The sequence below is a fragment of the Pedobacter sp. SL55 genome, from assembly GCF_026625705.1.
GTDB lineage: Bacteria > Bacteroidota > Bacteroidia > Sphingobacteriales > Sphingobacteriaceae > Pedobacter.
In genome coordinates this window covers 1,035,979-1,151,321 of the sequence record NZ_CP113059.1, presented here as the reverse complement: position 1 = coordinate 1,151,321, position 115,343 = coordinate 1,035,979, and the positions used below count along the sequence as shown (strand labels likewise).

General features: G+C 37.7%; 116 protein-coding genes and 4 pseudogenes (2 of these 120 only partly in view). 80 read left to right on the top strand and 40 right to left on the bottom strand.

Annotated features, from left to right (window positions below):
- The 11 genes in view from OVA16_RS05260 to OVA16_RS05210 are tightly spaced (at most 60 nt apart) and all read left to right on the top strand, a layout consistent with a single transcriptional unit that may run on beyond the window.
- Positions 1-2,087, top strand: the 3' portion of a protein-coding gene (locus tag OVA16_RS05260; protein ID WP_267763986.1) for a SusC/RagA family TonB-linked outer membrane protein. Its footprint begins 1,093 nt before the window's first position; 2,087 of the gene's 3,180 nt are visible here — the last part of the coding sequence; the start codon falls outside the window, past its left edge; it ends in the stop codon at positions 2,085-2,087.
- A gap of 17 nt (positions 2,088-2,104) precedes the next feature.
- Positions 2,105-3,922, top strand: coding sequence for a RagB/SusD family nutrient uptake outer membrane protein (locus tag OVA16_RS05255; RefSeq protein WP_267763984.1), 1,818 nt, complete (start codon positions 2,105-2,107; stop codon positions 3,920-3,922).
- Positions 3,923-3,950: 28 nt separating this feature from the next.
- The gene (locus OVA16_RS05250; RefSeq protein ID WP_267763982.1) at positions 3,951-4,706 is read left to right on the top strand and encodes a DUF5017 domain-containing protein; all 756 of its coding nucleotides are present in this window, start codon (positions 3,951-3,953) and stop codon (positions 4,704-4,706) included.
- Entirely contained in the window at positions 4,678-4,863 is a 186-nt protein-coding gene (locus OVA16_RS05245) for a hypothetical protein (RefSeq protein WP_267763980.1), read from the top strand. Before OVA16_RS05250 ends, OVA16_RS05245 begins: the two co-directional genes overlap by 29 nt.
- 15 nt (positions 4,864-4,878) lie before the next feature.
- On the top strand, positions 4,879-6,264 hold the full coding sequence (locus OVA16_RS05240; RefSeq protein ID WP_267763978.1) for a DUF5009 domain-containing protein: 1,386 nt from the start codon (positions 4,879-4,881) through the stop codon (positions 6,262-6,264).
- 33 nt (positions 6,265-6,297) lie between these two features.
- Positions 6,298-7,575 (top strand): MFS transporter, encoded by a 1,278-nt coding sequence (locus OVA16_RS05235; protein ID WP_267763976.1) that lies wholly within the window; start codon positions 6,298-6,300, stop codon positions 7,573-7,575.
- A 1-nt stretch (position 7,576) separates the two neighbouring features.
- Complete coding sequence (locus OVA16_RS05230; protein WP_267763975.1) at positions 7,577-8,254, top strand: GDSL-type esterase/lipase family protein; 678 nt, start codon at positions 7,577-7,579, stop codon at positions 8,252-8,254.
- 1 nt (position 8,255) lies between these two features.
- Entirely contained in the window at positions 8,256-9,056 is an 801-nt protein-coding gene (locus OVA16_RS05225; RefSeq protein WP_267763974.1) for a GDSL-type esterase/lipase family protein, read from the top strand.
- Between the two features lie 60 nt (positions 9,057-9,116).
- Complete coding sequence (locus OVA16_RS05220; RefSeq protein ID WP_267763973.1) at positions 9,117-9,803, top strand: GDSL-type esterase/lipase family protein; 687 nt, start codon at positions 9,117-9,119, stop codon at positions 9,801-9,803.
- 47 nt (positions 9,804-9,850) lie between these two features.
- Complete coding sequence (locus tag OVA16_RS05215) at positions 9,851-10,783, top strand: DUF4434 domain-containing protein (protein ID WP_267763971.1); 933 nt, start codon at positions 9,851-9,853, stop codon at positions 10,781-10,783.
- Positions 10,784-11,959 carry an AGE family epimerase/isomerase gene (locus OVA16_RS05210; protein WP_267763969.1) on the top strand — a complete coding sequence of 392 codons (1,176 nt, stop codon included), beginning with the start codon at positions 10,784-10,786 and terminating at the stop codon, positions 11,957-11,959.
- Positions 11,960-12,270: 311 nt separating this feature from the next.
- On the opposite strand, the gene OVA16_RS05205 is transcribed toward OVA16_RS05210, so the two are convergent.
- The 4 genes from OVA16_RS05205 to OVA16_RS05190 form a co-directional block, all read right to left on the bottom strand.
- Positions 12,271-13,653 carry a hypothetical protein gene (locus OVA16_RS05205; RefSeq protein WP_267763967.1) on the bottom strand — a complete coding sequence of 461 codons (1,383 nt, stop codon included), beginning with the start codon at positions 13,651-13,653 and terminating at the stop codon, positions 12,271-12,273.
- A gap of 79 nt (positions 13,654-13,732) precedes the next feature.
- Complete coding sequence (locus OVA16_RS05200; protein WP_267763966.1) at positions 13,733-14,041, bottom strand: hypothetical protein; 309 nt, start codon at positions 14,039-14,041, stop codon at positions 13,733-13,735.
- Positions 14,028-14,267 carry a hypothetical protein gene (locus OVA16_RS05195; protein ID WP_267763965.1) on the bottom strand — a complete coding sequence of 80 codons (240 nt, stop codon included), beginning with the start codon at positions 14,265-14,267 and terminating at the stop codon, positions 14,028-14,030. Before OVA16_RS05195 ends, OVA16_RS05200 begins: the two co-directional genes overlap by 14 nt.
- A complete protein-coding gene (locus tag OVA16_RS05190; protein ID WP_267763964.1) occupies positions 14,264-14,818 on the bottom strand; it encodes an RNA polymerase sigma factor in 555 nt (184 codons plus the stop codon). The genes OVA16_RS05195 and OVA16_RS05190 overlap by 4 nt, the downstream gene beginning before the upstream one ends.
- Positions 14,819-15,163: 345 nt before the next feature.
- On the opposite strand from OVA16_RS05190, the gene ruvX reads away from it, so the two are divergent.
- The 8 genes from ruvX to OVA16_RS05150 all read left to right on the top strand — a co-directional run bounded on the left by ruvX (position 15,164) and on the right by OVA16_RS05150 (position 21,299).
- Positions 15,164-15,580 (top strand): Holliday junction resolvase RuvX, encoded by a 417-nt coding sequence (ruvX, locus tag OVA16_RS05185; protein WP_267763962.1) that lies wholly within the window; start codon positions 15,164-15,166, stop codon positions 15,578-15,580.
- 5 nt (positions 15,581-15,585) lie between these two features.
- Positions 15,586-16,215 (top strand): O-methyltransferase, encoded by a 630-nt coding sequence (locus tag OVA16_RS05180; RefSeq protein ID WP_267763961.1) that lies wholly within the window; start codon positions 15,586-15,588, stop codon positions 16,213-16,215.
- A gap of 59 nt (positions 16,216-16,274) precedes the next feature.
- On the top strand, positions 16,275-16,943 hold the full coding sequence (locus OVA16_RS05175; protein ID WP_267763959.1) for a glucosaminidase domain-containing protein: 669 nt from the start codon (positions 16,275-16,277) through the stop codon (positions 16,941-16,943).
- Positions 16,944-16,950: 7 nt separating this feature from the next.
- Positions 16,951-17,796, top strand: coding sequence for a glucosaminidase domain-containing protein (locus OVA16_RS05170; protein WP_267763957.1), 846 nt, complete (start codon positions 16,951-16,953; stop codon positions 17,794-17,796).
- A gap of 50 nt (positions 17,797-17,846) precedes the next feature.
- Positions 17,847-18,596: a hypothetical protein gene (locus tag OVA16_RS05165; protein ID WP_267763956.1), complete on the top strand. Its 750-nt coding sequence runs from the start codon at positions 17,847-17,849 to the stop codon at positions 18,594-18,596.
- Between the two features lies 1 nt (position 18,597).
- On the top strand, positions 18,598-18,924 hold the full coding sequence (locus OVA16_RS05160; RefSeq protein WP_267763955.1) for a hypothetical protein: 327 nt from the start codon (positions 18,598-18,600) through the stop codon (positions 18,922-18,924).
- A 73-nt stretch (positions 18,925-18,997) separates the two neighbouring features.
- Positions 18,998-19,990 (top strand): DUF3078 domain-containing protein, encoded by a 993-nt coding sequence (locus OVA16_RS05155; RefSeq protein ID WP_267763954.1) that lies wholly within the window; start codon positions 18,998-19,000, stop codon positions 19,988-19,990.
- A gap of 169 nt (positions 19,991-20,159) precedes the next feature.
- A complete protein-coding gene (locus OVA16_RS05150; protein ID WP_267763953.1) occupies positions 20,160-21,299 on the top strand; it encodes an acyl-CoA dehydrogenase in 1,140 nt (379 codons plus the stop codon).
- 95 nt (positions 21,300-21,394) lie between these two features.
- On the opposite strand, the gene OVA16_RS05145 is transcribed toward OVA16_RS05150, so the two are convergent.
- Positions 21,395-21,742 (bottom strand): phage holin family protein, encoded by a 348-nt coding sequence (locus OVA16_RS05145; RefSeq protein WP_267765348.1) that lies wholly within the window; start codon positions 21,740-21,742, stop codon positions 21,395-21,397.
- A gap of 17 nt (positions 21,743-21,759) precedes the next feature.
- Here OVA16_RS05145 and OVA16_RS05140 point away from each other — a divergent pair, with 17 nt between their 5' ends.
- The 6 genes and pseudogenes from OVA16_RS05140 to OVA16_RS05115 all read left to right on the top strand — a co-directional run bounded on the left by OVA16_RS05140 (position 21,760) and on the right by OVA16_RS05115 (position 28,905).
- Complete coding sequence (locus tag OVA16_RS05140; protein ID WP_267763951.1) at positions 21,760-22,173, top strand: hypothetical protein; 414 nt, start codon at positions 21,760-21,762, stop codon at positions 22,171-22,173.
- 277 nt (positions 22,174-22,450) lie between these two features.
- Positions 22,451-22,915, top strand: a complete 465-nt coding sequence (rimP, locus tag OVA16_RS05135) for a ribosome assembly cofactor RimP (RefSeq protein WP_267763949.1) — start codon at positions 22,451-22,453, stop codon at positions 22,913-22,915.
- A 1-nt stretch (position 22,916) separates the two neighbouring features.
- Positions 22,917-24,152, top strand: a complete 1,236-nt coding sequence (gene nusA / locus OVA16_RS05130) for a transcription termination factor NusA (RefSeq protein ID WP_267763948.1) — start codon at positions 22,917-22,919, stop codon at positions 24,150-24,152.
- Between the two features lie 68 nt (positions 24,153-24,220).
- Positions 24,221-27,222, top strand: a pseudogene (gene infB / locus OVA16_RS05125) (translation initiation factor IF-2).
- A 59-nt stretch (positions 27,223-27,281) separates the two neighbouring features.
- The gene (locus OVA16_RS05120) at positions 27,282-28,106 is read left to right on the top strand and encodes a hypothetical protein (protein WP_267763947.1); all 825 of its coding nucleotides are present in this window, start codon (positions 27,282-27,284) and stop codon (positions 28,104-28,106) included.
- Positions 28,096-28,905 carry a hypothetical protein gene (locus tag OVA16_RS05115; RefSeq protein ID WP_267763946.1) on the top strand — a complete coding sequence of 270 codons (810 nt, stop codon included), beginning with the start codon at positions 28,096-28,098 and terminating at the stop codon, positions 28,903-28,905. Before OVA16_RS05120 ends, OVA16_RS05115 begins: the two co-directional genes overlap by 11 nt.
- On the opposite strand, the gene OVA16_RS05110 is transcribed toward OVA16_RS05115, so the two are convergent.
- The 4 genes from OVA16_RS05110 to OVA16_RS05095 form a co-directional block, all read right to left on the bottom strand.
- Positions 28,902-29,099, bottom strand: coding sequence for a hypothetical protein (locus tag OVA16_RS05110; protein ID WP_267763945.1), 198 nt, complete (start codon positions 29,097-29,099; stop codon positions 28,902-28,904). The two genes, OVA16_RS05115 and OVA16_RS05110, sit on opposite strands and share 4 nt — an antisense overlap.
- A 152-nt stretch (positions 29,100-29,251) precedes the next feature.
- Complete coding sequence (locus tag OVA16_RS05105) at positions 29,252-29,728, bottom strand: glycosyltransferase (RefSeq protein WP_267763943.1); 477 nt, start codon at positions 29,726-29,728, stop codon at positions 29,252-29,254.
- Positions 29,721-31,979, bottom strand: a complete 2,259-nt coding sequence (locus tag OVA16_RS05100; protein ID WP_267763942.1) for a glycosyltransferase — start codon at positions 31,977-31,979, stop codon at positions 29,721-29,723. The genes OVA16_RS05105 and OVA16_RS05100 overlap by 8 nt, the downstream gene beginning before the upstream one ends.
- Positions 31,976-33,817 carry an ABC transporter ATP-binding protein gene (locus OVA16_RS05095; RefSeq protein ID WP_267763941.1) on the bottom strand — a complete coding sequence of 614 codons (1,842 nt, stop codon included), beginning with the start codon at positions 33,815-33,817 and terminating at the stop codon, positions 31,976-31,978. Before OVA16_RS05095 ends, OVA16_RS05100 begins: the two co-directional genes overlap by 4 nt.
- A 109-nt stretch (positions 33,818-33,926) precedes the next feature.
- Here OVA16_RS05095 and meaB point away from each other — a divergent pair, with 109 nt between their 5' ends.
- The 5 genes from meaB (at position 33,927) to recG (ending at position 39,958) form a co-directional block, all read left to right on the top strand.
- Positions 33,927-34,829: a methylmalonyl Co-A mutase-associated GTPase MeaB gene (meaB, locus tag OVA16_RS05090; RefSeq protein WP_267763940.1), complete on the top strand. Its 903-nt coding sequence runs from the start codon at positions 33,927-33,929 to the stop codon at positions 34,827-34,829.
- Between the two features lie 274 nt (positions 34,830-35,103).
- Complete coding sequence (locus tag OVA16_RS05085; RefSeq protein ID WP_267763939.1) at positions 35,104-36,441, top strand: OmpA family protein; 1,338 nt, start codon at positions 35,104-35,106, stop codon at positions 36,439-36,441.
- A 109-nt stretch (positions 36,442-36,550) separates the two neighbouring features.
- Positions 36,551-36,931, top strand: coding sequence for a RidA family protein (locus OVA16_RS05080; protein WP_267763938.1), 381 nt, complete (start codon positions 36,551-36,553; stop codon positions 36,929-36,931).
- Between the two features lie 5 nt (positions 36,932-36,936).
- A complete protein-coding gene (locus OVA16_RS05075; RefSeq protein WP_267763937.1) occupies positions 36,937-37,839 on the top strand; it encodes an EamA family transporter in 903 nt (300 codons plus the stop codon).
- 7 nt (positions 37,840-37,846) lie between these two features.
- On the top strand, positions 37,847-39,958 hold the full coding sequence (gene recG, locus OVA16_RS05070; protein WP_267763936.1) for an ATP-dependent DNA helicase RecG: 2,112 nt from the start codon (positions 37,847-37,849) through the stop codon (positions 39,956-39,958).
- A gap of 103 nt (positions 39,959-40,061) precedes the next feature.
- Here the strand turns inward: recG and OVA16_RS05065 are convergent, their stop codons facing one another.
- Entirely contained in the window at positions 40,062-41,264 is a 1,203-nt protein-coding gene (locus OVA16_RS05065) for a DUF763 domain-containing protein (protein ID WP_267763935.1), read from the bottom strand.
- A gap of 185 nt (positions 41,265-41,449) precedes the next feature.
- Between OVA16_RS05065 and OVA16_RS05060 the strand changes: the two genes are divergently transcribed.
- Together OVA16_RS05060 and OVA16_RS05055 are read left to right on the top strand one after the other, a co-directional pair.
- Positions 41,450-41,899: a hypothetical protein gene (locus OVA16_RS05060; protein WP_267763934.1), complete on the top strand. Its 450-nt coding sequence runs from the start codon at positions 41,450-41,452 to the stop codon at positions 41,897-41,899.
- Positions 41,896-42,300 (top strand): DUF2784 domain-containing protein, encoded by a 405-nt coding sequence (locus OVA16_RS05055; protein ID WP_267763932.1) that lies wholly within the window; start codon positions 41,896-41,898, stop codon positions 42,298-42,300. Before OVA16_RS05060 ends, OVA16_RS05055 begins: the two co-directional genes overlap by 4 nt.
- A gap of 54 nt (positions 42,301-42,354) precedes the next feature.
- On the opposite strand, the gene OVA16_RS05050 is transcribed toward OVA16_RS05055, so the two are convergent.
- The 3 genes from OVA16_RS05050 to OVA16_RS05040 all read right to left on the bottom strand — a co-directional run bounded on the left by OVA16_RS05050 (position 42,355) and on the right by OVA16_RS05040 (position 46,533).
- Positions 42,355-43,287, bottom strand: a complete 933-nt coding sequence (locus OVA16_RS05050; RefSeq protein ID WP_267763931.1) for a hydrogen peroxide-inducible genes activator — start codon at positions 43,285-43,287, stop codon at positions 42,355-42,357.
- 96 nt (positions 43,288-43,383) lie between these two features.
- On the bottom strand, positions 43,384-44,190 hold the full coding sequence (locus tag OVA16_RS05045) for a DUF4249 domain-containing protein (protein ID WP_267763930.1): 807 nt from the start codon (positions 44,188-44,190) through the stop codon (positions 43,384-43,386).
- A 9-nt stretch (positions 44,191-44,199) separates the two neighbouring features.
- Positions 44,200-46,533 (bottom strand): TonB-dependent receptor, encoded by a 2,334-nt coding sequence (locus OVA16_RS05040; protein ID WP_267763929.1) that lies wholly within the window; start codon positions 46,531-46,533, stop codon positions 44,200-44,202.
- A gap of 320 nt (positions 46,534-46,853) precedes the next feature.
- On the opposite strand from OVA16_RS05040, the gene trmB reads away from it, so the two are divergent.
- The 4 genes from trmB (at position 46,854) to OVA16_RS05020 (ending at position 48,611) form a co-directional block, all read left to right on the top strand.
- Positions 46,854-47,504, top strand: a complete 651-nt coding sequence (gene trmB / locus OVA16_RS05035; protein WP_267763928.1) for a tRNA (guanosine(46)-N7)-methyltransferase TrmB — start codon at positions 46,854-46,856, stop codon at positions 47,502-47,504.
- Positions 47,505-47,512: 8 nt separating this feature from the next.
- A complete protein-coding gene (locus OVA16_RS05030) occupies positions 47,513-47,872 on the top strand; it encodes an MGMT family protein (RefSeq protein ID WP_267763926.1) in 360 nt (119 codons plus the stop codon).
- A 75-nt stretch (positions 47,873-47,947) separates the two neighbouring features.
- Positions 47,948-48,289 carry a carboxymuconolactone decarboxylase family protein gene (locus OVA16_RS05025; protein ID WP_267763924.1) on the top strand — a complete coding sequence of 114 codons (342 nt, stop codon included), beginning with the start codon at positions 47,948-47,950 and terminating at the stop codon, positions 48,287-48,289.
- A 43-nt stretch (positions 48,290-48,332) separates the two neighbouring features.
- Positions 48,333-48,611: a SelT/SelW/SelH family protein gene (locus OVA16_RS05020; RefSeq protein ID WP_267763922.1), complete on the top strand. Its 279-nt coding sequence runs from the start codon at positions 48,333-48,335 to the stop codon at positions 48,609-48,611.
- A gap of 58 nt (positions 48,612-48,669) precedes the next feature.
- On the opposite strand, the gene OVA16_RS05015 is transcribed toward OVA16_RS05020, so the two are convergent.
- Positions 48,670-49,224 carry a hypothetical protein gene (locus OVA16_RS05015; RefSeq protein ID WP_267763920.1) on the bottom strand — a complete coding sequence of 185 codons (555 nt, stop codon included), beginning with the start codon at positions 49,222-49,224 and terminating at the stop codon, positions 48,670-48,672.
- A gap of 449 nt (positions 49,225-49,673) precedes the next feature.
- Here OVA16_RS05015 and OVA16_RS05010 point away from each other — a divergent pair, with 449 nt between their 5' ends.
- Positions 49,674-49,976, top strand: coding sequence for a hypothetical protein (locus tag OVA16_RS05010; protein ID WP_267763918.1), 303 nt, complete (start codon positions 49,674-49,676; stop codon positions 49,974-49,976).
- Positions 49,977-50,197: 221 nt separating this feature from the next.
- Here the strand turns inward: OVA16_RS05010 and OVA16_RS05005 are convergent, their stop codons facing one another.
- The 3 genes from OVA16_RS05005 to OVA16_RS04995 are packed head-to-tail and all read right to left on the bottom strand — an operon-like array spanning position 50,198 to position 51,395.
- The gene (locus OVA16_RS05005; RefSeq protein ID WP_267763917.1) at positions 50,198-50,440 is read right to left on the bottom strand and encodes a type II toxin-antitoxin system RelE/ParE family toxin; all 243 of its coding nucleotides are present in this window, start codon (positions 50,438-50,440) and stop codon (positions 50,198-50,200) included.
- Positions 50,430-50,672: a hypothetical protein gene (locus OVA16_RS05000; RefSeq protein ID WP_267763916.1), complete on the bottom strand. Its 243-nt coding sequence runs from the start codon at positions 50,670-50,672 to the stop codon at positions 50,430-50,432. Before OVA16_RS05000 ends, OVA16_RS05005 begins: the two co-directional genes overlap by 11 nt.
- A 42-nt stretch (positions 50,673-50,714) precedes the next feature.
- Positions 50,715-51,395, bottom strand: a complete 681-nt coding sequence (locus tag OVA16_RS04995) for a hypothetical protein (protein WP_267763915.1) — start codon at positions 51,393-51,395, stop codon at positions 50,715-50,717.
- A gap of 64 nt (positions 51,396-51,459) precedes the next feature.
- Between OVA16_RS04995 and OVA16_RS04990 the strand changes: the two genes are divergently transcribed.
- The 5 genes from OVA16_RS04990 (at position 51,460) to OVA16_RS04975 (ending at position 56,413) form a co-directional block, all read left to right on the top strand.
- Positions 51,460-51,912: a hypothetical protein gene (locus tag OVA16_RS04990; protein WP_267763914.1), complete on the top strand. Its 453-nt coding sequence runs from the start codon at positions 51,460-51,462 to the stop codon at positions 51,910-51,912.
- A complete protein-coding gene (locus OVA16_RS20220) occupies positions 51,866-52,156 on the top strand; it encodes a type II CAAX prenyl endopeptidase Rce1 family protein (protein ID WP_420712341.1) in 291 nt (96 codons plus the stop codon). Before OVA16_RS04990 ends, OVA16_RS20220 begins: the two co-directional genes overlap by 47 nt.
- A gap of 151 nt (positions 52,157-52,307) precedes the next feature.
- The gene (gene polA, locus OVA16_RS04985) at positions 52,308-55,106 is read left to right on the top strand and encodes a DNA polymerase I (RefSeq protein WP_267763913.1); all 2,799 of its coding nucleotides are present in this window, start codon (positions 52,308-52,310) and stop codon (positions 55,104-55,106) included.
- 78 nt (positions 55,107-55,184) lie between these two features.
- Positions 55,185-56,063, top strand: coding sequence for an energy transducer TonB (locus OVA16_RS04980; RefSeq protein ID WP_267763911.1), 879 nt, complete (start codon positions 55,185-55,187; stop codon positions 56,061-56,063).
- 47 nt (positions 56,064-56,110) lie between these two features.
- The gene (locus OVA16_RS04975) at positions 56,111-56,413 is read left to right on the top strand and encodes a hypothetical protein (RefSeq protein WP_138728028.1); all 303 of its coding nucleotides are present in this window, start codon (positions 56,111-56,113) and stop codon (positions 56,411-56,413) included.
- Between the two features lie 58 nt (positions 56,414-56,471).
- Here the strand turns inward: OVA16_RS04975 and glmS are convergent, their stop codons facing one another.
- From glmS to OVA16_RS04960, 3 genes and pseudogenes are all read right to left on the bottom strand, one after another.
- Positions 56,472-58,310 carry a glutamine--fructose-6-phosphate transaminase (isomerizing) gene (glmS, locus tag OVA16_RS04970; RefSeq protein WP_267763909.1) on the bottom strand — a complete coding sequence of 613 codons (1,839 nt, stop codon included), beginning with the start codon at positions 58,308-58,310 and terminating at the stop codon, positions 56,472-56,474.
- Positions 58,311-58,391: 81 nt separating this feature from the next.
- Positions 58,392-59,704 (bottom strand): annotated as a pseudogene (locus tag OVA16_RS04965) (DUF4270 family protein).
- 160 nt (positions 59,705-59,864) lie between these two features.
- Complete coding sequence (locus OVA16_RS04960; RefSeq protein ID WP_138723191.1) at positions 59,865-60,689, bottom strand: glycogen/starch synthase; 825 nt, start codon at positions 60,687-60,689, stop codon at positions 59,865-59,867.
- A 148-nt stretch (positions 60,690-60,837) separates the two neighbouring features.
- Between OVA16_RS04960 and panC the strand changes: the two genes are divergently transcribed.
- The 3 genes from panC (at position 60,838) to ffh (ending at position 63,677) form a co-directional block, all read left to right on the top strand.
- A complete protein-coding gene (gene panC, locus OVA16_RS04955; protein ID WP_267763908.1) occupies positions 60,838-61,686 on the top strand; it encodes a pantoate--beta-alanine ligase in 849 nt (282 codons plus the stop codon).
- 70 nt (positions 61,687-61,756) lie between these two features.
- Complete coding sequence (gene panD, locus OVA16_RS04950) at positions 61,757-62,107, top strand: aspartate 1-decarboxylase (protein WP_138723190.1); 351 nt, start codon at positions 61,757-61,759, stop codon at positions 62,105-62,107.
- A gap of 235 nt (positions 62,108-62,342) precedes the next feature.
- The gene (gene ffh, locus OVA16_RS04945) at positions 62,343-63,677 is read left to right on the top strand and encodes a signal recognition particle protein (protein ID WP_267763907.1); all 1,335 of its coding nucleotides are present in this window, start codon (positions 62,343-62,345) and stop codon (positions 63,675-63,677) included.
- 195 nt (positions 63,678-63,872) lie between these two features.
- Here the strand turns inward: ffh and OVA16_RS04940 are convergent, their stop codons facing one another.
- The gene (locus OVA16_RS04940; protein ID WP_267763906.1) at positions 63,873-64,196 is read right to left on the bottom strand and encodes a heavy metal-binding domain-containing protein; all 324 of its coding nucleotides are present in this window, start codon (positions 64,194-64,196) and stop codon (positions 63,873-63,875) included.
- A gap of 209 nt (positions 64,197-64,405) precedes the next feature.
- On the opposite strand from OVA16_RS04940, the gene OVA16_RS04935 reads away from it, so the two are divergent.
- Both OVA16_RS04935 and OVA16_RS04930 read left to right on the top strand, forming a co-directional pair.
- Positions 64,406-65,092 carry a tetratricopeptide repeat protein gene (locus OVA16_RS04935; protein ID WP_267763905.1) on the top strand — a complete coding sequence of 229 codons (687 nt, stop codon included), beginning with the start codon at positions 64,406-64,408 and terminating at the stop codon, positions 65,090-65,092.
- A 190-nt stretch (positions 65,093-65,282) separates the two neighbouring features.
- On the top strand, positions 65,283-67,523 hold the full coding sequence (locus tag OVA16_RS04930) for a carboxy terminal-processing peptidase (protein ID WP_267763903.1): 2,241 nt from the start codon (positions 65,283-65,285) through the stop codon (positions 67,521-67,523).
- A gap of 111 nt (positions 67,524-67,634) precedes the next feature.
- Here the strand turns inward: OVA16_RS04930 and OVA16_RS04925 are convergent, their stop codons facing one another.
- A complete protein-coding gene (locus OVA16_RS04925; RefSeq protein WP_267763902.1) occupies positions 67,635-68,351 on the bottom strand; it encodes a DsbA family oxidoreductase in 717 nt (238 codons plus the stop codon).
- A gap of 195 nt (positions 68,352-68,546) precedes the next feature.
- On the opposite strand from OVA16_RS04925, the gene namA reads away from it, so the two are divergent.
- The 4 genes from namA (at position 68,547) to OVA16_RS04905 (ending at position 71,598) form a co-directional block, all read left to right on the top strand.
- Positions 68,547-69,608, top strand: a complete 1,062-nt coding sequence (gene namA, locus OVA16_RS04920) for an NADPH dehydrogenase NamA (protein ID WP_267763900.1) — start codon at positions 68,547-68,549, stop codon at positions 69,606-69,608.
- Positions 69,609-69,701: 93 nt separating this feature from the next.
- Positions 69,702-70,520, top strand: a complete 819-nt coding sequence (locus tag OVA16_RS04915) for an OmpA family protein (RefSeq protein ID WP_267763899.1) — start codon at positions 69,702-69,704, stop codon at positions 70,518-70,520.
- An 80-nt stretch (positions 70,521-70,600) separates the two neighbouring features.
- Entirely contained in the window at positions 70,601-70,906 is a 306-nt protein-coding gene (locus OVA16_RS04910; RefSeq protein ID WP_267763898.1) for a YbaB/EbfC family nucleoid-associated protein, read from the top strand.
- A gap of 11 nt (positions 70,907-70,917) precedes the next feature.
- Entirely contained in the window at positions 70,918-71,598 is a 681-nt protein-coding gene (locus OVA16_RS04905) for a metal-dependent hydrolase (RefSeq protein ID WP_267763896.1), read from the top strand.
- Between the two features lie 91 nt (positions 71,599-71,689).
- Here the strand turns inward: OVA16_RS04905 and OVA16_RS04900 are convergent, their stop codons facing one another.
- Positions 71,690-72,121, bottom strand: a complete 432-nt coding sequence (locus OVA16_RS04900; RefSeq protein ID WP_267763894.1) for a single-stranded DNA-binding protein — start codon at positions 72,119-72,121, stop codon at positions 71,690-71,692.
- Between the two features lie 12 nt (positions 72,122-72,133).
- Positions 72,134-73,180, bottom strand: coding sequence for an A/G-specific adenine glycosylase (gene mutY, locus OVA16_RS04895; RefSeq protein WP_267763893.1), 1,047 nt, complete (start codon positions 73,178-73,180; stop codon positions 72,134-72,136).
- Between the two features lie 172 nt (positions 73,181-73,352).
- Here mutY and OVA16_RS04890 point away from each other — a divergent pair, with 172 nt between their 5' ends.
- The 4 genes and pseudogenes from OVA16_RS04890 (at position 73,353) to radA (ending at position 77,790) form a co-directional block, all read left to right on the top strand.
- Positions 73,353-73,655, top strand: a complete 303-nt coding sequence (locus tag OVA16_RS04890; RefSeq protein ID WP_097133391.1) for an HU family DNA-binding protein — start codon at positions 73,353-73,355, stop codon at positions 73,653-73,655.
- 11 nt (positions 73,656-73,666) lie between these two features.
- Positions 73,667-74,515, top strand: coding sequence for a tetratricopeptide repeat protein (locus tag OVA16_RS04885; protein WP_267763889.1), 849 nt, complete (start codon positions 73,667-73,669; stop codon positions 74,513-74,515).
- Between the two features lie 237 nt (positions 74,516-74,752).
- A pseudogene (locus tag OVA16_RS04875) lies at positions 74,753-76,299 on the top strand (Rne/Rng family ribonuclease).
- A gap of 108 nt (positions 76,300-76,407) precedes the next feature.
- Positions 76,408-77,790: a DNA repair protein RadA gene (gene radA / locus OVA16_RS04870; protein WP_267763883.1), complete on the top strand. Its 1,383-nt coding sequence runs from the start codon at positions 76,408-76,410 to the stop codon at positions 77,788-77,790.
- A 56-nt stretch (positions 77,791-77,846) separates the two neighbouring features.
- Here radA and OVA16_RS04865 read toward each other — a convergent pair whose 3' ends face one another.
- From OVA16_RS04865 to OVA16_RS04855, 3 genes and pseudogenes are all read right to left on the bottom strand, one after another.
- Positions 77,847-78,074 (bottom strand): hypothetical protein, encoded by a 228-nt coding sequence (locus tag OVA16_RS04865; protein WP_267763882.1) that lies wholly within the window; start codon positions 78,072-78,074, stop codon positions 77,847-77,849.
- A 370-nt stretch (positions 78,075-78,444) separates the two neighbouring features.
- The gene (locus tag OVA16_RS04860; protein WP_267763881.1) at positions 78,445-78,876 is read right to left on the bottom strand and encodes a hypothetical protein; all 432 of its coding nucleotides are present in this window, start codon (positions 78,874-78,876) and stop codon (positions 78,445-78,447) included.
- A gap of 98 nt (positions 78,877-78,974) precedes the next feature.
- Positions 78,975-79,360, bottom strand: a pseudogene (locus tag OVA16_RS04855) (acyl-CoA thioesterase).
- Between the two features lie 164 nt (positions 79,361-79,524).
- Here OVA16_RS04855 and OVA16_RS04850 point away from each other — a divergent pair.
- The gene (locus OVA16_RS04850; protein WP_267763879.1) at positions 79,525-82,203 is read left to right on the top strand and encodes a M14 family metallopeptidase; all 2,679 of its coding nucleotides are present in this window, start codon (positions 79,525-79,527) and stop codon (positions 82,201-82,203) included.
- A gap of 87 nt (positions 82,204-82,290) precedes the next feature.
- Here OVA16_RS04850 and OVA16_RS04845 read toward each other — a convergent pair whose 3' ends face one another.
- Entirely contained in the window at positions 82,291-82,839 is a 549-nt protein-coding gene (locus OVA16_RS04845) for a DUF1543 domain-containing protein (RefSeq protein ID WP_267763878.1), read from the bottom strand.
- Positions 82,840-83,003: 164 nt separating this feature from the next.
- Here OVA16_RS04845 and OVA16_RS04840 point away from each other — a divergent pair, with 164 nt between their 5' ends.
- A complete protein-coding gene (locus OVA16_RS04840; protein ID WP_267763877.1) occupies positions 83,004-83,666 on the top strand; it encodes a hypothetical protein in 663 nt (220 codons plus the stop codon).
- An 84-nt stretch (positions 83,667-83,750) separates the two neighbouring features.
- Here OVA16_RS04840 and OVA16_RS04835 read toward each other — a convergent pair whose 3' ends face one another.
- The 4 genes from OVA16_RS04835 to fumC form a co-directional block, all read right to left on the bottom strand.
- Positions 83,751-84,188 (bottom strand): low molecular weight protein-tyrosine-phosphatase, encoded by a 438-nt coding sequence (locus tag OVA16_RS04835; RefSeq protein WP_267763875.1) that lies wholly within the window; start codon positions 84,186-84,188, stop codon positions 83,751-83,753.
- A 90-nt stretch (positions 84,189-84,278) separates the two neighbouring features.
- Complete coding sequence (locus OVA16_RS04830) at positions 84,279-85,070, bottom strand: S1/P1 nuclease (RefSeq protein ID WP_267763873.1); 792 nt, start codon at positions 85,068-85,070, stop codon at positions 84,279-84,281.
- Between the two features lie 63 nt (positions 85,071-85,133).
- On the bottom strand, positions 85,134-85,610 hold the full coding sequence (locus OVA16_RS04825) for a fumarate hydratase (protein ID WP_267763872.1): 477 nt from the start codon (positions 85,608-85,610) through the stop codon (positions 85,134-85,136).
- Between the two features lie 132 nt (positions 85,611-85,742).
- Positions 85,743-87,140 (bottom strand): class II fumarate hydratase, encoded by a 1,398-nt coding sequence (gene fumC, locus OVA16_RS04820; protein WP_267763870.1) that lies wholly within the window; start codon positions 87,138-87,140, stop codon positions 85,743-85,745.
- 534 nt (positions 87,141-87,674) lie between these two features.
- Here fumC and OVA16_RS04815 point away from each other — a divergent pair.
- The 4 genes from OVA16_RS04815 to OVA16_RS04800 all read left to right on the top strand — a co-directional run bounded on the left by OVA16_RS04815 (position 87,675) and on the right by OVA16_RS04800 (position 91,447).
- Positions 87,675-88,490: a sensor histidine kinase gene (locus tag OVA16_RS04815; protein WP_267763868.1), complete on the top strand. Its 816-nt coding sequence runs from the start codon at positions 87,675-87,677 to the stop codon at positions 88,488-88,490.
- A gap of 5 nt (positions 88,491-88,495) precedes the next feature.
- Positions 88,496-89,242: a LytR/AlgR family response regulator transcription factor gene (locus OVA16_RS04810; RefSeq protein ID WP_267763866.1), complete on the top strand. Its 747-nt coding sequence runs from the start codon at positions 88,496-88,498 to the stop codon at positions 89,240-89,242.
- 460 nt (positions 89,243-89,702) lie between these two features.
- Positions 89,703-90,881: a serine hydrolase domain-containing protein gene (locus OVA16_RS04805; RefSeq protein WP_324288529.1), complete on the top strand. Its 1,179-nt coding sequence runs from the start codon at positions 89,703-89,705 to the stop codon at positions 90,879-90,881.
- Positions 90,882-90,913: 32 nt separating this feature from the next.
- On the top strand, positions 90,914-91,447 hold the full coding sequence (locus tag OVA16_RS04800) for a GNAT family N-acetyltransferase (protein ID WP_267763864.1): 534 nt from the start codon (positions 90,914-90,916) through the stop codon (positions 91,445-91,447).
- A gap of 110 nt (positions 91,448-91,557) precedes the next feature.
- Here OVA16_RS04800 and OVA16_RS04795 read toward each other — a convergent pair whose 3' ends face one another.
- From OVA16_RS04795 to OVA16_RS04785, 3 genes are all read right to left on the bottom strand, one after another.
- The gene (locus OVA16_RS04795; protein ID WP_267763863.1) at positions 91,558-92,166 is read right to left on the bottom strand and encodes a superoxide dismutase; all 609 of its coding nucleotides are present in this window, start codon (positions 92,164-92,166) and stop codon (positions 91,558-91,560) included.
- Between the two features lie 86 nt (positions 92,167-92,252).
- The gene (locus tag OVA16_RS04790) at positions 92,253-92,726 is read right to left on the bottom strand and encodes a nucleoside deaminase (protein ID WP_267763862.1); all 474 of its coding nucleotides are present in this window, start codon (positions 92,724-92,726) and stop codon (positions 92,253-92,255) included.
- Positions 92,727-92,815: 89 nt separating this feature from the next.
- Entirely contained in the window at positions 92,816-93,151 is a 336-nt protein-coding gene (locus tag OVA16_RS04785; protein WP_267763861.1) for a tRNA-binding protein, read from the bottom strand.
- Between the two features lie 438 nt (positions 93,152-93,589).
- Between OVA16_RS04785 and OVA16_RS04780 the strand changes: the two genes are divergently transcribed.
- Positions 93,590-94,777, top strand: coding sequence for a class I SAM-dependent rRNA methyltransferase (locus OVA16_RS04780; RefSeq protein ID WP_267763860.1), 1,188 nt, complete (start codon positions 93,590-93,592; stop codon positions 94,775-94,777).
- Positions 94,778-94,845: 68 nt separating this feature from the next.
- Positions 94,846-95,745: a bestrophin family protein gene (locus OVA16_RS04775; RefSeq protein ID WP_267763859.1), complete on the top strand. Its 900-nt coding sequence runs from the start codon at positions 94,846-94,848 to the stop codon at positions 95,743-95,745.
- An 84-nt stretch (positions 95,746-95,829) separates the two neighbouring features.
- Here OVA16_RS04775 and pyk read toward each other — a convergent pair whose 3' ends face one another.
- On the bottom strand, positions 95,830-97,260 hold the full coding sequence (gene pyk, locus OVA16_RS04770; protein ID WP_267763857.1) for a pyruvate kinase: 1,431 nt from the start codon (positions 97,258-97,260) through the stop codon (positions 95,830-95,832).
- A gap of 128 nt (positions 97,261-97,388) precedes the next feature.
- The gene (locus tag OVA16_RS04765) at positions 97,389-97,808 is read right to left on the bottom strand and encodes an IPExxxVDY family protein (RefSeq protein ID WP_267763856.1); all 420 of its coding nucleotides are present in this window, start codon (positions 97,806-97,808) and stop codon (positions 97,389-97,391) included.
- A gap of 153 nt (positions 97,809-97,961) precedes the next feature.
- On the opposite strand from OVA16_RS04765, the gene OVA16_RS04760 reads away from it, so the two are divergent.
- The 3 genes from OVA16_RS04760 (at position 97,962) to rnc (ending at position 100,290) form a co-directional block, all read left to right on the top strand.
- A complete protein-coding gene (locus tag OVA16_RS04760) occupies positions 97,962-98,198 on the top strand; it encodes an acyl carrier protein (protein ID WP_008508386.1) in 237 nt (78 codons plus the stop codon).
- A 28-nt stretch (positions 98,199-98,226) separates the two neighbouring features.
- Positions 98,227-99,480, top strand: a complete 1,254-nt coding sequence (fabF, locus tag OVA16_RS04755; RefSeq protein ID WP_138727990.1) for a beta-ketoacyl-ACP synthase II — start codon at positions 98,227-98,229, stop codon at positions 99,478-99,480.
- Positions 99,481-99,561: 81 nt separating this feature from the next.
- A complete protein-coding gene (rnc, locus tag OVA16_RS04750) occupies positions 99,562-100,290 on the top strand; it encodes a ribonuclease III (protein WP_267763836.1) in 729 nt (242 codons plus the stop codon).
- A 66-nt stretch (positions 100,291-100,356) separates the two neighbouring features.
- Here rnc and OVA16_RS04745 read toward each other — a convergent pair whose 3' ends face one another.
- Positions 100,357-101,073, bottom strand: a complete 717-nt coding sequence (locus tag OVA16_RS04745) for a hypothetical protein (RefSeq protein ID WP_267763833.1) — start codon at positions 101,071-101,073, stop codon at positions 100,357-100,359.
- 70 nt (positions 101,074-101,143) lie between these two features.
- Here OVA16_RS04745 and OVA16_RS04740 point away from each other — a divergent pair, with 70 nt between their 5' ends.
- From OVA16_RS04740 to nadD, 5 genes are all read left to right on the top strand, one after another.
- Entirely contained in the window at positions 101,144-101,884 is a 741-nt protein-coding gene (locus tag OVA16_RS04740; protein ID WP_267763832.1) for a lysophospholipid acyltransferase family protein, read from the top strand.
- Between the two features lie 281 nt (positions 101,885-102,165).
- Positions 102,166-103,029 carry a YicC/YloC family endoribonuclease gene (locus OVA16_RS04735; RefSeq protein WP_267765347.1) on the top strand — a complete coding sequence of 288 codons (864 nt, stop codon included), beginning with the start codon at positions 102,166-102,168 and terminating at the stop codon, positions 103,027-103,029.
- Positions 103,030-103,097: 68 nt separating this feature from the next.
- Positions 103,098-103,667 carry a guanylate kinase gene (gmk, locus tag OVA16_RS04730; RefSeq protein ID WP_267763831.1) on the top strand — a complete coding sequence of 190 codons (570 nt, stop codon included), beginning with the start codon at positions 103,098-103,100 and terminating at the stop codon, positions 103,665-103,667.
- A 76-nt stretch (positions 103,668-103,743) separates the two neighbouring features.
- Positions 103,744-104,112 carry a four helix bundle protein gene (locus tag OVA16_RS04725; protein WP_267763830.1) on the top strand — a complete coding sequence of 123 codons (369 nt, stop codon included), beginning with the start codon at positions 103,744-103,746 and terminating at the stop codon, positions 104,110-104,112.
- Between the two features lie 4 nt (positions 104,113-104,116).
- Positions 104,117-104,722 carry a nicotinate (nicotinamide) nucleotide adenylyltransferase gene (gene nadD, locus OVA16_RS04720; RefSeq protein WP_267763828.1) on the top strand — a complete coding sequence of 202 codons (606 nt, stop codon included), beginning with the start codon at positions 104,117-104,119 and terminating at the stop codon, positions 104,720-104,722.
- Between the two features lie 78 nt (positions 104,723-104,800).
- Here the strand turns inward: nadD and OVA16_RS04715 are convergent, their stop codons facing one another.
- Entirely contained in the window at positions 104,801-106,450 is a 1,650-nt protein-coding gene (locus tag OVA16_RS04715) for a glutamine--tRNA ligase/YqeY domain fusion protein (RefSeq protein ID WP_267763826.1), read from the bottom strand.
- A 266-nt stretch (positions 106,451-106,716) separates the two neighbouring features.
- On the opposite strand from OVA16_RS04715, the gene OVA16_RS04710 reads away from it, so the two are divergent.
- The 9 genes from OVA16_RS04710 (at position 106,717) to OVA16_RS04670 (ending at position 115,127) form a co-directional block, all read left to right on the top strand.
- Complete coding sequence (locus OVA16_RS04710; protein ID WP_267763825.1) at positions 106,717-107,136, top strand: cobalamin B12-binding domain-containing protein; 420 nt, start codon at positions 106,717-106,719, stop codon at positions 107,134-107,136.
- Positions 107,137-107,141: 5 nt separating this feature from the next.
- Entirely contained in the window at positions 107,142-107,924 is a 783-nt protein-coding gene (locus OVA16_RS04705) for an enoyl-CoA hydratase/isomerase family protein (RefSeq protein ID WP_267763824.1), read from the top strand.
- Between the two features lie 179 nt (positions 107,925-108,103).
- Positions 108,104-109,522, top strand: coding sequence for a sigma-54-dependent transcriptional regulator (locus OVA16_RS04700; protein WP_267763822.1), 1,419 nt, complete (start codon positions 108,104-108,106; stop codon positions 109,520-109,522).
- 190 nt (positions 109,523-109,712) lie between these two features.
- Entirely contained in the window at positions 109,713-111,971 is a 2,259-nt protein-coding gene (locus tag OVA16_RS04695) for a PAS domain-containing protein (RefSeq protein ID WP_324288595.1), read from the top strand.
- Between the two features lie 5 nt (positions 111,972-111,976).
- A complete protein-coding gene (locus OVA16_RS04690; protein WP_267763818.1) occupies positions 111,977-112,384 on the top strand; it encodes a response regulator in 408 nt (135 codons plus the stop codon).
- Between the two features lie 4 nt (positions 112,385-112,388).
- The gene (locus OVA16_RS04685; RefSeq protein WP_267763816.1) at positions 112,389-113,831 is read left to right on the top strand and encodes a hybrid sensor histidine kinase/response regulator; all 1,443 of its coding nucleotides are present in this window, start codon (positions 112,389-112,391) and stop codon (positions 113,829-113,831) included.
- Positions 113,832-114,038: 207 nt separating this feature from the next.
- Complete coding sequence (locus OVA16_RS04680) at positions 114,039-114,305, top strand: YtxH domain-containing protein (RefSeq protein WP_138723138.1); 267 nt, start codon at positions 114,039-114,041, stop codon at positions 114,303-114,305.
- Between the two features lie 17 nt (positions 114,306-114,322).
- Positions 114,323-114,694, top strand: a complete 372-nt coding sequence (locus tag OVA16_RS04675) for a phage holin family protein (RefSeq protein ID WP_267763812.1) — start codon at positions 114,323-114,325, stop codon at positions 114,692-114,694.
- Positions 114,684-115,127, top strand: coding sequence for a hypothetical protein (locus OVA16_RS04670; RefSeq protein WP_267763811.1), 444 nt, complete (start codon positions 114,684-114,686; stop codon positions 115,125-115,127). The genes OVA16_RS04675 and OVA16_RS04670 overlap by 11 nt, the downstream gene beginning before the upstream one ends.
- A gap of 49 nt (positions 115,128-115,176) precedes the next feature.
- Here the strand turns inward: OVA16_RS04670 and OVA16_RS04665 are convergent, their stop codons facing one another.
- On the bottom strand, positions 115,177-115,343 hold the final stretch of the coding sequence (locus OVA16_RS04665; protein WP_267763810.1) for an SAM-dependent methyltransferase. 547 nt of this gene lie beyond the right edge of the window; the window shows 167 of its 714 coding nt (coding positions 548-714); the start codon falls outside the window, past its right edge — the gene reads right to left on this strand; it ends in the stop codon at positions 115,177-115,179.

Genomic DNA, 115,343 nt, shown 5'->3' with positions numbered 1-115,343 from the left:
CAGACAGATTAAAAGTAGGGATAACGGCTACCTATTCGGGGGTAAAGAATTATGGTAGCCCTACCTCTACTGGCAATTTTAGTAACGAGATTAACTTGCTGTTTAGCGTTTGGGCTTTTAGGCCATTAATTGTAAATCCAAACTTAAACCTGTTAGATTTAGCAAATGATCCAGAGGTAGAGCAAGGGAGTAACTTTACTTTTAACCCGGTATTAACTGTAAAAAATGAACTTAGAGAAAATTCTGGCGAAAACCTTGCGGCCAGTGGTTATGCAGAATATCAAATTACTAAAGAGCTTAAGTTTAAAACAGTTGCCAGCTTAAATAGAGGTGCAAGAATTGTGGATCTGTTTAATGGTTCTATGTCTAGAAGCGGTATTGCGGGCAATTATTTGGTAAATGGAAGCAAGACCTATCTTAACTCTAACACTTTCCAAAGTTACAATACCCTTAATTACGCAAAGCGATTAAATAAAGATCACTATTTTGATGTAATGGGTGGTTTTACTGTTGAAAGCAGTAAAAGTTCTGCCTTTGGCGCAACGGCCGTGCTATTACCAAACGAAAGCTTGGGCTTAAGCGGTCTTGATGAAGGAAATCCATTAAATATCACTTCGGTAACTTCTAAATTTACGATGGCAAGTTTCATTGCCAGAGCTAATTATAAACTGTTCGATCGCTTCCTATTTACGGGATCTATTAGAGCCGACGGAAGCTCTCGCTTTTTGGGCGACAATACATGGGCTTACTTCCCTTCGGCAGCTGTAGCGTGGCAATTGAATAACGAAAAATTTGTCAAGAATATCAGAGCTATCTCTAATGCTAAACTTCGTGTTTCTTATGGTGCTACCGGTAATAACGGCGTAGGTAATTTTGCAGCACATCCGGCACTTAGTTTTGCCAATCCCGACGGAACTTATACTGTAAACAATTTCCCGAGCTACACTTTTGGCGGTGCAGACAGCAAAGGCTTAATGTACTCATCGTTAGGAAACGCAAATTTGAAATGGGAATCTACAAATCAAGCTGATATAGGTTTGGAGTTAGGTTTCTTAAAACAACGCTTAACGTTTGAAGTAGATGTATACAGAAAAACTACTAGCGATTTATTGTTAAATGCGCCGATGTCGCCAAGCTCTGGCTACAACAGGGTGTTTAAAAACATTGGTAAAGTTCAAAACCAAGGTCTAGAAATTTCTATCGGCGGTACACCAATTCAAACTAAAGATTTTACTTGGACAAGTTCGTTTAACATTGCATTTAATCGCAATAAGCTTTTGGGCCTAACCGATAATCAATTGAATATGCTTACCGCACAAGGCTGGGGCGAGGATTGGAAAAACATTCCGGGTTATGTTGCAAAGCTAAATGAGCCAATAGCACAGTTTTATGGATTAATTTACGAAGGAACCTACAAATATGAAGACTTTGATTTGCTGGGAGGCGTTTATACTTTAAAAGATAACGTACCATCTAACGGCGGATCGAGAGCAAACGTAAAACCTGGCGATGTAAAATATACCGACCTAGATGGCGATTTACAGATTACCGAGGCAGACAAGACCGTAATTGGAAATCCAAACCCGGTACATATTGGCGGGTTCTCCAATAATTTTAATTATAAAGGGTTTGATTTAGGCATTTTCTTGCAGTGGTCTTACGGTAATGATATCATTAACGCTAACCGAATCATGTTCGAATCTTCGTACAAATATGGCTACAACCAGTATGCTACTTATAAGGATCGTTGGTCGCCAGAAAACCCAACTTCAGATATGCCAGGTGTAGCCGCAGGTAGAGGCTCTTCATTAAAAGCATATTCTACTCGTATTATCGAAGATGGTTCTTTCTTAAGATTGAAAACCGTATCGCTTGGTTATACGCTACCTTCTGGTTGGTTACAAAAATCAAAAGTTTTTAAAAGCGGAAGGGTATACGTTGCTGCTCAAAACTTATATACTTGGACCAAATACTCAGGATATGACCCAGAGGTATCGGTAAGAAATAGCGCCTTAACTCCAGGTTTCGATTATTCGGCTTACCCAAGAGCAAGAACAATCACTTTTGGTATCAACACAACTTTTTAATCCTATTAAAAGATAAGATGATGAAACGTATTCTAATTCTATTATTTATTTCGGTTTTTGCCCTAAGTTCTTGTAAAAAGTTTTTAGATGTTGCACCAACCGATTCTTTAGCACCAGCCAATTATTACAATACAGAGGCTGATATTAATGCCGCACTAGCTGGGGTGTATGATGTTTTGGGCAAGAACGCTACCTACGGCAGGTCTTTATATTTTGAAATGGACGTTGCTGATGATGCTTTTATTGCACTTTCTTCGTGGACCCAAGACATAGGTCTGTACAATTATAATCCATCAGACACTAAGTTAACTGAAGCTTGGGTAGCATTTTACAATGGCATTAACAGAGCGAACATGCTTCTAGAAAACATTGATAAGGCAAACATGGATCCTGCTAAAAAAGAAGCAGCAAGAGGCGAAGCATTATTTTTAAGGGCATATTACCATTTTATTTTAACGGTAAATTGGGGCAATGTTCCTTTGCGTCTTAGCTCTACCAAAACCCCAGAAGATACACATTTTCCAAATAGTCCGTACAAAACCAATTACGAACAAATTGTGAAAGACATGGAAACTGCTGCAGATTTGGTAAATCCGATTTCTAGTTATACACACGCTGGCCGTGTAACCAAATCTGTGGTTTGGGGTATACTGGCTCGTGTAAACCTGAAAATGGCTGGAGCTCCTTTAAATGATGCTTCTCGTTATGCAGAGGTGGTAAAATGGGCAGAGAAAGTGAAAGCCGCTGGGCATAGCTTAAACCCAAGCTATTCGCAAGTTTTCATTAACATGTGCGAAGATAAGTACGACACCAGAGAATCGCTTTGGGAAGTAGAGTTTAACAGAAAAAACGGCACTCAGGAAGAAGATGGTGCGGTAGGTTCTATCAATGGTATTGCTGCTAATGCAAATATTGGTTACAGTTACGGTGCAAAACACACTACAGAAAGATATTACAATAGTTTTGCCGATGGCGATTTGCGTAGAGATTGGAACATAAGCCCTTACTACTATACAGCTGATGGTTCTAGGGTAGGTTATGGACCAACGCAAATTTACAACCGTTACGATGCAAAATGGCGCCGTGAGTATCAAAAAACACCTCAGAACTTTAATGGAAGTACCACCATTAACTTCCCTTTGTTAAGGTATTCGGATGTTTTGCTAATGCTTGCAGAAGCTGAAAACGAATTAGGTTCGGTACCTTCGCAAAAGGCATTTGATGCCATTAACGAAGTGCGCCGTCGTGCTTTTGGTAAAACTTTAACCAATGCAGAGTTAGTGAAATCTGTAACCGTAACCGCTGGTGGTTCTGGCTACACCGTAGCGCCTACAGTAACGCTTACAGGTGGTGGTGGTACTGGTGCTAAAGCAACCGCAACAGTAGCCTCAGGCAGGGTAACTGCGGTGTACATTACCGATATGGGCTCGGGCTATACCTCTGCACCTACAGTAACATTTACTGGCGGATATGCCGCTAACGCAACTGTAGCAACTGGAGCTGCTGCAACCGCTGTTCTTACAACTACACAAACAGCAAATCACGATTTAACCTTGGCAAACACACCAACAAAAGACGACTTTCAAACTGCAGTTAGAAAAGAAAGATCTTGGGAACTGGGTTATGAAGGATTGAGGAGATTTGACCTAATCCGCTGGGGGCAGTTTGTTACAGAAATGAAAGCGTTGGCTAACGAAATTACAACCAGTGCTCCAGAGGCCTATAAATATGCAGCTAAGTCGGCGCAAAATGTGTCAGACAAAGATGTATTGTTTGCAATTCCGGCTAATGAGCTTAGCTTAAACAAATTGATTATTCCAAACAAAGGTTGGTAACATTCATTAACTCATAAATAATATCGTCATGAATAAATTAAAATATATACTCGGCGTACTTTTAATCCCTGCAGTTTATGCGTGTAAAAAAGACACTCCTGATGAACCTACTTTCAACGTATCTACCTTAAAAACAGAATATAATGTTACGGACTCTGTAGAGTTTAAAATAGACGGTTATGCCGATGTAATTGGTTTTTACTCTGGAGAAGCAGGAAAAGAATATCGTTATAAAAACCGTTTAGAATCTAACGAAGGAAAATTGCACTTGAACATCTCAACCAGAGTTTTATACGGAGCACAAACTAACAACCTCTCGCTATTGTACTCTACCAACTTTGATAACTTATATACGCCTGAGGGTATTGCAGCAGCAACATGGACAGACATTACCAATCGTTTTACTTACTCTACTGCCGCCGCAGGGGGGCTAGGGGTAATTACACCGTCTGCAGATGTAGATTTATCAGACCTGCCCGTATCTGGCAAGCCTATTTATTTTGCTTGGAGATGGGTCGGACAAGCCAGTAGTAGCGCTGCAACAGGAGGAAGAACTTGGCGTATACATGCTTTTAACTTAACCAATAAAACGGCAACCGCTGCTATCCCAATTGCTACGGTAACCTCTGCAGGTTGGTTGGCAATTGATGTGAAAAATCCAGTTAATAAATGGACTATTCAAGCGGCAGACCCTTCTTTATATTTTGCCCCGAGCAAGTACAACCTTAGAATCGGAAGACTGGGCGGTATCAAAAGTGCTTTACCCAAACAAGGTAAGCCCTGATGTAAGCACAAACATTAAAGCATACACAGATAGGATTAAAAACTACAAACACAAATTTAGCCAACCAGGAACATATACTGTAACCTTTGTGGGTAAAAATGGCTTAAACGGAAACGTTAAAGAGGTAGTAAGAGAGTTAACACTGACTGTTAAATAACGTTTAAAGCAACAAATGAGCAAACGTTTAAATAGTCTCGATGCTTTTAGAGGGATCGCCATACTTTGTATGGTGCTCTCTAGTAGCATTGCCTTTGGCGATATCATGCCGGCTTGGATGTTTCATGCACAAACTCCGCCGCCAACGCATGTTTTTAATCCAAATTTGCCAGGCATTACCTGGGTAGATTTGGTATTTCCTTTCTTCCTGTTTTCTATGGGAGCAGCTATTCCATTGGCGCTCCATAAAAAGGCAGATACGGAACCCTTCCACAAAATATTCGTACAGTTATTTACCAGATTAGTACTGCTAGCGTTCTTTGCTATTTTTACTTTTCATGCCAGAGCTTGGGTAATGGAAAAATCACCAAGCAACTTAACACACCTCATTTCTATTGCTGCTTTTGCCTGTCTGTCCCTTATTTACGGTAACTGGAATTCCTTCGTAAAACCTAAATTGGCCATTGTTTTAAAGGTTGTTGGTATTGCAGCCGCAGTTATTTTCTTAGCCTTTTATTCTTTTGCCTACGGCGATTTCAGCTTGGCTAAAAGCGATATCATTATTATTGTATTGGCTAATATGGCCTTTTTCGGTGGATTGATTTGGTACTTTACCCGTAAGCAACCACTTTGGCGAATTGCTGTACTACCTTTCGTGATGGCTGTGTTTTTAGCATCTAAAGAAAATGGCAGCATTAACGAACTCGTTTTTAATGCCAGCCCCGCCAATTGGATTTACAAGTTCTATTACCTTAAATATTTGTTCATTATTATTCCGGGCACTTTTGCTGGAGAATGGTTTATTAAAGAAAGTAAAAATGAAAATATAGCGCCAATTTCTAAAAAAGTTTTATCTTTTATTGCGGTAGTTGCCATTGCTTTAGTTGTTGTAAACCTATGGGGATTATTTATTAGAAACTTAGAAATCAATCTAATAATAAACCTATTTGGTTGTGCATGCTTACTCTTTTTAGCGAAAGATGTAAAACATAGCGAATTGGTAAGCAACATGATTAAAGTGGGTACATATTTACTTTTATTAGGTCTATTTTTCGAAGCTTACGAAGGTGGTATTAAAAAGGATTTTTCTACCTACAGCTATTATTTTGTTTGTTCTGGATTATCGTTTCTAACCTTATTAGCCTTCAGTTTAATTGAGAAATTAGGTTATTTAAAAGCGATGACTAACTTTTTGGCAGACAACGGTAAAAACCCAATGATTGCCTACACCGCAGGAAACTTATTACTCATCCCCTTATTAAAAATTACTTCGCTCTCTACCTATTTAGATGCTATGAATACCAGTGCCTTCATCGGCTTTGCCAGAGGAATTATCTTTACAGGTGTTGTTGCGCTAATTACCGTTCTATTTACACGCCTCAAATTTTTCTGGAAAACCTAAAAACACACACATAAATTGGAACAAACAAAAAATATGAACCCTATTAAATGGATACCAAGTACATGGTTTGCCATGGGCTTACCCAACTTGGTATTGGGCGGCACTTTGCTCTCGCTCTTGTACAAAAACATGGGTTTTTCAGATACGGAAATTACTGTTTACACAGGCATCATTATCCTACCTTGGAGCTTCAAGCCACTTTGGGGACCTTTCATGGAGTTGTACAAAACCAAGAAATTCTACATCTATGGTTCTCAAATTCTCTGTGGATTGCTGTTTGCAGTTGCAGCTGGTTTACTCTTCTTAAACAACTTTTTCGCCGCTTCGGTGGTAGTCTTTTTACTGATTGCATTTTTAGGTGCTACGCAAGATATTGCTGCCGATGGATTGTATCTACAGTCCTTAAGCAATAAACAACAGGCACAATATGTAGGTTGGCAAGGCACTTTTTACAACTTCGCAAAGTTATTCTCTAACGGCGGAATGGTGTTTTTAGTAGGCCTACTTATTCCGCTCTATGGTAATACCAAAGCTTGGGCAACTGTATTATTGGTTTACGCAGCAGTGATGTTTTTGCTGGGTTTGTACAACAAGAAATTTTTGCCGCAAACACAAACGCAGGTTCAGGTACAAACCTCAGCGCAAGTTTGGCAAACGCTAAGCGATGTAATCACCAGCTTTTTCAAAAAGAAACACATTTGGTTCGGCATTTTATTCATCGTTTTATATCGCTTTGCGGAAGGGCAAGCCATTAAGATTATGCCCTTGTTCTTTAAAGCCGCTAAAGATGTTGGTGGTTTAGGACTTAGCGAAGCAACTTTAGGAATGCTGACCGGAATTTACGGCACTATTGCCTTCGTTTTAGGGTCATTAACTGCGGGTTATTTTGTATCAAACAAAGGATTAAACCGCAAAACCTTACTGCTGCTTTGCGCTTGTTTTAACCTGCCGTTTATTACTTACGCTTATTTAGCATTTACGCAAACATCGAACTTATTTATTATTGGTAGCGCAGTTGCTATCGAGCATTTTGGTTATGGGTTTGGTTTCATCGGTATTATTTTGTTCATCATGCAACAAATTGCCCCAGGCAAATACCAAATGGCGCATTACGCTTTTGGTAGTGCCATCACTTATTTCGGTTACACCTTGGCAAGTATGATTAGCGGTCCAATCAGCGATTATTTAGGCTACAAAGACTTTTTCATTTGGGTGCTGTTCGCTACCATTCCTGCTTTTATTGCCACTTGGATTGTGCCTTTGAAAAAAGCCGAAAAAGAAACCAACGAGGGAGAAATTATTAAAGAATAACATGAAGAGATTGATTTTTACGGTTTGCTTAATCGTTACTGCTCATTTGGCAAATGCACAAGAAAGCGTTACGATAGATAGTAGTTATATAAATAGTCACTACACACAAAGACTTGATTTTTTTAGAAAGATGCCGAACCGCAAAGGCGAAATTGCCTTTGTGGGTAATAGCTTGACTGAAGGTGGAAAATGGCAAGAGCTGATCCGCAAGAAAAACATCATTAACAGAGGAATTAGTGGCGATGTAACTTATGGCATTTTAGCCCGTTTGGATGAGGTGCTGGAATCGAAACCAGCTAAAATATTTCTTTTGAGCGGCGTAAACGACATGAAACGCGGTATACCAAACGCGGTAATTCTAGCCAATTTTAAACGCATGATCGTGATGGTGAAAACGCAATCGCCGAAAACCAAGCTATATATGCAAAGCTTACTACCAGTTAACGAAGCGATGCTGCCAGCCACTTACGCTCAAGTTAAAAACAGCAAAATCAACGATTTGAACCAGAAATTAGCGGCACTTTGCAAAGAAATGGGTGTGTTTTACATCAACCTACATCCAGCTTTTGCTGATGAAAAAGGCAACATGAAAAAGGAATTGAGTTTAGATGGTTTGCATTTGAAACATGCTTCTTATGTGTATTGGGCTGAGGAATTAAAACGATTAAAGGTTATTTAAAATGGAACAGCATTCACTTTATAGTCCACAGGAACAAAAATCAACGCGTCATTGCAAGGAGGAACGACGAAGCAATCCTACAACTATGGGTTATTTCTCTCGTTTTAAGATTGCTTCGTGCCTCGCAATGACGGCAAGTCTTATAATTGTAATCGCTTTCTTAAACACGGCAAAAGCACAAACCGTAAAAATCGATAGCAATTACGCCAATTGGTACTACCAACAACGTATGGAGTATTTTGCCAAAACGCCTATTCCTCAAAACGCAATTATCTTTTTGGGAAATAGCATTACCGAAAGGGCCGAGTGGCAAGAGTTGTTGGCAGACAGCAAATATCCAATAGTAAACAGAGGCATTGGTGGCGATAATTCCTTCGGTATTTTAGCCAGAATGGACGAAATTGTTGCTGCAAAACCTAAAGCTGTTTACTTAATGGATGGCATTAACGACCAGTTCCGTAAGTTGCCTCATGACGTAAGTGTGTACAATTACAAGCGCATCATTAGAAAGATCAAACAACAATCGCCAAAAACTAAGATTTATGTAGAAAGTTGCTTGCCGATCAACGAAAGCATGACCAAAGAAGCTTACACCAAAGACCGTAATGTTTTGGTGCCAGCGCTTAATCAAAAAATTAAAGCATTAGCAGAAGCAGAAGGCGTGACCTACATCGATATCTGTCCGATTTTTCAGGATGATAAAGGTGTACTGAAGCAAGAATTTACGATTGATGGCGTGCATTTGAAAGCCGCAGCCTACATCGATTGGGTAAAATTTTTAAAGGATAAAACCGAATTATAAAATAACGAAAGTAAAGCATTAGACTATGCTACGGCAGAAGCAAGATAAATTGAATTAGCAATGAGTATTAAAAATTGTGCGTTAATGATAATGTTTTGGATAATAGCCAACTTCTGCTATGCTCAAAACGCAAAAGTGGACAGCAGCTATGCCAATTGGTATTACCAGCAACGTATAGCATATTTTGCAAAAACACCTATACCAAAAAACGCCATTGTACTTTTAGGCAGCAGTACCATAGAAAAAGCAGAATGGCAAGAGCTATTGGCAGATAGCAAGTTTCCAATTGTAAACAGAGGTATTGGTGGCGATAATTCTTTTGGTGTACTGGCTAGGCTCGAAGAAATTTTGAACGCCAAACCAAAAGCGGTTTTTTATATGATTGGCGCTAACGATCAGTTTAGGAAACTACCGCATGAAGTGAGTGTGAGCAATTACAGGAAGATCATCAAAAAGATTAAACAACGCTCAGCAAACACCAAGATATACATTGGCAACTCGCTTCCTATAAACGAGCAAATTACTAAACAAGAATACACCAAAGGACGCACCAAATTGGTTCGAGAAATTAATGAAAAAGTAAAGCTTGTAGCAGCCGAAGAAAAAGTGGTCTACATAGATCTTTATAGCTTGTTTGTAGATGAAATGGGTGCTTTGAAAAGTGACGTTACAATGGATGGAGTGCATTTGAAGCCATTATATTATATCGATTTAGTGAAATTTTTAAAAGAGAAGCAATACTTGTAAGGTTCAATAAGACAACCTTAGCACAAAAATATTTAAGAAGAAAAAGAATGAGAATAACGGGAACTTTTATTGATGAGATTTCTCACGATATCCCACACCAAAATTGGGGAAGAGAAGAATGGGCCAAAGATTTTGCCCACATGAAAGCAATGGGGATTGACACTGTAATTCTCATTAGGAGCGGTTACCGCAGGTTTATCACTTATCCATCGGTTTACCTGAAAAATAAATTTGGCTGCTACGAACCGCCTATTGATTTGGTAGAACTGTATTTAGAACTGGCGGATGAACACGACATGAAATTCTATTTCGGCTTGTACGACAGTGGCCATTATTGGGATACAGGGAGTTTACAGCACGAAATTGATGCGAACCGCTACGTGATAGACGAAGTGTGGGCCAAATACGGACACCACAAAAGTTTCGGGGGCTGGTATTTAAGCATGGAAATCAGTCGCCGCACTAAAGGCGCAACCGAAGCTTTTAACACTTTAGGCTTGCAATGCAAAGGCGTAAGCAATGGTTTGCCAACTTTCATTTCTCCGTGGATTGACGGTAAAAAAGCGGTAATGGCTGCGGAAGCGACTTTGACCAAAGAAAATGCAGTATCACTGAAAGAACACGAAGACGAATGGTCGGAGATTTTCTCGGGATTGAAAGGTTCTATCGATGCCGTTGCTTTTCAAGATGGCCATGTAGATTACCATGAGCTACAAGATTTTTTTGAAGTGAACAAGAAAATGGCAGATAAATTCGGTTTGCAATGCTGGACCAATGCCGAAAGTTTCGATCGCGATATGCCCATCAAATTCCTTCCTATCAAGTTCGAAAAACTAAGATTAAAGTTGGAAGCAGCCAGAAAAGCAGGCTACGATAAAGCCATCACTTTCGAATTCTCCCATTTCATGAGCCCGCAATCGGCTTATTTACAAGCGCAACACCTTTACAATAGATACCAAGAATACGCAAATACTTTATAAATGAACAAGTACATAGATATATACAAGAATGAATTGCTAAACGAGATCGTTCCTTTTTGGAGCAAAAACTCTTTAGATAAAGATGCAGGGGGATATTTTACCTGTTTAGATGCCAAAGGAAATGTTTACGACACCGATAAGTTTGCTTGGTTGCAAGGCCGCCAAATTTGGACGTATTCGATGCTTTTTGATAAAGTAGAAGCCAAACAAGAGTGGAAAGATATTGCCGAATTGGGCGCATCTTTCATGAGAAAACATGGTAGAGACGAAAATGGGGATTGGTACTTTTCTTTCACTAAAAGGGGGAAGCCGTTGGTACAGCCTTACAACATTTTCTCTGATTGCTTTGCTACGATGGGCTTTGGAGCTTTGTGTAAAATCAATCAAAGTAATGAAGATGCTGACATTGCATTAAAAACCTTCAACAGAATTTTAGAAAGAAGAAACAATCCGAAGGGAAAATACAGCAAAGGCTTTCCTGGTACCAGAGATTTAAAAAACTTCTCTTTACCGATGATTTTATGCAACCTTTCGTTAGAATTAGAGCATTTGCTAGATAAATCTACCGTTGATGGTTTAATTGACGAAGTTTTACACGAAGTGATGTCTGTATTCTATCAACCGCAATCAGGCTTGATTTTAGAAAACGTTCATCACGATGGCAGCTTCTCCGATTCATACGAAGGCAGAGTGGTAAATCCAGGTCACATTATCGAAGCCATGTGGTTCATCATGGATTTAGCCGTAAGAAAGAATGACACTGCCTTGGTTAATAAAGCACTTGAAATAGCTTTCACTGCTTTAGAATTTGGCTGGGACGAGAAATATGATGGTATTTTATACTTTAAAGATATCAAAGGGCATCCAGTACAACAATTAGAGTGGGACCAAAAATTATGGTGGGTACATGTAGAGGCCTTGGTAACCATGGCAAAAGGCTATGCCATCACCCAGAACGAAAAATGTGCTACGTGGTTCGAAAAACTACACAACTACACTTGGAAGAACTTTAGAGATACAGAAAATGGCGGCGAGTGGTTTGGTTATTTAAACCGTAGAGGCGAAGTTTCATTAGCAGCAAAAGGCGGCAAATGGAAAGGATGCTTCCACATCCCAAGAGCATTGTATCAGGTTTATAATACGCTAGAAAAGGTTGCAGAACCAGCTAAAATATAACAACAAATAAAAACGGGATGTTCAAATGAGCATCCCGTTTTTTAAGCTAGTCGAGGCAGGTTTCTTACTTTTTGCGGGCTATCTCCAGCTAACCCCGTATTCTAGTATACTTATCTCAAGAAGTAACTTTTAACCTGAATTTGATATTTAACCTATTGATAATTAGGTTTTAAAACTGATGCTGAACTAAATTCAGCATGACTGACTGCCGATTTTCCGTCACCCTGAATTTATTTCAGGGTCAGCTAAACCAATAACTTTATATAATAACGTAAAATAAGCAAATAATAATCGAACTGAGGTTTTAAGTTTTAATTAACCCTAAAAGTAGCCGAATCATATCTCACACTCACTTTTACATTAGATGCACCTCCTTTGCCAATCGTTCCAGTATAATCTTTCCTAGAGCTGCTGCCTCTTTCGTCATCTTCTCCAACTCTTTTGGCATTAATACCTTCTCCGGTCTTCAAACTTCCGTATTGCGTATCTACGTTTAAACTTCCGCCGTAATTTGCTGCGAAACCTAGATTTACACCTATATACTCTGTATCTATATTCACTATTTTGCTACTCGCTTCTATTTTCTCCACAGAGAATCTACTGCCATATTGCGCTTTTGCAGTTAGGTTTCCGGTTAATCTTCCAACCCTAACCGCTGCATATTGAGCGGTAAGGCTTAAGTTATCAACCTGTTCGATATTTAAACCACTGCCATATTGCTGCCTAATGCTAGCATCGCCTTTAATGGCACCTACTTTTACCGAAGCATACTGTGCATCCAAATCTAAGTTGCCACCTACCGAACCAATCGTTAAACCACTGCCGTATTGTTGTCTAATGCTAGCACTTCTTTTGATATCGCCAATACGTACCGTTGCATACTGCGCATTAAGGTTTAAATCTCCTGCCGAAGCGATGGTTAAGCCACTACCATATTGCTGTTTGATGGTTGCTTTATTCACATCTTGTAAATTAACGCTGGTATATTGCGCAGAAATAAAGTTGTTGGTATTGCTTAGGTTCCCTGTATTCAGTTTTCCGTACTGTACTTTAAGGGCGGTTGGTCCAGAAAAATCTGGCAATTCTAGGTTTCCGTATTGTTGCGAAGCAGTTAGCGCAACGCTCGATGGCAAGTACACCGTCATGGATATCCTCACTTCCCTACGCCATCTTTTTCCGTTACGTGTACCATTACCTCTGGTGCCAATGTTGTCTTCCATTTTGGTTTTGAAAACGGCTTCATCGCCATTCTTAGAATTTGTGATAGATACATTGTCAATCAGCTTTTGAGCATCTGCTTCTGAGTTGGCAAATGCGCTAATATCAGCATCTACTTTTACCTCGTTTTTATCCCAAGTTTTAAAGATAAGGCTGCCATAAATATTAGAAATATTTACCTTTTCGCCTTTGGCTATGCTGTAAGACTTTGAGAAAGATTTGGTACGCTGCGGATCGTCATACTGGCCTTGTTGTAAATTGGTCGTGTAGCTTTCTGTTACCACTTCTGTTTTTCCACTCTTGGTTGTTTTAGTACGAGTAGTTACTGTAGTGGTACCGTTAGACATACTATTACTATAGGCTTCAACCGCTGGTACAGCCGGAGTTAGTGGTGTTGGCGGCAACTCGCCCACTTGTGCATTTGCTTGCATAAAAAACCCACATAAGGCCAATATGCTAAATATGATTTTTTTCATTTTACTAAATTTTAAAACGTGTTTTGGTAGAACAAACCTGTTTCAAATACGTTATAACCGACGTCGAACGAAATAAGTATCAGATGGTTTTTTCCTCTTTTTTATATTGATTGACTTGATTGATAATATATAGCTGCTGACTGATCATCTGTAATTGAATTTCCAGATTTTTCATCATTGCTTTGCCAACTAAACCTTTGTTTGGGCTTGTTTGCAGCTGTTTTTTTAGTTCCTGATAATCATTATCTAGCTTACTCAAATCAGAGATAAATTGTTTGTAAAGCTCAGGATCTGCACCTGCTAAAATCTGCAGACTATCTCTTTTTTCCTCAATTAAACTAGTAAATCTTACTTCTTTTTTACCTAAGCCAGGGTTAATATCTGCCACTAAAATTTCGGCGCTTCTTCTTTGGTATTGGTAACCAAAATAAATCCCTACCGTAAAGCACTAACATTGCCGCAATGCTCATCCATTGGTACATTTTAAAGGCTTTCCTTTTAGGTTGCTTTTTATCTAACTCGGCCTCTATTTTGCTCCACAACGCATCTGATGGGCCTTTAACTTCAAATTCTCTTTTGTTGTCTCTTACAAATCCCTCTAATTTATTGCTCATCTTGCTACTCCTCTCATTTCTAATAAACTATTCAACTTTCTTTTTGCTCGCATATATTGCGTACGCGATGTATTTTCTGTTATTTTTAAAATATGTGCAATTTCTTCGTGGTCATATCCCTCAAAAAGGTATAAGCTCAGCACCACTCTGTATCCATCTGGCAGTTCGGCCATTGCACTTTTTATGGCTTCTACCTTTAAATGTGTTTCCTCAAAATCTGCTGCCGGCTCATCGGCAACATCTGCTACGCTATCCACGCTTACCATTTCCATTTTGCGTTTTCGCAGGTAATTAATAGACCTGTTAATCACGATTTGTTTTAACCACAAACCAAAAGTGGTTTCTTGCCTAAAATCTGCAATGCGGTTAAAAGCATCTAAAAAGGCCTCCTGCAAAACATCCTCAGCTTCAGCGTCGTCATTTACAATTCGCAGGGCCACGTTGTACATAGCTGTGGCATACAACTTGTAAATTTCAAATTGTGCTTTCCGGTTGCCGTTGCGACAATCGTTTACTAAATCTGCATGCTTGTCTATGTAAACTGTTTCCAAATTTGTAGCGTTTTTTAACACACTATCTAAAGCGTTCTAATCAAAAGACAACGTGATTTTCAAAACGTTGCATTACGCTACAAAAATATTTTTTTTGTTTGTTGTTTTAATTAGAAAAGCATGGAAAATCGCTCCGTTTAAAGTTCGTCCCGCTTTTCGTTGCAATCTTTTTAAACTCCTTGTCATGCTGAGCTTGTCGAAGCATATTTCATCGCACACAATGCTTCGACAAGCTCAGCATGACACGTCAATTATCAGCCAGAATAAAAAAGGGTTTAGAAAGCAAATGCACAATAAAATAACTCCCCTTTAGGGGTTGGGGGTAAAAATCCTATCTTTGCCCACATGGCACGTATAATGGCTTTCGATTATGGCACCAAACGTATTGGCATTGCCGTTACCGATCCGCTGCAAATTATTGCAACAGGGTTGGATACCATACACCCGAAAGATGTGGTAGATTTCATCAAGAAATACTTACTCTCAGAACAAATAGAAGCCTTTGTGCTTGGCGAGCCAAAACAAATGGACGGTACGCCTTCAGAGAGCTACCAACACGTAAAGGGCTTTTCTACCATCTTAAAAAAGAGCTTTCCAGCTATTCCGCAACATTGGGTTGATGAGCGTTTTACCTCAAAAATGGCACACGCAACTATCATGCAAAGCGGGCTGAAAAAGACAGATAGAAGAGACAAAGAAAGGGTAGATACCATATCGGCCACTATAATTCTGCAATATTTTATGGAACAAAACCGTTTATAAGCTCAATGGTAAGCAACGAACTACAACAACTATTATTAAAATATTGCGAACCCGAAGATCAATTGCTACAACATATTGATAGGGAAACCAACCTTAAAGTTTTACTGCCACGAATGCTGAGTGGTCATTATCAAGGCAGGGTGTTAAGTATGCTCAGTAAGATGATTTCCCCAAAAAGGATCTTAGAGGTGGGTACTTTTACAGGTTACGCTACCTTATGTTTAGCAGAAGGTTTAACAGAAGATGGCGTTATTTATACCTTAGACATCAATGCCGAATTGGAAGATATGGTTCGTGAGAACTTTGCTAAATCTCCGTTAAACTCTAAAATCAAATATACTATCGGCGATGCGCAAGAGAGCCTAAAAAGCATCAACGAAACTTTCGATTTGGTTTTTATCGATGCAGATAAAAAAAACAATGGCACCTATTATGATTTGATTTTCGATCAGGTAAGATCAGGAGGTTTAATCATTGTAGATAATGTACTTTGGAGTGGCAAAATTGTAAACAACGCTCAAGATAAAGACACTAAAAACATCAGTTCGTTTAACGACAAAATAAATGAAGATACCAGGGTAGAAAAATTGATTTTACCCGTTAGAGATGGCCTGTTCGTCATCAGGAAGAAGTAATCAGTTGACAGGTTTCAGTCAACAGTTAACCGATTATCCAGTTAACCAGTAATTTAACCATGAAAAAAATTATACTTCTCGTTATTCTGGCAGTCAATGCGTTTCTAGCATCGGCACAAACTACAGAAGAGTACATTGAAGAGTATGCGGATATTGCTCAAGAACTGGCAAAAGAACACCATATTCCTGCCAGTATCATTTTGGGCGTGGCCATTCACGAGTCTGCTGCTGGAAAAAGCAAGATTGCCCGTTACCTCAACAACCACTTCGGTTTTAAGGGCAAAAATTCAAATACAGAAATCCGCTCTGCTTATAAAGATTTTCCTACGGTAGATTCTTCCTACGTTCATTTCATCACTTTTTTAAAAAGTCGCACTTATTTTAACGTGCTTTTCGATAAATACGATGCTTACAACTTTAAAGCTTGGGCAAGAGGCATACAACGAGGCGGTTATGCCCGAAGTAGAAGCTGGGCGTCGCAGGTAATTGCGCTAATCAATAAATACGAGCTTTTTCAATACGATAATAGGCCAGAAGATTATGTAGAGCCCGTAGAACCGAAGCCCATTTATCGACCTAAGAAGAAAAGCAGCAGAACCTACACCGTAAAACAGGGAGATAATTTAAGTATTATTGCCAAGCGAAATAAAACTACCGTAAAAGCATTGATGAATAAGAATGGCCTTAAATCAAATGCCTTAAAACCAGGACAAAAACTTAAACTTTAGTGCCGTAATGAGTAAAAATAAAAACCTGCTTTTGTTAGCTTTTTTAGTTGTATTTGCTAGTGCTTGTAAAACCAAACAATACAGCAAGAACAATAAACAAATAGAGAAAAACGCAAAAAAGGATAATCCAAACCCAATTTCTTACACCACTTTGTCTTATATCGATGCATTTAAAGCTATTGCGATAGAAGAAATGAACAAATATGGTATTCCGGCAAGCATTACTTTGGCACAGGGCATTTTAGAATCTGGAAGTGGCAGCAGCGATTTGGCCAAGTATGCCAACAACCACTTCGGCATTAAATGTACATCAGACTGGAAAGGAAAAGCCTATTACAAAGACGACGATCAACGTGATGATTGTTTTCGTGTTTATAAAGACCCAAGAGAATCATACAAAGACCATTCTGAGTTTTTAAAGCGCAAACGTTATGCAGGGCTTTTTGAGTTAGATAAAAACGATTACCGCAACTGGGCCATTGGCCTTAAAAATGCGGGTTACGCTACCAATCCAAAATATCCAGAGTTGCTCATCAATATCATCGAAAAATACCAACTTTATCAGTACGACCAATCAGAAAGCGAGCGTGAAAAGCTAGCCAGAGAAGATAAAGTGTTTAAGGAAATCAATGCAAATATCCCTAACGAGAAGAAATTGTATACACCAGTAAATGTGGCGCCAAAAGATCCGCCAAAGGATTTAATTGATGGAAAATATCATACCGTTGTGCAAGGCGATACACTTTATAAAATTAGCCAACTGTATAAAATATCGGTAGAAGAACTAAAAACTTTAAACCAATTGCCCGATAACAACATTAAAATTGGACAAAAACTAATAGTAGTTAAATAATGTTAAGATAAATAGCCTCAATTTTTATAAATTGTAGCTTTGCTTAATTAATGAGAGTTCTACTTTTCGGCATATTATTTATTTGTACGTTAACTGCTTTTGCACAACAAAAAACAGTTCCTGGCTTTGTGATAGACAAAGAAACCAAGTTGCGGCTGGCAAAGGTTTATATCTACAATTCATCTATAGATACTGGCATCTATAACAATACCAAAGGAGAGTTTTTTGCAAAGATAAAGCCTGGAGATACTTTGTTTGCGGCACTAAGCGGCTATGGAATGGATACTGTGGTGTATCGTGGGCAAAGCGCTATTGTGTTTCAGTTACGCTCTTTAGGCATCCGTTTAAAAGAAGTAAATGTTTACGGAAAGGCCAAAACACCACAAGAATTGTACAGATCTAAGCTCGAAGAGTATAAATATAAATTAGACCAAGGAAGCAGCAGAGATTTGCTTAACCTAGGCCAAGGTGGCGTTGGTTTAGGCATTGATGCCATTTATAACTTATTGAGCCGAGATGGTAAGAACGCTCGTCAGTTACAAAAAATCTTAGAAAAAGACTATAAGGAACAGGTTATAGATTACCGTTATCGTAAAGATTATGTGATGGGATTGGTGGATATAAAGGAAGAAAATGTGCAAGATTTTATGGCCCAATACCGGCCAACCTACCAGTTTGTTTTAAGCGCTTCGGAATATGCCTTTATACAGTTCGTTAAAAACAGTTATGCCTCTTACAAACGCAATCCGGCTATGTTCCGTTTGCCTACGTTGCCCAAATTAACTATAGAGCAGCCTTAAAATGACGGTGTTTATTACTGTTCGGAAATTGCCCGCTGCGGCCATGGCTATTTATCCTTTTATCTTGTTAAAAAGAAAAGAGTATAAAAATGATTTGATTTTGGTTAATCACGAAAAGATACACCACAGGCAACAGATAGAGTTGCTATTCATTCCATTTTATGTCTTGTATCTGCTAAATTATGTGGTTAACCTTCTTCGTTTCAAATCTCATGATAAAGCTTATTTGAATATATTTTTCGAGCAAGAGGCTTTTGCCAACGAACACAATTTGAGCTATTTAAAGACACGAAAAGCATTCGCTTCGTTTAAGGGTATAAAGCATTAGTTTTGTTAATTTGCAGCACAAAACCCTATTCGGTTATCAATATTTCATTAATTTTTACGTTATTTTGTAGAAAATGAAGCGTTTATTACTTACCTCTTTTGCCGTTTTAGCTACTTTCTTCTCTCTTTCTGCACAAGAAATAGATACCATCCCCATCTCTGTTAAGGATATGGAAATCAGGTTAAAACGCAGTCCACTTCCTACTAGAATAGGTGTGATTTTATTTCAACCGAGAGATTTGAAACCAGCCTTAGTGCAGGCAAAAATTAACTATTGGAAAACAAAAGCAACTGTAGGTATTAACGCCAACCAAGCTTCGTTTAGCGAAAACTGGAAAGGCGGTGGTGTAAATTCGATAGCTATTGGCGCATTACTAAATTACAAGGCAGAGTACAGCAAAGAGAGCTACAGTTATACTAGCGAGGTAATTATGCAATATGGAAAAGTGAAAAACAAAGACCAGCTGCAAAAGAAAACCAACGACCGTATTTATTGGGATAATAAAGCAGCCCTACAGTTATCTAAAAACTGGTATTTCTTTGCTTCGGTAAGTTTCGAATCGCAGTTTGATAAGGGCTTTTCTTATTCCAAAGATGCCAATGGCAATGAGGTGGCAAAAATACTTTCCAAGTTCATGTCGCCAGGCTACCTAACCGAATCTATGGGTTTTGAATATAAGCCAAGCAAGGTTTTCTCTACACGTATTGGTACAGGTACGGCCCGCCAAACCTTTGTTTTGGACACTACTATTTACAGAACCAACCCTAAAAACTTTGGTGTAGATATCGGCAAAAAAATCAAAAACGAACTCGCTTTCCAAGTAGTAAGTAATTTGGAAAAGGAAATCATGAAGAATACGATTTTGAAAGCCAAGTACAATATGTTTATCCCTTACGAAGACTTTGGAGAAATTGACCATCGATTAGATGTGGTAATCACGTCTAAGCTAAACCGTTTCTTGAATGTTTCCTTAACAGGTGTTGTTTTATACGATAAAGACATGGATTTAAAAGTTCAACGCAGTCAGGCTTTGGCTTTAGGAGCAAGCTTTACCTTCCCGAGGTAGCTTTAAAGTAGAATTATTATAAATTTTAGTTGTTGCGCTATCTCATTTTCTGGTGCAGTAAAACGTTAGATATAGAGGATATTTTCTTTACTATAAATTTGCTATGTTTGCATAGTATTATTTCAAATAATGCTATCTTTGATTCTAACCAACTTATACCTTTATAATTATGCACTTTGAATTGAGCGAAGAGCAGCAAATGATTAGGCAGGCTGCTAGGGATTTTGCCCAAAATGAATTAAAACCTGGAGTAATAGAAAGAGACGAACATCAGAAGTTTCCGGCAGCGCAAGTAAAAAGCATGGGCGAGCTCGGCTTTTTAGGAATGATGGTTGATCCAAAATACAATGGAGGTGGTATGGATACCGTTTCGTACGCCTTAGTGATGGAAGAGCTTTCTAAAATAGATGCTTCGGCCTCGGTGGTGGTTTCTGTGAACAATTCTTTGGTTTGCTACGGGCTAGAAAAATACGGAACAGAAGCACAAAAAGAGAAATACTTAAAGCCTTTAGCGTCTGGCGAAAAAATCGGCGCCTTCTGTCTTTCTGAACCAGAAGCAGGTTCTGATGCAACATCGCAACACACCACGGCAGAAGATAAAGGAGATCATTACTTGCTTAATGGTACCAAAAACTGGATTACCAATGGTGGCACTGCCAGTACGTATTTGGTAATTGCACAAACCCATCCAGAGCTAAAACACAAAGGCATCAATGCGTTTATTGTAGAAAAAGGAACACCGGGGTTTACCATTGGCCCAAAAGAAAATAAACTGGGTATTAGGGGTTCTGATACGCATTCTCTAATGTTTAATGATGTAAAAGTGCCAAAAGAGAATCGCATTGGCGAAGACGGATTTGGCTTTAAGTTTGCCATGAAAACTTTAGAAGGCGGACGTATTGGCATTGCTGCACAAGCACTCGGTATTGCTGCGGGTGCTTATGAGTTAGCACTAGCTTATGCCAAAGAGCGTAAAGCGTTTGGGAAGCCAATTGCAGATCACCAAGCTATTGCTTTTAAATTAGCAGATATGGCTACACAAATAGAAGCAGCAAGGTTGTTGGTATACAAAGCCGCTTGGATGAAAGACCAAGGCTTGCCATATACTTTAGAAGGCTCTATGGCCAAATTATTTGCAAGTAAGGTAGCCATGGATGTTACCGTTGAGGCCGTGCAAATACATGGTGGCTATGGTTTTGTAAAAGAGTATCACGTAGAACGATTAATGAGGGATGCCAAAATTACCCAGATTTATGAAGGCACTTCCGAAATACAAAAACTGGTAATCAGCAGAAGTGTTTTATCTTAGTGCTTTAGCATTTAAAAGAGATATTTTTTGCCACAGATACACAGATGAATAATTTTAGCTATAAAAATCTGTGCATCTGTGGCTCTCTTAAATGATCATGATTTTTGTACCCCAAAAGCAGCATCTAATATCATCTTAATTACTGCAACAGCAATGGCTAAAACTGCCGCCGATAGAAATCCAGAGGTGTTGAAACCGCTCATCCAGTGATCTACCAATAAAATCATCAATACAGAAATAATAAAGGAAACCAAACCCAGGGTTAAAAAGTTTAGCGGAAAGGTAAAAAACCTCAGCACCAGCCCAATGGTGGCGTTGGTTACGGCAATTAAAATGGCAGCAAGTAGGGCACTTCCGTAACCATCTACAGAAACACCCGGAACCAAAAATGCACCCAGCATTACTGCAAGTCCCATTAATAATACTTCTAAAATTAGTTTAATCATAGTAACTTAGTTAAATGTTTAGCAAGTTAACATTATTCGCGATTTGTTGTTTCGTTTTTTCTTCCTGCTCCTTAAAAAAGGAAAAAGAGTTAGCAATTAACTTCTCTACAGACAGTACAGCTATTTTGTTTACAGGTTTAGACGAAGTTAGTTTGTTTAGAGCGAAAGAACAAACGGATAGCCTTTTAAATGAGTTAGTTACAATTTCAGAGTTGAATAAAGATAGAGCAACTCAGGAAATAGCAATCACAGGGACAATGCTCCTCAAAAATGACACACTAGCATTTATTCCAAATACCCCTTTTGTGAAAGGAAAAACCTATTTAGTACAAACACTTCTAAATAGTAGTTTTGGTAAAACAGAAGATATCTTAAAAGGCGATGTGGGTAAAACCGTTAAAAAGCAGGAAAAAATATTGCTGCGCTAATTATCGCTAATATGTTTTCTGATTTAACCCCCCCTCTTGTTTAAGCTAGTTCTAGCGCAAGCGGTTATGGCTGTTGCAAAACAGCATGACTTTTAAGGTAGATTAATCAATATATAAGCTTAATATTTAAGTCTAAGTACGCCAAACTTAATTTCTAATCCATTAACGCTAAGCTAAATTTGGTTTTTTTAATCAAAATATTTTTGTACCTTTGCTCGGCAAAACAAGAAATGGGGGGACAGGTGTCCCCTCTTTTTATTTAGCAATAATTTATACTATGCAGCTAGAAAAGAGAGTTAGAGAACTGGTAGAAGAGAAAATTGCAGATAGGCCAGAGTTGTTTTTGGTTGATGTTAAGATGTTGCCTAACAACAAGTTGGTTATCCATGTAGATGGCGATCAAGGTATCAGTATCCAAGATTGTGTGGCAATAAGCAGGCATGTTGGTTTTCATTTAGAAGAAGAAAATGCAATTGAAACCGCATACAATCTTGAAGTATCTTCTCCTGGTGTTGGAGAGCCGTTAAGATTAACCCGGCAATTTGCCAAAAATATTGGTAGAGAATTGGCGTTAAAATTAGCTAATGGCGATAAAAAAGAAGGTAAGCTGCTAGCTGCAAACGAAACCTCAATTACCATTGAGGAGCAAGTGAAAGAAAAAGGAAAAAAAGTGCAATTGGTAAGTAGCCAAATCGCTTTAAACGATATAACAGAAACAAAGGTTTTAATTTCATTTAAATAGAATGAACAATATTAATTTAATCGATTCTTTTCAAGAGTTTAAAGACTTTAAGAATATCGACCGCCCTACGGTAATTAGCGTATTAGAAGAGGTGTTTCGTAGCATGTTGCGTAAAAAATACGGAACAGATGAAAACTGCGATGTGATTGTGAACCCAGATAACGGAGATTTGGAGATTTGGAGAACCAGAAAAGTAATGGAAGATGGTTTTTCTGAGGATGATGATCTGGAGATTGAATTAGCGGAGGTACACCAGTATGATGCTGATTTAGAAGTTGGCGACGATTATATCGAGCAAATTACCTTAGAAAGTTTTGGCCGTAGAGCTATTTTAGCTGCCCGCCAAACCTTAGTTTCTAAAGTATTAGAGCTAGAAAAAGACGAAATCTTCAAAAAATATAAAGATAGAGTAGGCGAAATTGTAACAGGCGAGGTTTATCAAGTTTGGAAAAAAGAAACTTTGGTATTAGACGACGAAGGAAACGAATTGTTGATGCCTAAAACAGAGCAAATTCCAGCCGATTACTTTAAGAAAGGCGATGCAGTACGTGCCGTAATTTCTAAAGTAGATATGGTAAACGCTACACCTAAAATTATCATTTCTAGGGTAGCTCCAGAATTTTTGCAACGTTTGTTCGAAATTGAGGTTCCAGAAATTTTCGACGGTTTAATTACTATCAAGAAAATTGTTCGCGAACCAGGAGAACGTGCTAAAGTTGCTGTAGAATCTTACGATGATAGAATTGACCCAGTAGGCGCTTGTGTGGGTATGAAAGGTTCTCGTATCCACGGTATCGTGAGAGAATTGAAAAATGAAAATATTGACGTAATTAACTTCACAACCAATATTTCGTTATATATTCAACGTGCTTTAAGCCCAGCAAAAATCACTTCTATTAAATTAGATGATGAAACCAAGCGTGCATCGGTTTATTTAAAGCCAGATCAAGTATCATTGGCAATTGGTCGCGGTGGGCACAATATCAAACTAGCTGGTAAGTTAACCGGTTATGAAATAGATGTTTATCGTGAGGCTGGCGAAGAAGATGAGGATGTGGATTTGGAAGAATTCTCAGACGAAATCGATAGCTGGATCATCGATGAATTAAAAGCAATCGGTCTAGATACCGCAAAAAGTGTATTGTCACTTTCTTTAGATGAGTTAGTGAAAAGAACCGATCTAGAAGAAGAAACAATCAAAGAAGTAGTTGCTATTCTACAATCAGAATTCGAATAAAAGTCTTTACTTGAATTAGATAAGAATAAACGTTACTTTTGTATAATTAGAAAAAAACAGGATAATCAATGTCAGACGACAAAACAGTAGTATTATTAAAAGCAGCAAAAGAACTTAACATAGGATTGGCTACCGCGGTAGAGTTCCTTGGGAAGAAAGGCTATGCTGTGGATAATAAGCCTAATACCAAGCTTTCTGGAGAGATGTATAATGTCTTGCTTAGAGAGTTTCAGGGAGATAAAATAGTAAAAGAAGAGGCTAACCAAATAGTTATTGGCAAAATTCGTCGTGATGAACCTGAAGTAACAACTGAAAAAACTCCTGAAGCGCCAAAGAAAAACTCGGAATTTGAGAGTGAAGGTGTGCTGATTAAAAACCTTAATCAATATACGCCTCCGGAGAAAAAACTGAGCCAGAGAAGCCAGTAGCAGAAAAACCGCAAGAGCCTGTTAAAGAAGAGCCAAAAGCTACAGAAGTTAAACCGGCAGAAAACGTAGAGGAAACTTCACGTCCTGGTGTTAAAATAGTTGGGAAAATCAACCTTAACGATTTAAATTCAAAAACTCGTCCAGCTAAAAAAGAGGACACTCCTACACCTGCTCCTGTGGTTAAGCAAGAAAAACCAGTTGAAGCAGCGCCTAAGGTAGAAGAAAAACCAGTGGAAAAACCAGTGGCAGAAAAACCAGCAGAGGCCGTTAAAGTAGAAGAGAAACCAGTAGTTGAAAAACCTGCTGAACCTAAAACAGAAACCCCTGCGCCTGTAGCAGAGGCTCCTAAAGACGAAGTGATTAAAGCTCGTTCGGTAAAGTTATCGGGACCAAATATTATCGGTAAAATTGTATTGCCAACTACGCCAGACAGAAGAAACCAGCCAGTTGCTTCTTCATCTAGCGATGCTGACGCTAGGCGTAAGCGTAAACGTAAGAAGACACCGGGTGCACCTGGTGCTGGCGGGCAGCAACAAGGCCAAGGTGGTGCTGCGGGTACGCCTGGGGCTAACCAACAAGGTGGCGGACAAAGAACACCTTATCAGGGCAATCGCCCGGGCGGTGGCCAAGGTGGTGGTTATCAAGGTAACAGAAACAACAACAATAACCGTCCAGGTTATCAAGGAAATAGAAATGCTGCAGGTGGAAACACTCCAAAAGAGGAACCAACTGAAAAAGAAATCCAAGATCAAATCAAAGCAACACTTGCTCGTTTAAGTGGTGCAGGTAAGTCGGGTAAATTTGCACAAAGAGCTAAACTTCGTCGTCAAAAACGTGATGATGTAGCGCTTTCGGCCGAAGAAGCAGCATTAGAGGAAGAATTACAGTCGAAGGTGTTGAAAGTAACGGAGTTCGTTACGGCCAACGAATTGGCGAACATGATAGACGTGCCAGTAACCAAAATTATTGGAACCTGTATGAGCTTGGGAATGTTCGTATCAATTAACCAACGTTTAGATGCAGAAACCCTAACAATTGTTGCGGATGAGTTTGGTTACGAAATTCAATTCGTAAAACCAGATGAAGAAGAAGACATCAACATTGAGGAGGAAGATTCTGAAGAAAATTTATTGCCAAGAGTTCCAGTAGTAACCATTATGGGGCACGTGGATCATGGTAAAACTTCATTGCTAGATTATATCCGTAAAGCAAATGTGGTAGCTGGAGAGGCTGGCGGTATTACACAGCACATTGGTGCTTACAAGGTAACTACTAGTGCCGGAAAAGAAATAACCTTCTTAGATACTCCAGGTCACGAGGCCTTTACAGCGATGCGTGCTCGTGGTGCTAAAGTGGCAGATATTGCCATTATTGTGGTAGCTGCGGATGATGCGGTGATGCCACAAACTAAAGAGGCAATTAACCACGCACAAGCTGCTGGTGTTCCTTTGGTATTTGCATTTACTAAGATAGATAAGCCAGGTGCAAACTCAGATAGAATTCGCGAACAGTTATCTGTAATGAATATTTTAGTTGAGGATTGGGGTGGTAAATATCAATCACAAGAAATATCAGGTAAGAGCGGTTTAAACGTAGACTTACTATTAGATAAAGTATTATTAGAGGCTGAGTTATTAGAATTAAAAGCTAATCCTAACAAACGTGCTACAGGTACTGTTATTGAGGCTACTTTAGATAAAGGTCGTGGTATTGTAACTACGGTTTTGGTACAAGGTGGTACTTTAAAAGTTGGAGATCCAATTTTAGCTGGTAGCTACAGCGGTAGAGTAAAAGCGTTGTTTAACGAACGTGGTGCAAAAGTAAATTCGGCAGGGCCATCTGTACCAGTACAGGTATTGGGTATGCAGGGTGCACCAACAGCTGGAGATAGGTTTAATGCACTAGAAAGTGAAAGTGAAGCGAGAGATATTGCTAACAAGCGTTTGCAATTGATGCGTGAACAAGGATTGCGTACGCAGAAACACATTACCTTGGCAGAGATCGGTCGTCGTTTAGCAATTGGAAACTTCAAGGAACTGAACTTGATCATCAAAGGTGACGTGGATGGTTCTATCGAGGCGTTAGCAGATTCATTATTGAAACTTTCTACACCAGAGATCCAAATCAATGTGATCAGCAAAGCAGTAGGTCAAATTTCTGAAAGTGATGTATTGTTAGCTTCGGCATCAGATGCGATCATTATCGGTTTCCAAGTGCGTCCATCAACAGGTGCACGTAAATTGGCAGAGGCAGAGCAAATCGATATTCGTTTGTACTCAATCATCTACGATGCAATCAATGAGATTAAAGCGGCCATGGAAGGTATGTTGGCTCCAGAATTTGAAGAGAAAATTGTGGCTAACGTAGAAATCCGTGAGACTTTCAAAATCACTAAGGTGGGTACCATTGCAGGCTGTATGGTGTTGGATGGTAAAATTACCAGAAATAGCAAAATCCGTATTGTACGTGACGGTGTGGTAATTTACACAGGCGAGTTAGCTTCGTTAAAACGCTATAAAGATGATGTAAAAGAAGTTTCTAAAGGCTACGAATGTGGTTTAAATATCCAAAACTTTAACAACATTGAAGTTGGTGATATTGTAGAAGCTTACGAACAAGTAGAAGTAAAACGTAAATTGTAATATAATTTACTTAAAATAGAAAAGGAGCGAATTTTTCGCTCCTTTTTTTGATAAAAAAGATGAAAAATTTTCTATACTTAGTCCAGGGGAAGAAACGAAATGTGCTAAAATATGCAGGTTTGCAAAATCTGAATTCTGATTTATGTATATGTACTTTCGACGAAGAAATTTCTAATCAAGAATTAAACGCAAAACAAATAATTTTTTTTCCAAATAGTACTTGGGCTGAAGGGCGCAATAAGCAATTAACTCTGGCCAAAATATTGCCAGAAAAATATTTGTATTATATCTTTTTGGATGATGATGCGGTGTTTTTAAAAGGCGATTTTAAGCTGTTCCAAGAAAAACTACTTCATCATGAGCCCGCCATAGGTCTGCCGCTAACCACCATTATAAAAAATACTAATAGATACAATCCAAAGCTTGCTGTGCAACATCCGTTTGCGTTTGACCAAATAGTTCAAGCATATCATTATAAAGTTGTGGAAGACGAAATATCTATCCCATTTATTACTGATTTCGATCATGAAAGCTGGTGGTATAGTTGTCAAATTAATGAGTTTTTGTCGCTCGCTAAATATAAGGGACATGTAATGCAGTTCAATGATTTGTTAATTGAAAATACAGGACATGTTTGGGATGAAGAAAATCAAGTTGCAAAAGACGAAAACAGCAATTACAAGGGGGGCGTAACTGAAGAAGGGTTACAAAAAATAAGAGAATACATCGAACTACGTTGGGGAGAGCAACCAAAGCTAAAAAACACCTTATTTCATGATCATTTATTCAAAGAAAGCAAATCTATATTTAAAAAAATATTTCAAAAAAAATACCCAGCTCATTTGATAATAAACGAAACTGATTTTAAAAAATATGGAAAATAAACTTCCTATAAGTGTTTTCGTTGTATCGAAAAACGAGGGACATTTATTAGCAAATTGTTTAAATTCAATAAGCCCTTATTGCAGTGAAACCATAGTAATTGACTTAAAGAGTGCAGATACTACCCTCTTGGTTGCTCAAAAGCACAAAGCTAAAATATTAACTATTGAGCCCGTTCCGCTTGTAGAGATCATTCATTCTAGGTATATCGAAATTGCAAAAAACAACTGGGTTTTAATATGTGACCCGGACGAAGTATTAACGTCAAATTTAGTCATGGAGCTTAAAAATATATTCACAAATCAAATTGAAAAATTAGATTTAGTAGGTGAGATTTCTTCGCCATGGCGATTTTATTTTAAAGGAAAAAAACTAAAAGGAACCATTTGGGGAGGGATAAACTTTAGGACTTTATTGATACATAAGAAGCGATTTAAATTCACGGAATTAGTTCATCAAGGGAGGGCTTTACTAAATGGTTATAGTAAGATGACAATTTCTGAAGATAATAATCAACACATAAACCATTATTGGATGCAATCATATTCTCAGCTTATAAATAAACATAATCGTTATTTGAAAAATGAAGGTAGGGCAAAGTATGAAAGTGGAGAAACTACCAATATTAAAAAAATAATTAAAAAGCCATTTAAAATATTTAAACAATCTTATTTTAAAAAAGAGGGATATAAAGATGGTTTTGTCGGTTTGTTTTTATCAGTTTTTGCGGCATGGTATTTTACCTCTGCTGAAATGGAATTATATAAATATAGCAGAAAATCAAAAGTGATTAAAGACTAAGTTTTTGATTTTTTATTGATTAATGATGAGTTAATTTTTAAAATTAGTTTTATAAATTTCCATTGCCATTTATTATTTTCTTTTATATATAAAAGCAGCTTCATTTTTTTATCATCAAATCTATTTAACAGTTTATAATCATTTTCAAACCCACTGAAATAGGTATTAATGGTTTTATTTCTCTCTTCATACATTAAGGGGTAATTATCTAGATTGGAAGATATGCCAGAGCCGTCATAAGTAGAAACAATACAATTTAGGTGCGTATAAGTAGCTCTATATAAATATAAAGCAATAATAAAAAACTCCCAATCAGAGACAATTTTGTAATTCTCATTATATAGTCCTACAGTATGAAATAGCGTTCTTTTAATGAAGCTAGACTGGTAGAAATATTGAAATTATAGAAATAATTAAAATCTAAAATATTAGGATAATATTTAATGTAATTAGGTCTTGAAGGTTCTTCATACTCCGTATCGCCATAATATAAATCAACATTATCCTCCATTTTAGACAATACCCTTTCAATGGTCTCGTTTTGATACAGCCTGTCGCCAGCATTTAAAAACAACAGATAATCTCCAGTAGCTTTTTCAATACCTTTGTTCATAGCGTGGTAGACACCGTGGTCAGTCTCGCTTACCCAAAATTGAATTGATTGACTATAGCTTTCAATGATTTCTTTGCTACCATCTGTACTTCCGCCATCAATTATAATATATTCGAAAGGCTTAATAGTCTGATTAATAACGCTTAAAATAGTTTTCTCTAATCCTAATTGGTTATTAAAATTTATAGTTATAATGGAGATTTTAATCATATCTAAACAGGTTTTTCTTTAAATACTCACTAATCGTTTCAGGTGAATATTTTTGAATAGCATCTATAGAATTTTTACTGATACTGTTCCATAAATCTTCTGTTTGATATAGCCTTAATACACTAGAAGCAAAATTCTCGATATTGTTTGCAATAAATATATTTTTTTGATGATTTAATCCCATTCCTTCCGATCCAATATCCGTTGTTACAGTTGGCAATCCGTAACTCAAAGCTTGCCCAATTTTACCTTTCATACCTGCGCCATAACGTAAGGGCGCAACAAAAACCCTACAAGAATTAAAAAATGGTTCTAAATGTTCCACATAGCCATGTACCTTTATGTGGTCGTTTGCTAAACACAGTACCTCTGGTTTAGGATTATTTCCTACCAAATGGACTTTAATGTTCGCATCTTTTTCCCATATAATAGGCATAATTTCTTTGCAGAGCCAAACTACAGAATCTACATTAGGTGTGTGGTCATAGCTACCTACAAAAAGTAAATCTCTTCGGCTATCAAAATCTGCCCGATTGTTTCTTACAGGAAGTGTGTGTATGTTTGGAACAACAATCGTATTAGATATACCTTCGTTTTGTAATAACCTTTGCTCTACGTCAGTAATGCAAACAGTAATATCAGCGCCTTCTGCTAAAGAAAGCTCTAGTGTTTTAAATTCATCAGCTTTAGCTTGTATTTCTTCTGATGATACTAATGCCGCTTCTCGTGTTAATCGGATATAGTGTAGATCCACGGTATCATAAATCCATTTTGCTGATGGTACATGCTTACGTATAAAACTGTATTTTTTATTTAATTCAGGTCGACAAGCCCAAATGTAATCAGCATTTTTGCAAGCCGAGATGACATCTTTTTTAAATTTTTTACTCCCCAAATACTTGGTAACTACTTCAATTCCATTGCTGGTTAATAAATTGAAGTAAGGCTGTTCTGGGATTCCATCGTTTGGAATAAAAACAAGGTGGAAATTCAAATCTTTAAAAATCTTTACTAACTCATAAACACGATGAGAGCCAGACTCCTTGTCGAACCTGGGAAGGTAAGAGTCTATAATTACTATAGTTTTGCCAATAATGTGTCTTCTGATACTAGCTTCTATATCTTTATACGGCAGATGGTATTTAAGTTGTTCATGCCATTTATTGGCAAATTTTTCTTTATTGATTGCTTGATATGATTTAATGTTTCCTTTTTTGGCCTTCTTCCCAGAGCTAACGCCTTCAAAATGTACTAAAGCGGATAAAGGCTGGTACACAACTTTTTTATGGAGTAGGTGTTTAATCGATAGACAAAAGTCAGTGTCTTCGTAATATGCAGGAGTATATTGAACGTCTAAACCATTCAATTGCTCATAATCAGATCGACTAAATATTAAACTAGCTCCAGAGCAGTAATCTACTTCTCTACTAAAATTATATGCATAATAATTCGGGTCTCTAAATGCACCATAGTTCCCACAATCTCCTTTGTCGTGGATAATGCTACCAGCTTCTTGAAGCAAGCCAAATGAGTGTATTAATTTTGAACCCACAAGTCCAATTAAAGGGTCTTTCTCAATCGTGTTTAGAAGTCCTTCAAGCCAACCTTTAAGTACAACAGTATCATTGTTTAATAAACAGATATACTCCCCTTTTGACTCATCTATTGCTTTTCTACAAGACAGTAGAAATCCCAAGTTTTGAACGTTGTTAATTAGTTTTAACCCAGCTATTTTTTCGATTTCTTGAGGCGTTTGGTCTCTAGACGCATCGTTAATTACGATGATTTCTACAGGGATTTCTTTTGATAAATTTAACTTTAGCGATCTTAGACAATTTAAAGTAAAATTTAGCTGATTGTAAACGGGGATGATAATTGATACTTTTGGCGAGTTATTTACACAGAAAGAAAGCTCGCTAAGAGGTAATTTTTCCTCATAATATAAAGGAGTATATTCTTCTTTTATAAAGTACCTTAATCCTGCAAAAACTGATATATAATGAGAAACTTTCTTTGATAAGGATGTTAGTTTTTGATCTGGATAGGATATAAGAAGCTTAGAGTTAAACCTGAATATCTGCAATAACACCAAAAGAAATCTAGCTGCAAATAATGGGTATATAAAAATATCTTTATAGAAAGCAAAAAGTGATCCTTTGGTTTTTGTTTTATAATAATACTTGCGATTAAGAATTAAACAAACCTTAAAATTGCTCCTGTCAATCCATCTAGTGATTTTATTCTTACTCATTTAGTTAAATCATTAAAAGTCTGCATGTCAATTAATCTGTGATACAGCCCCTTTTTAGCTAGAAGTTCGCTGTGGCTCCCTTCTTCGGCAACCTCTCCTCTGTCAATTACCACAATTTTATCAGCATGTTGTATGGTACTAAGCCTATGCGCAATAACAATAGAAGTACGGTTTTGCATCAGATTGTTTAAAGCATTCTGAACTAACTTTTCCGATTCGGTATCTAAGGCAGAAGTAGCTTCATCTAAAAGCATAATTGGTGGGTTGGCCAACACCGCTCTGGCAATACAAATTCGTTGCCTTTGCCCGCCAGATAATTTGTTGCCCCTATCTCCAACATTTGTAAGGTAACCATCTTCGCTATTCACAATAAAATCATGGGCATTGGCAATTTTAGCAGCATTAATTACTTCTTCTTCCGTAGCATTTGGTTTGCCATAGGCGATATTGGCGAATATGGTGTCGTTAAATAAGAAAGATTCTTGGTTAACAATCCCCATTTGAGCTCTAATACTTTCAACCTTTAAGTCGGTATAATTGAAACCATCAATCGATATGGAGCCACTTTTAGGATCATGAAAGCGAGGTATTAAATCCATTAGAGTGCTTTTCCCTCCTCCAGATGGTCCTACTAATGCTACCGTTTTCCCTTTTTCAACTTTGATATTGATGTTTTTTAAAACCTGCTTGTCGCCGTACGAAAAGCTTACATCTTTTAATACAATAGCATTATTAAAACCTGCTAAAGTTGCTGCATTATCTTTGTCGGTAAGTTCAGGTTTGGTGTCTATCAGTTCTAACACACGTTCGCCGGCGGCAATGCCAGAGTGAATGCCACTAAATGAATTGCCAATGGCTTTTGCCGGTCGCATAACTTGAGAGAAAATAGCTATGTATGCGATAAAATCTGACGCCGCAAGTGCGTTTTTATCGTTGTGTAAAATTAACGAACCGCCATACCAAACAATAATGGCCACCATTAACACCCCTAAAAACTCCGAAACGGGAGATGCTAGTTGCTGCCTGCGAACCATTTTTCGGTTTAGGTTAGAATAGAAAATATTTTCTTGGTTAAATTTTTCTTTGGTTCTTTCTGTGGCGTTAAATGCTTTGATGATCTTGATGCCGCCTAGCGCTTCATCTAAAAAGCCAATCATTTTGGCAAAAGATTCATGTGCTTCTTTGGCCTGTTTTTTTAATCGTTTTACAATTTTGCTAATGATAAAACCGGCAATGGGTATAACCAGTAAAGAAAACAGAGTCAGTTTTACTGAAATGGTAAGAAGCATGATGATGTACACAATTAGCGTAACCGGCTCTTTAAAAATTACCTGTAGCGTGTTGGTTACAGTGTACTGTACCACTTGTACATCAGAAGCTACTTTAGAAATAATATCCCCTTTTTTTTCGTTGCTAAAAAAACCAACGTGTAAGTTCATTACATTGTCGAACACTTTTTTTCTAAACTTTAGAAGCGTGTGTACCCTTAAATCTTCCATGGTTCTTTGCGAAAAATACCGGAAAAAGTTAGACATCAACACAGAAATCACAATGGTGACGCACACATAAAATAAGGTGGTTTCTGCGCCTACATTTGCAATAGACTCATTTACAAAATCTCTAAATTTCCCTAAAATATCAAAGCTAGAAGACGGATCTGAAGGAATATTATCAATTAGGTTGGATTGTTTTGCTTTTAACAAAGTTTCGAACAAAGGCGATAACAAAGCGAGATTAAGTGTTCCAAATAAAATTGATAACACGGTTGCAATCACATAAGGAATGGCAAACTTCTCAATCGGTTTGGCAAACGATAATAATCTAAAATATATTTTCATTTAAAATAATAAAGAGAACAAAGTTACGGTTTTTTAAAAGATCTTATGTCATTACAATATATTAACGGCTTTGGTGTAGATAATTGATTAATTGCGTTTCTTTGTTATTATGGTTTCTACAAAAATTGATATCGATTGGTTAAAAGATCAAATTGAATGCGGAAGTTTTATGGCTTTGGCCAGGGCTTTAACTTTGGTAGAAAACGACATTGCCCCCTCAGTAGATTTATTGAAAAACCTGAATATTAACAGACAGATTCCGGTAATTGGCATTACTGGGCCTCCCGGTGCAGGAAAAAGCACGTTGGTAAATGCCATTGCAGAAGAATTTGCCAAAAATGAGAAAAAAGTTGCCATACTTGCGGTAGATCCTACATCGCCATTTAATTATGGTTCTTTGTTGGGCGATAGGATCAGAATGTCCAAGCATTTCAATAATCCAAATATTTATATTCGTTCGGTAGCTACCAGAGGTTCGTTAGGTGGTATTTCTGCAAAAACCATTGAAATGGTTGATGTACTTAGAGCAGCAGCTTTTGATTTAATTATAGTAGAAACCGTTGGTGTTGGGCAATCAGAAATTGAAATAGCGGGCTTGGCAGACAAAACTATTTTGGTGCTTGTGCCAGAAGCTGGCGATGAAATTCAACACATTAAATCTGGATTAATGGAAATTGCACAAGCTTTTGTGGTAAACAAAGCGGATAGAGATGGGGCTGATGCCTTTGCAAATGGTTTAAGTAAAATGGTAATGGAGCAGCACCAACAAAGCCCAGTTTTTAAAACAATTGCAGATAAGAGCTTAGGTATTTCGGATGTTTGCGATTGGATTTTACATGAAGAAACCAACAAGAAAGACCAAAAAGCACATCTTTTAGCAGAACAAGCCTTTAAGTTAATTCAGCATAAAAAGATGCGTGGTTTGGATAAGCAAGAGCTGTTGCGCCAAATTAGAGTTGCATTGGATAAAGGTGTCTTTAATCTTTATGTGTTTATAGAAGATTGGATTTGATTTACACAGTGTATATAATTTAGGACTTACTGTATATAATCTCTACACGAAATTATTAGCGCTATTATTTCTTGGAATTATACGAATGTATTACTTCTTGCTCTTCAATGCGTTGAATATCAGTGTAAAACTATAGGTTTTAAGATTTAATAGCTTAATTGATAATGTTTGGAACGGAGTTTGTACAAGGGTTTTGAGATTATAAAAATTTGTTTAATTTTGTAATGCAAAAAATTATACAATAAAATATTTGTTTAACCTTAAAAAGAAAATTATGAATTATTCTACTTTAAAAAAGAGCGTTGCGGCTTCTTTAGTAGCATTAGTTGGAGTTTCTTCTCTAGCTAGCGCACAAGATGCTCCTGCAACCAGTTCTTCTGCCAAGGTATTTGGTGGTAGAGGACAGTACAGAACGTGGTCTCTAGGTGTTAATGCTGGTGTTTTAGCTCCAGTAGTATTAACAGGCGGATCAAACGATTTCACTAACTGGGATGTTAACTTAGGTTACGGTATTTCATTACGTAAACAATTAGGTCATGCTTTCGGTTTAGAAGGTAATGTATTCCGTGGTAAACTTTCTGGAACCAACGAAGATGCGCCAGGCGGTGCTAGAATGGGTGTTAGAGAGTTTGAAACTGAGCTTGCTTACTCTGCAGACTTAAGAGGTGTGGTTAACGTAGCTACTGTAGATTTCTTACGTCGTGAGAATTCTGTAAACTTCTTCGTAACTGCTGGTTACGGTGTTGCTGCTTACAGAGCTGCTTTAAACGGTGCTGATCCTAAAAACTTAGGAGAAGTTTATGGCGATAATGGAGACAAAAAATATATCAAAGAAGCTTACATCCCTGTAGGTGCTGGTATCAAATTTAAAGTTTCTGATCGCGTTTCTTTCAACTTAGCTTATACAATGAACTTTGTTGATGGCGATAACTTAAACGGTGTTTACTCAACTACTGGTTCTAAAGATAAGTTCTCTTATACTTCAGCTGGTTTAGAGTTCTCTTTAGGTTCTAAATCTAAACCAAACTTGGATTGGGTTAACCCATTAGCAATGATGTATGACGAATTGAAAGATCCTTCGTTACGTCAAGAAGTTGAAGCTTTGAAAAACCGTGTTGCTAACGTTGAAAAATCAGTTGATGATTTGAAAAAAGATAGCGATGGTGACGGTGTTGCTGATATGTTTGACAAAGAGCCTAATTCAGCTCCAGGTGCTGTAGTTGATGGTTCTGGTCGTACAATCAAGTTCCCAGAAACTGCTGCTGTAACTCCTGCTTCAGGTGTTACTGGTTTCGAAGCTATCGGTTTTGAATTCAACAGTTCAGTATTAAAAACAGAATCTTACCCAACTTTAGATAAATTATCTTCAGTATTGCGTGAAAACGGTGGTAAAGTGACAGTAAACGGTCACGCTTCTAGCGAAGGTACTGCTGCATACAACATGAAGTTATCTAAAGACAGAGCAAACTCTGTTAAAACTTACTTAGTAAACTCTGGCGTTAACGCTAGCAGTGTAGTTACTAAAGGTTTTGGCGAAACTATGCCTATCGCTTCTAACGATACAGAAGAAGGCCGTATCCAAAACCGTCGTGTTGAAACTACTAGAAACTAAATTTCTAAATAGTATAACATTAAAAAAAGTCCCGATGTTAATCGGGACTTTTTTTATGTCTAAATTTGTAGGAAATTAATATTTAGCTTAAAAAACTTCAATTAAACAAATGAAAAAAATTATCTATACCACCAATGCTCCAGCTCCAATTGGGCCTTACAGTCAAGCTATCGTAGCCAACGGTTTTCTATTTGCCTCTGGTCAAATTGCTATTAATCCAGAAAACAACGAACTTAACAATGGTACGCTAGAAGAAGAAACCCATCAAGTAATGCGCAACGTGAAAGCCTTATTGGTAGAGTCTGGTTATGAATTTGAACACATCATTAAAACTACTATATTCTTGTCTGATATGTCTTTGTTTGCTGAAGTAAACGAAATTTATGGGGCTTATTTTAAGAGCGATTTCCCAGCAAGAGAAACAGTTGCTGTTAAAGGCTTGCCAAAAGGCGTAAACGTAGAAATTTCTGTAACAGCATACAAAGCATAACCTTGGTGCCAAGTAAATCAAAATATTTACTCTCTGGAGTATTGTCTGCGGTAATTTGGGGTTTCTTTGCAATTCCGTTAAGAAACCTCAAAGCGTATCCCTCAGAGCAAATTTTATATTATCGAATTTTTACTTCACTTGTAGTGATTTGGCTGGCTATATTTCTGTTTCGAAGAAGTGAACTACAGAAAGACATTAGCTATTTTAAAAAAATTACTCCTCGGGAGAAAAAAATAGTATTAAGCCAAGTAATTGGAGCAACTGTGCTGCTGGTGCTAAATTGGTATACCTTTATTTACGCAATTAATAATGTAAGTATTAAATCGGGGGCTTTTGCTTACATGGTGTGTCCGCTTATTACGGCTTTTGGCGGATTTTTGATTTTGAAAGAGCACCTCTATCGGGTTCAAATTGTTGCTTTGGTGCTTGCTACCGTTAGCATCTTAATGTTAGCCACAGGATCTGTTGTAGAAGTTGCTTGGTCGGTAATTATTGCAGCCCTCTATGCTTTTTATCTTATTATTCAGCGTAAGATGCAAAATTTAGACAAGCTGAATGTTTTGGCGGTGCAAATTACTTTGGCGGTGGCGCTTATGCTGCCATTTTTTATCTATCAGCATACAGGCTTGCCCATAGCTCCAAAGTTTTGGTTTAACGTAACATTAATAGCCGTTTTATTTACCGTAATACCATTGTTCTTGAGTTTGTTTGCACTAGTAGGTATTCCTTCTTCTACATTGGGTATCATCATTTACATTAACCCAATTATTGCTTTTACAGTTGCTATTTTTTATTTTGATGAAAAAATAGATCCACATCAATTACTAGCCTATTTGTTATTGCTGTTTGCTGTTTTTCTATTTAACTGGAACATGATTACAGATATGCTTAAATTTAAAAGAAAATAGTAAGGTTTTGTTTGCATCAAATTTAGAAACACCTCTTGTTTATTTGAAGGGCGTTGGGCCTAAACGTGCCGAGTTGCTACAAAAAGAGCTCGGGGTTTTTACCTACGAACAGCTGTTGCATCATTATCCTTTTAGGTACATAGATAGAACCCGCTTTTACAAAGTAAACGAGTTAAATCCTGATATGCCATTGGTGCAGGTTATAGGTAAACTCATGACTAAAGAAACCATTGGCGAAAAGCATAAAAAAAGAATTGTAGCCAAGTTTGCAGACGAAACCGGAACAATGGAATTGGTTTGGTTTCAGAGTTTAAAGTGGGTAGAAGACAATATTTATCGCGGAAATACCTACATCGCCTTTGGTAAGCCAAATTTCTTTAATGGAGGCTTTAGCATTTCGCATCCAGACTTAGAAACTTATCCTCGTCAGCATACGGGAAAAGTAACTGGAAACTTGACCCTACAGCCCATTTATCACTCTACCGAGAAACTCAAAAAGAGTTTTTTAGATAGCAAGGGTATCCAAAAGCTAATTTATCAAATCCTAGAACTTCATGTAAACGAAGTGAGGGAAACCCTGCCAAACTATATTTTAGAAAAATATAAACTCATTGGCAAAAAAGAAGCGCTGATTAACATCCATTTTCCAACAAACACCAATGCGCTGCAACAGGCAGAGCGTAGGTTGAAATTTGAAGAGCTTTTCTTTATTCAACTACAGTTGTTACACAACAAACATCTGCGAGGTTTAAAGTTTAAGGGCGTAGTATTTAGTAATGTAGGCGAGCGTGTAAATCGGTTTTATAACGAAATTGTCCCTTTTGATTTAACCAATGCACAAAAACGGGTAATTAAGGAAATTAGAATTGATACGCAGCGTGGCGCACAGATGAACCGTTTGGTGCAAGGCGACGTAGGAAGCGGAAAAACAGTGGTAGCGCTAATGAGCATGCTGTTAGCCAATGATAACGGCTGTCAGGCTTGTATGATGGCACCCACGGAAATTCTAGCTCGCCAGCATTACGAATCTTTAGTGGGGATGTTAAAAGGCGAGTTGGTTAATGTTGCCATTTTAACAGGAAGCACCACCAAAAAACAGCGTACCATCTTGCATCAGCAATTGGAAAATGGCGAGATTGATATCTTAGTAGGAACCCATGCGTTGATTGAGGATAAGGTACAGTTCAAAAACTTGGGCTTGGTAGTAATTGATGAGCAGCATCGGTTTGGTGTTGAGCAGCGAGCAAAACTTTGGAGAAAGAACGTGGTGCCGCCACATGTTTTGGTAATGACGGCTACGCCAATTCCTAGAACTTTGGCCATGACTTTGTACGGCGATTTGGATGTTTCTGTTATTGATGAACTACCGGCAGGAAGAAAGCCTATCGAGACGCTTCATTTTGTAGAAGGTAGGCGTATGCGCATGTTTGGCATGATGAAAGAAGAGATCGCCAAAGGCCGACAAGTATATATCGTTTATCCATTGATTAAAGAAAGCGAGAAGTTAGATTTGCTGCATTTGGAGGCAGGAATAGAACAGTTGAGCTATCAATTTCCTCGGCCCCAATATCAAATTAGCATTGTACATGGCAAGTTGAGCAATGCCGATAAAGCTTACGAGATGCAACGTTTCATTGATGGTAAAACGCAAATTATGGTGGCCACCACCGTTATTGAAGTTGGCGTAAATGTGCCTAATGCTTCGGTAATGGTCATAGAAAACGCAGAGCGATTTGGACTTTCTCAACTCCATCAGTTGCGTGGAAGGGTTGGGCGTGGCGCAGAGCAATCTTTCTGTATTTTAATGTCTAAAGACAAACTAAATCCCACTTCTAAAAAGCGATTGGAAACCATGGTGCGTACCAACAATGGGTTCGAAATTTCTGAAATAGATTTAGAGCTGCGTGGGCCGGGAGATATTACCGGAACCATGCAAAGCGGAACGATAGAGTTAAAAGTAGCAGATTTGGCCAAAGACCAAGTGATTTTGCAAGAAGCCAGAAATACAGTAATTGAGATTTTTGATAAAGATCCTAATGTTGAAAATCCTGAAAATAGTTTGTTAAAGAGTTTCCTTTCGAAGAAGAATGTTGGCATTAGCTTCGATAAGATATCTTAAGCCGTATTCGTCATTCCCGCGTAGCCGGGAATCTTAAAGCGAAATAATTTACTCTCACAACCGCATTACGATCCCAAAATAAATTTTGGATGACGAGCTAAATTTATTCAAACAAACTCAACTGATTGCTCGGTTTCTTTGCTTTTCCAAAAACAGTTCTGCCTCCATATTTCCAAGAATCGGCCTTCTCCTTTGCTATCAATTCGTCAAAATTCCCGTTAGGTATAAAGTCTTTTTCTACTCTGGCAGCAATTTGAGAAAGCGACTGAATAGCTTGTGCCTTATCTGCATTTCCAATTTTCGATTTTTTGATGGCATCGTTTAAGGTTTTAATTGTTTCGTCGTAAACATCAACAGGAACAGGAAATGGATGCCCGTCTTTGCCGCCATTGGCAAATGAAAATCTAGCAGGATCTTTAAAACGTGACGGACTGCCGTAAATCACTTCGCTTACTAAGGCTAAAGATTGCAAAGTTCGCGGTCCTAGCCCATCTAAAAGTAGCAGCTCATCAAAATTAGAAATGTTATTGTTTTGTGCCAGCCATAAGATAGAACCTAGGCGTTTTAAATCTACGTCTTTAGCTTGCACATCGTGATGTTTGGGCATTACCAGCTTGCTTATTTCTGCCAACATTTTTTGAGGAGGTTCTGCCATCATCTCTAACATAGATGCTTTTACAGGCTGAGCCTTCTTGTCGGTTAGGTTTAAGATTTTTCCTTGGTTTTGTCCGTAAATGAAAGTGTGGGGAGCATCAGTAAAAGATTGTACGTTTACCGAATGCCAATGGTACCTTCGGGCGGTAGCGCTAGCATCGCTCATGCCTTGTTGCACTACGGTCCAATGGCCTTCGGTACTCACAATAAAGTTATGCTGGTAAAGCTGGAAACCATCTTGAATGGCAGTATTATCTACTTTAGCAGAAAGCTTGCTGCTGCGAACTAATTGATCACTATCTAATCCGTTAGATGATGCAAATTTTCTAAGTTCATTAGGCGTTTCTCTTGAGAATTTTCCTTTACCACCGCAAACATACAAACCAAAAGTGGCCGCATTAGGGTTGATGGCTTTTTTTAAAGCGCCCATTACCGACGTGGTAATGCCAGAAGAATGCCAGTCCATGCCCATTACTGCGCCCAAACTTTGAAACCAAAACGGGCTGCTCATCCTGCTCAAGAAATCGTCTTTACCTTTGTTGGCCAAAATTTGTTCGGTAATTGCCAAGCCTAATTTGGCCATTCGCTCTGCCAACCAAGGCGGCACGGCTCCGTAATGTAAAGGTAAATCGGCAACTCCTGCTTTTTTCATTTGCTAACAAATTTAGCAAAATTAATGTAAAAACAAGAGCACTTTACGACAACAAACTTAGGATTGAAACCATGCCTCTACTCATATCTCCTAAATATTTCTTAAATTGCAGTTTTAAACCGCAATCAAAAGATTAATACAGCCATTTATTATTGAGTACTGTATTGCTTTTGCAAAAAAATAAAATGATGAGAAAGTTTTTATCTGCACTTTTCCTTTTTACAGTAATGGCAATTTCTGCATTGGCACAACCCAAAATGCCTACGCCAGAAGAATTGGCTAAAAAGAATGTAGACGAGTTAGAAACCCGTTTAAAGCTTAGCGCTACGCAAAAAAGTGTAATTTATAACTACGCTTATAATATGGCTAAAGAGCAAGTAGCGCTGATGAAAAAGCAACAGGCAACTGGCTATGACGACGAAGAGGTAACTAAGCTTTATCGGTTAAACAACGAAACCAATAAAAATATCAAAGCTTTGTTAAAACCAGAGCAAATAATAGAATATGATAAAATTACCGAAGAGCGCTTGGCTGGTGTAGATCCTAAAAAGAAAAAGAAGAAGAAAAAAGGCGAAGAGGAAGAAAAAATAGTGGGTATTGAAGGCTTAAAATCTGTAAAAGCGGGTCAGCTTTGAGTTTACAGCTTTTAGATTATTTTTTTACTATTCTTCATTTGCTCATTATTGGTGCCAATCTATTTGCTTGGATTTGTCCGAGAACTCGAAAAATTCATCTTTACATAGTTGGTGCCACTTTGTTTTGCTGGCTAATTTTGGGCATTAGGTATGGCATTGGCTATTGCCCAATTACTGATTGGCAATGGCAGGTTAAAACTAAACTAGGCGAAACTGATTTGCCTAATTCTTTCGTTAAATACTATTTAGATAAGTTGGTTGGAAGAGATATTGCAGATACAACTGTGGATGTGATTACTTTAATTTCTTTCTTGGTTGCTATTGTTTGTTCTGTAAAGGTTAATTTTTTTAACAAAGCTGCATCTCAGAAAGCTAGGAGACTTTATTTTGATCGCAAATAAGCGGTCTAGTAATCTGCTAATAGTAAAAATGCCATCGCTCGCTAGTACGTCTAGCTAAATCCCAACTACATCTTTTTTCTTTCTGTTTTTCATCCCTTTTGGAATAAGCATTAAGATTTCTTCTCTCAAGGCATTTAGCATTTTCTTTTTCACAAAGCTTTTGTGTGTTACCAAACTAATTTCTCTTACAGGTTCTGGAGATTTAAAATAGCGCACTTTATTCAATTGTTTGCTGTTCAAATCGTGAAGCGAAAGTTCTGGTAAAAGTGTGGTGCCATCGTTTACATCAACCATTCTAATTAAAGTTTCTACGCTGCCGGTATTATAGGTTAAAGCCTGCAGTTTATTGTTCTTGGTAGATCGGCAAATATTTAGCACTTGTGAACGCATGCAGTGGCCTTCGTTTAAGAGCCAAATGTTCTCTTCTTCAAAATCTTCTGCATCTATCGTCTTCTTTTTATAGAGCTTGCTGTTCTTGCTTACGTAGCCCACAAAGGTTTCGTAATACAAAGGCTGTTCGCTAATGTTGGTGTCTACCAAGGGGGTGGCTAAAATTCCGCAATCTATTACTCCTGTTTTTAAATGATGGATAATATCTTCTGTGGTGTATTCCCAAATCAATAGTTTTAAGTCGGGGTATTTGGCAAGCATCGAGGCAATTACTTCGGGCAGCAAATATGGAGCAATAGTTGGAATAATGCCAATCTTTAATTCTCCGGTTATTCCCTGTTCTTGGTTACTGATAATTTCCTTGATCTTGCTGTTTTCTTGCAATACAATTCTAGCCTGCTCAATAATCTGTGTGCCAATCTCGGTTGGTGTTACAGGCTGTTTGCTTCTATCAAAAAGCTTTACACCTAAAAACTCTTCCAGCTTTTGTATCTGCATACTTAAAGTTGGTTGGGTAACAAAACACTTTTCGGCAGCACTTACAAAACTTCGGTAAGTATCTACGGCAACAATATATTCAAGCTGAACTAAGGTCATATATAGTTAAAATTGATAGCAATAATATTTAGCTATAAATTTAAACAATGTCTGCCTTAAAATGAAATCTAAAGTTAAGAAGCCTTATTGCAAAAACTACTGAACCGTGTACTCTTTGCTTTGTATGGTATGTGCGCTGAAGTAGCCAATGGCACCTCCTTTAATGTTACTTACAGGGTTGGCTGGTGCAGCGCTATCTCCACCTCCTTGTGCCCCATTATCTACGCTAAACCAGTATTTGTAAACAGGTTCGTCAATAGTTAAAAATTCTAACTTAATTTTATCTCCCTTTTTGAGCTTGCTTTCCTCATCAAACTCATAAGGAAATATGGTTTGGTTAACCGTTCTTCCATCGGTAAACTCATCATTAGTTGCCATAATAGATTTAGTATATACATCGTTCTTATATTCTATAAAACGATAAAAGTTTTTAACGCCTATTGGATCTGTATATTTCACATGGGTAAACAGACGAGGGCCATCAAATAAATTTAACTCATAGGGGTAAACATCTTGCAGCGCAACTACAGCGGGCATGGTACAGGTAGCTGTAAATGCTTGTTCTGCAATGGTTATGCGAAGCTTATAAGTTTGTGTAGGAGTGCCTTTTAAAGTTGCGTGTAGGTAAACTCCAGGTTTTGCGCTTTCGGTTAATCGAGTTACATTACCTAGTTGATCTTCTATTTCTACTACTGCTTCGCTAACGCCGGCAAAATCATTACTGCTGTTGTAGCTTTTGGTTTTGCTAATTAATACACGAGCTCCGTTGGCCTGATCTGTTAATGTGGCCTCTATTACATATTTTTCTGCAGCCGTATCTAAATTTAGTTCTATCACTTCCTCACATGAGGATAGAAGAAATACCATTGAAAGAAAAGCAAAGATTTGTTTGAAATTATTCATCTGTATCGGCTATTTGAATTTGAAATTGTAAGAAATTGAGGGTAGAAATTGAAACAATGAAGTACGTACCACTTCGGTTTTTGTGGGATCGTTTTCTGCTTCTCTAAACTCTATAGTGTAAGCATTTTTTCTACCATAGGCATTATATAAGCTAAAAGAGAGTTCCGAGCTGTAGTTTTTCTTCTGCTTCAGCTGTAAGTTTGCTCCTAAATCTAAACGATGGTAAGCTGGCATGCGGTACATATTTCTTTCTGTGTAATAAAAAAATGTTTGGCCATCCATATTGTATTTTCCTGTTGGAAAAGTAATGGCATCTCCAGTATAATAAATCCAAGAGGCATTCAGGTTCCACTTTTTATTCAGTTGGTACGAACCCACCAAAGCTATTTCATGTGTACGGTCTTGGCGGGCATTATACCAATTTCCTCCATTAATTTCTCCTATTTTTCGCTCGGTTTTAGAAAGCGTATAACTTAGCCATCCAGTAAAATCTCCTTTCTTTTTCTTAAATAGCAACTCTAGACCATAAGCCCTTCCTATACCATATAAAATTTGGGTTTCGATATTGTCCGAATTAAAAGTTTCTGCACCATCTCTATAATCAATTTGATTGTCCATGGTTTTGTAATAGCTCTCTACATTTAACTCAAAAGCATTATCTAACAAATTTCTGTAGTAACCTACGGCAAGCTGATCAGAAATTTCTGGTTTAACCATTAAAGAACTTGGCAACCATTTATCGCTGGGTCTACTAGAGGTAGAGTTAGAAATAAGGTGCATGTTTTGCGTATTTCTTACGTAAGAAGCCTTAACTGAACTTTGCTGGTTTAACAAATAACTTAATGATAAACGTGGTTCTAAGTTGAGGTAAGTTTTTACAAAATCGCCTTTTTTGTAATAGGTGGAATTAAGAATATCTCCCTCTGGACTTACGGTTAAAAAATCGCCACCGCCTAAAACGCTAAAACCAGTTAAGCGCAAACCAAAGCCAATATTTAGTTTTTCGGAAGCTTGCCAATCGCTTGAGGCGAAAAGCGCATTTTCTAAAGAAAACCTTTCTTGATAGTTAACAGGGTTGTAGCTAGAGGCGCCTTCTGAAGTGATTTCTCCAGGTGTAACAGTATGATAAATAGAATTGATGCCAAATTTAACTAAGTTCTTGTCCGAAGCTTGCCAAAAGAAGCTTTGCTTTAAGCCCCAATCTTTCAATTGTGAAAATATACGTACATTATCTATACCAGTATTTACTTCTATTTTATTTTGATAGCTTGTGTACGAAGCAATGGTACTAGAAGTTAGTTTCTGAGAAAAAATATGTCTCCATTGCGCACTCGCAATTCCATTTCCCCAGCTTAAACCAAATGTTTTTGCCAAACCTAATTTATCGCTGCCCAAATAACCAGAAAAAGTTAATTTGTCATTTTCTCCCAACTGAAAATCGGCTTTGCCGTTTACATCATAAAAATATAAGGTGTTTTGATTGATAGAACTATCAGGAGAAAGACGTAGCAAAGCATCTACATAGGTTCTTCTCCCAGAAATGATAAAAGAAGATTTGTTTTTTTGGATGGGGCCTTCAAGTGTTAATTTAGAAGAAATTAAGCCGATGCCACCCGATGCGGAGAACTTTTCTGTTTCTCCTTGTCGCATTTTAATGTCTAACACAGAAGATAAACGGCCGCCAAATTGCGAGGGCATTCCGGTTTTGTAAACTGTAATATCTTCAACAGCGTCTGGATTAAAAGTGGAGAAGAAGCCTAGCAAATGCGCTGCATTGTAAACAGGCACATCATCCATCAGGACTAAATTTTGATCTGCAGAGCCTCCGCGTACGTAAATACCGGCGCCACCTTCGCCTGCCGACTTGATGCCAGGCAAAAGCTGAATGGCTTTCAAAATATCACGTTCGCCAAAAATAAGCGGAATGTTCTTGATGGTTTTCATCGTTAAACGTTCGGCTCCCATTTGCGGACTAGATAAGCTGCGGTCATCTTTGGCGGTAGAAATTACAATTTCATCGAGGTTATTGGCGCTATCTTCTAATTCGAAATTGAGCTTTGTATTCTTCGAAACTTTTACTGTTTTCCGCAAAGTAGCCATTCCTATGGCACTAATGACAAAAGTATAGTTTCCAGCCCTTAGTTCTACTTCGTAATTACCTAAGCTATCGGCCATTATGTTTCGCTTTGCTTCCACAATGTTAATGGTGGCTGCTTCTATCCGGCTATCTCCAGATTTTACATGGCCCGAAATTTTAAAGGTTTGTTGTGCAAATGCGCCAGAAATACTTAAGAAAGAGAAGCTGATTAGGATTAAGACAAGCTTAAAGAAATTAGATATCATTTACGTATCGGAATTTACAATGTTAATTAATGGTGTTTTGATTTATGACAAGAAAAAGAGGGCTTACCCCCACGTGTTTCTTTAATTTTTTCGCAAGTTAAATAGAATGAAAGCATTTCTGTCTTAACGAAAAGTTAAATTTTCATTGTTATTGATGTTTTGTCGAAAGAAAATAAAGCAAGTAACAACTTACGAATGTTAATTTTAGTGATATACTCATTTAGTTTTTAAGTGTTAGATTGCTTTTGTACGCAATAGTTACGCTGCATCAATAACGGAATAGCTAATTAAATCTTACTTTTACACTTTAATTATTAGTTGTGGGAAAAGACAAACTCAGAAAATTTGCGGAAATAGACACCTTTCCGAACGTATATCAGTTAGAAGAAGGCAAGGCGCTCAAAGGAAATTGGGCAAAAACACACTTTAAAAACGATAATCCAGTTGTGCTAGAATTGGCTTGTGGAAAAGGGGAATACTCGGTTGGATTGGCCAAGCTTTTTCCGGCAAAAAATTTCATAGGTATAGACCTAAAAGGAAACCGAATTTGGCGTGGTGCTAGAACTGGAGTTGATGAGGATATACCAAATCTAGCTTTTTTGCGTATCCAAATTGAAGATTTGCTGGAGTATTTTGGGGAACAAGAAATAGACGAGATATGGATTACTTTTGCCGATCCGCAACCACAAATTAGTAGAGAGAAAAAACGTTTAACATCGCCTAATTTCTTATCTAAATATAAAATCTTATTGGCTGATGGAGGCAAAATCAATCTAAAAACAGATAATGATGGTTTGTATGGCTATACGAAAGAAAAAGTAGCAGAGTTAGGTTTGCTTACGCATAAAGATACAGATCATTTATATCAATCGGATTTAGTAGACGAGGTACTTTCTATAAAAACACATTACGAGCGCATTTACCTTAAAAAGGATAAAAACATTAATTATATTCAGTTTTCGTTTAGTTAGACATTAAGGTGAAAGACCAAAGACCCAAAAGCCCTACGCCCCAAGCGCTAACTTTTTACGAACAGGTTTACGAAGTGGCAAGGTTAGTTCCCAAAGGAAGAGTAACTTCTTACGGAGCTATAGCAAAGGCTTTGGGTGTAGCCAATTCGTCTAGAATGGTAGGGCATGCCATGGCCTACGCTGGGCAGGCTAGTCCAAAAGTACCAGCGCATAGAATAGTGAATAGTAGCGGTTTGCTCACTGGCAGATTTCATTTCTCGCCACCAAGCGAGATGCAAGAAATGCTAGAGAAAGAGGGAATTATTGTTGTTAACGATAAAATAAAGAATTTCAAACAGGTTTTTTGGGATCCGTTGCAGGAGCTTTAATAGTTGGTTTGTCGTTGTTTAGGCTGCATTAGTTCTAAAAAACCAACTATCCAAAAACTAAAAAACAAAATTAAAATGGGAAAACTAGTAGAAGAATTTAACGACTATCGCTCTAAAATGAACGAGCGTGTAATGGAAACCGCCAACACCAACATTAAGCGCTTTTTTGCGTTAGATACCACTTCTTATGCAGAAGGCGCATTAAATGTAAAAACCAAAGAGATGTTGGGCTTGGTGGCTTCGATGGTTTTACGATGTGATGATTGTATCAAATATCACTTAGAAAAATGCTACAATGAAGGTGTTAGTGATGATGAAATGAACGAGGTTTTCATGATTGCCAATTTGGTGGGTGGCTCTATTGTTATTCCACATTACCGCAGAGCTGTAGAGTTTTGGGACGATTTGAAGAAGTAATCTTATCAACCAAGAAGGCAAAAGGAGAACAAAGAATTTTACAATGAGTAAACCCGTTGTTACTATAGAGTATTGTCCAAAATGTGGTTGGATGTTACGTTCGGCCTATTTTGCACAAGAGCTGCTTACTACATTTGCAGAAGAACTTGGTGGCGTAACATTAAAGCCTAGCGAAACGAGTGGCACTTTTTTGATTAGCATTGATAGCAAGTTAATTTTTGATAGAAAAACGGAAAGTCGCTTTCCTGAAACTAAGGAACTGAAACAGTTAGTTAGGGATATTTCTTGTCCAGGGAAAAGTTTAGGGCATTCAGATAAATAACAAAAAATCAGCCTTTGAAATTAGATAGTTCCAAAAGCTGATTTTTTTTGAATTGCATTTACTTTTTAATCAAGTTAGCCACAGCTTCGCTATCTAATTCGTTATCATTATAGTTAAAAGCAATTAAACTAAATTGAGCTTCAAAGCTATCCATTACTAAGCATTTAGGCGAGTTTGGTTTAATTACATAAAGCACATACAGTCCTGCGCCCGCATTAGGGCACGTTAAACAAACTATCACATCTTTACAGGTTGCGTTTGCTTGTTCTCTCCAAGTGCCTACATTTGCCTCGTAATAAGCATCTATTTCTTTCCAACATAAATCTATTGGGTTAACCGGATCTACCGGACCTCCAACTACAGGTGTAAATACATTATTTTTTTCGGATACTTTTTTTAGATAAACTCTTCCCTCATTTTTAGTTAATGCTGTTTTTAGTTCATCTTTGCTTCCAATTAAAATAGCCGCCTCTGTACCACCTCTGGCCGTAGCAACTTTCATCGCTACAGAAAATCTTTCGTCTTTTTGGGTTTCTTCTCTGTCTTTTTTACAAGCAAATAAGGTAACTACTGCTAAAGCAAATATTCCAATAATTTTAATAGACTTTTTCATGATCGTATTTTTTAAAGGTTAAAAATTGATTGTTTCATTGGTATATCACCTTGTCATGAAAATTGTTACCCTATATTTTTATTTTTATTTAAAAAAATTGAAAATCAGTTCTTTATACGGTTGTATTTGAATGTTGCAACGCAGCCTGGTGTTTTCAGGTTAAGGTAGCGTTTCTTGGACCTTCTTTTTTAGATCTCGAGTGTCAGAAACCAGCAACCTGAGTTCAGTAAAGATTGATATGATGAGTGTAACACCAACTAAAAAGAAATCGAATGGCAAACAATCATAAAACTTTTAGCTATAGCGCCATGGTTATTTGTGGAATTTTATGCCAAAAATTTCCCAAGTAAAATGGGTAAGAAGATTTGTAAACCGTTATATAGCCTTCTGGTCGAGGAAAAATTTTGGCATATTATTTTCATACTTAGAATACATCTTATACCTATGCTATGAAAAAATATCTATTTACAGGCGTGTTAACCTTATTGGTTTTAAGTTCGGTTTACGCACAAAAGAAGCAAAAGCAAACTTTTCAGTACAGTCCGGGCAGAAATAAGAAAGCGATTTCTGGCGTAATAACAGAAGTGAAGAGCACTTATATGGGAGATCAAAAATTAACTTGGGTGTTTATTGGAGACACCGTTATTCATGTTTGGGATAAAGACATGAAAAAAGAAATGGCTGTTGGCAAAACCTTTACCTTTAATGGCATTCAGAAATTGGCGGGCGTTAAAAAGCATTTGGAGAACTAGCTTTAAGATTTGCAATACAACCAGACTTACGAAGTTTAATCTCGTTCTGCCTTATTGTTGTTTAAAGGTGAAATGGTGGGCTTTGTTGTTTAAAAACCTCGTAAGTTTCCAATAATGGAAAATCGGCAAATTACTTCCCCGCTTCATTATAAGATTTTACCAAAGCAATCAACATTTTTTCGTCGAAACTTTCGGTTGCTTTAATACTTTCTGCCAAACCATTATCTGTCTTCCCAAGTTTTGGGATTTATTGAAGTATGAAAAACTGCTAATATGATTATTTCATTTTCTGGTTCGTTGTATTCATAGTGAATGCCATAAGGAAACCTATCGGTAAATGCCACCCTAATATTGGCATAACGAATTTGATAAACAAGTGGGTTTTTAGCAATGAAATTTACTTTTGTATTAACTTCTTTTAAATCTTTCTTTACAATTTCAGCAATTTGCTTTTTAGCGCTCATCATCCAATTCCTGCTCCAAACTGTGCATCATTTCATCAAAATCTACTAAAGATTGCGGATGGTTTTTAATATGCTGCTGCCTTTTAAGCACTTGCTCTTTTTGCCACTCTGGAATTTGGAAATCTTCTTGTACAGTAATAGAAATAGGAACTCCACTATAGAAACTTTTTAATTTTTCTATAAACTCTTCTGTAATCTCTTGCGCAGATGAAAATCGAAATGTAGTATCCATATTTCTGTTTTTATTTAAAGATAAGATTCAGAAAATCGTAACCTACTTCACCGCCTCGTTATAAGATTTTACTAAAGCAATCAACATTTTTTCGTCGAAACTTTCGGTTGCTTTAATACTTTCTGCCAAACCATCATCGCCCGTAAGTTTAGCTAATAGCAGGTTTTTAGTAGCCGCTGTTCTAGAACCATCGGCTGCAATTTCTTGCATTGGACCAGTGCCAGGCTTTTCAATAAAGTAAAAAACTTTAGCTTTCGGTGCAGCTCCGGCCGGTCTCTCCACGCCACCACGGCCGCCGCCCAGGTTAATACTTACGCCACCGCCTAAACCGCCGCCCATACCACCACCAGTGCCCATGCCTACCCCAAAAGTTGGACGGGCTTTTACCCGGGGTTGCGCAGGTTCTTCTACGCCAGAACTACCACCAACGGCATATAGGTTTACCTTGCCGCCTTCTACTAATCTAAAAAACTTTACGGCAGCTTTTTTACCCACAATAAAAGGTTTGCTTTCGTAAGTATCGCCATTCCAAAGAAAAGATTTGATGTCTTTAGCCTTATATTCTTTTAAACCCTGCTCTTCTATTTGGATAAAAACAGATCTGTAATTAGTGCCTTTAATTTCGCCACGCACAAAATTCCCTTCGCTAATTAATACCGCATCTTGGGCTTTTGCTGTAAAGGTTAATAAACAAATTGCGAGTATGATTTTAAGACTTTTCATGTTCAAATTAACGGAAAATTAGGTAGTATTGTTATAGGTATAACATTAATTAACATCTCAACCTATGAAAAATTCGCTTTATAATTTTTATCAATTCCTTAAAAAGCCATCACTCCTAGAAAAACAAAAAGATAAAAGCTTGCTGTTTAAAGATTTTGCAGCATTATTTCTACTCGACATACTCTTTACCGCTCTGTTAGTGGGCTTGTTCTATATTTTATTGCATTTCAACCTTATTAGTGAACATGAGGGTATAAACCTTTTAAAAGAATACGGTGTTTGGGGTGCCCTAGCCTTTGCTTGTATTTTGGCTCCACTTTTGGAGGAGGTGTTTTTTAGATGGCATTTACGAGGCCTTCATGGCTCAATCTATTTTGCTTTTCTATCTCTCGCCGGATTAATTGCTTCTCAAATCACTGGAGCATTAATTCAATTTATGATTGTAATTATATCAATAGTACTTTGCAGCTATTTCTATCAGTTTTTTAAGGAAGAAAGGCAAGTTCTACAGCATTAGGGCCTGGAAGAAAAACTACCCATTCTTATTTTATTATACCGCTATTGTATTCGGTTTAATTCATTTAAGCAACTACAAAGATTTGACCGTTTCTGATCCTAGTTTTGTACTTTACATCGCTTCTCAAACTTTTGGCGGATTAAGCTTAGGCTATTTGCGAATTAAATATGGCTTAACTTATAGTATACTTTTTCATGCATTTTTTAATCTCATTGTCTTTTCGTTGGCAATTCTTTTCCCTTAGTTTTTTCAATTTATCGTTACCTTTACCAAGGTTGTAAGCCACTTCGTCATTTCGAACGTAGTGAGAAATCTCATAGTTAAGAGTGCTTTCTTGAGATTTCTCCTCATACTTCGTCGAAATGACGGCTAGCGTACCCCATTAAATTATAATCATGAGCAACAAAAAACTTTTCCTTTTAGATGGGATGGCGCTAATTTACCGAGCGCATTTCGCATTGAGCAAAAACCCACGTTTTACCTCTACGGGTGTCAATACTTCGGCGGTAATGGGCTTTACCAACACTTTGCTAGAGGTGTTAAAAAAGGAAAAACCAACGCATATTGCTGTAGTTTTTGATACAGCAGCGCCAACAGAAAGACACACCGAGTTTGAAGCCTATAAAGCGCATCGTGAGGCCATGCCCGAAGACTTGGCTGCTGCAATTCCCTATATTTTTAGGCTGATAGAAGGTTTCAATATCCCGGTAATTACCAAAGATGGCTACGAAGCGGATGATATTATAGGAACGCTAGCTAAGGAGGGCGAAAAAGCTGGTTTTAAAGTGTATTGCATGACACCAGATAAAGATTTTGCGCAATTGGTTTCGGATAATATTTTCATTTACAAACCTGCTCGTATGGGCAATGAAATGGAAATTTTGGGCGTTCCTGAAGTTTTGGCCAAGTGGGAGATCGAAAATGTTAAGCAGGTGATTGATGTTTTGGGGTTATGGGGCGATGCGGTAGATAACATTCCGGGAATACCTGGTATTGGCGAGAAAACTGCAAAAGCCTTAATTAAGCAATACGGCAGTATGGAAAATATCATTGCCAACAGCCATGAGCTCAAAGGAAAACAAAGAGAAAATATAGAAAATTTTGCAGAACAGGGCTTGATTTCCAAAAAATTGGCAACAATTATATTAAATGTTCCAGTCGAGTTTAACGAGCAACAATTGCTATTGGAAGAACCCAGTAAAGAATTGCTAGAACCTTTGTTTGCCGAATTAGAATTTAGAACCATTGGCAAACGTGTATTTGGCGATAATTTTAGTGTTAACGAAGGGAAATCTAATGGGCAGCAAGATTTATTTGGCAACGCCATGGCCTCGAAGGAAATCGAAAACCAGCCTTCACTTTTTGATACGCCAATAGATGCCAAAAACATTGATAATACACCACACGAATATTATTTAGTTGAAACGCAAGAGGCTAGAAAAGAACTAATTGCTTTATTGTTGCAGCAAAGCCGAATTTCTTTCGATACTGAAACGACTGGTGTAGATGCAAACTTGGTAGATTTAGTAGGGCTCTCTTTTTCGGTAGAAGCAGGTAAAGGATATTACATTCCAACACCCGAAAACAGAGAAGAAACCCAAGCCATTTTAGAAGAATTTAGACCTGTTTTTGAAAACGAGAACATTGTTAAAATTGGTCAAAACATTAAGTACGATATGCTGGTGTTAAAATGGTACGGCATTGATGTAAAAGGCGAATTGTTTGATACCATGTTGGCGCATTACCTGATCGACCCAGATACCAGACACGGAATGGATGTGCTTTCGGAAAATTACTTAGGCTACACACCAATTTCCATCACTTCTTTAATTGGCGCCAAAGGTAAAGGCCAGTTGAACATGAAAGATATTCCGGTAGAAAAAGTAGTAGACTACGCTGCGGAAGATGCTGATGTGACCTTGCAATTGGCCAACGTTTTTGAACCAATGCTAGCAGAAAGAAATGCGTCTAAACTAGCAAAGGAAATAGAAAATCCGTTAATTTATGTGCTGGCGGATATGGAAAAAGAAGGGGTTAGAATTGATGCTGAAACTTTGGCTACTTACTCTGCACAATTGCAAGAAGAAATTTCAAAAGCCGAACTTGCTGTTTACGAAAAAGCAGGGCTGAAGTTTAATCTGGCATCGCCAAAGCAGTTAGGAGAAGTGCTTTTCGATCATTTAAAGCTAGATCCCAAAGCAAAAAAGACCAAAACTGGTCAGTATCAAACTGGCGAAGATGTGTTAACCGCATTGGCCAGTAAAAGCGATATTGTACAGGATATTTTAGATTTCCGCCAGATGCAAAAACTAAAATCTACTTATGTAGATGCCTTGCCGCTGCTGGTAAATCCGAGAACTGGAAGGGTGCATACAAGCTATAATCAGGCTGTTGCCGCTAATGGCAGATTGAGCTCTAACAATCCAAATTTGCAGAACATCCCTATTAAAACCGATAGAGGTAGAGAGGTGCGTAAAGCTTTTATTGCCAGAGATGAAAATCACATCCTGTTATCTGCCGATTATTCGCAAATTGAACTAAGGATTATTGCCGAAATTAGTAAAGAAGCAAATATGCTAGATGCCTTCTTAAACGGCATTGATATCCACACGGCTACGGCGGCAAAAGTTTACGGCATAGGTATCGAAGAAGTAACTTCTAACCAGCGTAGAAACGCCAAGGCGGTAAACTTTGGGATCATCTACGGCCAATCTGCATTTGGTTTATCGCAAAATTTGAACATTCCACGTAAAGAAGCTGCCGAAATTATCGAGCAATATTTCACCCAATACCCGGGCATTAAAAACTACATGAGCAACACGATGAACTTTGCCCGTGAAAATGGTTATGTAGAAACTATTATGGGGCGCCGTAGGTATTTAAGAGATATTAACTCTGCAAATATGACGGTTAGAGGTTACGCAGAGCGAAATGCCATTAATGCGCCAATACAGGGGTCGGCAGCAGATATGATCAAGATTGCGATGATCAATATCCACAAAGATATGAAGGAACAAAAACTGCAATCTAAAATGACCATGCAGGTACATGATGAGTTGGTGTTTGATGTAGTGAAGAGCGAAAAAGAAACCGTAAAGGAGATTATTACCCATAGGATGAAGACTGCCATTAAGACCGAAGTGCCCATTGAGATAGAAATTGGCGAAGGTGTAAATTGGCTAGAGGCGCATTAATGTACGGGCTAAAATCTTCTCTCCGATAGAAAATCTTTAATGTAAGAGCGAAAAATCTTTCGTCCATAAAACCAAAAAATGAAAAAACTAACGCTTATAGCTTTTTTAGCCATTGCCAACACTGGTTTTGCACAAATTAACGCCCAACAAGACACTACGTTGATCTACAATAGTCCAATGTACACCAAAGATCCTGTTCGCTCTAAATGGCGGCCAGTTATTAAAAAGTCTGGCGAATTTTATCAAGTTTCTTTTTACGACAAAAAAGATATATTACAAGAAGTGATAAGTTTTGAAGACAAGGAGCTTACCATTAGAAAGGGAGCTTATATCAGCTACCAAAAAAGCAAGCTAAAAGAAAAAGGCAGCTATGAAAAAGGGCATAAAGAAGGAGAATGGATTACTTACACCAGTGATGGCGAAACCCCAAAAAAGATAGAGAATTTTAATTATGGGAAACTACACGGTAATTATGTAGCATACTGGAACGGGAACAAAGAAGAAGGTAGTTATGTAGGGGGTAAAAAAGTAGGAAATTGGAAATTTAACTACAAGGATGGTACATTGGCCGGCGAAGAGTTTTATGATGAAACAGGCAAAAAAACCGAAGGCAAATATTACGACAATAAAGGTAATGTTACTGCTTACGAAAATTTATTTGGCCCAGCTAGTTACGAAGGTGGACTGAAAGAGTTCTATAAGTATTTAGCCTCAGAAATTAAATATCCTACGCAATCTGCCAAACAAAAAATACAAGGAACAGTGAAACTAAGTTTTATTGTTAAAAAAAACGGAACTATTGAAGATGTAGAAATTGTAGCAGCACCTAATAACGAACTGGCTACTGAGGCCATACGGGTACTGGAATTATCAGAGGGTTGGCTGCCAGGCAAAATGTTTGGCGAAGTGGTAAACACCAAGTACAATATTCCAATAAAATTTTCTTTGAACAGATAACAACCTCGCTTTTATTTCGTTAACTTAACACATAAAATATAAGCTACATGAAAAAATTATTAACCCTAGCTGCTGTTGCCATGTTTGGCATTAGTGCAGCCTTTGCACAAACCGTAACCACAGTTAAGCAAACCCCGAAAAAAGTAACTACAGTAACCAAAACAGAAGTAAAAAAAGTAGAGAAAAAGGCTGCAACTACTGGAGCTAAGTTAAAGGCAGACGGAACGCCAGATATGCGTTATAGCGAGAATAAGGCATTAAAAGCCAATCCGGCTGGGCCAAAGAAAAAAGATGGCACTGCCGATATGCGCTACAAAGCCAATAAGGTTGCCGCTAAAAAGAAAAGCTAGAGATATTTACATAAAACAAAAATGGACGTCCAAATTGCATTGGACGTCCATTTTTATTTTATTCTACCGTTACCGATTTGGCTAGGTTACGAGGTTGATCTACATTGCAACCTCTCATTACCGCAATGTGGTAAGAAAGTAGTTGTAGCGGAATGGTAGCCAGCAAAGGTAAAAAGGCTTCGCTCGCATCTGGAATTTCGATACAGTAATCAGCCATTTTCTTTACTTCGGTATCGCCTTCGGTTACAATGGCAATTACCTGTCCTTTTCTTGCTTTAACCTCTTGTATATTGCTAATTACCTTTTCGTAAGATGAGTTTTTGGTGGCAATAAACACTACAGGCATTTCTTCATCTATTAAGGCAATGGGGCCGTGTTTCATTTCTGCTGCCGGGTACCCTTCTGCATGTATATAAGAAATCTCTTTTAGTTTTAAGGCACCTTCGAGGGCTACTGGGAAACCACTTCCACGGCCTAAAAATAAGCAGTTGCTTGCATCTTTGATTTTTGCAGAAATTTCTTTGATGATATCATTAGATTGTAATGCCGCATGGATTTTATCAGGAATGCAGTCTAGCTCTGTAAGCAGTTCGGTTAGCTTGCTATTGGTAATGGTTCCTTTTTGTTGCGCCATATAAAAGGCCATCAACGTAAGTACCGTAACCTGTGCCGTAAAAGCTTTGGTAGAGGCTACGCCAATTTCTGGCCCTGCGTGGGTGTAAACGCCTGCATGTGTAATACGAGGGATAGATGCGCCCACTACGTTACAGATTCCAAAAATAGTAGCACCTTTTTCTTTCGCCATTTCTATGGCAGCCATCGTATCTGCCGTTTCTCCAGATTGAGAAATAGCAATTACCACGTCTTTTTCAGTAATAATTGGGTTTCTGTACCTAAACTCCGAAGCATATTCTACTTCCACCGGAATACGGGCGTACTCTTCAATCAAATACTCGCCAACTAAACCAGCATGCCAAGAAGTACCACAAGCTACAATAATGATCCTGTCAATGTTTTTTAGCTTGTCTGCAAACTCTTTAATTCCTCCTAGTTGTACTTTGCCCTCTTCTGGGTATATACGTCCTCTCATACAATCACGAATAGATCTAGGTTGCTCGTAGATTTCTTTTAACATGAAATGCTCGTAACCACCTTTCTCTAACATTTCTAGTTTAAGTTCTAGTTCTTGTATGTATGGCGTTTGTATCACATTATCTAAACGTTTTACTTCTAGCTCATCACGTTTTAGGAAAGCAATTTCGTTATCGTTTAGGTAAATTACATTTTTGGTATACTCTATAATCGGGGTAGCGTCTGAGGCGATAAAGTATTCTCCTTGACCAACACCAATTACCATTGGGCTTCCTTTTCTTGCGGCAATTAGCTGGTTTGGATTTTCTTCGTCCATAATTACAATGGCGTAGGCTCCGGTTACTTCATTTAGTGCTAAACGTACTGCCTCGGTAAGGTCTATCTTGTTGTTTTGGTAAATGTCTTCGATGAGGTGAATTAAGACTTCCGTATCGGTATCACTGTTGAAAGTATGCCCTCTAGAAATTAGCTCTTCTTTTAGCGTTGCGTAGTTCTCAATAATACCATTATGGATAATACTTAAGTTTCCGTTTTGAGAGGTATGAGGGTGTGAATTTCTATCGGAAGGCGCTCCGTGGGTTGCCCAGCGGGTATGCCCCATGCCAATTGTGCCAGCAAGGTTTTTTTCGGCGGCAAAATCTTCTAGCTCTTTTACCTTTCCGGCCTTCTTGTAAATGTTTAAATTTTCGTTGTCAATTAGCGCAATTCCGGCGCTGTCGTATCCTCTGTATTCAAGTCTTTTTAGACCTTTTAAAACAATTGGCCAAGCTTCTCTAAAGCCTATATAGCCTACAATTCCACACATGTTATTCGGGGGTTAAAATATAAATCGCCCTAAAGTATTTCTTTAGGGCGATTAAATCAAACCTTTGAATAAAAAAATCTACTAATTTGCTTTAGTGTAGTAAATGTTGAGTTTCATTACGTTAGCTCCTGCTGCGGGGTTCTTCGTGAAGCTGCCGATAACTGCACGAGACGCAACGTTAAAAGGCGAAGAAAATTGAAATGCTGTAGATGGTGTTACAGATAAAAATGTACCATAATTTTCGGTTTTACCATCTAACAGGTCTTGAATGTAAGCTGTAACCGTAAACACATATTTCTTGTTTACCGAGTCAAAAAATCCACCAAAGTTTCCGCCAAAATTAATTGCTGCACGAGGGTCTCCAGCGGTAGTTACACCATCGCCAGTATCATTGTCTGGTAAGTTTTTACGCTGGCCAGCAATATCAAATTTATAAAGGGCTAAACGAGGTGCTGCTCTAAATGGAGCTACATCAGTGCCGCTACTTAAATCAATAACCAGTTCTGCCTTATTAATTACCATTTTACCTACCTCGTTTCTCATTTTTTTCAGGTAAGGAAAGTCTAGCTTGGTTCTCAAACCACCTAAAGGTTTTAAATAAGTAACCTCGTATTGTTTCTTTGTATTATCGTCAAGTTGCGTTTGTACCGCTGTAGAATAGGTGTTTTTTACACTTGCCGCTACCGGGCCAAAGCTGGTAGAGATTGGGAAATTTACCGAAACCGTATCTGTTGCAGTGGTGGTGGTAGCATTTTGTTTTCTGTAATACAACACCAAGCCTGAGTTAGAAGTTGTGGCGGTTGTATTAGAAAGGTTGAAGAACATTAAGCCGCCATTGCCCATTGTACTATAGCTTGTTGGCCTAATTTGAACATGTAAGCCTTTAAATGCAGCCTGAAAATACGAGTTATACTTTAATGAAGTTGCAGGTAAACTAACTATATTGTTGGTAATAAAAGTATTGTCTAACTTAAGCCTAACTTGAGGCGTAACAGTCATTACCGTATCTTTTGCGCCAGTAAGTACATCGGTTACTTTAACAGGAGTGGTAGGGAATACTTTGCCTGTATAGTTGGCCAATAAAGTGTTATTGTAGCCATAGGTATTGGTGCTTAAATAAGAACTTTCCTTAGCGAGGTTGTTATTAAGCTGATGTACATCTATGTTATAGGTTGCAGCATATCTCCGTAAAAATCGCCACCATAGTTTAAAACCAATACAGCAGAGTCTAAAACGGCATTGGTTCCAAAATCGTAAGCTTCGCTTGGGGTGTTTACCGATAGGGCTAAGCTAGCTTCTGTAGTGCCCAACAGCGGGTCGTTGATATAACCAAAAGGATATCTTGACAACGCACTTGTTGCAACGGCATCGTCTTTTACGGTTTTAGAATAGATGGTTGCCGTGTCAATCAGGCTTCCTTGAATTTGGTTGCTTGGGTCAACTTCTAAACCAATGGTAGATGTGTTTTCGCATGAAGCGAAAGAAAAAGACTTATCAACAAGGTTAATAAGTCTAATTTTAAAAATCTCATATTTATAATTAAATAAGCTTTTATTATGCTATAGAAACCAATTCATCACTAGTAACTTCTTCGTAAAAAGAATAGAAGTTATCGTAATTTTCGGTTAAATTAAACGCTAAAGTTGGCTTATTAGAATCTTTAACAAATTTTAACACAGCATCGTCAACCTTCTCATCTGCAAAAACTACGGCATCAGAATGAGTTATTGCGCCTATATGCAAGCTGTTGCAATCGCCCTCAGCAAATGCTTTGGTGTCATCAGCGGTCATGTTGGCCATAATTGCTTTTTTATGAAAATCTGCATTTAGTTTTTCGCCAAAACAGTTTTCGTAAACAGAATATACTACTTTAGAGTTTTTAAAAGTAGGATCGTTTTTATACGTAGTTTTGATGTAAGCTGGTACTAAAGAAGTCATCCAGCCGTGGCAATGCACTACATCTGGCGACCAGCCTAACTTTTTAACCGTTTCTAAAGCGCCTTTGCAGAAAAAGATTGTTCTTTCGTCGTTGTCTGCATAAAACTTGTTTTCCTTATCCCTAAACACGTATTTTCTGTGGAAATAATCTTCATTATCCAAGAAATACACTTGCATACGAGCCGCTGGTATAGACGCCACTTTGATGATTAAAGGGTTGTCATTGTCATCAATAATGATGTTCATCCCTGATAATCGGATTACCTCGTGTAGTCTGTTTCTTCTTTCATTAATGTTTCCAAACTTGGGCATCAAGATGCGGATTTCGAATCCTTTTTCTTGCATAGCCTGCGGTAATTGGCGGGTAATTTCAGAAATTTTAGTGACTTCGAGGAAAGGCGACATCTCATGGGTAATAATCAGTAGCTTCGTTTTTGCCATCTCCATATATTATTAAATTACTGTTAATTTAAAGATTATCAAGGTGCAAAGGTACGGAAAATATTAATATTTATCAATATCTTGCTATTGGGGCTTTGTTAATATTGCAGAAATGCACAATTTAGCACCCTCAAAACAAGACAAGATATTGGAAGTTATAGCAACCATTGCCGAACTTGAAAGCTCGCTTAAGCCTTTAAAAGTAAAAGGATTAAAAATTGCATTGGTGCCTACTATGGGCGCTTTGCATAATGGCCATCTTTCGTTAATAGCTGAGGCGCAAAAACAAGCGGACATTGTGGTTTGTAGCATTTTTGTAAATCCTACGCAATTTACCGATCCTAAAGACCTGGAAAAATATCCAAGACCTTTGGAGCATGATATTAAAATGCTGACTGAAGCTGGCTGTAATTTCGTTTTCATGCCATCGATAAAAGAAATGTATCCGAATTATCCAACAGCCGAAAATTGGAAAATTGATTTAGGCAGTGCGGAGTTTGTGCTAGAAGGCGAATTTAGGAAAGGACACTACCAAGGTGTAACTCAAATTGTATTTAAATTATTTGATGCAGTAAAGCCAGATAAGGCATTTTTTGGCCAAAAGGATTTTCAGCAGGTGCTGATGATTAAAAATATGGTTGAGGTTTTAGGTCTTGATGTACAGATTGTAACCTGTCCCATCATTAGAGAAGATGACGGTTTGGCAATGAGCTCTAGAAATATCCACCTAAGTGATAGCGATAGAGCAAATTCTTTAGTGTTAAGTAAGGCCTTGTTCTTTATTGAAGACCATTACAAAACGCAATCTATCGAAGAGCTTTTAGCTAACTCCAAGGCAATTATTGATAGTGTACCTGGAGTAGAATTAGATTATTTAACCATTGTAGATGGCGATACACTTTTGCCTATTTCTACAAAAATGGATAAAAATACGGTTGCGCTAGTTGCGGCTAAGGTTGGAGAAACCAGGCTGATTGATAACGTTGTGATTAACTAACTGTTGGTTTGTGACTTTAAACTGAAAACTGTTTCGTGTAAACTGTAAAACTTATTCCTAACTTTGCCGTATGATTATCGAGATTCTAAAATCGAAAATACACCGCGTTAAGGTAACCCAAGCAGAACTTAACTACGTAGGGAGCATTACCATTGATGAGGATTTGATGGATGCAGCGAATATTATCGCTAACGAAAAGGTGCAGATTGTAAATAACAATAACGGCGAGCGTTTTGAAACTTATGTAATTAAGGGAGAAAGAGGCTCGGGGGCAATCTGTTTAAACGGCGCTGCGGCTAGAAGAGTACAAATTGGCGATATCCTTATTATTATATCTTACGGTTCTCTGCCTATCGAAGAGGCGAAGAAATACCAACCTATATTGGTTTTCCCAGACGATAACAATAGACTTCTTAAATAAGTAAATTGCTCGAAAAAGCAGTTTAAATCGATGTGTTTAGATCAAATGCATTGTAAAAGCATGCTTTTTTTTATAGGCTGGAAAATAAAGGGGAAATAATTGCCGAAATTATTATCGGATTTAACTTTGTCTTTATTATTTGAACTCACTTGGAGCAATCGTAATTCGTAAAACCAAAATCGTAAATTATTAATACCTTTGGGTTCATCAAATTTAATCATAAAAGCATTAAGCAATGTTTGAAAATTTACAGGATAAGTTAGACAGGGCATTTAAAGTTCTAAAAGGACAGGGTAACATTACTGAGATCAACGTGGCAGAGACCATGAAAGAGATCAGAAAGGCTTTACTTGATGCGGACGTAAATTATAAAACCGCCAAAACCTTTACCGATCAGGTTAAGGAAAAGGCTTTAGGTTCTAACGTATTGACCAGCATTTCGCCGGGACAATTACTTACCAAAATCATGAACGATGAGCTTGCTGCCTTAATGGGTGGCGAAGCTACTGAGTTGGACTTGAAAAGCAACCCAACCATCATATTAATTGCTGGTTTAAATGGTGCGGGTAAAACAACCTTTACTGGTAAATTAGCATTGCACTTAAAAAGCAAAGGGAAAAAACCTTTAATGGTAGCTGGCGACGTTTATCGTCCGGCGGCGGTAGACCAGTTGCAGGTTTTAGGCGAGCAAGTTGGCGTGCCTGTTTATGCAAATAAAGAATCTAAAGATCCTGTTGCTATTGCCTTAGAAGGTATTGCAGAAGGTAAAAAGAATAACAATAACGTAATTATTGTAGATACTGCGGGCCGTTTGTCTATTGATGAGGCCTTAATGAACGAGATTTCGGAGGTTAAAGCACAAACCAAACCACACGAGATTTTATTTGTAGTAGATTCGATGACCGGTCAGGATGCGGTAAATACAGCAAAAGTATTTAACGATCGCCTTGATTTCACGGGTGTGGTATTAACCAAATTAGACGGCGATACTCGTGGTGGTGCGGCACTTTCTATCAAATCGGTAGTTGATAAACCAATTAAGTTTATTGGTACTGGCGAGAAAATGGAAGCTTTGGATGTGTTTTATCCAGACAGGATGGCTTCTCGTATTTTGGGTATGGGTGATGTGGTTTCTTTGGTAGAGCGTGCTCAGCAACAATTTGACGAAAAAGAAGCTGCCGAGCTACAAAAGAAAATCCGTAAGAATAAGTTCGATTTCAACGACTTCTATAATCAAATCCAACAAATCAAGAAAATGGGTAACATGAAAGATTTGATGGGTATGATACCTGGTGTAGGTAAGATGATGAAGAATGTGGATATTGACGATGATGCTTTTAAAGGAGTTGAATCAATTATCCAATCGATGACTCCTTACGAAAAGGAAAATCCAGATGTGATACAACAAAGCCGTAGATTGAGGATTGCAAAAGGTTCTGGCAACAAGGTTGAAGATGTAACTAAGCTTTTAAAACAATTTGAGGATATGAGAAAAGTGATGAAACAATTCTCTAATCCGGCTGCAGCAGCTAAAATGATGCGCAACATGCCGAAAATGCCACAACGCTAGATAAGTTAAAAGTTTAAAGTAAAAAGTTAAAAGCCCCGATGTTGTATAAACATTGGGGCTTTTATTATAAGAATCATCGTCATCACAAATTTATTTTGGGATCTTAATGCTATAAAAGGTTAAACAACCTATTTGTAGCAGTTTACTCGCTTTACGATTCCCGCCTACGCGGGAATGACGGCAAGTCGGCGTAGGTTAATCTTCCAATATAACAGCAGTTCCACTTGCGGTTACCATTAACATACTACCGCCGCTACCTACGGTTTCGTAATCTAAATCTACGCCAATTACCGCATTGGCGCCCATAGCTGCGGCATACTGTTGCATTTCGCTAACTGCAGTATTTTTGCCTTCGCGTAATACTTGCTCATAAGATCCAGACCTGCCGCCTACAATATCTCTTAAACCAGCAAATAAATCTTTAAAAATGTTGGCGCCTATAATGGTTTCGCCTGTAACTAGGCCTATATATTTTACAATTTTTTTGCCTTCTACGGTATTGGTTGTGGTTACTAACATAGTTTTTAAGTTTTTCTAATCAGACTTTTATAACGTGCCAATGTTACAGTGCGTTACAAAATTTATCTGCTTTAAAAGCTAATGGTTAAAGGTAAAAGCAAGAAATACAGTATTTTAAGGTTTTTGCTTTAAAAACCCCTATCTTTGAAGTCTGATACATTTTTAAATGTGCTGTGTTTGGCAATATGCCGCAAGAAATAAAGAACCAAATGAAAAACATAAATCTATTAGTTATTGCCCTTACCATTGTGTCTTTTGCAAAGGCTCAACATACGGTTTCGGGATCATCTGTAACTAACAATCCACAGCTTTCTGTTAATTTGGCTGTACTAGACAACGTTAGCCGTAGCGCTGCCGATGAATTTATTGATCAAGCAGAACGTTATGAGCAAGATGGAGATTTTGATAATGCTGCAGCGATGCTTAGCAAAGCAGCAAACGAATATCAGCAAGATAAAAAGTTTGCTAGTTATGGCACTACTTTAATCCGTTTAAGCAATATCCATTTGTTGCTTTCTAACTATAGCGAGGCAGAGCAAATTGTACTCAAAAGAGTATTAAAAAACTATTCCAAAATTGGGAGTAGAGTGGGGCAAATGTCGGCCTACCAACAATTAGGGAAAATCTATTTTGCTGCCAATAAACTCCCTCAGTCGCTTTGGTTTTATACACAGCAAGGTATTTTAGCGCAGCAACTTAAAGATAATCATGCCTATATCGAATCTGTTTTAGGTATTGTGTCCGTTAAAATCAAAAAGAAGGACTATCAGTTAGCAACTAGAGATTTAAACACCATAGAGTTGCTTTCTAAAAATGCTAAAACTGTACAGTATAACCAACTCATAAAGCAAAACAGGGCACTAATTGCCGAACGCACTATCATAAAAAAAAGCTAAAATAGGTGCCAAACTTAAGTGACCATAATACGGATCTTCCGTTCTGTTAATTGTTTTTCTGTTTAAAAGTAATTTAGCAACTTGATTGTCCGTTCTTTTTATAATCTTTACAAAAAAGATACAGAGTATAACTGTATCTTTTTTGTTTATTTAAGAAATTGGTATCATATTGGATGATGATTTTATAAGAATGGATTTTAAAACAGTTAAAGAAATGCTGAAAAGAATATTTGCCATTACCTTTACCGCTGCAGTTTTAGCCTGCACCGCCTCTCCAAAGGCACAAAAACCGGTAGAAGGTATTTCGAACATAAAACCAGACGAGCAACAAAGTTTGGTGGCCAAGGAAGTGGTGGGCTTAATTGAAAACTACAACTATAAGAAGATAAAGCTCAACGACTCTATTTCTTCTATTATTTTTGATAGGTATATCAAGGCACTCGATCCGTCTAAGTATTACTTTTTAGAGAGTGATATCAAAGAATTTGAAGCCAACAGGTTTAGCTTAGATGACGATTTGCGAATTGGCGATTTAAGTGCCCCATTCTACATTTTTAACGTTTATTTGAAAAGATATAACGAACGTGTAGATTATTCCGTTTCGCAGATTAAAAACAAATACGATTTCAGCCAAAACGATACCTATGTTTACGATAGGGAGAAAATGCCTTGGATTAAAACTACCGCAGAGCTGAATGATATTTGGAAAAAACGTGTAAAATACGAACTGGTAAATTTGAAAATTGCTGGTACTGATGATGCTAAAAACGTAGAAACACTGACTAAACGCTATGCTAACTTAAAATCTCAAGCGGCTAAATTCAACAATCAAGATGTTTTTCAAATCTTGATGGATTCTTTTACAGAAGCTATTGACCCGCATACCAACTATTTTAATCCTCGCAATGCCGAAGCATTTAACCAAGAAATGTCTCGTTCTTTAGAAGGTATTGGCGCTGTTTTACAATCAGAAAACGAAGTAACCAAAATTGCGTCTGTAATGCCGGGTGGCCCAGCTTTTAAAAGTAAAAAATTAAACGCTGGTGATAAGATTATAGCGGTAGCTCAAGGTGCCGATGGCGAGTTTGAAGATATCATTGGTTGGAGAATAGATAACGCTGTTTCTAAAATTAAAGGGCCAAAAGGCACTACGGTTCGTTTAAAAGTTATTCCGGTTGGGCAAGAACTTTCTTCAAAACCTCAAATTATAACCTTGGTTAGAGAGAAAATTATTTTAGCAGATCAATCTGCCAAAAAAACGGTAAAAACGGTTGAAAGTGATGGCAAACTTTACAAAATTGGTATCATTAAAATACCGGCCTTTTATGCAGATTTTAAAGCAGCAAACGCTGGAGATCCAAACTATAAGAGCACCACTAGAGACGTTCGTTTGTTGATAGATACCTTGAAAAACATGGATAAGGTTGATGCCATTGTGGTTGACCTAAGAGCCAATGGCGGTGGGTCTTTAAACGAGGCTATTGAGCTTTCGGGATTGTTTATTGGTAAAGGACCAGTAGTACAGGTAAAAGATTACAAAAACAGCGTAAAGGTTTATAAAGACGAAGATAGCAACATTACTTGGGATGGTCCTTTAGGCGTAATGATTGATCGTTTAAGTGCTTCGGCTTCAGAGATTTTTGCGGGAGCAATACAAGATTATGGTCGCGGCGTGGTAATGGGAACCCAATCTTATGGCAAAGGCACCGTTCAATCTTCTATTGATTTAAACTCGCTAATGAACTCTGGCGTGCTAAATCAGTTGGCGGCGTTGTTTAAGAAAAAAGAGGCAGACAAAAAAGCTGTGGCGCTTAAAAAGCAAGATGTTAACTCGCCAACGGTAACTATCGTTGATAAAAATGGCATCCCACAATTGGGTCAAATTAACCTAACCATGGCTAAATTTTATCGTGTAAGTGGTAACAGTACGCAACATAAAGGTGTTATTCCTGATATCAATTTCCCATCTATTTATCCATTAGATAAAATTGGAGAAGATACAGAGCCTTCTGCTTTGCCTTTTGATATGGTTAATCCATCAACATATACTACTGTTTATGATTTAAATGCGGTTAAAGCTAACTTGATTAAGTTGCATGAAAAGCGTATGGCTAAATCATTAGATTATAAAATGCTGAAAGAAGATATTGCTGAAGGTAAGAAAAGAGAAAACGAAACTTCGGTAACTTTAAATGAAGCTAAATTAAAAGCAGAGCGAGATGCTTTGGAAGCGAAATCTTTAGCTAGGGTAAATCAGGTTAGAGCCGAGAAAGGTTTGCCGGCCTTGAAAAAAGGAGAGAAAGCTCCAAAAGAAGATGCGCTAGATTTTATTGAGGATGAAAGTATTAATATCATGATTGATTTCATGAAACAAACAGAGAGTTCAAAGTTGAGCAAGAACATGAATAAGCCGGCTCCTTTAAATAAGTAATAAGAAAGCGTAGAGAAACAATAAAGCGATTAGAAAGAACTTCTAGTCGCTTTTTTTGTAATTTTTCGTCGTCGCTAGTCGCTAACCCATCTTACAAGATTGTGTTGATTTTTACAGCTCACAACCATGCTCGTCGCAAGTATTTTCTGAGCTGGTGTTTAAGTTGGTTAGAGGCGTTTTTTCTTGCGTTGCTATCCATTCTTGATAACCTTGTGAAATGGCCTGCTTAAACGCTTCTACGGGTTGTGCGCCAGACAGCGCATACTTTCTGTCTATCACAAAAAATGGCACGCCCCTAACGCCCATTTGCTGGCTTTCGTAAATATCAAATCTTACCTCTTCTTCAAAAGCATTACTTTCTAAAACTCGTTTGGTTTCTGTTTCATCCAAACCCAAAGAAAGGGCAATTTTTAACAATGCTTCTTTATCATCAATATTTACATTGTCAATAAAATGTGCTTTAAATAGCTGTTCTTCTGCCAAATCTTGCTTGCCTTTACTTGCTGCAAAATGAATTAAACGATGTGCATCAAAGGAATTTGCAGGGATATTATTTTCAAAATCGATGTTTAATCCTACGTTGTTGGCCATTGCTTCAACTTGCGTAGTCATCTGTTTTGCCTGCTCTTGGCTTATTCCCTTGTTGGTAGCTAAGTAATCGTACAAACTTTCCCCTTCAACATTTTTATAAGTAGGGTTAAGCTGATAGCTCTTCCAATTAATCTCTATGGCAGCCTTAAACGGAAGTTCTGCCAAGGCCTGCTCCAAATGCCTTTTCCCTATATAACAAAAAGGACACATCACGTCAGACCATATTTCTATTTTCATATTTGTAAATTTAATAAGGCAAAGTTAAACGGTTGGTAGTAAGGCATAGTCTCGAAAAGGTAAAATAACTAGTTTTGAGCCAGCTCAGTAAAAAGCATATCAAAGTAGCTAGGTGCTTTGTCATTAAATATTCACAACTTTTTGCGAGCCTATCATTGGCATTTAACTTGTTTAAATTGCATTAAAAAATTAGTTATGTCGTTATTATTTTCTCCTATACAAATTAAAAATGTAGTGTTAAAAAACCGCATTGTGGTTTCGCCAATGTGCGAATATTCTTCTATTGATGGTTTTGCCACTAATTGGCACTTGGTGCACTTGGGTAGCAGGGCCGTTGGTGGTGCAGGCCTAATTATTACCGAGGCTACTGCTGTTTCGCCAGAGGGAAGAATTTCTATTGTAGATTTAGGGATTTGGAAAGACGAGCACAAAGCGAAGCTGAAAGAGATTGTAGATTTTATTCATGAAAACGGTGCTGTGGCCGGTATCCAATTGGGTCATGCCGGTAGAAAGGCGAGTTTCGATATCCCTTGGGAAAGCCCAGCTCAGGTAAGTAATGAAAATGGCGGATGGGTTCCTGTAGCGCCTAGCGCCATTCAATTTAATCCCAAAGATAAAATGCCCATTGCTTTAGATTTAGAAGGAATTAAAAAAGTGAAGTTGGATTTTAAAGCCGCTGCTAAACGTGCATTAGAGGTAGGATTTAAAGTGGTAGAAGTGCATGCCGCACACGGTTATTTGTTGCACCAATTCTTATCTCCGTTAAGTAACCAACGTAATGATGAGTACGGAGGAAGTTTCGAAAACAGAATTAGACTCTTATTAGAAGTTGTTGCTGCGGTACAAGAAGTTTGGTCAAGTGAAAATCTTCTGTTTGTACGTATTTCTGCTACAGATTGGGTTAAGGGCGGTTGGAATGCAGAAGAATCGGTTAAGTTGGCAGAAATCTTAAAAGAAAAAGGTGTAGATGTGATTGATACCTCTACTGGCGGCTTGGCCAAGGAGCAGGAAATTCCTGTTGAACCCAATTACCAAGTTAAATTTGCAAACGAAATTAAGCAGAAGACGGGCATTTTAACAGGAGCCGTTGGTTTAATTACAGAAGCAATGCAAGCCGAACAAATCTTGCAGGAAGAAAAAGCAGATTTGATTTTTATGGCTCGTGAACTACTTCGAAATCCTTATTTTCCACTGCATGCCGCTAAGCAACTTAACGACGAAATTAAATGGCCCGTACAGTACCAAAGAGCCAAGTAAGTATTACTCCTGTTGGTTGTTAAAGATAAAAGTGGCTAATTTTTGGAAAGAACGAAGTTTTTCTATCTTTATAAAGCCAAATGATAAACTTTTATGCTAAATAGAGGGTGTATATTAATCCTACTTTGTTTCTCGCTTTTTGTAAGTGCAGCCAACGCCCAGAAGAAAAAAACGAATAGCTTTTTCTTTGATACGGATATCAGTGTACTTGATGATAAGCAAAAAGAATCATTTGCGCAGTTTGTAACCGAGATGGATTCTACCGATATCATTTCTATATCGATACTTGGTTATTGCGACGACAGGGGAAGAAAGGGCTACAATGATACGTTATCGGTGCAAAGAGCCAACCATATTAAAGGGCTGTTAAAAGAGCGAGGTATAACCACAGACAAGGTTAGGTTGCTAACAGGCAACGGAAGAGTGAAGCTTACAGAACCTAAAAACGTTACCAAACAAAGAGCTTATAACAGAAGAGTAGATTTGGTAATTGAGTATGTGAAAAAGAACTTCAATGCCGATAAATCTATCTTGTCTGATACACTTAAAGTTGGCGATAAGATCATTCTAGAAAATATCCTTTTCGAAAATAGCAGGTCGGTATTGTTAGAAGAATCTATTCCTGTTTTAGAAAGGATAACCAACATCATTAAAGAAAAGAAACAATATAACATTGCTATTTTAGGTCACATTTGTTGTAATCCGCCAGGTAAAGATGTGAAGGATTTTGAAACCGGAGAATACAATTTGTCGCAGGCCAGAGCAAAAATCATTTATGATTACCTGATTTACAAAGGTGTAGATAAAAAGCGTCTTACCTATAAAGGTATGATGGCTGATTTCCCTTTGGGTAAAGGCGAAAAAAACGATAGGCGGGTTGAATTGCAGATTACAGGGATCAATGTAAAATAAATACTAAATTTTAAAACCAAACAGCACCCTCACAGTTTAACTTGAGGGTTTTTTGTATTTTAGAGCGTTAAAAAAAAGATATGTTTGATAAATTAATGGCTGCACAGGGCAAAGCCGAAGAAATAAAAAAGAGATTAGATACCATCTCGGTGTTTGGAGAGGTAGAGGGCGGAGCAATAAAAGTTACTGCTACGGCAAACAAAGCAATAACCTCTATTGCAATTACAGATGAGTTTTATGAGCAAGCCGACAAAGAAGAGTTAGAAGAACTTTTGCAGGCGGCAATAAATAAAGCTTTGGCACAGGCCGAGCTAGTAAGCGCAACAGAAATGCAAGCAGCCACAAAAGATATGCTTGGTGGCTTAGGTGGTTTGTTTGGACAATAAAATATATAGATATGAAATATACATATTACGGGCAGTCGTGTTTTTTGTTAGAAACCTCTTCGGCAAAGTTGTTATTTGATCCCTTTATTAGTGGAAACCCTTTGGCCAAAGATATTGATGTAACACAAATTGAGGCTGATTATATTTTGGTTAGCCATGGCCATGGAGACCACGTTGCTGATTTAGTAGCCATTGCCCAAAGAACGAATGCAAAGGTAATTTGTATGCCCGAAATTGCTGGTTGGTTACAGAAACAGGGCGTTACCAACATACATGATATGAATATCGGTAAGTTTAAGTTTGATTTTGGAACAGTGCGTATGGTTGCCGCCACGCACTCAAGCAGCTTGCCAGACGGTTCTTACGGAGGTAACCCGGCGGGATATGTTTTAGACGTTGATGGAAGGCAAATTTATTTTGCTGGAGATACAGGTTTAACGATAGATATGAAGCTTTTGGCCGAACTGTATCAATTAGAATATGCAATTTTGCCTATAGGCGGCAATTATACTATGGATGCAGACGATGCGGTTATTGCTGCAGAATATGTGAATTGCCAAAAGGTAATTGGGGTGCATTATGATTCTTTTCCGGTAATAGCTATAGATAAATATACCGCTACCGAAATTTTTAAAAGAGCACAAAAACAGCTTTTGCTTCCCGAAATTGGCGAAACTATTGTTTTAAGCTAATATCAGTTAGGATTTATAACACAAAGGAGGATATTGATTAGATATCCTCCTTCGTTTATTTTATGCGTTTTTTACCTGTATGAGTGGTTTACTAAAAAGGTAAATCTCCCGACTGGTCAATAGATGTCGAAAAATCGTCTTCAATTTTATTGTGTGATGTTATTGCGCCACTAGAGCTAACAGGCTCGAAATCGCTTTTTCTGCCCAGCATGGTAAAATTCTCGGCAACAATCTCGGTAACATATTTTTTTACTTTCTCTTTATCTTCAAAAGAACGGGTTCTCAGCTTTCCTTCTATGTACACCAATTTGCCTTTCTGAAGATATTTAGAAGCTACTTCGGCCAAGCCCCTCCACAATACAATGTTATGCCACTCGGTTTGTTCAACCCTTTTTCCGTCTTTGTTAAATGTCTCTGAGGTGGCTAAAGGAAAACTCGCAACGGTAACTCCACCTTCTAAATGCCTAACTTCGGGGTCTTTGCCCAAGTGGCCCACTAAGATTACTTTGTTAATACCTGACATAAATATATTTGATTAGTCTATATGCTTTTCTACAAAATCGCCAATAATTTTGGGATGAGGTAATTGTTTAAAAACGTTAATTTTAACCGATTTAATTTCGGTGTGTAAATTAAAGTTAACAATATAATTATCTATTGCAAAAAATTGAACATATATTATTTGGTGGGTAAGGATGTGTTTTTTGCTTTCTAAAACCTTTAGCTCTAACTGTTTGCCAAATAATTCTTGGGTTTTAACCAAAAAATCAGCATCCGAAAGTGAAGCCTCTCCTTGTGTTTCAATTAAAGGGAAATCGTATAGGTGCTGCCAAACATCGCCGGGTATTCTTTGTTTGGTTAAAATTTCATTATTGGTAATGCCTACAAAATAATTAAACCACCTTTTTCTGATTTTTACTTTCTTTAGCTTAATTGGAAGCAGATCTACCTTTTTATGTTTATAAGCGTAACAACCTAGCCGTATTGGGCATTGGGCACAAAGTGGAGATTTTGGCTTGCATTGTAGTGCGCCAAATTCCATCATAGCTTGGTTATAAACAGAAGGCTCTTGGTCGGCAATAAGTTCTTGGGCTAAATTGGCAAACATTTTTTGGCCTGCGTTTGAATTGATAGGCTCTTCGATACCAAAATATCTGGCCAAAACGCGGTATACATTTCCATCAACCACTGCTTTCCTTTCGTTACTAGAAAAAGAAGAGATAGCTGCTGCGGTATAGCTTCCAACACCCTTTAATTTTACCAGTTCATCGTAGCTTGTAGGAAAAACGCCCCCATAATGTTCTACAACATAACGGGCGGTAAACAACATGTTTCTGCCTCTAGAGTAATAGCCCAAGCCTTGCCAAAGTTTTAAAACTTGTTCTTCGGCGGCATTAGCAAAATCTTTTACAGTAGGGTAGTGCGCTAAAAACTTAAGGAAATAGGGTTTTCCCTGTTCTACTCTTGTTTGTTGTAAAATAATTTCAGAAAGCCAAATCACATAAGGGTCTGTGGTATCCCTCCAAGGCAATTCTCTCTTGTTTTTAAGGTACCACTTAACTATTTCCGATTGAAAAGACATCGTAACAAAAGTACAATAAAAGGTATTAAATAGCTAAAACTTGCAATACTATGATGGTCAACCACATAAATAAATCATCTTTTATTTTCCTATCTCGCTAAAAAGCAATACTTTTGCAACCCCAAAACAGATGTAATTAAAACACACACAATAATTAATTAATTTTAGAAATATGACTAAGGCAGATATTATTGCTGAAATATCAACAAAGACAGGGATTGAGAAAGTTGACGTTCAAGAAACAGTAGAGGCATTTTTTAAGGTAATCAAAAACAACATGATTGCTGGAGAAAATGTTTACGTAAGAGGTTTTGGCAGTTTTGTAGTGAAGAAAAGAGCTCAAAAAACTGCGAGAAATATCTCTAAAAATACAGCTATTATTATTCCAGAGCATTTTGTTCCTAGCTTTAAGCCAGCAAAAGTATTTGTTGATAAAGTTAAAAACAATACTAAAAAAGCTAAAGCTGAAGCTTAATTTTGATTGACATGAAAAGCCCACGCACAACACAAATTGTAATTATTGCAGGCATTGTATTGCTTGTGGGCTTTTTATTTAGCCAAGATATCAAGGGTTTGGTAAAGCCCAAAGAAGATGCTGCATCGGCTATGCCAACTGAGGCGCAAGCTCCGGTTTTAAGCTTGTTAGAGGCTTCTGCCACTGCAAAAAACCTAATTAGTAATGCAGCAGCTAAAGAGTTTACTTCGCTAGAAACGGCTTATCAGAAAGCTTCTGGAGAAGAAAAAATAAGCCAAGCCAAGGTTTTGGCCCAAAAATGGGATGATTTAGAGCAAGCTATTCCAAGCGCACTCTATTTAGAAGAAGCTGCAAATGCGCAATCTTCATTAGAGAACTGGGTTAAAGCTGGCGACCGTTTTTTAAAAGCTTTTGATAATACACAAGATAGCATTGCTAAACCAATCATGCTTCAGAAAGCAAACCATGCTTTTGGCGAAGCTATTGCAATAGACTCTACCAACTTAGATGCTAAGACGGGGATGGGAGTGGTAATTGTAAATGGTGCAGGTGCGCCAATGGAAGGTATCGCAATGCTTTTAGATGTGGTAAAGAAAGACCCTAAAAATTTTAAGGCAAATATGAATTTAGGCATGTTCGCAATTAAATCTGGTCAGTTCGACAAAGCGATTACTCGTTTTGAAGATATTATCAAAAACATAAAGGCAACACCAGATAGCTACTTCTATTTAGCAACAGCCTACGAGAATTTAGGCAAAAACAAAGAGGCTATAGACGCTTATTTGCAAAGTAAGAAACTAGCGGCAAATCCAACTTTATCTAGTTTTATAGATAAAAAGGTAGCCGAGTTGAAAAAATAATTAATAAAAACATTTAAAATTTAAAATTATGCCAAGCGGTAAAAAAAGAAAAAGACATAAAATGGCTACCCACAAACGCAAAAAACGTTTAAGAAAAAACAGACACAAGAAAAAATAATTTTCTTTAAGTGAATGGCCAAAAGTAAATGTCCCGAAAATATTGGGAGGTTTACTTTTGGATTGTAAGTTTTTTGGTCCATGTGTTAATAAGGTTTAAAAGCCTTAAAATCTGTAGCTTTGGTAAAAGAATTAATCATAGATTCTACTTCTACGGGAGTAACCATAGCTTTAATAGAAGACAAACAGCTTGTTGAGCTTCACAAAGAAAGCGTTAACAACAATTACGCAGTAGGCGATATTTATTTAGGCCGCATTAAAAAAATTATGCCCGGTTTAAATGCCGCTTTTGTAGATGTTGGTTACGAAAAAGATGCATTTTTGCATTACTTTGATTTAGGCCCTCAGGTTCAATCTCTTATAAAGCTAACGAAGATTAGACGTAACGGCACACAGGGCACTTTATTGGATAACTTTAAATTAGAAGCTGATATCAACAAGGCGGGGAAAATCTCGGAAGTTGTAAGCAAAAATTTATTGGTACCTGTACAGATAGCCAAAGAACCCATTTCTACTAAAGGACCTAGGTTAAGTTCAGATCTCTCGATAGCGGGACGATATACTGTGCTTGTACCTTTTTCTAATGTAATCTCTATTTCAAAAAAAATTAAGAGCAATACCGAACGTAATCGCTTAAAAAAGATTATCGAAAGTATTAAACCTAAAAATTTTGGGGTAATCATTAGAACAGTTTCTGAGGGAAAGGGAGTTGCCGAATTACAAAAAGACTTACTTGATTCTATTTCTAAATGGGAAAGCTTTATGAAAAAGCTTCCAGAAACAGAACCTGCTAAGCGTGTTTGGGGTGAATGGATAGAACATCGACGTTGATACGCGATATTTTAAGCACCGATTTTACCAATGTTTATGTAAACGACCAATCATTATTTGAAGACATTCGTTCTTATGTGCACGAAATTTCTCCTGAAATGGAGCGTATTGTAAAATACTATAAGCACAAAGAACACATTTTTGACCACTTTGGGGTTGAAAAACAAATTAAAAACGGTTTCGGGAAAACCGTAAACTTGGCTGGAGGCGCCTACTTAGTAGTAGAACATACCGAAGCTTTGCACGTTATAGACGTAAATAGTGGCAATAGAACCGCTAGCAAAGAGAACCAAGAAGAAAATGCATTGCAGGTTAATAAAGAAGCTGCAAAAGAAATTGCTCGCCAATTGAGGCTAAGAGATATGGGTGGCATTGTGGTAATCGATTTTATTGATATGCACAAACCCGCCAACAGAAAAGTATTGTTTGACCACTTAAGAGAGCTAATGCTTTTAGATAGGGCTAAACACACTATTTTACCTCCTAGCAAATTTGGATTGGTGCAAATTACCCGACAAAGGGTAAGGCCAGAGATGAACATTGTAACGGTAGAAAAATGCCCTACATGCGATGGAACTGGCGAAATAAAAGCAAGTATTGTTTTGATGGACGACATTGAAAGCAATATGACCTATATCCTGCGTGAGCAGAACGAAAAAAATATTACGTTATGTGTACACCCTTACATAGCGGCATTTATTAAAAAAGGATTGGTTTCTTTGCAATGGAAATGGTTCTTTAAATTTGGACAATGGGTAAAGGTAAAAGAAGTTTCTTCTTATCACTTAACAGAGTTTCATTTCTTGTCTGCCAAAGACGAAGAGATTAAGCTTTAAATGAAACAACAAAAGTCTCGATGAAAATCGGGACTTTTTTGTTTATAACTCTCTTGGTATTTCCAGCCGAATAAATCTAAATTCGTAAATCTAAAATCTAAAATCAAATTGGCTAAAATCAAATCAGCATATTTCTGTCAGAGTTGCGGCTACGAGTCGGCAAAATGGTTAGGCAAATGTCCTTCTTGTAACCAATGGAACACTTTTGTAGAAGAAGTGATAGAAAAGCCTACTGGGGCCAATGCTGCGGTATGGAAAACCACGGTTGGCGGAACCCAAAGGGTAAATAAGCCGAGTAAATTAGAGGAAATACAAAGCGCTACAGAAGAAAGGTTGCCTACTGGCGACCTAGAATTAGACAGGGTGTTGGGCGGCGGGTTGGTACCGGGCTCGGTTACGTTAATTGGCGGCGAACCAGGCATTGGAAAATCTACTTTAATGCTTCAATTGGCATTAAACATTAAGCAAAAGCGGGTGCTTTATGTTTCAGGAGAAGAAAGTGAGCAGCAGATAAAAATGCGAGCCGAGCGGATTACTAAGACCCCCAAGGCAGATTGTTTTATTTTAACAGAAACATCAACCCAAAATATTTTTAAACAGCTAGAGCAACTAGCGCCAGAAATTTTGATTGTAGACTCCATACAAACCTTACATTCGGCGCATATCGAATCTACTCCGGGCAGCGTATCTCAAGTGCGAGAGTGTACTGCCGAACTGCTTCGTTTTGCCAAGGAAACGGCAACACCTGTATTTCTGATAGGTCACATTACCAAAGATGGCGCTATTGCTGGGCCTAAGATTTTAGAACACATGGTAGATACCGTTTTGCAATTTGAAGGCGATAGGCATCATATTTACCGTATTCTGCGTTCTATTAAAAACAGATTTGGTGCGGCTGCAGAATTAGGTATTTACGCTATGCACGGTAGCGGGCTAAGGGAAGTTTCCAATCCATCGGAAGTTTTACTTTCGCAACGCGATGAAGAGCTGAGCGGCATTACTATTGGTGCAACTATTGAAGGCGCAAGGCCAATGGTAATAGAAACCCAAGCTTTGGTAAGTATCTCTGCTTATGGTACGCCCCAACGTTCGGCAACGGGTTTTGATACCAAAAGGATGAACATGTTGCTGGCCGTGTTAGAAAAGAGATGCGGTTTCCGTTTGAGTGCCAAGGATGTCTTTTTAAATATCGCCGGTGGTATAAAAGTAGAAGATCCGGCCATTGACCTATCTATTGTAGCGGCCATTATTTCTTCTCACGAAGATATTCCAGTGTCTTCTAAAGTGTGCTTTGCGGCAGAGGTGGGCTTGTCTGGAGAAATTAGAGCGGTAAATAGAGTAGAACAACGTATTTCTGAAGCAGAAAAGCTTGGGTTCGAAAAAATATTTATCTCTAGTTATAACCTAAAAGGGATTAATAAAGACAAATTTAAAATAGAGCTGGTAACCGTTTCAAAAATTGAAGAGGTATTTTCTGCGTTGTTTGGATAGTTTTTAACTCTGCTTTAAGGTGGTTTATTTACTTTAAGAACGATCTGTCCTAGTTGCTAATTCTTGGTTAATTTTTTCAATTGTGCCGAAAATATAATTACCAATGGCAAAAAACCGATGGCAGAAACAGACATGGCGCTAAATCCCTTTCTAATGGAAAGAATAATTCCTGAGATTACCATCAGGATCATCGATATGCCTATCATCCATACGGCAACTTTCATCAACTTTGCTCTTTTTGTTAGTTCTTCTGTAGATACTTTTGTTAAATCTTCTTGGGCCATAAACAAAAATAGTAATTGTAATGTGAGTTCGGCTTAAGTATCTTTACAATTCTTGATAAATTCGCATTGAACGTATTTTTTTAGCTCGCCGCCGCTGGGCTCTTACTTTTTGACCGCAAAAAGTAACAAAAACTCTCGGTTGCTTATTTTTCTTTCAAAGAAAGTGCTTTGGTTTATTGGTGCGGCCCGAAAAATAAGAGACCGAAAATGAGCTGAACGAAGATTTGAAGCGCTATCGCTAGCAAATAGCATAATTTTCTTATCCCGAACTCACGTAATTATAATCTAATGGATATAGTAATACGTAAAAAAACCGAAGCCCTGCAATGATTTGCAAGGCTTCGGTTATACTAAAGTTAGCATTAGCAAACTACGATTTAGACCTATCTACAAATTCAATTTTTTTATTCAAATCTTCGATTTTTTTGTTTGTCTTTTCAATTTTGTTTTGGATGCTTTTCATTTTTTCGTCGCTCTTTTCAAGCTTTTTATTAGCTTTTTCTACATCTTTTAACAAATTGGCAGTAGCTTTTGCATCGCTTGCAGTAGCAGACGGGTCAGAAGCGTTAAAACTAGAGGTGCGCTTGTCTGCTTTGTTGTTGATAGATTTTACCTCGTCTCTAAGTTTTTCGTTTGCTGCACGTTCTTTTTCTAAATCAATTTTTAGCTTGTTTACATCGCTATTTAAGTCTAAAACCTCTTGTCTAGCCTCATACTTTTGTAGTTCTGGACTTTTGGTAGACGAGCAAGCCGCTACAAAAAGGGCTGCACCTAAAAATGTTGGGAATATTAAGTTTTTCATGTTTAAGAATTTTTATCAAAAATTAAACAAAAACTAGGCCAAACCTGTTTTTCTAGCTTTTGCCTATACTTTTTTAAGCTCTTCTACTATTCCCTCATTCATTTAATCACAGCCGTAGGCTTTTTATTTTCATCTAATGCTACGAAAGTAAAATCGCCATGAATGGCCAATTCTCTACCTTCGGCATACATTTGTTCGATATAGATTTCTACGTTTACCTTTAAGCTGGTATTACCAACATGAGTAACCTTGCCAATAAGTTCTACAAAGGTGCCGCCAGGAATAGCTTTTTTAAAATCAATACGGTCGGAGCTTACGGTAACCATTACCTGTCTGCTAAATCTAGTGGCGGTAATAAAGGCTACTTCGTCCATCATGTGCATGGCTGTACCGCCAAAAAGGGTATCGTAGTGGTTGGTGGTATTGGGAAAAACAGTTTTAAAATACTGGTTTTAGATGCAGCAATTCTCTCTTCTAATGTCATGTTACAAAGATAGCCTAAAAGACTTACGAAGTTTTTAAAACTTCGTAAGTCTAGCATCAGATCAACCTTTCACTTAAAACATTTTTCATGTAACAAATTTATTGGGGACCTGTATCCCAATTTTTCCGTCTTATATTTGATATAACCACCAAACACAAAACAGTATGATTAAAAGATACTTTAGAAAAGGAGCTTGGATGTTGTTGTTGGTAGCAGGCTTTAATGCTACGGCGCAAGAAGTTCCGACTCCAAAATCGCATTTTGGATTTACGATAGGCGATAATTACCAGCTGGCCAATTACACCCAAACCGAAGCGTATTTTAAGAAACTTGCTGCGGCTTCTAAACGGGTAAAGTTGGTAGATATTGGTAAAACCGAGGAAGGCAGAAGCCAATACATGCTTATTGTAACTTCGCCAGAAAACCACAAAAACTTAGAGAAGTATAAAGTCATTTCGCAAAAATTAGCAAGAGCTGAAGGTCTTTCTGAAAAAGAAGCCAAAGACTTAGCGCAGCAAGGCAAAGCGGTAGTTTGGATTGATGGCGGGCTACATGCCAATGAAACGGTAGGTGCGCATCAATTGATACAGACCGCCTATAATTTGGTAAGTAGAACTGATGCAGAAACCAATAGGATTTTGGATGAGGTCATTGTTTTGATGACGCATGCTAATCCGGACGGGCAAGAGTTGCAAACCAATTGGTACATGAGAGAAACCAATCCAGAGAAGAGGTCTTTAGCGGGTTTGCCTCGTTTATACCAAAAATATGCAGGGCATGATAATAACCGCGATTTCTTTATGCTAAACCTAAAAGAAACGCAAAACATGGGGCGCCAGTTGTTTATTGAGTGGAACCCACAAATTATGTACAACCACCATCAATCTGGCCCAGCAGGAACGGTTGTGGCGGGGCCGCCATTTCGTGATCCGCACAATTATGTTTTCGATCCAATTATCCTGACAAGTTTAGACGCCGTTGGTGCAGCCATGCACAATCGTTTAAATGTAGAAGATAAACCTGGCTATACCCAACGTGGAGGTTCGGTTTTTTCTACTTGGTACAATGGTGGTTTAAGAACGACTACCTATTTTCATAACATGGTGGGTTTGCTTACCGAAATTGTGGGTAGCCCAACACCAATGGAAATTCCTTTGGTACCATCTCGTTTGTTACCAAATAGCGATTCGCCAAACCCAGTTACGCCGCAAAAATGGTACTTTAAAAATGCCATAGATTATTCTGTTTCTTTAAACTACGCAGTATTGAACTATGCACAGCGTTACCATGACGAGTTGCTGTTTAATATGTATAAAATGGGCAAAAACTCTATTGATAGGGGTAGCAAAGATACTTGGTCTTTCTCTCCTCAAAAAATAGAAGCTATTAATGCCGCAGCAAAAAAAGATAAATCAGACGGCGGAGCGAGGAGATCAATGGATCCAAAATACTTTGATGAAGTAATGAAAGATCCTAAGCTGCGTGATGCTAGAGGTTATATTCTTTCTGCAGATCAACCAGATTTTACTACGGCAATCCGTTTTTTAAACGCTTTGATTAGAACTGGAGTAGTAGTACACAAAGCAACAGCGCCATTTACGGTAGAAGGAAAAAAATATCCGGCAGGTTCTTATGTGGTAAAAACAGACCAAGCCTTTAGACCGCATGTATTGGATATGTTCGAACCACAAGACCATCCTAATGATTTTAAATACGAAGGCGGCCCGCCAGTAGCACCTTACGATGCAGCAGGCTGGACTTTGGCTTATTTAATGAATGTGAAATTTGACCGAATTGTAAATGCTTTTGATGGCCCTTTCCAAAAAACTACTTACGGCGAATTATTGAAAGCTACGCCTCAAGCCTTGCCAACGGCTAGTGGTTATGCTTTAAGTGCGCAAGCAAACGAAAGTTATTTGGCAGTAAATGAGTTACTAAAAGCTAAAGTAGAGGTATTAAGAAACCCTGTTGATGGCTCTTTTTATGTTCCGGCATCTGCTGCTGCAAAAGCTGCACTAAACAAAGCAGAGCATAATTTTGGAATGAAAGTTACTGCGGCCGGCAAACCAAAAGGAGCGGTAAAAGTTAAACCATCACGTATTGCACTTTGGGATACTTATGGAGGTTCCATGCCATCGGGTTGGATACGTTACATTATGGAGCAATATCACTATGAGGTAACTGTGGTTTATCCGCCAGATATTGATGCTGGTAAATTGAAAGATAATTACGATGTACTGATTATGGTTGGTGGTTCTGTGCCAGCTTTTGCTAATGAAACTGGAGGAAGAGGATTTAATCCGCCAGCAGTAGAAAACATTCCGGATGAATTTAAAGGAAGAGTTGGTAGAATGACGGCTGAAAAATCAATCCCCCAACTAAAAGCTTTCTTAGAAAACGGTGGAAATATTGTAGCCATTGGCTCTGCTACAAATTTAGCAGCGCACCTAGGTTTACCTGTTACCAACGCATTACTTACTGCTGATGGAAAGCGTTTACCTAACGATAAATATTATGTGCCAGGCAGTGTATTGAGTGTTAAAACTGATGCTAAATTAGCTGCAAACTGGGGCTTAGATGAAAACACCGATGTGTATTTTGACAACAGCCCGGTGTTTAAAATTACAGGGAGCAGTGCTAAAGTTAAACCGTTGGCCTGGTTTGCTACCGATAAGCCTTTACGTAGTGGCTGGGCTTGGGGCCAGGCAATTCTAAAAGATGGGGTGGCAGCTTTTGAGGCAGATTATGGCAAAGGTAAATTATACGCTTTTGGTCCAGAAATTACCTTTAGAGCACAAACTCACGGTACTTTTAAATGGTTGTTTAACCAGTTGTATAAATAGAATGCGCTAAATTATTCGTTTGATTTTTATGGGTAGTTCAATAATTGGGCTACCCATTTTTATTCGCTGCCATGAGCTATCCCGCCATTATAGCTTACCCACAGGCATATAACCTAACACAATTTTGTCTTCTGGAAAGCTGTCCGTAGGCGTAAAAAGCAATTGATATTTAGTTTTCATTTCCTTTGGCAACACCTCTTCAATGTCAAAAACATCATCTACATCTACACCATACTTATCATCAATATGTGGACTGAAATATTGTTTGAAAAACTCGCTTTCCTTTGCGTTTTTAATTGCTACAGCCTTGTCTTCAGCTATCATCAACATTTTGTAATGCAATTCTTCAAAAACATTACTTTGATATCCACCTAAGTTCATGAAAAATAACCTGTTTACATTAGTACTGGCTCCATTACCTCTCTCTATCACTTCCACCCTGTAACCGTTTACATGGTTAACAATTCTGTAAGCATCTAAATGAATTTTGCCCTTAGCTTCGGGCCAGAAGGCATTAATTGCAGGTACCAATTCTTTCACTTCATTTGCTATAGCGAAGAAGATATCGTGTTGCTCGGTATGCCTACCTTGTGGCTTACAACCTAATAAGATCATAAATAGCTTTGGATTTGTCATGCGTTTTTGTTTTTTGCCACAGATGCACAGATATTTCTCTTGCAATATTTTAAATTATCTATTTTCAAATCTGTGCATCTGTGGCTGCTTTATTAACAGAAGCATAAAGTTAAGCTAAAACAAAACATTTATCTTCCTGTTTAAAGAAGAAAATATCGACACCAATGACAATTAACCAACTCCCGCCAGACGGAGGAATACGCTATACGGAAACTAACATGGCTTACCTTTTTCCAGAGCCACTCAATGCTATCACTGCGGTATTCTTCTTGTTTATTGCCATTTTTTGGACTATCAAAATTAAGGGAAATTTTAAAGCACATCCTTTTTTAACCTATTGCCTAATTTTGTTATACATTGGTGGCGTTGGAGGTACGGTTTATCATTCTTTAAGGCAGTGGTCGGTATTTATCATGATGGATTGGTTACCCATTATGCTACTCTGCGTTTCTGCTGGCCTATATTTCTTGGCACAAAGTACCAAATGGTATTTCGCAGTTTTAATGGTTTTTGGCTATGCCGGATTGCAGTTTGTGCTCAGAGATTTACTTAGTGCCGAGTATACACATTTTTTTATTAACATTAACTATGCGATGATGGCTTTGTTGGTACTGGTTCCTGTTTTAATTTACCTTATTCGCACCAAATGGCAAGCTGGAAAATGGGTAGGTTTTGCTTTGTTATCTTTTGCGTTAGCGCTTACTTTCCGCATAGCCGATAAGTGGGAATGGTTAAGTTTTGGCACCCATTTTTTGTGGCATAGCTTTGGGGCTATAGCCACTTATTGTATGTTTAATTACATTTATCTTACGCAGAAAAAATTTTGAATGAGTAAATGATTAAATTTTGATTAGTCTATATGATCAATCGTAATTCGTATTCCGATAGCTATTGGATCTAAAATCGTAAATTTATTTGCGTAGCTCGGCTATTATTTCTTTACAGCGTTGCTCTACCTGTAAGCTTACAGGTTTAAATAATTCGTTATCGTAATAAGGATCTGTAACTTCTCCATCTACAAGAAATAGCTTTACTTTTTGTTGATGCTCTTGCGTTTCGGCCAGTTGCAGTACATCTTTAAGGTTGTTTTTATCCATCACTAAGATGTGGTCATATTCCTCAAAAAAGCTTGTGCTGAAATGCCTTGCTCTCTGTGTACTGATATCATATCCTAAATTACGAGCTGCCAAAACACTTCTCCTATCTGGCGGATTACCCACATGCCAATCTCCCGTACCAGCGCTGTGTACGGTCCAGCCCAGATTTTCTTGATTAGCCAAATGTTGCAATATGCCATGCGCCAATGGCGAACGACAGATATTGCCCAAACAAACCATGAGGATTTTCATTCGTGGATTAAGGATAAAGGAACAATGAGCAATGATCGCTCATCAAACTTTCAGCAATTAAACAGTTTATCAATTTAAATAATTAACCAACTATTTATAAATCTCGTTCAAAACTTTTGCTAAACGCACACCACCTTTTAACAGTTGATTGTTCAGTGTGCCAATCCAGTCGAAATTGTAGTTATAGCTTAATCTGTCATCATTTTTAATACCAGTAGCATAGATTTTGTTGCATACTTCATACGATTCGAAAATGCAATCTTTTAAGCTGGCTTTATTCCATTCTGCTAGTTGCTGTGGCGTAGCAAAGTTAATGGCTTTGGTATATTCTGTGTAGCTTAACTGTTGGAAATCGATCAGTTGCTCGTCCCAAACACGGTGTAAGTTAGATTTAGTGCCAAACCACATTACCGAAATTCTGTTGCCACCTAAATCTTCTTTTCTAGCGGTATGCATTGGCTGGTGCATATCGCCCATTAAGTGTACCAATAAACGCATGGCGAAAACTTTCTTGTCTGCAGGTGTTTTTGGGTCTTTCAGCAAAGCAATCATTTCATTGGTTTTGCTATAGATATTTGCTTCTTTAAAACCATCCAAGAAATTGTTCATCCCACTTTTGTCTAAACCCTCTGGCAAGTTTACATAGTGCCAATTGTTTAAATATTTATAACTCGTATCTGATTTGATAAAATCAGCCCAATTGGCGCTCATCGCCAAAGTTTCGTTACCTAAAATTTGTTTGATAGCTTTTCGGGCATTCGGCGTTAAATAGCTATCTGCAATTTCGCCAACAATACGGTGGCCCAATACGCCCCAAGCGCTAGCTGCAATAGGTGCATAAATAAAGGCAAATGCCAGGATTAATGTTTTTAAGTTTTTCATCTTATTTTTGAATGATTGAATGTTGACTTTCGGACTTCCCGACTTTCTAAACTTCCGGTCTCCCTAAAGCGCTTTCTGCACGCAGGTTATTTTTTCTTTTAAATTAAGGTTTACTTCGGTTTGGTCGCTTAGGTTTTCCATTTTTAATTCTTTGGCATTCCACGAATTTACCTTAAAGCTAGTAATATATCGGTCATTGCGGTAACAGCCCGACACTTTTTGTTTATAATTTGGTTTGGTAAAATCGCCAACTAATATTAAGGTATCGTTACGCAATTGATAAGTTCCTTTTGCATATTCTTTCCAAACGCCGTTATTAAAACAGTCTTCTTCGTAATAGTTCACTTTAGCATGGGTGGTAAAATCTACGTAAAACGAATCGCAGCTAAACTTAAATTTGTGCTGAGTGTAGCTTTGTAATTGCTTTGCATTTGCAATGCTATCTTGGTTCCATACGCCTTGCAAAAAGGTTTCGCCCTTACCTTGCACATCTGGTAGGCGAGAGCAAGAAACAACAACCAATAAAAAAAACAGTCCCATCCCTAAATCCCTTCCCCAAAGGGAAAGGGACTTTTGGGCAGTGCTTTTATTTAAGTTCCGAAACATATTTGAGTTGGATATTTTCGCTTGCTATTCCTTCCCTTTGGGGAGGTTAGGAGGGGCTTGGGCTTCTTATTTCAAACTACCCACCATATCTTCTGGTTTAACCCAAGCGGTAAATTGCTCGTCGGTTAACAAACCAGTTTCAATAGCAGCTTCTCTTAATGTTTTATTTTCTTTATGTGCTTTTTTAGCGATTTTAGCAGCATTTTCGTAACCAATGTGCGGGTTTAAAGCTGTAACCAACATCAATGAGTTTTCCATGTGTTGTTGTATTACCGGACGGTTTGGCTCAATGCCTTCGGCACACTTATCGTTGAAAGACACACAAGCATCGCCAATTAAACGACCGCTTTGCAATACGTTCGCCGCAATTACTGGTTTAAAAACGTTCAACTCGAAATGCCCGTTACTCGCACCAATACTCACTGCCACATCATTACCCATTACTTGCGCACAAACCATGGTCATAGCTTCTGGCTGTGTAGGATTTACTTTACCAGGCATAATAGATGAACCTGGCTCATTATCAGGGATGATAATCTCTCCAATGCCGCAACGAGGGCCAGAACTTAACATACGGATATCGTTCGCGATTTTCATTAACGAAACAGCAACTCTTTTGTAAGCGCCAGAAAGTTCTACCATAGCATCGTGAGCTGCTAAAGCTTCGAATTTGTTTGGAGCAGTTACGAATGGTAAACCTGTTAAATCAGCGATTTTTTGAGCTACCAAAACATCGTAACCTGCAGGTGTATTTAAACCAGTACCTACCGCAGTACCGCCAAGCGCCAATTCTTTGATCATCTCCAACGCATTGTTGATGGCTCTTAAACCATTGTCAATTTGCTGTACGTAACCAGAAAATTCTTGCTTCAAAGTCAAAGGCGTAGCATCCATAAAGTGCGTACGACCAGTTTTTACAATATCGCCCCAGCCATCAGCTTTGCTAGCTAAAGTGTTGCGTAATTTTTGTAAACCTGGTATGCTTACCTCAACCGCTTGTTTGTAAGCTGCAATGTGCATCGCCGTTGGGTAGGTGTCGTTTGATGACTGCGATTTATTTACATCATCATTCGGGTGCAACGATTTTTGCTCGTCTAACAAATTACCACCACCAATTACGTGGCCACGGTTAGCAATTACCTCGTTACCGTTCATGTTGCTTTGCGTACCAGAACCAGTTTGCCAAATCACCAACGGAAACTGATCGTCTAATTGACCAGCAATTACCTCGTCGCAAGCCTTTGCTATTAAATCGGTTTTATCTTTAGAAAGCACACCTAATTCATTATTCGCCAATGCAGCCGCCTTTTTTAGGTAGCCAAAAGCATGGATTATTTCTTTAGGCATCGACGCCTCTGGTCCAATTTTAAAATTGTTTCTAGAGCGTTCAGTTTGTGCTCCCCAATATTTGTCGGCAGGTACTTGCACCTCGCCCATGGTATCGTGTTCTATTCTAAAACTCATGGTAATTGAAAAATTATTTTTGCCCAAATTTAACCTTTTTGCCTCTTAAAGGAAATTTATTTAGAAACGTTACATAAATAGTAGAAAAACATTGGAAGTGGTGCTTCGGAAACAGTAGTCCCGCTGTTCGTTACAACCTTTTTTGCGTTCGTCATCGCCGCTGTATGTCATGCTGAGTTTATCGAAGCACCTACTCGCTAACATACAATCCTTCGACAGGCTCAGGATGACACCAAAAAAGGATTACCACTTCCATCGGGTTTAATTAACCAAAACCTGTAATACTAGGCAGCTTTGACAAACCGCTATCCCGCTTGCTAGAGGTTTGTCAAAGCTAATGCGCAATTGGTGGTCTTTGCGTTCTTTGCGATTATTTTTTACCGCAAAGGTTTTTAAAGTCATGCAAAGAACGCGAAGGCTTGAATTTCAAATTCTGTCCAAAATATTATCGTTACTAACTCAACTACACCCCTTCCTGTTTTATGGTTTTAGTTTTACTTAAATTGCCACAGTTTTGATGAAAATTTAAATCAAATGAAAAAACTTCCTCTCTACTTAGCCTACGGCGCAGCGATTAGCCTGGTGTTTTCTGTAATCGGTGCATTAACTAAAATTCTACATTTAAACACCAACCTGTCTTCCTTCTTTTTAGCTTTCTCGGTATTACTTCCTATTATTTTAGTGGTTTTAATCATTTTTATGGCAATAACGCTTTATAAAAAGACAGATGAATCTAAAAATGCTAAACTTCAAAAAGAAATCGCCAAACTCCAACTTAACTCTGTTCGCTCGCAATTAAACCCCCATTTTCTATTTAATGCACTCTCAGGCATTCAAAACTTGATGAACAAAAATGAGATAGACAAAGCAAATAAATACCTCTCTAAATTTGCTCGGCTAACCCGCAACGTACTCCATGATAAAGAGCTAATTAGCTTAGCCCAAGAACAAACATTATTAGATGATTACCTGCAAATGGAGCAACTGCGGTTTGGCTTCGGTTACGAAATTAAAGCCAGCGAAAACTTAGATCTGGAAAATATAGAAATACCGAGTATGTTGCTACAGCCTTTTGTAGAAAATGCGGTAAAACATGGCATTTCGCAAAACACAGCCGATGGAAAAATTATCATCACATTTGGCAGGCAAGAAAATGATTTGATGATAGCGGTTAGCGACAATGGGAATGGTTTTGACACCAAGAAAAAGTACAATGGCTTGGGCTTACAACTCAGCAGCAACAGAATAACATTGCTAAATAGTATTTATAAAGAAAATCGTTTTATTTTAGACAAGCAGTCGAGCAATGAAGGAACTCAAATAAGTTTAACATTAACCGATTGGCTGTAAATTAGATGAGGGCAATTTTAATAGACGACGAAATTTCTAACTTAGAAAACCTGCGGACTTTGCTAGAAAAGCATTGTCCGCAGGTTAATATTGTAGTAACAGCACAAACGGTAGCTAATGCGGTAAATGCCATAGAAAAACACCTGCCAGATTTGGTTTTTCTAGACATCCAGATGGGCGAGCAAACGGGTTTCGATGTGTTGAGCTCGCTCCCTAATCGTAATTTTGAAGTGATTTTTGTTACCGCTTACGACCATTATGGCATACAAGCGGTAAAATTTGCGGCTTTAGACTATCTGTTAAAACCTGTTGATATTGATGAATTGCAGACCGCAGTAAACAAAGTGGTAAAGAAATTAGTTGAAAGAACGCAATCTTCACAACTCGATTTTTTGTTGCAGCAGTTGAAAATACCCAATGCAACTATAAGTAAAATTGCACTGCCCATGCAAAGCGAAATCAGGTACATTGCTTTATCAGAGATCATTCGTTGCGAAGCTGATAACACCTATACTTTTTTCTTCTTGGCTAATAACGAAAAACTATTGGTTTCTAAGTCGCTTAAAGAATATGCCGATTTATTAAAACCCAGTGGATTTATACGTACACATCAAAGTCATTTGGTAAATCCAAGGTTTGTTAAGAGCTGGCTTAAAGAAGATGGTGGCATTTTGCTTTTAACTTCTGGAGAGAAGATACCTGTTTCTAAACCAAACAAAGAAGCGGTTAAATTAGCATTACAGCAGGTTTAGGCGGCTTGTTCTTTATAGGAAGCACTAACTTCTCCATTTTAAACCCGACACTAGAGGAAATACTTTTTGTTGCGTCATTTCGACAGCCTGCTCCGAGCACATTCGGAGAGGAACGAGGAGAATTGAAAATAAACGAATTTAAATCTGCTAAATAGAAGCATTTAACTTTTGAGATTTCTCTCTGCGTTCGAAATGATGCGGAACGGAAGGCAAAAAGATTGTAGCAAATGGTGAGATAAAACTTAAAGAAACGCAGTAACCTCGCTTTTCAAAAAACTACGAATAAAATCTGTGCATCTGTGGCTTAAATTATCAAGCTAAAAAGCAATGTTTAAAACTCTTTTGCCGTTATCTTTTCGAGATTACGTAATTTTCCAGCTTTTATAACCACGTTGCACACATCAATGAAATTCAAAATACTACTAACCGCTATAAGTTTATCCATATTTTCGTTAAACGCTTGCACCAGCAAGGAAGAAAAAGAAAAAAAGTTGCCGAAGACAAGAAAGTTAGAAAACCGGAAGACGATAAAGCCGATAGTTTGCTGTTAGTATACGATCCGAAAAAAGAAGACAAATGGATTGCTGATTTTGTAAACAATTTGCACAGAAAGTATCATTTTAATGGCAACGTATTGGTAGCCAAAAAAGGGAAAATTCTCTACCAAGGTGCGAAAGGTTGGGCAGATTACCTGCATCGCGATAGCTTAAAAATAAACTCTGAATTTGAACTGGCTTCTATTACCAAGACTTTTACTGGTACTGCCATTATGCAATTGGTAGAAGCTGGTAAACTGAGCTTAGACGACAACGTTAAAAAATTCTTTCCCAATTTCCCTTACGATAGCATTACAGTTAGGTTGTTGTTACCGCACCGCAGCGGTATGATGAATTATGTTTATTTCATCGATGATATTTGGCGTAAAGAAAAACGCAATATGAAAAAAGGTGTGACCAACCAGGAAGTGATGCAGGTGATTGCTGATAAAAAGCCTAATCCGTACACTAAGCCCGATAAAGTTTTTCATTACAACAACTCTAATTACATGGTGTTGGGCGCTATTATAGAAAAGGTTACTGGGCAGCGTTATTCGCAATACATGATGGAGCATGTGTTTAAACCTGCCGGGATGAAAAATACCCACGTTTATTCTAAAGCTGAGTATGAAAAAATTCCGGTTGATGTGGTAGGACATGACCGTAATAGCTTTAAATATTCTGTAGTGCAAAACTTTTTAGATGGCCCGGTTGGCGATAAGGGAATTTACAGTACCATCCACGATTTGGTGCTGTTTGATAAATACCTGCGTAATGAGCGGTTACTTAAAAACTCAACTTTAGATTCTGCATACGTGGGACGTAACAAACCAATTAAAGGGCATTTTAACTATGGCTATGGCTGGCGTTTGTTCGAAGAGAAAGGTAAGGCAAAGGTAGCTTACCACACTGGCTGGTGGCATGGTTTCCGCCATATTTATGTTCGTGATTTGGATAAAGATATCATCGTAATTTTTCTAGGAAATTTAACCAACGGTAGTTTAATGCAGTTAGATGACCTTTACAAGCACTTAAAAATGCCAGTAATTAGAAAAGGTGCTTATACTGGTGCCGGAGCTGCTCCAGGCACAGATGAAGATTAACCCCTAAATCCCCTAAAAAGGAATTAAGTGAAATGGATTATTCGAAATCTATAAAAACAGATAGGCTCTTACTGCGACCAATTGCGCAAAACGATATTCAAAATATCTACAACGGTTTATCGCGTCCTGATGTAATCAAATACTACGGTGTAAGCTTTACTTCGTTAGAAGCTACCGAAGAGCAGATGATTTGGTATCAACAACTAGAAGAAAACGAAACGGGAATTTGGTGGGCTGTTTGTTCTCTTGATGGCCAAACCTTTTATGGCGCTGGTGGTTTTAACAATCTTAGCAAACAACACAAAAAAGCTGAAATAGGATTTTGGTTACTCCCTGAGTTTTGGGGCAAAGGCTTAATGCAAGAAGCATTTCCTTTAATCTGCAATTATGGTTTTGAAAAGCTTGGCTTAAATAGAATTGAAGGCTTTGTAGATAGCGAAAATATTAACTGTAAAAAAGCGGTTGAAAAACTGAATTTCAAACTAGAAGGCATCATGAGAGATTGCGAAATAAAAGATGGTAAACCTTTAAGTATCGCCATTTATTCCAAGTTAAAAACCGATTGATACACGATCTAGATCTTTCTAAACAAAAATTCATTATAAATAAAAAGCGGGGCAATCTTATCGATGCCCCGCTTCTATATATTTGCCTTTTTAAAGGCTATTCATACTTCTTATAAAGCTTTTTTGTAACGCTCAGCAACTGCATCCCAGTTTACTACGTTCCAAATTGCCGCTAAATAATCAGGGCGTTTGTTTTGGTATTTTAAGTAGTAAGCGTGTTCCCAAACATCAATTCCGAAGATTGGTGTACCTTTTTGCTCGGCAATATCCATTAAAGGGTTATCTTGGTTTGGCGTAGAAGAAACAAATAACTTGCCATCTGCACCTACAGAAAGCCAAGCCCAACCAGAACCGAAACGAGTAGCTCCAGCATCTTGGATTTTAGTTTTAAAGTCTGCGAAAGAACCGAAAGCTTCGTTAATTGCTTTAGCTAAATCGCCAGTTGGCTCGCCGCCTTTATTTGGGCCTAAAACTGTCCAAAACAAAGAGTGGTTATAGTGGCCACCACCATTGTTACGTACCGCAGCTGGATATTTTGAGATGTTTTTAACGATATCTTCAATGCTATGGTTAGCCTCTGGTTTACCTTCCAAAGCTTTGTTTAAGTTGGTCACATAAGCTTGGTGGTGTTTGCCATGGCGAATTTCCATGGTTGCTTTGTCGATATGTGGTTCTAATGCGTCTGTTGCGTATGCTAACGCAGGTAATTCAAATGCCATAATGTATATGATTAAGGGTTATTTAAAATGTTATCTCTACAAATATAATAGAGATACGTTAAGTTTTGTTCAATTGTTTGTCAACTTTATTTGCGTTTATTGATAAAAAACGCCGACATGAGGCTGCCGCACTCTTCCGCTAGCACACCTCCAACTAACAACGTTTTAGGATGTAAAAGGTTTTGCCCCACTTTGGTAAAACCGCGTTTTTCTTCTTTAGCTCCGTAAACTATTTTGCCAATTTGTGTCCAATAGCTTGCGCCGGCGCACATTACACAAGGTTCTATAGTAACGTACAACGTGCAATCTTTAAGGTATTTGCCGCCCAAAGTTTGTGCAGCTGCAGTAAATGCTTGCATTTCGGCATGGGCGGTTACGTCGTTAAGTTGCTCGGTAAGGTTATGGCCACGGCCAATTACTTTTCCTTTACAAACCACAATAGCTCCTATCGGGATTTCATCCGCATCGTAGGCTTTTTTTGCCTCGTTTAAAGCCAAACGCATGTAGTGTTCGTCTTCTTGCTGCGGGTTGGCGTTTTCTTCGAAATTATAGAAACTCATATTTTATATTGGAATAGAGAACAAGGAGCAAAGAACAAAGATGTGGCGTTCATATATCGGTCTTTTATCCTTGTTCCTTCATCCTTGCTCTAAATTAACTTGCTCCCATTAGGCACTTTTCTTTCTACTGTGCTTAGCACAATATCTCCGTTTTCATCGGCAAAGCCGGCTACTAAAAACTCGCTCATAAACTTGCCAATTTGTTTTTTAGGGAAGTTCACTACACCAATGATTTGCCTACCTATTAAATCATCCAACGCATAATGTTTAGTAATTTGTGCACTGCTCATTTTAATGCCCAGTTCGCCAAAATCTACCTTCACTTTATAGGCTGGCTTTCTGGCTTCGGGATATTCAAAAGCTTCGATAATGGTGCCCACTCGTAGTTCTACTTTTTCAAAATCGTTCCATGTGATTTCTTCCATTTGGTAAAAATAGGATTAAACCACAAAGACACGAAGCACACAAAGATTTTTTTGAGGATAGCTCCTCATGTGTTTTTCAATTTGGCTAAAGCCTTTTGGTATTGCCTATATACCTTGGCTAAAGCCAAGGGCAATGATAGTATAGCAAGCCTAGAATTAACATGGTAACTTCAGAGGCTGTTCTTTTGCAAAAAGCTGACGACAAAAAATGCTGAATTATCTTTGCTGTAGGATGGGTTTGTCAGTTTTTTTATCAAAACAATAAATAGTGCGTTTGTATATTTCATTGCCGTCGGTTTTAACCGACGGCTTGAGAGTATAGATGATTAGGCTTTACCCCATTTTATAAATATTTCTTAGTGCTCTTTGTGTCTTTGTGGTTCTAAAACTGCCAATTGCAAACTGAAAACTGTGAACTGAAAAGACTAACTTTGCAAAATGGTAGAAATTAAGCTGAAAAAAAGAAAAGATAAAGCAGTAAATCAACGTCATCCGTGGGTGTTTTCTGGTGCATTAGATAAAGTGAAAGGCAAACCCGAAAATGGCGATGTGGTAAAATTACTGGATGCAAACAATGACTTTTTAGCTTATGGTTATTACAACGACCAATCTCGTGTAGCGGTGAGGCTTTTAGAATGGGATGAAAGTGTTTCCATTGATGAAGCGTGGTACGAACAAAAAATTAAAACCGCTATTGCTGGAAGAACCCATTTATTAGCCGACAAAGAAACTACCGCTAGTCGCTTAATTTTCAGCGAAGCCGATTTTTTACCAGGCTTAATTGTAGATCGTTATGCCGATTTCCTTTCTGTACAGATTTTAAGCTCTGGCATTGAGAAAGCAAAAGACATCATTATCGCAGTTCTAGTAAAGCTTTTACAACCCAAAGGGATTTTCGATAGAAGTGATGCCACTGCTCGTACTCATGAGGGCATTACTGCAGAAAACGGCTTACTTTGGGGCGAAACTCCCGAAGAATTCATCGAGGTAAAAGAAAATGGAATTAAGTACCATATCAACATCGCCGAAGGGCAAAAATCTGGTTTCTATTGCGACCAACGTGATAATCGTAAAATTTTGGCTTCTTATACCAAAGGTAAATCTGTTTTAGATTGCTTTAGCTATAGTGGTGGTTTCAGTTTAAATGCTTTTGCACAAGGTGCAGTAGAAGTTACTTCTGTAGATAGTTCTGCATTGGCTATAGCAACTTTAAGGCAAAACATCGACCTTAATAAATTTGATGCCAGCAAACACGTAGCCATCCAAAGCGATGTGAATAAACAGCTTCGTCAGTTTAATGATGAAGGTAAAAAGTTTGATGTGGTGGTGTTAGACCCTCCAAAATATGCGCCTTCCCGTTCGGCTTTAGACAGAGCTGCCAGAGCCTATAAGGATTTAAATCGCCGTGGTTTGTTGTTGTTAGAAAGTGGCGGACTGTTGGCTACATTTTCTTGTTCTGGAGCTGTAGATATCGATACTTTTAAACAGATTATTGCTTGGGCGGCATTAGATGCAGGTAAAGAAGTGCAGGTAATCTATCAATTCTGTCAGCCAGAAGATCATCCAGTTCGTCTTTCTTTTCCAGAGGGAGAATATTTAAAAGGGCTGTTGCTGAGGGTAGTTTAATTTTTTGCCAAAATATCTAACTATTTTTCTAATTTGTTGTTTACAAACCAACAAATAGAGAAATACCTATGCTTCTTGTAAATAACATTCGCCTAAGTAGAATTGTAAGAAATACTTGGCAAGTAGATTTAATTATGATAGCGTCTTGTATGGGCGCTTATTTTATTCGCGAATACCTTATTGCCCATCATTTTTCAGTTCCAACCATTATACCCACGGTTTTAGGAACAGCTATTGCCTTTTTTATCGGTTTTAACAATAATCAAGCTTACGATAGGTGGTGGGAAGCCCGGAAAGTTTGGGGTGGTTTGGTTAATGATTCGCGTTCGTTTGCCCGCAGTTTAATAAGTTATGTGCCGCAAAACAATGAAAACAACGAAATAGTAAGGCGTATGGTACACCGCCATATCGCTTTTTTGTATGCTTTAAAGGCTAGTTTAAGAGGGGCGGTCGATTTAATTTATGTGAAATACCTAGACGATGCAGAGCGTATAGAAATCGAAAAACACAACAATTTGCACAATGCTATTTTATTGAAACAGTCTGAAGATTTAGAAAAACTTTCTAAAAACGGCGCAATTGACGGTTTTAAGTTTATCCAAATTAACGAAATGTTGGTAAGGTTTAGCGATCAAATGGGGATGAGCGAACGTATCAAAAACACTGTTTTTCCAACAACTTACAGCTATTTAACCAAGGTTTTTATTTGGCTTTTTGTAGTTTCTTTTACCTTGGTAATTAGCCAGGAAATGGGCGTTTGGTCTATTTTTATGGGATGGATCATCGGCTTCGTTTTCGTGTCAACACAAATCAACGGGATGAATTTAGTTGACCCCTTCGAAAACAATGTAGCTGGTATTCCTTTAAATCAAATTACTAGAACTATAGAAATTAACCTACTGCAAATGATGGGCGAAGAAGATACACCGCCGCCAGTTACACCAATTAACGAGGAGTACGTATTGTAGCTCAGCAAAGTCAACTTTTTAAAAAAATGGGTATACAAAAAAGCCCCGAATTAATTTCGGGGCTCATGTTTTTTAAAGTAATTGCTACTCTATTACGGTAACCTTAACTGTATTGGTTCTACTTCTTTTTTCTAAAGGAACAGCTGCGGTGTTAATAACTACATCGCCTTTTTTAACCAGCTTTTTCTTCTTCAAAACATCGTTTACTTCTTCTATTGTCCTATCGGTACTTTCAAATTTATCGTAAAAGAAACCCCTAACACCCCAAACTAAACTTAAAGTGTTCAATAAACTTTCGTTACTGGTAAAAGTAAAAATTGGTGCAAACGGACGATGGCTGGCCACTTCAAAGGCCGTATATCCGCTCGAAGTCATGGTTACAATACCTACAGCATCTGTTTGTTTAGCCAAGAAACAAGCCGAGTCGCAAACGGCATCGCCTAAGAAACTATCAGATTTTGGTTTCAAATATTTTTCTGAGTGGAACGGGTAGTTGTTTTCCTCAATGTTATTGATGATTTTCTGCATCGTTTCGATCACAATTAAAGGAAACTCTCCTACAGAAGTTTCGCCACTTAACATTACCGCATCAGCGCCATCAAGTACAGAGTTGGCCACGTCATTAACCTCGGCACGAGTTGGGCGAGGTGTAGTAATCATACTTTCCAGCATTTGCGTAGCAATAATCACTGGCTTAGAAGCAGCTCTACATTTGTTTACAATCATTTTTTGCAACAAAGGCACTTCTTCCATAGGCATCTCTACACCTAAATCTCCACGGGCAACCATTACCGCATCTGTTACCGCAATAATTTCATCAATATTGGCAATGGCCTCTGGTTTTTCAATTTTGGCAACAACTCTAGCCGTTTTTCCTTTTTCTTTAATGATATCTTTTAACTCAACAATATCTGCTGCGTTACGCACAAAAGAAAGACCAATCCACTCTACATCACTTTCTAATACAAATTCTAGGTTTTTTCTGTCTTCAACCGTTAACGAAGGGATAGAAACTTTGGTGTTAGGTAAATTAACCCCTTTTCTAGAAGTTAAAATTCCGCCATGCACCACTTCACAAACTACCTCATCTTTGTAGTTGGTTTCCAATACACGCATTTGCAGTTTTCCATCATCTAAAAGGATAATTTCTCCTGCTTTTACATCTTTTGGAAAGTTCTCGTAAGTAATGTAAATACGCTCTTCGTTACCAATACATTCTTGTGTAGTGATGGTGGTTTTGCTGCCGTTAACTAGGTTTATTCCGCCATCTTTTACCATGCCGATCCTAATTTTAGGACCTTGTAAATCAGCTAAAATGCCAACATTATATTTATGTTTTTTATTGATATCCCTAATGGTATCAATTACCGCTTGGTGGTCCGCTTGTGAGCCATGTGAGAAGTTTAACCTGCAAACATCTAAACCTGCGTTAAACATACTATACAAAACATCTGGCTTTGCCGATGCGGGGCCTAAAGTGGCTACGATTTTGGTTCTTGAATGAAAAGGTTTCATTAAAATTATTTTGTTATTACAGCCTACGCAAATTTGAGAATTACAAATCTGTTTAAGCGATGATTATACTATTTCTGTTTGATTTGATATTCAAATATAGTGTATTTACTACACTAACAATATAAAATTTACATTACCAAATTTTCTTTAGACTTCAGTTTACGCACATCTATTTGCGCAGCAACCTGAATATCAGGTATTTTGTTTAAATTGCTGATGATAAAATTAAGATCTTCCTTATCTATAAATTGATGAATTACCATGAAAAAATCTACCTTATTCATCTCCGGAATTAAAAAACCTTCGCTATTTCTATTGCTTACTAAAAAATATTCTTGCTCTCCTTCTTCCACAAAAAAATAATACTTAGAAAACGATAAAGGCGCCTCGTCTGTATTGAAATAAACCTCATGATCGTCAATTTTACAAAACTCAAAATTAAGGTTGGTGTTTATCTTATGGCACAAAACATAATCTTTTAAAGAGGCTGTGATGGCGATGAGTACGAAATCCAGATCGAGTGATAGTTTTAAGTAAGTTTTGTTCAAAATGTATTTTTTTATTAGGATTACGAAATTATAAAACTAATTTTACTTTAGGTTTTAAACGCATTAAAATTGATAGAGAAATAAAAACATTTGAAATGTGTTAGAATTTATTTTTCTTTGCACTGAATTATTTAACCATTAAATTATAAAATTATGTCTGATATTGCTTCAAGAGTTAAGGCTATTATCGTAGAAAAACTAGGTGTTGATGAAAGTGAAGTTACGCCAGAAGCGTCTTTCACAAACGACTTAGGTGCTGATTCATTAGACACTGTAGAGTTAATCATGGAGTTCGAGAAAGAATTCAATGTAGCTATTCCAGATGACCAAGCTGAAACTATCGGTACTGTAGGTCAAGCAATTGCTTATTTAGAAAAAAACGTTAAGTAGAAATACTTTTTCTGTACAATACTTATAAATGGGATTAAAAAGAGTAGTAGTAACTGGGTTGGGTGCGCTCACTCCAATTGGAAATAGCGTTCCCGAATTTTGGGAAGCATTGACAAATGGTGTGAGCGGCGCTGCGCCTATCAAAAGTTTCAATACCGAAAAATTCAAAACGAAATTCGCTTGCGAAGTGAAAAATTTCAATCCAGAAGATCATTTGGATAGAAAAGAAGCTCGCAAACTGGATCCGTTTGTACAATATGCACTGGTATCAACCGAAGAGGCTGTTAAAGATGGAGGATATGATTTCTCTAAACTAGACACTAACCGCATTGGCGTGATATGGGGAGCAGGAATTGGTGGACTAAAAACTTTTATGGACGAAGTTTCTAACTTTGCCACAGGCGATGGTACGCCAAGGTACAACCCTTTCTTTATTCCTAAAATGATTGTTGATATTGCCCCAGGGCATATCTCTATCAAGTATGGATTGCGTGGGCCAAACTTTGCCACGGTTTCTGCCTGTGCATCATCAACCAATGCGATGATTGATGCCTTTAATTATATTCGTTTGGGCATGGCCGATATCATTATCAGCGGTGGCTCCGAAGCGATTATAAACGAAGCCGGTATGGGTGGTTTTAACGCAATGCATGCTTTGTCTACACGTAATGATGATCCTGCAACGGCTTCTCGTCCGTTTGATAAAGACCGCGATGGTTTTGTAGCGGGAGAAGGTGCTGGTACCATAATTTTAGAAGAATTAGAACACGCAAAAGCTCGTGGCGCTAAAATCTATGCTGAAATTGTTGGCGGTGGCATGAGTGCAGATGCACATCACATTACGGCACCACATCCAGAAGGTTTGGGTGCTAAAATGGTAATGACCAACGCTTTAAAAGACGCTGGTTTAAGTACAAGTGATATCGATTACATCAATGTACACGGCACTTCTACTCCGCTTGGAGACGTACAAGAAGCAAAAGCAATTGTAGATTTATTTGGGGAAGATGCTTACAAATTAAACATCAGCTCTACAAAATCTATGACTGGGCACTTATTAGGTGCGGCAGGTGCAGTTGAAGCATTAGCGACTATTCTCGCAATTAATAATGATTTAGTTCCGCCTACCATTAACCACTTTAATGACGACCCGGATTTTGATCCAAAATTGAATTTTACTTTTAACAAAGCTCAAAAACGTACAGTTAGGGCAGCTATTAGTAATACTTTTGGTTTTGGTGGGCACAATGCTTCTGTTATTTTTAAGAAATACGAAGATTAATCCAAAAACCGTGGGTTTAAAGCATTTGTATCGTATATTTATACAAATGCTTTTCTGTATTTAATTTTGTGAAGCTAGTTGATGTCTTTGTTCAGCATTTATAAACTATATCTTTCGCCTAATAAGCAGTTTGTAAAAAAACTAAAGAATGTGCTTGGCTTTGTGCCAGGCAACATTACGCTATACCAAATGGCTTTTAGGCATCGCTCTGCGGCCAAACTTTTAAAAAATGGTAGTAGAAGCAGTAACGAGAGGTTAGAGTTTTTAGGCGATGCAATTTTAGGCTCGGTAGTGGCCGAACTGCTTTTTAAGAGTTACCCCTACAAAGAAGAAGGCTTTTTAACAGAAATGCGTTCTAAAATTGTAAACAGAGCAAACCTTAATCAGTTAGCCCGTAAAATGGGTTTTGATGAATTGATTGTCTTTGATCAAAAAACAGTAAACTTCCAGTCTAAACATCATTCTATGTACGGCGATGCTTTTGAAGCATTAATTGGTGCTGTTTACCTAGATAAAGGCTACAATTTCACCAAAAACTTAATCCTCAAACGCATCATTAAGCCTTATGTTGATGTACACCATCTGGAAATTACAGAAACTAATTTCAAAAGCCGACTGATAGAATGGTGCCAACGACAAGGTAAAGAGGTTACTTTTGATGTGGTAGAAAATGGCGAAGGCGAAAGCGCTAAGCTATTTACCGTACATGTAATGATCGGTAACGAGAACTTCGGAATTGGTAGAGATTACAACAAGAAAAATGCAGAGAAACTAGCTGCCGAAAAGGCTTGCGAAGCGTTGAGTATTTAATGTGATAATTTATTAATTAGCTGATGTGATGATTGGCTAGTTGCCTAAAAAACCAACCACCTACTTTTAATTTTTAACTTTACCAACGGTATCGCTATACTTTTTGTACGATTCGTTGATCCATTTGATGCTGTCGTAAACATTCCAATTTTTTGCCTGTTCGTAAGTAGGTCTGTAGTCTACTAAAAATTTCTCAAGTTCTTTGCCGGTTAAACCTGTTTGCTGGTTAATGGTGGTTTTGTTAAAAAGCTGGTCTACTTGGCTGTCTTGCATCTCTGTTTGGTACATGCGGTTAAATCTTCTGGCTTGCTTTGGTGTTTTGCCGAAGAGTTCGTAAAAAGCAGTTAATGGCGAAAAAAGAAAGGAAAGTACAGGTGGTTTGCCGCCGTAAAATGAGCCTTTGTTACGGTAGTCTTTTCTCATTTCTTCTAAAGCTTGTTTCTTTGTTTGGCCAGTTACGGTAACTTCATTTAGTGTGGTTCCTTTATTCAAGTATAAAACCAAGTCTTTGTTGTTGCTAACCACTACCTCTAAATCGTTGAAATTTCTTTTCATTACCAACAAAGTGTCGCCAATAGAGGCTTTGATGGAGAAAAAGCCAATATCATTACTGCCAGTAGAAAAACCTGTTTGCTTGTTTTTAATTTCGGCTAAAGCAATTCTGTTTTTGGTAGCATTCTCAAATAGGACGCCGTTTAGCGTAAAGTTTTGCTGAGCTTGAGCGCTGTTGACAGCGAATAGCACAACAACTAAAGAAAATATAGACCTTGCTTTAGTGTACATTGCAGCGTAACTTTTTATTTTGTAAACTTAGCAAATGTTTGCCAGTTGGTAAGTTAAAAAAGGTTAATTCATGCGAAAAATTCTAGCTGTTGCATTTCTTCTGTATGCCGCCATCATCTTTATTGCTTTGATGTTTGTTGCTTTGCCTTTTGTGTTATTGTTTTCGGCAATTTTACCAACTAATATTGCTAAGAGAGCTATTTTAGTTGTTTTAAGAACTTGGGCGTGGCTGTTCAGTAGGTTAAGTTTCTTCTGGATTACCACCCAGAACAAATCTAAAGTCGATAGGTCAAAGTCGCACATTTATGTGGGCAACCACGGTTCATATTTAGATGCTGTGGCGGTTTGTATCAGTATTCCGCAATATTTTAGCGCTTTAGGCAAGATAGAAATTACCAAAGTGCCAGTGTTTGGTTTAATTTACAAGCGTATTGTGGTATTGATAGATAGGAGCAGTAAAGAAAGTAGAGAGCAATCTGTAGCAGTGCTGAAAAAAGATATTGCCAACGGACAATCGGTACTGATTTTTGCCGAAGGTACCATGAACCAAACCGAAAAGCCTTTGGCAGATTTTTATGATGGTGCTTTCCGCATTGCGATAGAAACCCAAACGCCAATTATCCCTTTTGTGATGCTTAACAACAGAAAATTGTTGCCACGAAAAGATCCGTTGAAAGCCAGGCCAGGAATGATAACAACTATTTTATTGCCCGAAGTTTCGGTAGTTGGTTTAAGTATGGAAGATGTGCCTGCGCTAAAAAAGAAAGTTTATGATTTGATGGAGGATGCGATTATGGAAAATACTGGATAGCTTTGTCAATCTTTAATAAGCAAGATGTTGGTAAGATTGACAAAGTTTGTGCAATGAGATTAACGTGGAATGAGCAGTGAAATTGCTGCACAGGTTTTTGTTCTTTAAACCTGACGGGAATGGCAGCCCCGAAGCATGAGGGCTATAATGGACGGCAGGGCGAGTTTAGCCAAATGTGCTGAAATCTGCTTTTCTAATTAAAATGTACTCAAGCATAAAACCTTATACCTTACAGCTTCTACCTAAAATCCTTTTTACTATCTTTGCACATGATAAAATCAATGACCGGCTTTGGCTTGGCTTCTACAGATCACGGAAGTGTGAAATTTTCTGTAGAGATAAAATCGTTAAACTCGAAGTTTTTAGAGCTGGGTTTAAAAATTCCTAGAGCTTTTTCTGATAAAGAACTTTACCTGCGCAACCTTTGTAACAAGGTTGTTGAGCGTGGAAAAGTGAGTATCGCAATTACGGTTGAACGAAGCGAAGAGTCGCAAAAAGGAGCTTCGATAAACGAAACCTTGCTAAAGAAATACTATACGCAACTGGTTGAAGTTAACAAAAGCTTGGGCGCTGATATTTCAAATTTGTTACCCTCGGTACTTAATTTACCAGAGGTAATTACCTACACCGAAGAGGAAGCTAGCGAAAGTGAATGGGAAATTTTGGAAGCGACTTTTCAAAAGGCACTAAAGAATTTTGGTCAGTTTAGAGAAGATGAAGGAAAGGTGTTAAAAGCTGATTTGGAGCTTCGCATTAAAAATATTCTGGGTTTCTTTGTAGAGGTAGAAACCTTGGCGCCGCTAAGAATACCAGCAATTAAAGCACGGTTAACACAATTTTTAGAAGATACGGTTGGCAAGGTAAATTACGATCAGAACCGCTTTGAACAAGAGTTGATTTATTACATTGATAAGCTGGATATTACGGAAGAGCAAACCCGTTTAAAAAGTCATTGCGATTATTTTATTGCTACTTTGAAAGATAAAGATGCCAATGGTAAAAAACTTGGTTTTATTTCTCAAGAAATTGGTAGAGAAATTAATACCATGGGCGCTAAAGCCAACGATGCACAGATACAGCAGTTGGTGGTTGGCATGAAAGAAGAGTTAGAAAAAATTAAAGAACAACTACTAAACGTGTTATAAAAGCTTAAAGCTTAAAGCTCAAAGACTAAAGCTTTGGACTTTTCGCTTTGGTCTTTAGTCTTAAAAATATGAAACAAGGCAAACTCATTATATTTTCGGCTCCATCTGGTGCTGGCAAAACTACCATTGTAAAGCATCTGTTAAGCAAATTTGATAACTTAAGTTTTTCTATCTCGGCCACCACAAGAGATTTAAGGGGAACTGAGGTTAACGGTAAAGATTACTATTTTATTTCTACTGAAGAGTTTTTACATAAGGTATCTAAACACCAATTTGTGGAGTTTGAGGAGGTGTATAGCGGTACATTTTATGGAACCTTACGCTCAGAAATACAACGTATTTGGGATAATGGGCAACATGTTATTTTTGACATTGACGTAGAGGGTGGCTTGCGTTTAAAACGAAAATTTGAAGACGATGCTTTGGCTATTTTTGTACAACCACCATCTTTAGAAGTGCTAAAAGAACGTTTGGCCGGCAGAGGTACTGATAGCGAGGAGAAACTACAAGAACGTTATGCAAAAGCAGAAAAAGAGTTAGCTTACGCTGATAAATTTGATGTAATCCTTAAAAATTTCGAATTAGAAACTGCTTGTGCAGAGGCGGAGGAGTTGGTAGGAGATTTTTTGAACAGTTAGAGCAGGTTTCAGTAAACGATTTTCAGTTACCTGAAAGCGCCTAAAGACAGTTTTGTATCTACCGAAATGGAAACAAATGAGTGATTTTAATGACTTATTGGTTTACAAAAAATCTTTTGAACTAGCGATGCTTGTTTTCGAAATCACTAAAACATTTCCGAGAGAAGAAATGTACTCATTAACGGACCAAATTAGACGTTCATCGCGTTCAACTAATATTTGCATTGTAGAGGCTTATAGAAAACGTAGATATCCCGCACACTTTGTCAGTAAGTTATCTGATAGTGATATGGAAAACAGCGAAACGAAAGGATGGCTCAAATTTGCTCTGGATTGTAGATATTTAAGTGAAGAAAATTATTTAAAGTTAGTTAATCTAAGCGATGAAGTTGGTAAGCTACTAAATCATGTGATGACTAATCCAGATAAATACGGAGCAAAGTAATTTTATGCAACAGACGCTGAAAACTGAAAACCGAAAACTGCTAACTGGCCTTTTCTTCGGTTCTTTTAACCCCATTCACATTGGGCATTTGGTAATTGCCAATTACATGGCTACTTACACCAGCTTGAAAGAAGTTTGGTTTGTGGTATCGCCGCACAATCCATTAAAGCAAAAAAGTGGTTTGGCAGATATGTACGACCGTTTGGAAATGGCTCGCTTGGCTACTGAAAATGCACCACATTTAAAAGTGAGCGATATTGAATTTAAGTTGCCACAGCCTTCTTATACCATTGATACCTTAACGCATTTAAAAGAAAAATATCCTGAGAAGGAATTTGCCTTGATTATGGGTGCAGATAATTTAGCTTCCTTTAAAAAATGGAAGAACTACGAGCTGTTGCTCCAAAACCATCAATTTTTTGTTTACCCCCGGCCAGGGATTGATTTGAGCGAATGGATAAACCATCCATCGGTAGTGATTACAGAAACTCCTCAAATGGAAATTTCTTCTACTTTTATCCGCAATGCGATTAAGCAAGAAAAAAGCATCCAGTTTTTAGTACCGGATGCTGTAATCGATTTTATGGATAAGAAAAGCCTTTATAAATAATTACGATTTTAGATTTACGAATTACGATTGGGCTAGATGCCTAAATCTAAAATCGTAACTCGTCATTCGTAAATCCCCTTATCCTTTCCAGCCGTCTTTTAACGAAACCACTCGGTTAAACACCAAATGATCTGCTGTAGAATCTTTATCTAAACAGAAATAACCTTTACGGATAAACTGGTAGCCTGTTCCCAAAGTTGCCTCGGCTAAAGCAGGTTCGATGTAAACGTTGCTTAACACTTCTTTACTATTTGGGTTTAAATAGTCTTTAAAATCGCCTTCTTCTGCATCTGGAGAAACCACACTGAACAAGCGATCATACAATCTCACTTCAGCAGTTTTAGCATGTTTAGTGCTTACCCAATGGATGGTTCCTTTTACCGTAAGTCCGCTGGTATCGCTACCGCTTTTCGACTCAGGGAAATAAGTACAGTGAATTTCGGTTACATTTCCATCAGCATCTTTCACAAAATTATCGCACTTCACAATGTAAGCGAACTTTAGGCGAACCATTGCGCCAGGAGCCAAACGGAACCATTTTTTTGCTGGTTCTTCCATAAAGTCTTCACGTTCTATCCAAAGTTCTTTACTGAAAGGAATTTCTCTGGTACCGCCTTTATCTTCTGCTTCCGGGTTATTCTCTCCAATTAAGATTTCGCCATCGCCATCGTAATTGGTGATGACCAATTTAATTGGATCTAGCACCGCCATTGCTCTGGTAGCTTTCTTGTTTAAATCCTCACGGATACAGAACTCCAATAAACTCAGCTCAATTAAATTTTCTCTTTTAGCGATACCAATGCGTTCACAAAACTCTCTGATACTTTCTGGGGTGTAACCTCTTCTGCGCAAACCACTAATTGTTGGCATACGAGGGTCGTCCCAGCCCGAAACTAAGCTTTCGTTTACCAATTGTAACAATTTGCGTTTACTCATTACCGTGTAGGTAAGGTTTAAACGAGCAAATTCGTATTGCTTAGAAGGGAAAATGCCCAACTGGGCGATGAACCAATCGTACAATTCTCTGTGTGAAACATACTCTAAGGTACAGATAGAATGTGTGATGTTTTCGATGCTATCACTTTGCCCGTGGGCAAAATCATACATCGGGTAAATGCACCAAGCATCTCCTGTGCGGTGGTGGTGTGCATGTTTAATGCGATAAATAATTGGGTCACGCATTAACATATTTGGGCTTGCCATGTCAATCTTCGCTCTTAAAATACAAGCGCCATCTTCAAATTCTCCGGCTTTCATTTTAGCAAAAAGCTCCAAATTTTCTTCAATACTTCTGTTTCTGTATTGGCTTGGCGTACCAGGTTCAGTTGGCGTACCTTTTTGCGCCGCAATTTCTTCTGCGGTACTATGGTCTACATAAGCAAGGCCTTTTTCAATTAACTGCACGGCATAACCATGTAAAGTATCGAAATAATCAGAAGCGTACAGTTCATTTTTCCATTGAAAACCTAACCATTGGATATCTTCTTGCTGGCTGTTTACATATTCCGTTTTTTCTGTAACCGGATTGGTATCATCAAATCTTAAGTTGGTATAACCGCCGTATTTCTGCGTTAAGCCAAAGTTTAGGCAAATTGCTTTGGCATGGCCAATATGCAAATAGCCGTTTGGTTCTGGCGGAAAACGTGTAACCAACGTTTCGTACTTTCCACTTTTTAAATCATTCTCTATAATTTCTTCTATAAAGTTTAATGATTTTTCCTCGCTCATATATTAATTCAAAAGTTAAAATTCAAAAATAAAAACATCGATAAAACGTAAACAAAGCTGATTTAAAGGTTGTATAGAATGGGCGATGTTCGAATTTCAAAGTTAACCAAATTTAGGGTAATTTAAAGTGCATTGGAAGATGGGAAAAAGATTAAAGAACAAGGAATAAAGATCTTTAAGTTAAACTTAAAGGATACTAAAAAACTAAACACCCAATTAACCAAACAACTATTTTACTACATTTACATTTGTCAAGTATACCAGATATGAACAAAACTTTAAATAGACCCATCAGAGTTCTTGTAGCGAAAGTTGGCCTAGATGGTCATGATAGGGGTGCAAAAGTAATTGCAACTTCGCTTCGCGACGCTGGCATGGAAGTAATTTATACCGGCTTAAGGCAAACTCCAGAGATGGTAGTAAATACGGCCCTACAAGAAGATGTAGATGCTATCGGTATCTCCATTTTATCTGGAGCTCACATGACCGTTTTTCCTAAAGTAATAGACATGATGAAGCAAAAGGGGCTTACAGATGTTCTGGTAACCGGCGGTGGCATTATCCCCGAAGGAGATATGAAAAAACTACAGGAAATTGGCGTCGGAGAATTATTCCCGCCAGGAACAACCATGAAAGATATTGTAACCTATATAGAAAACTGGGTAATTGAACACCGTAATTTTTAACCGTTATGACTTATCAGCAACTACTAGCAGAAGTAAACAACAACGTACTTTATATTACTATTAATCGTCCGCAGAAACTTAATGCATTAAATAAAGAAGTTTTAGACGAATTAGCTCATGCGGTGGCCACTGCCCAAACCGACAAGCAAGTTAGGGCTATTTTGCTTACTGGAGCAGGCGAGAAAGCTTTTGTGGCTGGTGCCGATATTTCTGAATTTCAGAGTTATAATTTAGAAGAAGGTAAACAATTGGCTAAAGATGGACACGAGAATGTTTTTAACGCTATCGAAAATTCTAGCAAACCAGTAATTGCTGCCGTTAACGGTTTTGCGTTAGGTGGCGGTTTAGAGCTGGCAATGGCTTGTCACATTCGCATTGCGAGTGATAATGCTAAACTTGGTCTTCCAGAAGTTACTTTGGGTTTAATACCAGGCTATGGAGGTACACAGCGCTTAGCGCAGTTGGTTGGTAAAGGTTTGGCTTTCGAAATGATTTTTACTGCTGATATGATTAGCGCCGAAAAAGCCCTACAAATTGGTTTGGTTAATTATGTGGTTCCACAAAGCGACTTATTGGCCAGGGCCGAAGAATTGCTCGATAAAATTAAACAACGAGCACCATTGGCTATTGCAAGCGCTATAAAAGCAATAAATGCAGGGTTTAATCCAAAAGCAGATGGCTACCAAACAGAAATTGATGAATTTGGAAATTGCTTTGATACCCACGATTTTAAAGAAGGAACTGCCGCATTCTTAGAGAAAAGAAAAGCTATTTTTAAAGGCCAATAGCTGCAAAGATTTAGTTTTTTTAGAAGTAAGTGCTTTTTTTAAGCAAATAGTGTATAAATGATACGTTAAAGTATGTTTTCTACATAAAATACAATAAGTGTAGAAAATAATTCCCATTTTGCTTTTTTTTGCATATTTTAGCTTATAAATTATACACTCACATCTAGTTAAATTAAACTATGAAAAAAATATTAATCGTTGACGATGAAATAAATATTGGCTTATTGCTCTCTAAATTTTTAACCAGAAACTCTTTTGATGTAACCAGCGCTACCAGTGGAACTTCTGCAATGGATTACTTGGCCAAAGATCATTATGATCTGGTACTGTGCGATTATCGTTTAGAAGATACCGATGGAAAAGAAATGTTGGTTAAAATTAAAGATAACTATCCTAAAACAGGCGTAATTATCATTACCGGATATTCGGATATTAAGCTTGCGGTAGAACTTATCAAGCTAGGTGCTTATGATTATATTACAAAGCCGCTCTATCCAGACGAGATTTTAAATACCATAAACAAAGCTATAGAAACACAAATAGCACTAAATGCGAGCACTCAGGACACACCACAGGCAAATGCAGAAAAAGTAAAAGCAGGTAAAACTGTTTACGCTTTTACCGATGAGTTTGTGATAGGCCAAAGTGGAGCTTCAAAAGATTTGATGAAACAAATTTTGTTGGTTGCACCTACCGCATACAGTGTAATTTTAATGGGCGATAGTGGTACAGGGAAAGAATCGGTAGCTAAAGCGATACACCTTAACAGCCCAAGAAAAGACAAGCCTTTTGTAGCAATGGACTGTGGTTCGTTAACTAAGGAACTAGCTGGAAGTGAGTTTTTTGGTCACGAAAAAGGATCTTTTACTGGAGCTTTGTATACCAAAATAGGTCATTTTGAGATGGCAAATGGCGGAACGCTCTTTTTAGATGAGGTAGGCAATTTGTCTTACGATATACAGGCGGCACTGCTAAGAACCGTACAAGAGCGTAAAATAAAACGCATTGGCAGCACCAAGGAAATAGATTTGGATGTGAGAATTATTGTTGCAACCAATGAAAACCTTCAAGATGCCATTGCTAAAGGTAGGTTTAGAGAAGATCTTTACCATCGTTTCAATGAGTTTTCAATTAATCTACCTCCAATAAGTCAAAGAGGCAAAGATATTTTGGCATTTGCCGAAAGCTTTCTGCAGTTGGCCAATCAAGAATTAAATAAAGAGATTTCGGGCTTCTCTGAGGAGGTAATAGATTGCTTTTTAACCTATAACTGGCCAGGAAACGTTCGCGAATTAAAAAATGTAGTACGCCGAGCCACATTGTTAACCGAAACAGAAGAAATTCAGGTAAAAGCGCTTCCTTTAGAAATTTCAACCTATGCCAAATCTCCAGGTTTTGAATTAGCAGATCACGCAGAAAATGCCGAGAAAGGCAAACCTAGAGACTTGAAAAACGCAGCATTAGAGGCAGAGTATGAAACTATCTTAAATGTACTAAGAGAGGTTAATTTTAACAAAACCAAAGCTGCAAAAATCCTAAACATCGATAGAAAAACACTTTATAACAAGATGAAAGCCATTGATCTCGATAGTAAATAAAAGTGCTAAATCTGATCAAAAAATTTGGGTCGTTTCGGTTTAAAAACCGTTATCACATTTCTAAAAAAATATTATGGATGGTAATGTTTCTCTGCATTGTGCCATTACTATCCATAGTGTTATCCATTTTTTTTCAAAATTCATCTAAGCAGTTTCTTTTTTTAGTGTAGAGCAAAATTTTTATACCAGTATTTGGACAACCTTTGGGGTTGCTGCCGCATTTTTTACAGGCATACTGGCCATAATAGATTACAATATCCGAAAAGAAGTAACCATTACCCTGTTTGGTATTACGCTATTTATCTCGGCCGTATTAGATATTTACTACCTTTTAATTTTGAATGAAAAAAAGGTAGAAGCAGATTTTTCTGACCAGCTATATTTTATCTGGTGGGTTAACCGGATTTTTTACTCGTTAACCCTTCTTGTAGGAACTGCTGTTTATCTTAAAATAAAGGCTCGATATTTAAGAACTCCAGAGCAGAAGCGAAAAACCATCTATAAAACAGCTATTTTTTGTGTTTTAGCGGGTATAAGTTGTGTGCTTATTATAGCCAATACCGATTCTATTTTACAGCGCAAGCAAGTGTTAAGCCAAATGGTTAAAATAGATCTTTTTTCTTTTCTACCTTTAATTTTCTTGTTTGTATGGGCTGCGTTTTATCTGCCCAAATTTATGTTGCGTTTTCACAGTATTTTCTCCAAATTTTTAATTTTAAGCATTGCTCCGCTATTTTTAGCACAACTTTTTATGGCGCTCAGCACTTCCGTGTTCGACCCCTATTATAATGCGGCACACTACCTTAGGTTTATTAGTTATTTGGTGCCGCTAACCGGAATTATACTTAATTACGTAGAAACCGTTAGAAACGAGCAGCGCATTATTGCAAAATTAGATGTAGAAGTAAGAGAGAAACATGCGCTTACAGCAAATTTGATAGAAAGAGAGCGCTTGTTGGCCAATGCCGAGAAAATTTCGAAGTTGGGTAGTTGGGAGTTAGACATTAAAGCTAATACCTATAAATGGTCTGATGAGCTTTACAAGATATACGGTTTTGGGGGCAATACATTTCATCCCACGCATGCCATTGCAGAGCAGGTAGTTTTGCCAGAATATAGAAACAAGCTTGCCAAAGAGCTCGCTAACGCTGTAAAAAACAAAACTAATTTTGCCGCCGAATATCAAATTGTTAGGCCAGATGGGGTTAAACGATACGTGCTAAATCAGGGGTATTTTGCAACCAAAGAAAATAAGTTGGTAGGCACTGTACAAGATATTACCGAGCTTAAAGAAGCTACCTTAAAACTCAGAAAAAATGAAACCTTACTACGCGAAGGCGAGGCCGTTTCTAATAACGGCAGTTGGGAGTGGCAAAGTAATGGCGAGCAGGTGGTTTGGTCAGACGAGATGTTCAATATCCACGGGTACTTGCCTCATTCTACCCTTATCAACATTAATTCTTACAGCAATTTTGTACATAAAGAAGATGTTAAAATATTACGGAAAGCATTTATAGAAGCTAGGCAAAACAAAACCTCTTTTAAGGTAAATTATAGGATAGTAAGGCCAAATGGCGAGATTAGACATGTATCTACTACCGCAAAATTTAAAGAAGATGAAATTGGGAAAGGTTTTTCTTATTTAGGAAATACACAAGATGTAACACAATTAAAAGAAGCCCAGCGAAAACTAGAGGAAAAAATTAACGAACTCAACATTTCTAACAAAGATCTAGAGCAATTTGCTTATGTCGCTTCGCACGATTTACAAGAGCCACTAAGAAAAATTAGGGCGTTTGGCGACAGGCTGAAGACCAAATTTGCGGCAAATATTAACAGCGAAGGGCAAGATTATATTGATCGTATGCAAAATGCCGCCGAGCGTATGCAAGCATTAATAGATGACTTATTAGCATTTTCTAAAGTAACCCGAGAGGTAAAAGAGTTTAGTGAGGTAGATTTAAAAGAGCTATTGGATAGTGTGCTACACGGTTTAGACTATGCTGTAGAAAGTACCAATGCAAAAATTACACTTTCGGTAAATGAAAAGGTAGATGGTATTTCGTCGCAGTTGGCACAGGTTTTTCAAAATATCATTAGCAATTCGTTAAAGTTTGTAAGGCCAAACGTACAGCCAATCTTAGAGATTTCTTCTCAAGTACTTATTGGCAGTGCAATTCCTGTTGTGGGCGTTTTGCAACATTCGTATTATTGCGTTGTAAAAATTACCGATAACGGGATAGGGTTTGATGAAGGCTATGCAGGAAAAATATTCGATTTGTTTCAGCGTTTGCACTCACGAACAGCTTATAAAGGTACAGGAATAGGATTGGCAATCTGCAAAAAAATTGTAGAAAACCATTTCGGTTTTATTTTTGCCAAAAGTAAAGAAGGAGAAGGAGCGTCTTTCTTTATTGTTTTGCCTCTTAAACATAGCACTACTCAATAATTACTATGCACAAACCACTTATTTTAATTGCCGAAGACGATCCAGATGATGCTTTAATGCTTAAAGATGCTTTTTCAGAGATTTATCAAGATGCGGTTACTTTTTTAAGCAATGGAAAATTATTGATAGAATATGTAAACCAATTGATTTCCAAGAATGAGCTACCTAGTTTAATTCTCGTAGATTTGAATATGCCTGTATTAGATGGAAGGAGTGTTGTTAAAGAATTAAAAAGTAGAACAGATACTAGGGATATCCCTTTGGTAGTGTTGTCTACTTCCAAAAGTAAAGATGACATTGATTCGGTTATGGCCCTGGGAGCCAATGATTTTTTTACCAAACCAACATCTTTTAGTGGTTTAGTGAGTATTACAACATCCATTGCAGGCAAATGGCTCAATATCAAATATTAAACGTATGAACAGAGTAAAGGTTTTGTTAATTGATGATGATGAGGATGACTACATCATTACTAAAGACATTTTTAGCCATAGTAGCATTGCCAGTAAATACGAACTTTCTTGGATAGATACTTTTGAAAAAGGTATAAATGCAGTGTTAAAAAGGCAATATGATGTTTATTTGGTAGATTATAGGTTGGGTAAACACACTGGGGTAGATTTGGTAAATGAGGCCGTATTATCTGGTATTAAAGAGCCCATTATTATTCTAACCGGAAAAGGAGACTACCAGATTGATGAAGAAGCCATGAATGTTGGCGCTGCAGATTATTTGGTAAAAGATAAAATTGATGCCGACACCTTAGATAGGTCTATACGCTATGCGCTAAAACAGGCAGAAACACTTAAAGCGCTAAAAGAAAGCGAAAATAAATTCAAAATCATTTTTGACAAAGCAAAAGAACCTATCCTTATTTCAGATTTTACTGGCAAAATACACGATATCAATAAAGCTGGACTAGACTTTTTTGGCTATCATATTAAAGAAATGCTGGTAACTAACGACAGGTCTTTATTTTATACGCAAGAAGATAGAGACAACTTTGTACAAGAGCTAGAAACCAAAGGAGCGGTTAGCGATTTTGAATGTCAGATGGTTTCTAGCAAAGGCCAAGTTTATTTCTGTAGCCTCTCTTCTTTTTTACAGATAGACTTGCAGAACATGGTTGAAGTTTACCATACCATTATACATGACCTAACCTACAGGAAACACCAAGAAGCCAAATCTATACACGAAAGTAAATTCTCTATCTCTGAGCACATTGCCAAAGGGTTTGCAGAAGAAATAAGAAACCCACTTTCTACAATTAATCTGGTTTTACATGATTTAAGCACAGATGAAGCGCTGGTTTATAACGAAAATTTGCAAGCGGGTTTAGAAATAATTAAAGCGAATTTTAATAGCATTAACCAGCTTACAAAAAACTTTGTTTCTAGCACCGAAAATAAGCCTATCGTTATTCAAAAAACCAATATCAATACCTTGATAGAAGAGGCATTGGTTGAAGTAGGCGACTTGATTTTAGGCCATCGTATTGTTTTAGAGAAGCATTTGCTGCCAACAGATTTGCATTTGCTTATAGATAAAAAGCAGATAAAAAAAGCACTGGTAAACATTCTTGTAAACGCAATAGAAAGCATGGAGAACTATCCAAAGGTTTTAAATGTGAGCACCATTAACGATAGCGGCTTTTATTCTATATTGGTTGAAGATAATGGCAAAGGAATTAGCAAAGGCTCAGAACATCAGATTTTTGAACCCTTTTTTACTACAAAAAAAGATACCGAGGGTTTAGGCCTAACCGAAGCAGAGCGCACTGTGCTTGCCCACAAAGGAAGCATTATTTTTAAGCCGCAAGAGGTAGGTAGTTTGTTTGTAATTCAGTTGCCAATAAACTAATTTAACTTTCATCAAGTTTTGCATACGTATTGGAACAATATTTGTTTTTGATTTGCTACAGGCTTTTTTTTGCTTATATTGGGATAGCATAAGTGGTGGAACATAAACTTTATTAAAAAGCAAATACTTAAAACAATTTGTATTTATACATAGTTTAAATACTATAGTTTATATAATTTTTTATCATTAACATAAAACTATAAAAACATGAACGATAATTCAAAAGTGGTAGTAGCCTTATTGGCTGGCTTAGCTGCGGGAGCGGCATTAGGAATTCTTTTTGCCCCAGATAAAGGCACAGATACTCGTGATAAATTGGGCCAATCCTTAAAGGATTTTGGAGATTCTATCAAAGAAAGAGCTGCTGATGAAATTAATAACCTAAGTGGTTTAAAAGACAAAGTGGTAAACTCAATTAAAGGTAAACTTCGCGATGTTGAGCAAGAATACTCGGACGAAGTAGAGCATGTATAAAATACCTTAAAACGATAATGGAAGAGAAAAAAGAGAAGACCATTGAAGAGCTTGTTTCTGATGCAAAAAGCTATGTAGACACTCGCCTAGATTACGTACACTTAAAATCGGTTGAAAAAGGATCTAAATTATTTGCAGATTTAATTACCAACACGGTTGTAGTAGTTTGCTTCGTGCTTGCTTTTTTATTAGGCACCATAACCTTGGCGTTATACCTTGCCGAAGTATTTGGCAGTATGGTTGCCGGCTTTGGCTGTGTGGCTGGAATTTATTTACTCTTATCCATTATCGTTTTCTTCGCTAAAGACAAAATCATCGAGAAGGTATTGGTAAACATGTTCATCAGAAAATATTTTAATAAGATAGCAGATACAGACGATGAGGAATAAGGACATCAAATCTTTGGCAGAATTACATCTTGAAATTAGTCGCGTTAAAATGGAGTGTGAACGTAAGGAAGCACAATTAAAAGACGATACTAGAAGTTATATCAAGCAATTTTCGCCATTAAATTTAATTAAGGATTTCTTTAACCCGCAAAGCTTAATGAAGCTTGATGGAAAAACGAACTTAAGCGGAAGTATCATGTCCTTAATTCTGCCTATGTTTTTAAATAAAACGGTGTTTAGAGGCTCGGGGGTTATAACTAAAGCTATTGCAGCATTGGTTTCGGGTAAAGTGGGCAAATCTTTAGATGTAGAAAGTTTAACCGGACTATTTAGCAAAGCAAAATCATTGTTTACCTCTTTTACTTCCAAAAAGAAAAAAGCCGATGTGAATTTTGTTGATTACGGTATTCCGCCTGATAGCGAGACCTATTAAAGCCTCTCTAAATCTCCCCAAAGAGAGATTTAAAGAGAATCGGTTGAAATCAATTTCCTTTATAAATTAAAAACACGGTAGGCTTTTTATGAAGGTCTACTTTTTCTTTACGCCATAAACTTATTGGCAGGGTTTTAATAAATTCATCTTCGGCGTTAATATTGCAGGCTACACATAATAGTGTATTGGGTTGGCAGTTTTTTAAAATATCTTCTA

Excerpts from the sequence above, each read along its gene's own strand:
- OVA16_RS05255 (WP_267763984.1), top strand. The coding sequence starts at position 2,105 with ATGATGAAACGTATTCTAATTCTATTATTTATTTCGGTTTTTGCCCTA.
- OVA16_RS05250 (WP_267763982.1), top strand. The coding sequence starts at position 3,951 with ATGAATAAATTAAAATATATACTCGGCGTACTTTTAATCCCTGCAGTT.
- OVA16_RS05240 (WP_267763978.1), top strand. The coding sequence starts at position 4,879 with ATGAGCAAACGTTTAAATAGTCTCGATGCTTTTAGAGGGATCGCCATA.
- OVA16_RS05235 (WP_267763976.1), top strand. The coding sequence starts at position 6,298 with ATGAACCCTATTAAATGGATACCAAGTACATGGTTTGCCATGGGCTTA.
- OVA16_RS05230 (WP_267763975.1), top strand. The coding sequence starts at position 7,577 with ATGAAGAGATTGATTTTTACGGTTTGCTTAATCGTTACTGCTCATTTG.
- OVA16_RS05225 (WP_267763974.1), top strand. The coding sequence starts at position 8,256 with ATGGAACAGCATTCACTTTATAGTCCACAGGAACAAAAATCAACGCGT.
- OVA16_RS05220 (WP_267763973.1), top strand. The coding sequence starts at position 9,117 with ATGAGTATTAAAAATTGTGCGTTAATGATAATGTTTTGGATAATAGCC.
- OVA16_RS05215 (WP_267763971.1), top strand. The coding sequence starts at position 9,851 with ATGAGAATAACGGGAACTTTTATTGATGAGATTTCTCACGATATCCCA.
- OVA16_RS05210 (WP_267763969.1), top strand. The coding sequence starts at position 10,784 with ATGAACAAGTACATAGATATATACAAGAATGAATTGCTAAACGAGATC.
- OVA16_RS05205 (WP_267763967.1), bottom strand. The coding sequence starts at position 13,653 with ATGAAAAAAATCATATTTAGCATATTGGCCTTATGTGGGTTTTTTATG.
- OVA16_RS05195 (WP_267763965.1), bottom strand. The coding sequence starts at position 14,267 with ATGAGCAATAAATTAGAGGGATTTGTAAGAGACAACAAAAGAGAATTT.
- ruvX (WP_267763962.1), top strand. The coding sequence starts at position 15,164 with ATGGCACGTATAATGGCTTTCGATTATGGCACCAAACGTATTGGCATT.
- OVA16_RS05180 (WP_267763961.1), top strand. The coding sequence starts at position 15,586 with ATGGTAAGCAACGAACTACAACAACTATTATTAAAATATTGCGAACCC.
- OVA16_RS05175 (WP_267763959.1), top strand. The coding sequence starts at position 16,275 with ATGAAAAAAATTATACTTCTCGTTATTCTGGCAGTCAATGCGTTTCTA.
- OVA16_RS05170 (WP_267763957.1), top strand. The coding sequence starts at position 16,951 with ATGAGTAAAAATAAAAACCTGCTTTTGTTAGCTTTTTTAGTTGTATTT.
- OVA16_RS05165 (WP_267763956.1), top strand. The coding sequence starts at position 17,847 with ATGAGAGTTCTACTTTTCGGCATATTATTTATTTGTACGTTAACTGCT.
- OVA16_RS05160 (WP_267763955.1), top strand. The coding sequence starts at position 18,598 with ATGACGGTGTTTATTACTGTTCGGAAATTGCCCGCTGCGGCCATGGCT.
- OVA16_RS05155 (WP_267763954.1), top strand. The coding sequence starts at position 18,998 with ATGAAGCGTTTATTACTTACCTCTTTTGCCGTTTTAGCTACTTTCTTC.
- OVA16_RS05150 (WP_267763953.1), top strand. The coding sequence starts at position 20,160 with ATGCACTTTGAATTGAGCGAAGAGCAGCAAATGATTAGGCAGGCTGCT.
- OVA16_RS05140 (WP_267763951.1), top strand. The coding sequence starts at position 21,760 with ATGTTTAGCAAGTTAACATTATTCGCGATTTGTTGTTTCGTTTTTTCT.
- rimP (WP_267763949.1), top strand. The coding sequence starts at position 22,451 with ATGCAGCTAGAAAAGAGAGTTAGAGAACTGGTAGAAGAGAAAATTGCA.
- nusA (WP_267763948.1), top strand. The coding sequence starts at position 22,917 with ATGAACAATATTAATTTAATCGATTCTTTTCAAGAGTTTAAAGACTTT.
- OVA16_RS05120 (WP_267763947.1), top strand. The coding sequence starts at position 27,282 with ATGAAAAATTTTCTATACTTAGTCCAGGGGAAGAAACGAAATGTGCTA.
- OVA16_RS05115 (WP_267763946.1), top strand. The coding sequence starts at position 28,096 with ATGGAAAATAAACTTCCTATAAGTGTTTTCGTTGTATCGAAAAACGAG.
- OVA16_RS05110 (WP_267763945.1), bottom strand. The coding sequence starts at position 29,099 with ATGTATGAAGAGAGAAATAAAACCATTAATACCTATTTCAGTGGGTTT.
- OVA16_RS05105 (WP_267763943.1), bottom strand. The coding sequence starts at position 29,728 with ATGATTAAAATCTCCATTATAACTATAAATTTTAATAACCAATTAGGA.
- OVA16_RS05100 (WP_267763942.1), bottom strand. The coding sequence starts at position 31,979 with ATGAGTAAGAATAAAATCACTAGATGGATTGACAGGAGCAATTTTAAG.
- OVA16_RS05095 (WP_267763941.1), bottom strand. The coding sequence starts at position 33,817 with ATGAAAATATATTTTAGATTATTATCGTTTGCCAAACCGATTGAGAAG.
- meaB (WP_267763940.1), top strand. The coding sequence starts at position 33,927 with ATGGTTTCTACAAAAATTGATATCGATTGGTTAAAAGATCAAATTGAA.
- OVA16_RS05085 (WP_267763939.1), top strand. The coding sequence starts at position 35,104 with ATGAATTATTCTACTTTAAAAAAGAGCGTTGCGGCTTCTTTAGTAGCA.
- OVA16_RS05080 (WP_267763938.1), top strand. The coding sequence starts at position 36,551 with ATGAAAAAAATTATCTATACCACCAATGCTCCAGCTCCAATTGGGCCT.
- OVA16_RS05065 (WP_267763935.1), bottom strand. The coding sequence starts at position 41,264 with ATGAAAAAAGCAGGAGTTGCCGATTTACCTTTACATTACGGAGCCGTG.
- OVA16_RS05060 (WP_267763934.1), top strand. The coding sequence starts at position 41,450 with ATGATGAGAAAGTTTTTATCTGCACTTTTCCTTTTTACAGTAATGGCA.
- OVA16_RS05050 (WP_267763931.1), bottom strand. The coding sequence starts at position 43,287 with ATGACCTTAGTTCAGCTTGAATATATTGTTGCCGTAGATACTTACCGA.
- OVA16_RS05045 (WP_267763930.1), bottom strand. The coding sequence starts at position 44,190 with ATGAATAATTTCAAACAAATCTTTGCTTTTCTTTCAATGGTATTTCTT.
- OVA16_RS05040 (WP_267763929.1), bottom strand. The coding sequence starts at position 46,533 with ATGATATCTAATTTCTTTAAGCTTGTCTTAATCCTAATCAGCTTCTCT.
- OVA16_RS05025 (WP_267763924.1), top strand. The coding sequence starts at position 47,948 with ATGGGAAAACTAGTAGAAGAATTTAACGACTATCGCTCTAAAATGAAC.
- OVA16_RS05020 (WP_267763922.1), top strand. The coding sequence starts at position 48,333 with ATGAGTAAACCCGTTGTTACTATAGAGTATTGTCCAAAATGTGGTTGG.
- OVA16_RS05015 (WP_267763920.1), bottom strand. The coding sequence starts at position 49,224 with ATGAAAAAGTCTATTAAAATTATTGGAATATTTGCTTTAGCAGTAGTT.
- OVA16_RS05010 (WP_267763918.1), top strand. The coding sequence starts at position 49,674 with ATGAAAAAATATCTATTTACAGGCGTGTTAACCTTATTGGTTTTAAGT.
- OVA16_RS05005 (WP_267763917.1), bottom strand. The coding sequence starts at position 50,440 with ATGAGCGCTAAAAAGCAAATTGCTGAAATTGTAAAGAAAGATTTAAAA.
- OVA16_RS05000 (WP_267763916.1), bottom strand. The coding sequence starts at position 50,672 with ATGGATACTACATTTCGATTTTCATCTGCGCAAGAGATTACAGAAGAG.
- OVA16_RS04995 (WP_267763915.1), bottom strand. The coding sequence starts at position 51,395 with ATGAAAAGTCTTAAAATCATACTCGCAATTTGTTTATTAACCTTTACA.
- OVA16_RS04990 (WP_267763914.1), top strand. The coding sequence starts at position 51,460 with ATGAAAAATTCGCTTTATAATTTTTATCAATTCCTTAAAAAGCCATCA.
- polA (WP_267763913.1), top strand. The coding sequence starts at position 52,308 with ATGAGCAACAAAAAACTTTTCCTTTTAGATGGGATGGCGCTAATTTAC.
- OVA16_RS04980 (WP_267763911.1), top strand. The coding sequence starts at position 55,185 with ATGAAAAAACTAACGCTTATAGCTTTTTTAGCCATTGCCAACACTGGT.
- OVA16_RS04975 (WP_138728028.1), top strand. The coding sequence starts at position 56,111 with ATGAAAAAATTATTAACCCTAGCTGCTGTTGCCATGTTTGGCATTAGT.
- glmS (WP_267763909.1), bottom strand. The coding sequence starts at position 58,310 with ATGTGTGGAATTGTAGGCTATATAGGCTTTAGAGAAGCTTGGCCAATT.
- OVA16_RS04960 (WP_138723191.1), bottom strand. The coding sequence starts at position 60,689 with ATGGCAAAAACGAAGCTACTGATTATTACCCATGAGATGTCGCCTTTC.
- panD (WP_138723190.1), top strand. The coding sequence starts at position 61,757 with ATGATTATCGAGATTCTAAAATCGAAAATACACCGCGTTAAGGTAACC.
- ffh (WP_267763907.1), top strand. The coding sequence starts at position 62,343 with ATGTTTGAAAATTTACAGGATAAGTTAGACAGGGCATTTAAAGTTCTA.
- OVA16_RS04940 (WP_267763906.1), bottom strand. The coding sequence starts at position 64,196 with ATGTTAGTAACCACAACCAATACCGTAGAAGGCAAAAAAATTGTAAAA.
- OVA16_RS04935 (WP_267763905.1), top strand. The coding sequence starts at position 64,406 with ATGAAAAACATAAATCTATTAGTTATTGCCCTTACCATTGTGTCTTTT.
- OVA16_RS04930 (WP_267763903.1), top strand. The coding sequence starts at position 65,283 with ATGGATTTTAAAACAGTTAAAGAAATGCTGAAAAGAATATTTGCCATT.
- OVA16_RS04925 (WP_267763902.1), bottom strand. The coding sequence starts at position 68,351 with ATGAAAATAGAAATATGGTCTGACGTGATGTGTCCTTTTTGTTATATA.
- namA (WP_267763900.1), top strand. The coding sequence starts at position 68,547 with ATGTCGTTATTATTTTCTCCTATACAAATTAAAAATGTAGTGTTAAAA.
- OVA16_RS04915 (WP_267763899.1), top strand. The coding sequence starts at position 69,702 with ATGCTAAATAGAGGGTGTATATTAATCCTACTTTGTTTCTCGCTTTTT.
- OVA16_RS04910 (WP_267763898.1), top strand. The coding sequence starts at position 70,601 with ATGTTTGATAAATTAATGGCTGCACAGGGCAAAGCCGAAGAAATAAAA.
- OVA16_RS04905 (WP_267763896.1), top strand. The coding sequence starts at position 70,918 with ATGAAATATACATATTACGGGCAGTCGTGTTTTTTGTTAGAAACCTCT.
- OVA16_RS04900 (WP_267763894.1), bottom strand. The coding sequence starts at position 72,121 with ATGTCAGGTATTAACAAAGTAATCTTAGTGGGCCACTTGGGCAAAGAC.
- mutY (WP_267763893.1), bottom strand. The coding sequence starts at position 73,180 with ATGTCTTTTCAATCGGAAATAGTTAAGTGGTACCTTAAAAACAAGAGA.
- OVA16_RS04890 (WP_097133391.1), top strand. The coding sequence starts at position 73,353 with ATGACTAAGGCAGATATTATTGCTGAAATATCAACAAAGACAGGGATT.
- OVA16_RS04885 (WP_267763889.1), top strand. The coding sequence starts at position 73,667 with ATGAAAAGCCCACGCACAACACAAATTGTAATTATTGCAGGCATTGTA.
- OVA16_RS04865 (WP_267763882.1), bottom strand. The coding sequence starts at position 78,074 with ATGGCCCAAGAAGATTTAACAAAAGTATCTACAGAAGAACTAACAAAA.
- OVA16_RS04860 (WP_267763881.1), bottom strand. The coding sequence starts at position 78,876 with ATGAAAAACTTAATATTCCCAACATTTTTAGGTGCAGCCCTTTTTGTA.
- OVA16_RS04850 (WP_267763879.1), top strand. The coding sequence starts at position 79,525 with ATGATTAAAAGATACTTTAGAAAAGGAGCTTGGATGTTGTTGTTGGTA.
- OVA16_RS04845 (WP_267763878.1), bottom strand. The coding sequence starts at position 82,839 with ATGACAAATCCAAAGCTATTTATGATCTTATTAGGTTGTAAGCCACAA.
- OVA16_RS04840 (WP_267763877.1), top strand. The coding sequence starts at position 83,004 with ATGACAATTAACCAACTCCCGCCAGACGGAGGAATACGCTATACGGAA.
- OVA16_RS04835 (WP_267763875.1), bottom strand. The coding sequence starts at position 84,188 with ATGAAAATCCTCATGGTTTGTTTGGGCAATATCTGTCGTTCGCCATTG.
- OVA16_RS04830 (WP_267763873.1), bottom strand. The coding sequence starts at position 85,070 with ATGAAAAACTTAAAAACATTAATCCTGGCATTTGCCTTTATTTATGCA.
- OVA16_RS04825 (WP_267763872.1), bottom strand. The coding sequence starts at position 85,610 with ATGGGACTGTTTTTTTTATTGGTTGTTGTTTCTTGCTCTCGCCTACCA.
- fumC (WP_267763870.1), bottom strand. The coding sequence starts at position 87,140 with ATGAGTTTTAGAATAGAACACGATACCATGGGCGAGGTGCAAGTACCT.
- OVA16_RS04815 (WP_267763868.1), top strand. The coding sequence starts at position 87,675 with ATGAAAAAACTTCCTCTCTACTTAGCCTACGGCGCAGCGATTAGCCTG.
- OVA16_RS04810 (WP_267763866.1), top strand. The coding sequence starts at position 88,496 with ATGAGGGCAATTTTAATAGACGACGAAATTTCTAACTTAGAAAACCTG.
- OVA16_RS04800 (WP_267763864.1), top strand. The coding sequence starts at position 90,914 with ATGGATTATTCGAAATCTATAAAAACAGATAGGCTCTTACTGCGACCA.
- OVA16_RS04795 (WP_267763863.1), bottom strand. The coding sequence starts at position 92,166 with ATGGCATTTGAATTACCTGCGTTAGCATACGCAACAGACGCATTAGAA.
- OVA16_RS04790 (WP_267763862.1), bottom strand. The coding sequence starts at position 92,726 with ATGAGTTTCTATAATTTCGAAGAAAACGCCAACCCGCAGCAAGAAGAC.
- OVA16_RS04785 (WP_267763861.1), bottom strand. The coding sequence starts at position 93,151 with ATGGAAGAAATCACATGGAACGATTTTGAAAAAGTAGAACTACGAGTG.
- OVA16_RS04780 (WP_267763860.1), top strand. The coding sequence starts at position 93,590 with ATGGTAGAAATTAAGCTGAAAAAAAGAAAAGATAAAGCAGTAAATCAA.
- OVA16_RS04775 (WP_267763859.1), top strand. The coding sequence starts at position 94,846 with ATGCTTCTTGTAAATAACATTCGCCTAAGTAGAATTGTAAGAAATACT.
- pyk (WP_267763857.1), bottom strand. The coding sequence starts at position 97,260 with ATGAAACCTTTTCATTCAAGAACCAAAATCGTAGCCACTTTAGGCCCC.
- OVA16_RS04760 (WP_008508386.1), top strand. The coding sequence starts at position 97,962 with ATGTCTGATATTGCTTCAAGAGTTAAGGCTATTATCGTAGAAAAACTA.
- fabF (WP_138727990.1), top strand. The coding sequence starts at position 98,227 with ATGGGATTAAAAAGAGTAGTAGTAACTGGGTTGGGTGCGCTCACTCCA.
- rnc (WP_267763836.1), top strand. The coding sequence starts at position 99,562 with ATGTCTTTGTTCAGCATTTATAAACTATATCTTTCGCCTAATAAGCAG.
- OVA16_RS04745 (WP_267763833.1), bottom strand. The coding sequence starts at position 101,073 with ATGTACACTAAAGCAAGGTCTATATTTTCTTTAGTTGTTGTGCTATTC.
- OVA16_RS04740 (WP_267763832.1), top strand. The coding sequence starts at position 101,144 with ATGCGAAAAATTCTAGCTGTTGCATTTCTTCTGTATGCCGCCATCATC.
- OVA16_RS04735 (WP_267765347.1), top strand. The coding sequence starts at position 102,166 with ATGACCGGCTTTGGCTTGGCTTCTACAGATCACGGAAGTGTGAAATTT.
- gmk (WP_267763831.1), top strand. The coding sequence starts at position 103,098 with ATGAAACAAGGCAAACTCATTATATTTTCGGCTCCATCTGGTGCTGGC.
- OVA16_RS04725 (WP_267763830.1), top strand. The coding sequence starts at position 103,744 with ATGAGTGATTTTAATGACTTATTGGTTTACAAAAAATCTTTTGAACTA.
- nadD (WP_267763828.1), top strand. The coding sequence starts at position 104,117 with ATGCAACAGACGCTGAAAACTGAAAACCGAAAACTGCTAACTGGCCTT.
- OVA16_RS04715 (WP_267763826.1), bottom strand. The coding sequence starts at position 106,450 with ATGAGCGAGGAAAAATCATTAAACTTTATAGAAGAAATTATAGAGAAT.
- OVA16_RS04710 (WP_267763825.1), top strand. The coding sequence starts at position 106,717 with ATGAACAAAACTTTAAATAGACCCATCAGAGTTCTTGTAGCGAAAGTT.
- OVA16_RS04705 (WP_267763824.1), top strand. The coding sequence starts at position 107,142 with ATGACTTATCAGCAACTACTAGCAGAAGTAAACAACAACGTACTTTAT.
- OVA16_RS04700 (WP_267763822.1), top strand. The coding sequence starts at position 108,104 with ATGAAAAAAATATTAATCGTTGACGATGAAATAAATATTGGCTTATTG.
- OVA16_RS04690 (WP_267763818.1), top strand. The coding sequence starts at position 111,977 with ATGCACAAACCACTTATTTTAATTGCCGAAGACGATCCAGATGATGCT.
- OVA16_RS04685 (WP_267763816.1), top strand. The coding sequence starts at position 112,389 with ATGAACAGAGTAAAGGTTTTGTTAATTGATGATGATGAGGATGACTAC.
- OVA16_RS04680 (WP_138723138.1), top strand. The coding sequence starts at position 114,039 with ATGAACGATAATTCAAAAGTGGTAGTAGCCTTATTGGCTGGCTTAGCT.
- OVA16_RS04675 (WP_267763812.1), top strand. The coding sequence starts at position 114,323 with ATGGAAGAGAAAAAAGAGAAGACCATTGAAGAGCTTGTTTCTGATGCA.
- OVA16_RS04670 (WP_267763811.1), top strand. The coding sequence starts at position 114,684 with ATGAGGAATAAGGACATCAAATCTTTGGCAGAATTACATCTTGAAATT.